Below are 115,343 nucleotides of genomic sequence, written 5' to 3' on the forward strand. Positions count from 1 at the left end.
TTAGGTATTTTCCCCAATGAACAATTTTAGATAAAAGTTGTTTATTATGTATGGATCATTTAAAAAAATTCAAAATTTTTCTTTTCATCACAACAACAATTCTAATCAACGCCTGCGGCAGTGAAGCAATTCAATCCATGGAGGTTACGGCTACAGCTTACAATTCAGTAAAAGCACAAACAGCCAATAATCCGGCAATTACTGCTTGGGGCGACACTTTGAAGCCAGGAATGAAGGCCATTGCAATTTCCAGAGACTTGCTTGATTCAGGATTTCATCATACCATGGAAGTAGCCATTGAAGGGTTGGAAGGGAAATTTAAAGTACTGGATAAAATGAACCGCAGATGGACCAGGAAAATTGACATCTACATGGGTACAAATGTATCTAAAGCACGGGAATGGGGCAAGCAAGAGGTAATGATTCACTGGACACCCAGCGAATCTGAATAAAAGCGAAACATCAACCCCACTAATCCCCAAAGACTCACTAAGCCTTAAAATTGGTGTAGGTTTACAACTCCACTCTGATATCTTCTTCTAATTGGTAATCGAGGAAAAAACTTAAATTATCTTAAATTAAATCTCAATTCGTAAAACACCAGCTACCTTAAAGTCCAATAAAAAGAGAAAATAGGACATTTATATTGCAATTTACATTGCATACGATCTACAACTTGAAAGGATTCGGAGCCCTGGATGGTCGATTTTTTTTTTGTAGCCAAGGATGCTATCCATTGGGAATTCCATTTTAATAACAGGCTTCAACAATAAATACCGTGCGGTGTCAACCCACGGTAAACGGAATATACCGCCAAAATCTCTTCTGATAGTCGTTTTTTCTCAGAAATGAATTCAAATTAAACCCTAAATTTCAACTGGGTAAGGTGTTTTTTCCTTATCCTCCTGTTCATTCTTGGCCCTGAGTGAATTTTTTCTTTAACGAGTTTAAAAATTCATTTAGGGATTTCCTACCATGTTCCGTCAATTGTAACACGCCAATATCAAAGCCAAATATTAACTTCTGCGCAAACCATAAACTACGAAAGGGGTGAAATGATTATAACCGATGTGACGCAATTGTAGAACACATCAAGAAGCCTGAAGGCCATATGTTTGCAAGAGGGATAGCATAAGTTTCAGAAAATCATTAGTTTAAGTTTTCTGAAACAAAACTATAATCTCCAAAACTTATGCAGACACAAGGTAGCAAAAACGATTTTTCCGGCCAAAATATTTATGTGGGTATCGATGTCCACCTCAAAAGTTGGAAAGTAACCATTATGATGGAAAGTCTCTTTAAGACAACTTTCTCACAGAATCCCTGTGCGGAGACATTATATAATTATCTAGTTAAAAACTTCCCTGGTGCTACTTATTTTAGTGCCTATGAAGCTGGATTTTCAGGATACTGGACTCATTATAAACTACTTTCTCATGGGATCAATTCCATTGTAGTCAATCCTGCAGATATACCTACAACTGCCAAGGAAAAAGTACAGAAGGAAGATGCTAGAGACAGCAGGAAAATAGCCCGATCTTTAAAAAACTCGGAATTGGTTCCCATTTATATTCCTTCTTTGGTGTCCCTTGGAGACAGAGAGCTTCTTAGGTTGAGGAAAACTGCTGTTAATGATACCACTAGAACCAAAAACAGAATAAAATCCAGTCTTTATTTTAACGGTATAAGTATCCCGGAAGAGATTAACACCCCAAAATGGAATAAAAAGCTTCTAAAATGGTTGGATGAACTTGAACTGGAAAATGTAAACAAACAGACTCTAGATAGCCATTTATCCACTTTGAACCATATGCGACAAATCACTCTGAAGCTTACAAAGCAAATAGAATTGCTGTCAAAAACAGAAAAGTACGAAAAGAATTTTGACTTATTGAGGACCATCCCTGGTATTGGGCAAATTACAGCCATGACCATATTAACAGAGCTGGAGAACATTGGGAGATTTAATTCATTAGACAAGCTATGCTCATTTATAGGCTTAGTTCCATCCACTAATTCATCTGGTGATATAGAGAGAACAAGTGATATAACTTCAAGGGGGCATAAGGTACTAAGGTCTGCTTTGATTGAAAGTGCCTGGGTGGCCGCAAGGGTTGACCCTGCATTAGCAAAATGTTATAACCATTACTGTAAAAGGATGAACGCTAACAAAGCGATAATCAGAATAGCGAAGAAACTATTAAGCAGGATAAGATATGTTCTAAAAAACAAACAACCATATGTGCTTGGAGTCATCAGTTAATACTGCATCAAGGTATTATTCCGTAAAACAATTGAGTAACTTTATTGAGACCGTTACGACCCCTTGCAGCAACTAAGTTGACTGTTATCCCAGAGGCTACGGCTCAATATCCTATAAATAAAAAGTGGTAATGCAGCTCATTGAGACTGTTAATAGAAGGTTGTTTTATGGACTAAATTGCGGTTTTTGATAGTAGTAAAACGAGTTTTTTTAAGCTATCAAAAGACAAAGAATTATAAAGCTATAAAAAGCCCCTACTTAAAGGGGCCTGGGAGTATATTCTCCGTCATGAACCTTATTGCTGATGAGTTGCTCTCCAGCAGAGCCCATTTCCCCTTCAGGTTCATGCTCTGAAGTTAAAAAGAACTCTTTCAAGAAAAAAATGTTCTCGGAAATTAGGAAAGCAACATAGAAGGGCTTCAACTATAATAACCGTGTGGTGTCAACCCATGGTAAACGGAATATGCCGTCATTTGATTTTGGCGGTATTGTTACTCTTTTTCTGCAACAATGCTGACAAAATCATAACCTATAAGATAGCTAGACGTTTCTTATTAAAATTTTCAGATTGGTCTAACCCATATTATCATCATTGTAAGAAAAACTAAAGCCATGAATACGGATACAAATAAGGAAAACGCCATCAACTTCTATAAAACGGCCTACCTTGGAAAGCCAAAAGAAGCGGTAGAAAAATATGTGGGTAAGGAATACATTCAGCACAACCCCGCAGTAGCCAATGGCACCCAAGGTTTCATTGATTATTTTGATAAAATGCAGCGAGAATACCCTGAAAAATCAATCGAATTTTTACGCTGCATCGCTGAAGGGGATTTGGTGGCACTTCATACCAAGCAGATCTGGCCAGGAAATGACCAATACGTCACCATGGATTTTTTCAGGTTTGATGAGGCCGGAAAAATCTGCGAACACTGGGATGCCATCCAACAAATACCTACCGATGCAGCCAATAACAATGGCATGTTTTAGTTTTATTGTCGGTTTTAGGTAATTGAATATTTCATCTCTTTCACTTTTAAATTCCCTTTAAATAGTAAGGAGTAGATGCAATCTACTCCTAGCAGAGGATTTCCTACCATGTTCCGTCAATTGTAACAGGCCAATATCAAAGCCAAATATTAACTTCTGCGCAAACCATAAACTACGAAAGGGGTGAAATGATTATAACCAATGTGACGCAATTGTAGAACACATCAAGAAGCCTGAAGGGCTTCAACTATAATAACCGTGTGGTGTCAACCCACGGTAAACGGAATATACCGCCAATTGATTTTGGCGGTATTGTTGCTCTTTTTCTGCAACAATGCTGACAAAATCATACCCTATAAGATAACTAGACGTTTCTTATAAAATTTTCAGATTGGTCTAACCCATATTATCATTATTGTAAGAAAAACTAAAGCCATGAATACGGATACAAATAAGGAAAACGCCATCAACTTCTATAAAACGGCCTACCTTGGAAAGCCAAAAGAAGCGGTAGAAAAATATGTGGGTAAGGAATACATTCAGCACAACCCCGCAGTAGCCAATGGCACCCAAGGTTTCATTGATTATTTTGATAAAATGCAGCGAGAATACCCTGAAAAATCAATCGAATTTTTACGCTGCATCGCTGAAGGGGATTTGGTGGCACTTCATACCAAGCAGATCTGGCCAGGAAATGACCAATACGTCACCATGGATTTTTTCAGGTTTGATGAGGCCGGAAAAATCTGCGAACACTGGGATGCCATCCAACAAGTACCTACCGATGCAGCCAATAACAATGGCATGTTTTAGTTTTATTGTCGGTTTAGGTAATTGAATATTTCATCTCTTTCCCTTCTAACTTCCCTTAAAACAGGAAGGACTAGATGCAATCTACTCCTAGCAGAGGTAATCATAGCCCAGAAAGGGCGAAATAACACAGCCACGGGTTTAGCCCATGATTCAGTGAATGCACATCAAATGATTTTGGTGGCATTGTTGCTTTTTTTTCTGCACCAATGCTGACAAAAATCTTTCAAGTTAGCGTCATTACCTTACATTTTTCTATGTCTTCGAATACGGATTAAAGAAATCATTCGCAATTACCCAAAAAAATGCCTGACTTAAAAGCCAGGCATTTTCCACTTAAAAATTATAGTGTTTTATTATTTTGCATCCACAATTTCACCAATCGGTTGACCTGTTGCCCCATTTGGAAGTCTGGTTTTTAACATCATGGATAAAGTAGGCGCTATATCAGTAACGGTCGCATACCTGCTGCTGCTACCTGGTTTTACGCCCCAACCGTAAAATACAATAGGTACATTGGTATCATAGGTATAACCTGTTCCGTGAGTGGTGCCTTTACTTGCATTGGCAAGCCATGCAGGCTCCATGATTACCATCACATCCCCTGATGATTTGTGGTTGTATCCCATTTGCAACAAATGCTTAAATCCAGTGGTATACTCATACCTTCTTAAGTCATCTGCAATATAGGTCTCTTTTACGCCATCAAACCTCAAAAGAAAATCAGCTACTGCTCTTTGCATTTCTACAAGAGACAAATCTTTTTCGGAAACCAATTCTCTGTTTAAGAATATTTGCTGATTGGAAAAACTTGATATCCAATCGCCCGAACCATATTTTTGACCGACGAAAGCATCTAATTCAGTCAACATGGTTTTACTATCTAGACTTCCTGAGGTAACCATTCTTTCGCTTTTCATGTAGTTAACCACATCAGCGACACCATGGTCAGCCGTAAGGAATACCAGGTACTCTCCTTTGCCTATTTCTCTGTCCAGGTAGTCAAAGAATCTAGCCAGGTCCCTGTCTAATCGAAGGTAATTGTCTTCAACTTCTATGGCTTGAGGACCAAATCTATGTCCTATATAATCAGGTGAAGAAAAGCTTACTGCTAGAAAATCAGTTTCTCCTCTTTTACCCAGTTGCTCTCCTTCTATGGCTGCTAAAGCCATTTCAACAGTAAAGGTATTTCCAAAAGGGATAGAACTGATCATTCCCAGACCGCCATTGTCCTTTTGTAATTTTTTCAAATCATAAGGAAAAGTAGGCCTGTCTTTGCCTTTAAAAGGAGATTCAAATTCGTTGTCATCGGCAGCTCCTTGGATATAAGTTTCTATTGGAAAAAGTGTTTCCCAGGTTTGATCCAGGTATTTGGAGACTAATTTCTTATTGTTGAATTCTTCCACCCATGAAGGCAACTCTTCGTGATAATAACTGGAAGTCATAAAACCACCTGTCTTGCTATCATACCAATAGGCATCTCCCAAATGACCTGCAGGCAGGGCCGCTCCTCTGTCTTTTATTGCCACCCCTACTACTTTTGAGCGTTTACCAGTCGCAAATCTTAACTCATCTGTAATGGTACTGCTCAATAAGTTTTTAGGAGAAATTTTACCGTTCCCTTCGCTTCCTCCAACTGCAGTTACCAAACTGTCCTCAGCACAATAAACATCAGTATCCGTCGCTCGAATGTACCAGTTATTGCCTATGATTCCATGGGTCGCAGGGGTCGTTCCAGTATAAACTGAAGCATGACCAGGTCCGGTATAGGTAGGAATATAATTGTAATGCCCATTCTGCATCATGAATCCATCATGCATCAAACGCTTTAGTCCACCCTCAACATACCTGTCGTGGAACCTGTAAAAATATTCTTGGCGCATTTGATCCACAACAATTCCTACCACTAACTTTGGTCGCTCTACTTCCCTTGCGGAATATTCTTGAGCAAAACTGAATTGGGAAAACAACAAGCAACCCAGAATAATCAATCTTTTCATATAATCTATTATTTAAAATTTCGCCAGCAAATATAACTTTACGCCGCCCAAAAAATTGCATTTACAGTAGTAAATAATCATAATTGGGATAAACGGGAAATAAAAGTTTTAAATCTTAACAATTAGTCCTTGTTCTTCAGGTCACCATTTTTTATGGATTTGATAAACTGGGCCCAAGCAAATGGATTTAGCAATGGCATAGGTCTCGGACCATAGCGATCCATTGTTTGTTGCGTTTGTTGGTTGGTAAATTGCCTGAAATTTTCATTCCCAGAAGCTGGCATATCTGCTGCCCAACGCAATAATAATTGGGGACTTAAGTTCCCTCTATTTAGAGGTGGTGCAGCATCTATATTCACTGCCAATATCGCATTTTTAAATTCTTCTTCTGTAGGATAGGGCATTACTTGCACTTCCTGCAGTGCGATTTCATCCTGAACCATGGTGAGAATATAACTCACATCCTCCTTGTCAATGTCTTCGGGGATCTTAATACTTTGTCTTTTTAACCCTATATAGGAAAACACAATGCTATCGCCTGCGACGACAGGCATAGAAAAATAACCAAAGCGGTTACTACTAGTACCTCTACCCTTTCTTGGCACATAAATATTTACCCCGGGAATAGCAGTGGTGCTATCGGCATTCAGGATTATCCCTGAAAACTGAATGACCTTTCTTTCAGGTGTTTCTTGTGAAAAAACATCATTAGTATTTCCAAAAAAACCTATACAAATAACAATTAATATGATTAGCCTTTGTCTCACTTTTACAATTTTACATGGGCAACTCCCTTGAAATTTCTACAAGAGAATTTCGACACAATTTAATAAGGTCATTGATCACACGATATTAAGTGAATTACTTTTGAATTCATTAACTTCAAACCGATTTATTTGTTAAAGTTAATTAAATGCGGTTAAAAAACATAAGTTTAAACTACGGAATGCGTGTCTTCAAAGCCCTTTCCGAGGAGTCAAGGGTCCGTATTCTACATTTGCTCATGCAAAACAAAGAATTATGTATATCAGACCTTGAACATATTTTAGAATTCACCCAGACGAAAACAAGTCGCCATGTCACCTATTTAAAAAATGCGGGGTTAATTGGTAGCAAAAAAAGAGACCAGTGGACATTTTACTATGTGCTCGATGAGGCACATGAAATTCTAAATCAAATTTTAAAATTTATCAAAAAGGATCAAAACCTTCTACGTGATCAGGAGGTTTATGAGATATTGTATTCCAACAGAGAGCTGGCTATCAATAAATTTGAAAACAATCCCTACAGAAAATAATTAAACGTGAAAAAATACAGCCACCTACTTTTTGATCTAGACCATACCCTTTGGGATTATGACAGCAATGTCAGGGATTCACTGACAGAATTATTTACCGATTACGACCTAGGGAGCTTAGGCAATCCTGATTTTGAATTGTTTTTTGAAGCTTTCCATGCGACCAATCATATCCTTTGGGAGCAATTCAATAAGGGCTTGATTGACAAAGATGGGCTTAGGGCTATCCGATTTAAAAATGTTTTTAGTAAAGCCAAACTCCCCTTATCAGAAATACCCAAGGACCTCGAGGAACAGTTTATATTACGAACATCCTCCAAAGCCAAGGTAATGGACCATGCTTTCGAAACCTTGGATTTTCTAAAAACCAAGTATCAATTGCACATAATTACCAATGGCTTTAACCTGAGCCAATACAACAAACTCAAATCTTCAAAGTTGGACGCTTATTTTGACCTTGTTGTGACCTCTGAAAATTCGGGATTTAGAAAACCCGACAAAAGAATATTTGAGCATGCCCTTCTTCACTTAAAAACCGAAGCAGCGCATTGCCTAATGATTGGTGACAATCCACTTTCAGACATTCAGGGCGCTCAAAATGCCAAAATCGATCAGGTTTTTTACAATCCTTTAAAAACCGAGAGTAAGATTCGCCCTACCTATACTATAAATCATTTATCAGAACTCACTACAATTCTGTAAGCAGCACAATTCTGCTAAGCCATCGATATTTTGTATATTTGAGTGATAAGCAGATTGAAAATTAAAACACCATACTATTATGCTAAAAGGCTTTTTTAATGTACCAGAACCAAGCAATGAACCGGTAAGGGATTATGCTCCGGGATCCAAAGAGAGAGGTTCTTTACAGGCTGCCCTAAAAGCAGCCAGTGATCAGGTCGTAGATATCCCCATGTATATAGGGAGTGAAGAAGTAAAAACGGGAAAAACAACTCCTATTCACCCTCCCCATAACAGGCAGCACTTGCTGGGTCAATTTCATTCGGGTGACAAAGGGCATGTAACCCAAGCCATAAATGCAGCACTAGGCGCCAAGCCTGCCTGGGAGAATATGCAATGGGAACAAAGGGCAGCTATCTTTTTAAAAATTGCAGACCTATTAGCAGGTCCTTATCGTGATAAAATCAATGCAGCCACAATGCTCGGCCAATCCAAAAATGCCTACCAAGCAGAAATAGATGCCGCCTGCGAATTGATAGATTTTCTAAGATTTAACGTCAAATTCATGACGGAAATCTATGCCCAACAACCTCCAATAAGCGGAGAAGGCATATGGAACAGGTTAGAGCAAAGACCTTTGGAAGGCTTTGTTTTTGCCATTACCCCTTTCAACTTTACAGCGATAGCAGGAAACCTGCCAACTGCCCCAGCAATGATGGGCAATACGGTGGTATGGAAACCTGCCGAAACTCAAATTTACTCCGCAAAGGTATTGATGGAAGTTTTTAAAGAAGCTGGTTTGCCTGATGGCGTGATTAACTTGATCTATGTGGATGGTCCTGATGCTGGTGACGTGGTCTTTTCACATCCGGATTTTGCAGGCCTTCATTTTACAGGCTCCACTGGCGTGTTTCAATCGCTATGGAAACTTATTGGAAACAATATCTCTAAATACAAAACCTACCCAAGAATAGTCGGTGAAACTGGTGGCAAAGACTTTGTTATTGCCCATAAATCTGCAGACCCAAAAGCAGTAGCCACAGGATTAAGCCGTGGAGCTTTTGAGTTTCAAGGGCAAAAATGCAGTGCTGCCTCCAGGGCATATATTCCTACTAACCTCTGGGAGTCCGTAAAAGAATTTTTATTGGCGGACCTTGCTTCCATGAAAATGGGAGGAACAGAGGACTTCGGCAACTTCATCAATGCTGTCATCGATGAAAAAGCTTTTGATAAAATAAGTGGCTATATAGAAGCAGCGAAAACGGCTCCGAATGTAGAAATACTTGCAGGTGGGAATTGCGATAAAACCGAAGGCTTTTTTATTGAACCTACGGTGATCTTAGTCCAAGATCCTATGTACAAAACCATGGTAGAAGAAATATTTGGACCAGTCCTGACCATCTATGTATATCAAGCCAACCATTTTGAAGAAGCACTAGAGTTGGTAGACCAAAGTTCACCTTATGCCCTCACAGGAGCGATTTTCTCCAAAGACAGGTATGCTGTGGAAATGGCAACTACCAAACTCCGAAACGCTGCAGGCAACTTCTATATCAATGACAAACCGACAGGTGCTGTAGTGGGCCAACAACCCTTTGGAGGATCCAGGGCTTCTGGAACCAATGACAAAGCCGGATCTTTAATTAATTTACTCCGCTGGGTTTCACCAAGAACCATTAAAGAAACCTTTGTCAGCGCCACAGACTATAGGTATCCATTCCTAGGAACAGATAAATGATAAGAATCGAAAAAGGCATTACTTATAATAGAGAAATGCCTTTTTCTTTACCAAATTTTCTTGAGAGAAAAGCCTTTGTTTTCTTTTTCAAAACCATTCAACAATAACTTCGAATAAGGGTGTTGGGGAAACACTAAGGCAGTCATTGCCAAGGTACCTTCATTGACAAAAACTTCAATCGAGGACCTGTCCAATAATATTCTTACTTCATTTACATCAAATTCGTTTAGCGGGGCGGTTATGATCGAGGCAAAACCCTCATTAAAGTCAGTAAGCCCTGATTTGGTTCTGTCAATATATAGTTCACCTTCTCTTTTCCCAATTACCAGACTTTCACCAAATTCATTTTCAAAGGTAGCCGAGAAATCAGTTGTTTTCGGTTTGAGGTAAACCTCAAGCAATTCATTTTCAAGTGTTATTTTTTCACCTTCAATAGTTAAGGCCCGATCCCTCAACTGCTCAACCTCTTTCACAGGCTTGGATCCAATCCAATGCTCTTCTCCTTCACCGAACAAAAACAAAGTTCTTGGCAAAGTCATTGCAGAACGCCATGCTTCGGTGGGCACCACTTGTGCGTAGTTCCAATTACTCATCCAGCCAATAAATATTTTACGCCCATCTGAATCAGGAACATTAGACCAGGTTACCCCTGCATAATTATCTGTACCATGATCTAACCATTTTATATCTTGCTGATTGGTAGTAAAGGTTTCGCCATCAAAATCACCGATAAAATACTGCGTCGCTGATCCTCCATTTGGTCCTCCAGGGTTAATGCTTACAAACAACACCCACTTTTGTTCTCCATCAGGGGATTGCAAAGGAAAGAGGTCTGGACATTCCCAAACCCCTCCATAAGCCGCCCAATCAGGGTTAAAATCGCTTTCATGAGTCCATTCCAAAAGGTTTGAGGAAGAATAAAAGCTAATCTTATCCTTTACTGCCAAAGACATTATCCACATAGACTTGCCACCAACCTCCATCTTAGTCACTTTTGGATCCCTAAAATCTTTAATCCCAGGATTGGCAAGAACAGGATTTTCTTTGTATTTATCCCAAGAAACACCATCATCCAGACTGTAGGCTATGCCCTGAGTCTGAAAATCAATCCTTCCGGCATCTCCTTTTACATTATCATGATAAGTATAGATGGCAACTAATGGCGGGTTTTCTATTGAACCCAAGCCACTGCTGTTTTGCTTATCAAGAACAGCAGAACCAGAAAAAATCCAACCAAGGCTATCTGGTGCTATGGCGATAGGTAAATTTTCCCAAGAAACAAGATCTTTAGAAATGGCATGCCCCCAATGCATGGGCCCCCATACATTACTATCAGGGTAGTATTGATAAAAAAGATGGTAATTCCCCTTATGAAAAACCATGCCATTTGGATCATTCATCCAATTGGCCGGAGGACTGAAGTGGTATTGAGGCCTATGCGGTTCTCCATAGAGAGCAGTAGTAACTTCAATGGCAGGCTGATCCTTAACTTTGTTTTGACAGGAGTAGCCTATTAATAATATAAAAGACAATGCTAGTATTTGCTTTACTCCTTTCATAACTAATGTATTTAATTGGTTAATCAATTTCATCCTGTTCTGTGACCCCATGCAATACAATCCTAAAAGTTGTACCCTTCCCCAATTCAGAAGTATTGACGAAAATTCTCCCATTGTGATAACCTTCCATTATTCGTTTGGCCAGGGTTAATCCTAAACCCCAGCCTCTTTTCCTTGTGGTAAACCCTGGATTAAAAACCTTGGCAAACATTTTCTTCTCGATACCCTTCCCAGTATCAGAAATATCAACAAAAACGAATTGCTCACTTTCTTTAACAATATTGATTCGGATGGCCCCTTGCCCTTTCATGGCATCAACCGCATTTTTACATACATTTTCAATTACCCATTCAAACAAAGACCTGTTCATTTGGGCATAAATGTTTTCGGCATGAGAATTAAGTTCAATGCTTACTTTATTTGAGATCCTCGGTCTTAAATAATTGATGGCGTCTCCGACTATTTGGTAAACATTCTCTGGTTTGATCACTGGAGTACTTCCAATGTTACTAAACCGCTCAGTAACCATGGTCAGTTTATTGATATCTTTTTCTATTTCCAGGATTACTTCTTGGTTTTCGTCGTAGACAGGAGAGTTTTTGAGATAGTCTATCCAGGCCATCAGAGAGGCCAATGGAGTCCCCAATTGATGGGCTGTTTCCTTGGTAAGGCCAGCCCATAACCTGTTTTGTTCCGCTACTTTACTTTGGTTAAAAAAGGCATAAGCCAAAAGACCAAAGACCAATATAACTGAAAGTTGAACATAAGGATAATACTGTAAACGAGTAAGAAGGTCCGAATTTCTATAATAAATAAAAACATCGTCTGAAAGGCTTATGGGTTCATACAGCGCTTTCATGGATTCTAATTCCTCTAACAAATAAAGCCTGATCTCTTCTTCTGAACTGTTGGCAGGGAGATTAATATTCTTATACTCGATAGGCTCCCCATCTGTGTTTACGGTAATTACCGGAATGGACTTATTCTCTTGAATGATTACCTGAAAGACAAACGTTAAATTGTCTGAATTTACTGAGGCATATTCCAAGGCTTCAGCGTATAAATCTACTTGCCGTTTTTCCCGAATCTTCAGCTCCTCTACCAGGGTATTGGTATAATAGATTGACCCCAAACCTATGACAAAGGAAAAAATAAATATGGCCCACTTTACTTTCTCCCTATTTTGATAAAGATCTAAGGATGCTAGGTCTTGGAGTTTTCTCTTCATTGCAAAATTTGGTGTTCCCGAACTTAAGTAAGTTCATAATGAGAAACAATATAAACCATGCATTATTGCCTAGAAAGGGAGAAAATTCTACAACTATTAATTAATTTATACCTGCCTTTTAGTAGGTCATCGCTAGTTTTGCTTCAACCATTTCCACAATACCTTATAGTTTACCTTAGATCCATGCACCAGTATACCTATCCGGTAGATTTTCCCAGCAAGCCATGTTGTAGATAAAAATCCCGCCACCAAAAGCGCTATTGAAAGTGTCAATTCTTGCCACGGCACCCCAAAACTAACCCTGCCCATCATTGCTACAGGTGAAGTAAAAGGAATGATAGAAAGCCAAAATGAGACATTACTATTTGGGTCATCTAAAACAAAAATAAACAGCCCCATATAAGCTACTAATAATGGGATAGTTACAGGAAACATAAACTGTTGGGCATCAGAAGGGCTGTCCACTGCAGCCCCTATTGCTGCGAAGAATGCCCCATACAATAGGAATCCACCTACAAAATACACTAAAAATGTAAGGGTTACTTGTGCAAAATCTAACCCTTGTATCAGTTGCAAAATTTCTAATAATTCAGGATTATTTGCCGTCGAGAAAAGTTCTTGCTGGCTAGACATTTCTAGCATTTGCTGTTGTGGCATTTTCATACCAAAATACCCCATGACCACGGAGGACACTGCAGTAATCAATACGATCCAAATCAAAAATTGTGTTAGTCCAACAGCTCCGATGCCTATAATTTTACCCATCATCAATTGAAAAGGCTTTAAGGAAGAAACCAAAATTTCAATAATCCTACTGGATTTCTCTTCGATCACACCTTGCATGACCTGATTTCCATACACAAAAATAAAGGTGTAAATCAATATACCAGCAAGAAAACCTATGGCATAATTCACCACTGAATTTGAAACACGTTCTCCTCCAGCCTCACTAAGGATAATCGTTTGGATATCTACATTCGTCTTGTAAGAAGACAAAATCATTGGATCAATTCCTGATGCTTCCAGTCTAAAGGCTTCTATTTTTCTTTGCAATAACATCTGCAAACTGGTAATCATAGAAATGGGTGGTGTTTCCTCACTGTAGAAAATGACTCCGTCAGGATTTTCTACATCCAAATCAGGAATGTACAAAAATCCAAATCTTGCCCCTTCTTGGACCAATAATTTCGCGTTTTCCTGTCCCAATTCTCCATACGAAAAGGAATACAATTCATCGCTTTCTAAAAAGAAAAAGTTGTTCTCATCTACAACTTCTATCACCTTTCTGTTCTCACTTGTAGTATCAGACAGGCCTATCCATAAAAACAAACCTAGAATAGTTGGAAAAACCAATGGGGTAATAAGCGTAGCAAGGAGAAATGAACGCTTTTTTACTCTTGCCAAATATTCTCTTTGAATAACTAAGAAGATTTTATTCGCCATGACTTTCATTGATTTTTTGAATAAATATCTCCTCTATGCTTGGCACGATTTCTTCAAAGCCAAGAATCTCGCCTTCTGCCATAAGTGCCCTCAGTAAATCATTTGGCTTCTGTTCTTTCAAGGTCAATTGAAACTCAAGAATTCCATCTTGCCTAATCAATCCTTCTCCTATTGGGACAAATTCCGCATTTTCAGGAATCATTTTAACCCTAAAAACATTGGTTTTCGCTTCTTCTTTAATAGATTTTACCGTACCATCTAAAATCTTCCTCGACCTATTAACCATGGCTATCTCATCGCAAAGTAGCTCGACAGATTCCATCCTATGCGTAGACAACAAAATGGTCACCCCTTGATTTCTCAACTCAAGGATTTCATTTTTGATGATTTCAGCATTAACAGGATCGAACCCAGAAAAAGGTTCATCTAATATTAGTAGATCAGGTCGATGAATAACAGTAGCGATAAATTGTACTTTCTGAGCCATTCCTTTAGACAAATCCTGGATCTTTTTGTCTTTCCATTGAGTAAGGTTAAGTCGTTCAAGCCAATCGGTGATTTTTTGTTTGGCATCATTCTTCTTGATTCCTTTTATTTGGGCAAAGTACAACAATTGCTCTTTTACTTTCATCCCCTTGTAGAGGCCTCTTTCTTCAGGAAGGTAACCGATATTACGCACGTGGTCCATCTTCAGCGGTTGCTCGTTGATAAAAATATCTCCAGAGTCCCTATCTATAATTTGATTAACAATCCTAATGAGGGTCGTTTTACCTGCACCATTGGGGCCCAACAATCCAAAAATTTTTCCCTGACTTACTGAAAGGTCAAAATCTTTGAGCGCAACATGTGATCCATAAGATTTATTTAATGATCGAATGCTTAGTATTTCCAAATGAACAAAAGTTTAACAACTGGTTTGAAACATTATAATGAACAGAGATCACCATCCAATTTTAACTATTCTAAAGATACGGAACCGACCGAAACATCTATCAAAAAGACCATGAGGTTTTCGGCGCCTTTACTATATCCCTTACTCACATAGGTTTTATCCGCAATTTTTTTCAGATTTAAAGGCACCTTGGTCCTACACATGGCAGTGGATTTGATCTTTACCAGGTAAGGCAAATCCTTTGGGGGTAGCTTTATATTTACGGTCCCAGCTCCCACCATAGTATGAATCTGAGAGGGGCCCGCCATGGTATCATTAAACGTTAAATTAACAGAACCATAGTTGACATCGAACATCAATAATTGGGCATTAGAAAATTGCAGGTCATTGGCATATACCGATCCCATATTGATAGCAACAGCTAGTGTATCCATACTTACCGTATTGGATACCTGACTGGCATAATCTAAAAAAACGTCTGCGGATGCAGTTTTGATAATGCAGTTTGAGACGGGAAGATTCGAAAAATCTAACCGGGCTTTACCTATTCCAAATTGAAAATGAAGATCGTAAAGGTAATTGGGGTCAAGCCCTACGTCCCATTTATGATCAAAATCATCATCCCCACTGGAAAATAACCTGTAGGAGAGATTTTTACTCAAACTTTCAGATTCTACATTCTTATGCTCAAGTGAGGCATGAAGTACTCCATCTATAAGGCTGTGTGAAAAGGAAGGAAGTATATTGACCTTACCTAACTCTGCATCTACAAACAATGGCACGCCATGATAGGAACGGTTTATATGTGCCGCTCCTTTATAACTGGAGAAATTAAGACTCACCAAATTAACGTCATTTTGTTCCTTAACTTCAAAATGACGCCGTATTTGCGCTTCTGAAGAAATGGCAACAAAAATGAGTAAACATATCGATATATTTAATTCCTTAAACATAGGGAATTAATACGATTGAAGACTGAAAAGGTTATCAAAAAGAAATGGCCAGAAGTAGGCCATTTCTTTTTAGAAAAATTCTTTAACTTTATCAAATATACTTTTCTCAGAATTCCCTGGATTCGGTTTAAAATTTTCGGAATCCCTAAGCGATTCCAATTTTTCTCTTTCTTCTGCACTCACTTCCTTAGGTGTCCATACATTTATATGAATTAGTTGGTCACCTTTCCCGTACCCATTAAGTTCTTTAATCCCTTTACCTTTCAGTCTAAGGATTTTCCCTGCTTGCGTACCCGCATCAATTTTTATTTTGACTTTGCCATCTATCGTAGGCACTTCTAAAGAGGTGCCAAGAGCAACATCAACAAAGCTCAGGTATAAATCATAGACAACATTATTGCCGTCTCTCACCAATTCACTGTCCTCAATCTCTTCAATAAGAATCAATAAATCCCCCGGTACACCACCAGGAATTTCATTCCCTTTGCTAGACAAGCTCAGTTGCATACCTTCCGAAACTCCCGCTGGTATATTTATTGGGATTATTTCTTCTTTCATTACCAAGCCGTTGGCATTGGCATTTGGTGGTCTTTTGTCAACAATCTGTCCACTTCCTTCGCAGGTTGGACAGGTGCTAGCTGAAACCATCTGACCCAGCATAGTATTGACCACTTTCTTTATTTGCCCTTGTCCCTGACAAGTCGAACAAGTTTTGAACGTAACACCATCTGCAATCATGTGACGCTTAACTTTAATTTTCTTCTCTACTCCATTAGCGAGTTCTTTTAAGTTAAGCTTTAATTTAACGCGAAGGTTGGTTCCTTTTCTGGTACGTCTGGAACTTCTTCCACCACCACCAAAAAATGAATCAAAGCCGCCGCCACCGCCACTGCCGAAGATGTCACCAAATTGTGAGAATATGTCATCCATATTCATTCCGCCACCACCGTAGCCACCATTGCCACTGACACCTTGATGACCAAATTTATCGTAACGTTGTCTCTTCTCCGGATTACTTAAAACCTCATATGCCTCCGCACCTTCCTTAAACTTGTCTTCAGAAGTGGGATCATCTGGATTTTTATCAGGATGAAATTTAATGGCCAATTTTCTGTAAGCCTTCTTTATTTCTTCAGGGCTGGCACTTTTTGCTATCCCCAGCACTTCGTAATAATCTCTCTTAGCCATAAGTTTTTAATTTCCTATTACCACTTTTGCAAATCGGACTACTTTTCCAGAAAGCATGTATCCTTTCTCTACAACATCTACAATTTTCCCCTTAAGGTCATCAGATGGAGCAGGAATTTGAGTGATTGCTTCGTGATATTCTGCGTCAAATTTCTTTCCTACCAAATCGTCCATTGGCTCCAAACCTCTAGACGATAATGTTTTACTCAATTTATTGTAAATCAGCATGCTGCCTTCCTGGTCATTACCTTCTATTTTAAATGACCTTTCAAAATCATCCAATACTGGTAAAATCTCTTGAATAAGGCTGATAGAAGCTGTACTAATCATTTCAAGCTTTTCCTTTGCTGTTCTTCTCCGAAAATTGTCAAATTCAGAGTATAACCTGACATATTTATCTTTCAGTTCGAGGTTTTCCTTTGCCAAACTGTCCGATGCATCCTCTATTCCCTCTACTTCTTCGTCCTTTGTCTCTCCTAAGGAATCTTTGTTCAGATCGTCTTCATTTTTAAGGTTTTCAACTGAATCTGTCTGATCCAGACCTTGTTCCTTTTCTTCATTCACTTTATCTGTCATTATTCAATTCGTTTATCAACAATCAATCTCTCCTAAACAATTAACTTGCCATACTGTAGAAATATGACATTCTGACATATTTACTGCAATGCCTTCCAAATCAAATCTTTAAGGGCTGGCAACTGAAAACCTGTAACCGATGAAAAATAAAGATGTGGAATTCCTTGAGGTATTTCGGGTTTCAATGCCTCCATGAGCTCCTTATCAAGCAAATCTGCTTTAGAGATGGCTAGGATTCGCTTTTTATCTAAAAGCTCGGGATTGTAACGTTTAATTTCATCTAATAAAATGGCGTATTGTTCACCAATATGCGCTGCATCTGCAGGCACCAAAAACAAAAGGATGGAGTTTCTCTCAATATGCCTAAGAAAACGAAGTCCCAGCCCTTTACCTTCAGCAGCTCCTTCTATTATACCAGGAATATCTGCCATCACAAAAGATTTTCCATCTCTATAGTCAACCACACCTAAATTAGGTATAAGTGTAGTAAAGGCATAGTCAGCAATTTCAGGCTTGGCAGCAGATACACTAGCCAGTAAAGTGGACTTCCCCGCATTAGGAAAGCCAACTAAGCCTACATCTGCCAAAAGTTTCAATTCCATGACAATCCATTCCTCTATACCTTCTTCCCCAGGCTGAGCATAATGCGGTGTTTGGTTGGTAGAAGTTTTGAAATGATCGTTTCCCTGGCCTCCTCTACCGCCTTTTGTCAGTATAAATTCCTGACCATGTTCGGTAATTTCGCACCTGAACTCACCCGTTTCTGCAACTTTTGCTACAGTTCCGATAGGGACCTCTAATACAACATCATGTCCATCTGAGCCCTTCCTTCTTCCACCTTCACCATTGTTCCCCTTGTCCGCGATGACATGCTTTTTGTATTTAAGATGAAGTAGTGTCCATAGTTGGGAATTTCCTCTCAGAATTATATGCCCTCCTCTTCCACCATCACCGCCATCAGGTCCCCCTTTAGGGACATGTTTTTCTCTTCTGAAATGTACTGACCCACTTCCCCCTGCTCCTGATCGGGAACAAAACTTTACGTAATCAATAAAATTGGATCCTGCCACTACTTATACAGTTTAATTAAGTGCTTAATTTTTTCATCCTTTAACATTCAACTTTTGGATGAAAAGAAAATGGCCAAGCTTGTAAGCTCAGCCATAAAATTATTATGCAAAGATAGTGATTAATACTTATCTACCACAGCACAAATTTTTTCGAAGATTTCATTTATGGCACCAACACCATGAATTCCGGATAACTTGCCCTGCTTTTCATAGAAGTTGGCAACAGGTAAGGTTTCCTCATTATATACCTTAATCCTATTTTTAATTTTTTCTTCATCCTGATCATCTGCCCTTCCGGAGGTTTTCCCTCTTTCCTTAAGGCGATTTTTCAATTCTTCCTCAGGGACTTCCAATGCTATCATGCCAGAGATCGCTGTTCCTTTCTTAGTCAACAATTCATCAAGTGCTTCAGCTTGCGCTACAGTACGAGGGAAACCATCAAATATAACCCCATTTGCATCCAATGAATGGTTGATTTTATCTTCTACCATCCCAATTACCACTTCGTCTGGCACAAGATTTCCTTCATCCATGTATTTGCGGGCCAACTTTCCCAATGCTGTACCTTCACCCAAATGTTTTCTGAATAAGTCTCCAGTGGATATGTGTTCAATATTGTATTTCTCTATCAACTTTTCACTTTGGGTCCCTTTACCAGCTCCGGGAGGGCCAAACAAAACGATATTTAACATAAGTGTAATTTTAATATAAATTAAGTGTTAATTTTTCTCAACAATTTGGTGAATGTCTTTCAGGTTTCTCCCTAGCCCTTGATAATCCAAGCCATAACCCACTACAAATAGATCAGGAATTTCGAAACCAATGTACTTGACCTTAATTGGCTCCTTCAATGCCTCTGGCTTAATAAGGAGACTGACCACTTCTACACTGCGTGGTTCCTCATTGTTAATTATTTCCAATAGGTGAGCCATACTTACACCAGTATCCACAATATCTTCCACAATTATTACATCTTTATCTTTAAGAGATTCATCCAAGCCGATCAATTCCCTTACTTTCCCATCAGATTTCAAACCAGAATACGAAGCCATTTTAATAAAACTGACAGACATGTCTACTGAAATTTCCTTACAAATATCAGACATAAACATAAAACTACCGTTTAAAACTGCTAAAAAAATGGGTTTTTTTGCCTGATAATCTATATTTAATGAGTTGGAAAGCTCTTTTACCCTATTTAAAATGACTTTTTCACTAAGATATGGTTCAAAAAATAAGTTTTTTAACTTAATCATTCCTACAAGTAAGTTTCCTAGGTGATGGATAACGATTAAAAATATTCCCCCTCCAAATAAGTGAAAAATCACATCCCTTACAAATATCGCAATAAATATTGATACAATTTAAACATACTCTCCATATCTGAAATGGCCACCTTCTCAATAGGCGTATGCGGATTTTCCTGAGGAATACCTATAAAGCACCAATCAATTGCATAAGGACTCAGCTGAATCTCCCTCCCATCACTTCCCCCATAGGACTCTACTTCCAGCTGAAAAGGAATACCCGAATCCCTGGCAAAGGCTATAATTTTATTTACAAACGTTTTTCGGGGTATGAAGCTATCTCTCATTGATATTACAGCACCTTTATCAAAGTGAACTCCTTCAGTAACCCAAGTAACATCGGCTATTAAGGCATTCTTCACTTGCCAATTTTCATATATAAATCTAATGAGAAAAGGAACTGAACCTCCCCCATGCTCTTCGTAAGTGCTAAAAACCAGTATTCCATCTTCTAAAGTTTCGCATATTCCTAATAAGGTGTATATCCCTATCCTATTGTCCAAATGTGCTGCTTGTAGCCACCCGTTTTCTATAGTAATGTCTTGCTCGAATGAAAGAAGGGTTCCCGTTTGAATTTTTCTTGGGAAATCATGAAAAACATTTCCATTGATTTCTTTTGCCATACATCTTATAGGTCCCGCTTCGTCCCTACCGCTTAACCAAACGCCATCGAGAAGTTCGGGGCCACCGATAGGCACAAGTTGATTTTCATACCTTGCTGTAAAACCGACCGTATCCATGTGCGCAAACACTGCTGTTCTCGGCTTCCCAAAGACCAGAATAATATTGTCATGAAAACCTTCCCCACAGTGGATTTCAGGAGTGACTTTCCAAGTAGATTTTTTTTCTAAAATATATTGAAGAATAAAAGCTGAAATCCTAGATTCATCACCTGAGACGCTATCTAAGTGGAGAATTTCTTTTAATAATTTTGTGAATGGCATAGTTTATGTTAATTATTTTTCTAAATTTCGGGATCAAATTAGTTTTTATTGAAACAATTGAGATAGATGTTTAAAGTTCCCGTAAATTAATATACATTTGTATCATAAACCGAGTAAAAATCTAATAGCAATCAAAATCATTTAAAACACTGAATGTTGTAAAAAATTTTTTATCATGAAAAAAATAATACTATCAACACTACTAGTTGGTGCTTTAGCTGTAGGTGCTAATGCTCAAGACGACTTCAACAAATGGTCTGTAGAGGTTAACGGAGGATTCAACAAACCAATGGCTCCTATGACGCCAGGTTATTTCTCTCCTACGTTAAACCTTGGTCATGCCGATCTTGGGGTCAGGTACATGTTTAATGAAAAATTTGGAACCAAATTAGATTTTGGTTTCGGTAGCTTTAAAAATGCTGCTGACACTCCTGATTTTTCTACGAATTACTACCGTTTGAACCTACAAGGAGTTGCCAACATTGGCAGAATAATGAACTGGGAGACCTTTTCTCAAACTTTCAACCTTTTGGGTCACTTTGGTGGCGGTATAAGCCAGCTTACCCCTCAGGAAAACATGTTTGCTGACGAAAAAGACATGCAGTACAATATGATTACTGGGATGACTTTACAAGTTAAATTGAGTGATCGAATTGCCCTTACTGGAGATGTATCAAATTTCGTTGCAGGTCGTCAATCTGTAGCTTTTGATGGAGCATCTGACATTACACCAGCTACTGACAATGGTTATTACGGAATGAACTCTGTATGGTGGACTGGTACCTTGGGTCTTACTTTCTACCTAGGTGGAAGTGATACACATGCGGATTGGTACATTAGAGAGAGCAAATACGCTACTAAAGACGAGTTGGCTACTCAGATCGGTGAGATCAAAGACATGCTGAAAGACTCTGATGGAGACGGCGTTCCAGATTACTTAGATCAAGAGCCTAACACTCCTGCAGGAGCAAGAGTTAACTCTCATGGTGTAACTATGGATTCTGATGGTGATGGTCTTCCTGATCATTTAGACAAATGTCCATTCGTTCCAGGTCCTGCATCTCTTGAAGGTTGTGCACCTGAAGATACTGAAGAGGTTGATTACTTAGCAAAATCTATAAACGATCAATATGTAAACGTTTATTTTGCTTTTGACAGTTCTAAACCACTTGGATATTCTGCTTCTTCTGCCAACTATGTTGCTAACTTCTTGAAAAGAAACCCTGGTGTTCAGGTAGAAATCAAAGGTTATGCTGATGAGTTAGGACCTGAAGATTATAACATGAAACTTTCTGAAAAAAGAGCGAAATCTGTTTATGATCTAATTATTTCTACAGGAGTTGATGCATCTAGACTTTCTTACAAAGGATATGGTGAAGATACTAGCGTAGACAAATCTTCTACAGATGCCAGACAAATGGCAAGAAGAGTAAGTTTTGAGATCCAATAAATAGGCATCTTTCATAATAATTAAAACCCGATCTTAAAAGATCGGGTTTTTTTGTTTTAACTTTGTCCTACTATGTTTATTCTCAACCAAAACAACTCCATAGCCAATCACTACCTGGCTGAACTTAGAGACGTCCATGTTCAAAAAGACAGGATGCGTTTTAGAAAAAATCTAGAAAGATTAGGTGAAATCTTGGCTTATGAAGTATCCAAAAAACTCCCCTATTCTTCTTCCTCCGTTTCCAGCCCATTTGGTGAAGTAGAGACCCCACTAATCAAACACCAACCAGTAATCATTGCTGTATTAAGAGCTGCAGTCCCTTTTTACCAAGGTGTTTTAAATCTATTCGACCAATCAGACAGCGGATTTATTGGAGCTTATAGAAATGAAGAGGAGGATGGCATTGAGATAAGCTTAAACTATATGGCTGCCCCTGACCTTACGGGCAAAACCGTAATCATGGTGGACCCTATGCTGGCTACAGGAAAGTCTTTTTTAAAAAGCATACAGGCCTTAAAAGAAAATGGCATCCCCAGACAAATTGAGGTAGTAAGTGCCATTGCTGCTCCAGAAGGGATAAAGTATATCCAAGACAACTTAGACCTCCCGCACCGTTTCTGGATTGGGGCCGTAGACGATAAACTTAATCACCAATCTTACATTATCCCTGGGTTGGGGGATGCGGGAGACCTCGCTTTTGGTTCTAAAATTTAATATATTCTTTTAAAATGAGCTATTTAATATTAGCCGTAGGGTTTCTTATCCTATTATTAGGTGGGAAATTCCTTGTCGACGGTGCTTCTGCTATTGCTGCGAGATTAGGTTTAAGTCCTGGATTGATTGGACTCACTATTGTTGCTTTCGGAACTTCCGCTCCAGAGTTATTGGTGAGTGTAACAGCAGCATTAAAAGGTTCAAGTGATATCGCTATCGGAAATGTTATCGGCAGTAATATTTCCAATATCACACTCGTATTAGGAATTAGTGCTATAATATTCCCTATATATATACAGAAAAGCACACTTAAATTAGATTACCCATTTACTTTGATAAGTTCTGTCATGTTCTATATCATGGCATTTAATGGGTTAATTACTTTTTATGAGGGTATAATTTTATTCACCTGTTTCGTCGCACTTAACTGGTACTTTTTCAAAACAATAGAACGTGTAGAATTTTCTGAAGAGGAAGCAATCCAAATGAAAAAACAACCCCCTTGGTTAGCAGTCCTACAACTACTGGGAGGCGCTGCAGGTTTGTACTTTGGTTCAGAATTAGTAGTGGGAAATGCATCATTAATTGCAAGAAATTTCGGTGTAAGTGAAAGGATAATCGGTGTTACCATTATAGCAATTGGAACCAGTCTACCGGAATTGGTTACTTCAGTTTTAGCGGCCATAAAAAAAGAAACTGAAATGGCTCTGGGAAACATTTTAGGAAGTAATATAATGAATGTCTTCTCTATTATTGGGATCACAGCACTGATAAAACCAATTGATGTTGCTACCGATTTTATTTACACTGACTTTGTTTGGATGCTAGGCTTTACAGTCATCCTCCTACCCATTATGCGTATCAATTACAAAATATCTAGGTTAAACGGTGTTGCCTTAATTTTCGGCTATTTGCTATATATTTATTTCATTATCTCATGATTGAGTACCTTATTACCTTTGCAGGGATTTACTTCTTATGCCTTTTTAAATTTGTTGCAGGCCCACTTTTAGGGGCGGCGGCTGGTTATAGTATTCTTGAAATAGTTATAGTGACAGTCTCTGGAATGATGACATCAGTGGTGTTATTCACCTATTTAGGCGACTGGTTTATGCGAAATTGGAATGTCTTAATAAGTAAAAAGCCTAAAAGATTTACCAAAAGGACAAGAAACGTCATCAAGGTTTGGAAAAAATTCGGTATCTGGGGGATAGCCTTACTAACCCCTCTCATTTTGACACCAATTGGTGGCACAGTAGTACTTACATCTTTTGGCATTGCCAAGAAAAAAATCCTTTTAACCATGCTTGTAAGCGCATTGATATGGGCCTTTGTTTTCGGCTTAAGTGTAGAGGAACTATTAAAGATACCTTTCTTGAAGAATTTATTGACATAAAAAAAGGGCTTGAAATTCAAGCCCTTTTTTTATGTCATAATATTTTAATTTACAGAAATGACCTCTGCTTCAAAGCGAATAGGTGTAAATGGCTTGATAAGATCTATCTGCTCTCCTTTACTTACCAAATCTTCTCGAATAGCTGCTGGGAAAATTTGAATTGATTCGTCATAAGCATTAAATGAGGTAGACAATACTTCAATTTTCTGATCAGGCAGTACATCAATTAACGATTCATTCAAAAACGCTAAACCAGAATTCCCTATCGTAACGGAAATAGGTTGATTGCCCGTATAGGACTCGTATACTGGATCATCACTTCCCAATTCAAAAAGCTCAAAATCTACCGAAACATTGCTACCCAATTTAGACTTCGTTTTTGTATCGTCGCCCACGGTAATCGTTCTCACATAGACACCATCTTCAACCTCAGTAAAACCTTCTAGTTGTTCGGATGCGATATAATCAGTTATCATGTTCTCTTCACGTTGAATCAGTTCCTCTTTGGTGTATTTAGCAGCATACTTTAATTTAATCACCAAATTAGAAGAAGGGAGGATCAAGGCTTCGTAACCATAATTACCAAACGCGAGATAGGATGGAGTATAAACTGTTAATTCCTCCCCTACCTTTGCAAGACCAGAAGCATAAGTAATGGCTATTGGCCACAAGCCATCTTGGCTGTATTTAAATATCTTTGGCTCCTTTGTTTCGTCCATATGGGAATCAATCATTTGACCATCTATACTTTTAATTTCGTAGTACACTCCAATATAATCAGCATTAACAAATTGTTCGCCTTCTGGTTTTTCTACTGTTTTGGAATAATAATATCCTGATTGAGACTTAGTCGCAACAATGTTATTAGAGGCAATGTACTGTTCTAAAATAAGATCATCTCTTTCCATCGCTAATTCCAAATCCGATGGAGACTCATCAATACAAGAAGTCATTAAAATAATTAGGCCAAGTAGCCAGGTAAACTTGTTCGTTAAAATCATGGTCAATAATTAATTAAAATTTGGTTTGTTATTTATTTTTAAAATTGAAGTTCATTCTAAGGTTAACTCCCCCGATTGAAAACTGCTGGTCTGCAAAAGTAAGTCCACCTAATGGCAATTTATAAAAAGGCTCAAAGGAAAGGTAAAACTCTTTATTTAACTGGTACTCATAGCCAAACGAAAGGTTCAAAAGTCCAGCTACATCGGTATTGCTTTGCCCAGTTTCGGGAGTAAATACATTACTAAAGCTTTGAACTGAAGGCGTATATTCTAAAGCACCATTAATACTGTTTGCATTGAATAAGGACTGTGCCTGATAGGATTCTACTGTGTTCTGTTTTAAATACACCATGCTAGACAAGCCCGTAATTAAATACAAACCGGTCTGCTTCTTATCATAAAACTTATATTTTAAATTCACTGGAATATCTAGAGAGGCAAAGTTAAGCTGGTAATCTGTATCAATAATATTGCTATTGGATTTTAGACTTTCAGAAGCTGGAGCAGCATCCAGCATGAGGTTTATACTTTGATTATTTTGTGCGCCCATGCTTTGGTTAGCGTAGGCCAACCCCACATCTAATTTTAGTCTTCGGCTCAATGAGATTTCTGACATAATTCCAGCACCTAAATTCATCCCAGACACAGGATTTGAACTTGACTGAGGGCTCACCATTACTCCTAACTTAAAGGACTTTGGAATTTCAGAAACTTCTTTAGGTTCATTTTCAGCACTTGAGGATTTCCATGCATCCACTAAATTTTGGGCATCAGTCTGAGACATTGCCGTGGATTTCTCGGAAGTCCAATCTTTTTCTATGTTTGTCTTTCCTTCAAAATCATTAAAATGCTGAACAATATCTGCCTGAAATTTATCCCATTTATTCGTAAAGGACTTTAGAAATGATGGCGCTAAGTTTTGATCCTTTTCAGGAATGGTTAAAACAGGTTGCCTATTAATTCTACTAAGTCTCTCTCCTGAAGATTCATCAGACGTTGGATTGGGGACATCTCTTTGTTCCGTTTCTGCAATGGCTTTAGAATTGAATTCTGGTGTTAAAGCCTCTTCACTTTTTTTCTTTTCTTCTTTTTTGAAAAATGGCGCTTCCTCGCTAATCACAGCGTCGGCTATTGACTTTACCTTTTGGTCAATTTCTACATGTTTAGGAAAATAAAAGAAAAAGAACAACAAACTTGCCGCTATACCAGCAGTCATAAAAGGCCAATATATAAGCCAAGCTTTCTTTTTTGGCTTAAAATAAGCATCAGAAAACTTATCCCATTCTTTAGGGTCAAAAGGCTCCTCATGTTTGCTGAAGGAGGCTTTAATTTTCTCCGCCAGTTTCTTATCGAACTGCTCCTTCATTTTTTATTTGATTTAATGCGATAATTTTTTCTCTCAATCTCTCCTTTGCCCTGGCCAAATAAGTCCTACAGGTGCTTGATGGTATCCCTAGCTTTTCACTAATTTCGGCATGTTTATATCCTTCGATTTCATACATATTAAAAATGACTCTCAAAATATCAGGTAACTCCTCAAGGCAATTCAATATATCCTCCTTAGATAACTCCTCTATAATATCAGGGTCATAAGTCTCCGCATGTGCTTTATCAATATCCATTACTACCTGATGCTTTAGATTTTTTCGATAATAGTCAACGGAGGTATTTATTATAATCCTGCGGAACCAAGCCTTGAAGGAATTGTCTAAACAAAATTGATCTAGTTTATCAAAAGCCTTCATGTAACTGTCATTTACGATTTCGCATGCTTCCTCTCTATTACCCGAATACCTCAGCGCAATGCTCATAGCATAGCCATAAAAGTGCCTGTAAAGCCTTTCTAGAGATTTTTTATCTCGCTTTTGTGCTTCTTGTATGAGATCTTTCTCCAAAAGCTTCTGTTTTACTGGGTAGATTCAAAACCCATACGTTACCAAATCAAAAAACGCTACAATACTTGCTGAAATTTTATTTAATTCCGATTATTTATCTAAAAATCATTTCTACGAATTCGGGTACCAATTGAGTCCAGCCTTATTTATGGAATTGAAATGGTTGAAAATTAGCATCTTGAAACATTGTAATAGAATTACACATTATAAACAAAATCAAGGGCTGATGCGTGTATAGGTATAGCCTTTCCTATCGGTATCTCTCAGGAGCAGGTTAGGCCTTAACCTAAATATATATTGATACAAATCAGGAACAATACAAAGTCCTTTTGCATGATAAACTTAATCTGTCTATTTTTAATACCTATTAAATAACAATAATTGCAAATTTAGCGTTTAAATTGCTGATCATTTATGACTAAAGAAATGAAATATTTCCTATTGCTCGTTTTTCTTTTAGGCAGTTCTTTCCCTTTATTGGCGCAAGAGGAAGAATCTGGAGACTACGACTATGACAAAGAAGTTCTTTTTGGTATAAATAAAAACACCAATGGAGGATTGATTGGCGGCATTAGCTTAAAAATTGGATCTAGAATAGATGACAATCTATTTCAGTTTTTCAATTTAGAATTGGCCAATGTTAAAAACCCTAAAGAGGTCAGGTATCCAACTCCATTGGGTAACACCTATATTTTCGGAAAATCCAATTATCTCTATGCTATCCGGCCTCAGTATGGCAGGGAAATAATAACATTTAAAAAAGCGCCGCATCAAGGGGTACAAATTTCCCTCTTGACAGCCATTGGTCCTACCATTGGTCTTCTTGCTCCTTATTATATAGAATATGCAACTAGTCGAACCGAAACTAGGCGTGAGCCATATGATCCAACTGTACATCAAAGTATATTTAACATTCTAGGTCCAGGTAGGCTATTTGAAGGAATCGGGGAATCGGAAATTGCCTTTGGTGCAAATGCCAAAGCGGCTATTAATTTTGAATTTGGTTTTTTAAAGTCAAACGTAACAGGTCTGGAACTAGGCTACCAATTTGAGGGTTTTACCAAAGAGATTCCCTTAATGCCTACTACTGAGAACAGGCAGGTCTTCCAATCTGCCTATGTCACCCTTTACTATGGGTTTAGAAGGTAGAGAGTTAGGTACTCATTTGGGTTAACTCATATTAATGACTAATTTTGAACGGACTTAAAAACCCGATATGATAGAATTACCGGTAATTTCTGAAGAACAAACCAAAAGAAAAAAACCCAACTGGTTAAGGGTAAAACTACCTGTGGGAAAAGAATATGCGCATGTTCGCAAATTGGTGGACGAGCACAAACTGCATACCATATGTGAAAGTGGCAATTGTCCTAATATGGGAGAATGCTGGGGCGCTGGCACTGCCACCTTTATGATTTTGGGCAATGTATGTACCAGGTCATGCTCATTCTGCGCTGTAGCTACAGGCAGGCCTCCTGAGTACGATGAAGACGAACCTAGAAGGGTAGCGGAGGCCATAAAACTAATGCAGGTAAAACACGCTGTAATCACTTCTGTTAATAGAGATGAGCTTAAAGACAAAGGAGCAGACATTTGGTACAGAACAGTTGCTGAAACTAAAAAAAGCTCTCCTGAAACGACTATTGAGACGCTCATCCCAGATGTAAAGGGAAACTGGGAAGCATTGTATAGGATGATAAGTCCTGGACAAGAAGTAGTCTCTCACAATGTAGAGACTGTTGAAAGGCTCTACAGAAGAGTGCGCCCACAAGCCAAATACAATCGGTCTCTGGAGCAAATCAAGCTGACTAAGGAATATGGTAAACGTACGAAAACGGGTATAATGCTCGGCTTGGGAGAAACACAGGATGAAGTCCTTAAAGCCATGGATGATTTGGCTGCTCATGGTTGTGATATTTTAACATTGGGCCAGTACCTTCAGCCTACCAAAATGCACATCGAAGTTGCTGAATTTATACATCCAGACCAATTTGATGCCTACAGGGAAGAAGGACTGAAAAGAGGCTTAAAGTATGTAGAATCAGGACCGCTCGTTAGGTCTTCGTATCACGCAGAGAGACATGTTAATGTTTAACGATCTATCTTTCAATAATCCGGGGCTAAATGCATGTTATTTAGTCCTGGGTTAGGATTTTTTTAGGTATAAAAAAGAAAATGGCTAATTTTTTGTATCTTTTGACTGTCTATTACTTACCAATTAATTGGATTTTAAACCTGCATTAAAATGACTTTTACCAAATCATTACTATTAGTAATAATCTCCGCAGTATTTTTCAACTGTTCTTCTAAAACACTTGGTGGACTTACCAAGGAAGAGTACAAATCTTGGAAACAGCAGAAAAAGGAAATGAGCATTGAAGCTTTCAAGGCACTAGTAGAAGAAAAGGCTAAACTGGTACAAGAAAACTTTACACTGACAGAAAAATCAGCTCATCTTGAGCAAAAAATAACCAGTAAGGAAGACGAGATTGATCGATTGGCACGTCAAGTGATTAGCTTAAGTACCCAATCAAATCAAGCGTCTGAGGGTAATTTAGAATCCACCTCCGATGAATGGCAAACTGGTGTAGCATTTAAAGTACAGTTGGCTGCCTTCGATGAATTAGACCTGAGAGACCTTACTGAAAATGGAAGTGACCTGAAAATAATTGATGAAGATGGGTACATAAAATACGTTTTAGGTCAGTTTAGAGATTATAAAATGGCCGATCAGTTTAAGAAAAAGTTAAGAAGAATAGGTGTAAAGGAAGCTTGGATTGTTCCCTACAAAGATGGCAAGAGAGTAGCGCTTAAGGAAGTTCTCTCCGAGGCAATCGACTAAACGGTAAGGAACTCAATTCATGGACTTTAAGTAAATCATTCAATTTTTATTAGAATTATTAAGGTGCATTTTTAGTTGAATCGCCTGTTTGTTTTGTAATTTACACCCCATGGACTTTAGATGGAAACATAAAAACAAGGCAAATTCCGAATTAGTTGAACACCTTAGCAATGAAATCAACGTTAACCCAACATTGGCAAACGTATTGGTGAATCGCGGTATTGGCGATTTCCAACAAGCAAAAGATTTTTTCCGTCCAGATTTAGACAAGCTTCATGATCCTTTCCTGATGAAGGATATGGACGCAGCTGTACAGCGACTACACCAAGCCATAGAGAACAACGAGAAAATCCTTGTCTATGGCGATTACGATGTGGATGGCACCACTTCAGTAGCCTTATTTTATAGCTTCATTAAATCATTTTATGACAATGTAGCTTTTTATATACCTGACAGGTATAAGGAAGGTTATGGCATTTCTGAAAAAGGGGTTCATTTTGCTGCAGAAAACAATTTCAGCCTTGTCGTATCACTAGACTGTGGGATCAAGGCCATGGAAAAAATCGCATTGGCCAATGATTTAGGTGTGGATTTCATTATTTGCGACCACCATACACCCGGTGAAACACTTCCCAAAGCCATTGCCGTTTTAGACCCAAAAAGAAAAGACTGCCCCTATCCATTCAAAGAATTAAGCGGTTGCGGCGTGGGTTTCAAGCTTGTCCAGGCCTACACTACATTTTCAGGTAAAAACGAAGTCAATTTATATGCTTTCCTAGACTTATTGGTGATTAGTATTGCTTCTGACATCGTTCCTATCTCAGGGGAAAATAGAATTCTAGCCTATTTCGGGCTTGAAAGATTGAACAATAAACCAAGACCCGGAATTAAAGCCCTCATACTTAAAGGGAAATTAGAAAAAGACATTACCATTACAGATATTGTTTTCAAAATTGGGCCTAGAATTAATGCTTCGGGAAGATTGGAACATGCCAAGGCATCTGTAGAGCTGCTGATTTCAAAAGACCTGGACGAAGCAATCAGAAGAGCAGAACTTGTAGAGGATGTCAATGCTGCTCGAAAGAATTTTGATGAAAATATTACCAGGGAAGCATTGGAAATGATCGAAACCAGGGAACTGGAGGGGGATTTCAAAAGCACTGTCTTATTTAAGGAAGACTGGCACAAAGGAGTTATTGGTATCGTGGCCTCAAGATGTATAGAAAAGTACTATAGACCTACAATCATACTCACTGAGTCAAACAACAAAGCTACTGGCAGTGCTCGATCTGTAATAGATTTCAATATCTATGATGCCATTGAAGAATGTAGTGACTTATTGGAGCAGTTTGGTGGACACAAATATGCGGCAGGGTTAACGCTTTCGGTTGATAATGTTCCGGCCTTCCAGGCAAAATTTGAAGCGGTAGTGAGTGAAAGGGTTAGTGAAATACACATGAAACCAATTCTAGAGGTGGATGATGAATTGATACTGGATCAAATCAATTATAAATTTTACAATATATTAAAGCAAATGACTCCTTTCGGCCCAGGGAATCCTGAACCCGTTTTTTGCGCTAACCAAGTTTTTGCAGAAAATGTTCGTGTTTTAAAGGACAAACACCTGCGATTTGAACTCATTCAGGATGGGCAAAGCACCAGGCCAATTTGTATCGGATTCGGTTTTGCAGCGTATTACGAGTTATTAAATAGTAAAATGCGTTTTAACATCGCATTTGAAATTAGAGAAAATACGTTTAGAAATACCAGTAGTTTGCAGCTTTACGTAAAGGATATCAAATTTGACTAACCATGATATTAAAAGCAGAGCATTTAATAAAGATATACAAGAAAAAGAAAGTAGTAAACGATATTTCCGTTGAAGTAGGTCAGGGAGAAATTGTAGGGCTTTTGGGACCAAATGGTGCTGGAAAAACCACCTCATTTTACATGATAGTGGGGCTGGTAAAGCCAAACGGAGGTACTGTCTATCTGGACAACCAAGACATCACGCCGCTACCCATGTACAAAAGAGCTAAATTAGGTATTGGTTACCTTGCACAAGAAGCCTCAGTTTTCAGAAAGCTAACGGTGGAAGAAAACATAATGGCTGTTTTGGAAATGAGTAATACCCCTAAGAAAGAGCAGAAGGAAAAGGTAGAAGAATTACTTGAAGAGTTTAGCCTCACTCATGTGAGAAAAAACCTAGGAATGGTGTTATCAGGCGGTGAAAGAAGAAGGACAGAAATTGCCAGAGCTTTATCTGTGGATCCAAAATTTGTATTACTTGACGAACCGTTTGCTGGGGTAGATCCTATTGCTGTGGAAGAAATACAAACCATTGTGGCCAAGCTAAAAAACAAAAACATAGGCATACTCATCACTGACCACAATGTGAATGAAACCTTATCTATTACCGACCGTGCCTACCTAATGTTTGAGGGAAAACTCTTAAAAGCAGGAACAGCAGAAGAGCTCGCCGCAGATGAGCAAGTAAGAAAAGTTTATCTGGGTAAAAATTTCGAGCTGAAAAGGAAAATTTAAAACGGACCGAACCTCCACTATGGAATTGATCAATACTTTCATGACCTGGATCCTAAAGAATCGCATAGGCCAGATCGAAAAATTCAAAAATAACCCGCTAGAAACCCAAAGAGAAATTCTTTTCAAGCTGATACATACAGCCAAAAGAACTGAATTTGGGAAAAAGTATAATTTTGAGAAAATTTCCGCATACGAAGATTACAATCAGTGGGTACCTGTACACGACTATGAAGCCCTAAAGCCCTATATAGAACAAACCATGAAAGGCCAGCAAAATGTGATCTGGCCAACACCTATTCATTGGTTTTCCAAATCCTCTGGTACCACTTCTTCGAGGAGCAAATTCATCCCTGTTTCTCCCGAAAGCCTGGAAGATTGCCATTTTAAGGGTGGCAAAGACATGCTTTCTCTATACATCAATAATTATCCTGAGACAAAATTATTTACAGGTAAAAGCCTGACCATAGGAGGAAGCCTTCAAACCAACAATCTTGATTATAATGACGACAGTTTCTCTGGAGACATCTCTGCTGTCATCATGAGAAACCTACCCAAATGGGCCCAAATGGCCAGAACTCCTAGTCTTGAAGTGGCTTTAATGAGTGAGTGGGAGAATAAAATAGACAAGATGGCTGACGAAACCATAAAAGAAAATGTTACCAGCCTAACCGGAGTTCCTACATGGACGATGGTATTGATAAAAAAAGTTCTTGAAAAAACCGACAGCAAAAACATTTTAGAGGTTTGGCCTAACTTGGAAGTCTTCTTTCATGGTGCCGTAGCTTTTGGCCCCTATAAAAATATCTTTGAAAGCCTTATTCCTTCTCCAAATATGCATTATATGGAGACTTATAATGCCTCTGAGGGATTTTTCGGTATTAAAGACCAAAAAGATTCAGATGAGTTGCTTTTAATGCTAGACTATGGGATTTTTTATGAATTCATCCCGATGGAAGAAATAGAAAGGGAGCACCCTAATATCATCCCCCTTGACAAAGTGAAGGAAGGTAAAAACTACGCCTTGCTGATATCTACAAATGCAGGTCTTTGGAGATATAAAATCGGTGACACCGTGAAGTTCACTTCTACAAATCCTTATAGAATTAAAATAAGTGGGCGAACCAAACATTTTATCAATGCCTTTGGGGAAGAATTGATCGTGGAAAATGCGGAAAAAGCGATGGAGATCACCTGCAAAGCTACCGGCGCCGCCATCAGCAACTTTACGGCGGCACCTGTGTATTTTGGTGAAAATCATGAGCAAGGTACACATGAATGGATCATTGAGTTCGTTAAGTTGCCTACTAACAAAGACGATTTTCTCCAAAGGTTAGATCAGGAATTAAAGAATGTAAATTCCGACTATGAAGCCAAACGGTACAAGGACATGGTCTTGAAACTACCGATTCTTCATTTTGCTTCTGAAGGAATATTTGAAAAATGGCTCAAATCAAAGGGACGCTTGGGTGGCCAAAACAAAGTTCCTAGACTTTCTAACAACCGAGAACACATTGATGAAATCCTGAAGTTTCTATAAACGCCGGTTAAAGCTTAGCTTATTAGCCACAAACGGTTACAGATTAAACGAAAAATAATCATTGATTTAGCCCACATTTCTACTTCACAAATGCCGCTACTGCCATTGGTTGAATAAACCAAATAAGATTCTATTTTTGGGATAGATAGAAGTGCAAAACAGATAGCGATTAATCCTGAAATTTTGCTGAATATCAGTCAAAAATGGCCTCCACTTCTCGGATTTGAGGAATGAAAAAAACAAGAAGTATTTATCCACATTTCGAACATGTTATCCACATGCCTATAATAATAACCCCTAAATTCCTTATTATAAGCACATTAACGTTTATTAGAAACTGACGAAATTGTGGAAAACTTGAAAAAACAATATTATTTACAAAATAATCTAAGCCCAATGGGTGGATAACCATGTGTTCAGAATTTTATTTTAAAAGCTTCCATTTACTCCTTACTTTTAGCAGCTTCCCAGTAAGCATCCATTTCTTCCAAACTCATTTCAGACAAGGTTTTACCAGAGGATTTCACCTCATTTTCCAAGTATTGAAACCTGAATATAAATTTTCTATTTGTCCTCTCCAATGCCTCTTCCGGATTAACCCCAATAAACCTTGAATAGTTAATCAAGGAAAACATCAGGTCTCCAAATTCTTTCGTCGCTTCTTCCTTATTTACTGGCTGTTCATTTGTGGCATCAAAATTTTCACGAAACTCTGCCAATTCCTCTTCTACTTTTTCCCAAACCTGATGCTTTTCCTCCCAATCAAATCCTACCCCCCTGGCTTTTTCTTGGATACGCATGGCTTTTATCAAAGCGGGCAATGACTTCGGCACTCCTCCAAGTACACTAGTATTTCCTTTTTCTTTAAGCTTGATTTTTTCCCAATTTTGTTTTACCTCTTCTTCATCTTCAACATTCGTATCTCCATAAATATGAGGGTGTCTTCTAATCAATTTTTCATTAAGCTGCTCGATTACCTTTGCAATATCAAAAGCACCTTTTTCATCTCCTATACGCGCATAAAAAACGATGTGCAATAAAATGTCCCCCAGTTCTTTACTTATTTCTTCTAAATCATTGTCCAATATAGCATCCGAAAGCTCAAAAGTTTCTTCGATTGTCAAATGCCTTAAGCTCTCAATGGTTTGTTTTTTATCCCACGGGCATTTTTCACGGAGTTCATCCATGATCGTCAATAGTTGGTCAAAGGCTGCAAGTTGCTTTTTTCTTTTGTCTGGATTAATCATAAAAAGAGAGGAAACTTATATTTCGGTATGAACGTTTTGAAAGTAATACGTAAATTTGCAGAAATAAAATTGATATGACAACCGTATATTTAACATTGGCATTCGTGGCATTATTTTTCATTTTGATGTCTGTGAGGTTAATTTTCCTAAAAAACGGACAATTCAAAGGAACATGCGCCTCTCAAAATCCCTATCTAAATAAGACAGGAGAAACTTGTGGCTATTGTGGCAAAAAAGTAGATGACGCAAGTTCTTGCGGAAATCCCGACAATGAAGTTGACAAGGTGATGGCAAAATTCAAATAACCATATCCACCAAATACTAATTTTTATAACCTTCCATTAAATTCTTTAAATGGCATTAATTAAATCGATTTCCGGTATTAGAGGAACTATTGGCGGAAAACCTGGTGAGGGACTTTCTCCTTTAGACATAGTGAAATTTTCAGCAGCCTATGGGGCGTGGGTTTTAGAAAACTCACCCAATAAGAAAATTGTTTTGGGCAGAGATGCCAGAATCTCTGGAGAAATGGTTTCCCAATTGGTAGCCAGCACCCTTCAAGGTTTAGGACTACATGTAATAGACCTGGGACTAAGCACTACCCCCACGGTAGAATTAGCCGTACCAAGAGAAAATGCAGGTGGTGGAATCATCATTACAGCCAGCCATAATCCTATTCAATGGAATGCGCTTAAGCTTCTCAACGCTCAAGGGGAATTTATTTCGGACATTGAGGGTAAAGAAGTACTGGACAAAGCTGAAAAAGGAGATTTCACTTTTGCAGAAGTACGCAAACTTGGGAAATATACCCAAAGAGAAGATTATCTTGATATCCACATTCAACATGTGCTCGATTTGGCACTAGTGGACAAAGAAGCCATCGCTGCTAGAAAATTCAAAGTAGTCATCGATTGCGTGAATTCATCCGGAGGTCTAGTAGTTCCAAAGTTACTCACCGCACTAGGAGTGGAAGTAATTGAAGAAATGTATTGCGAACCAAACGGTGATTTTCCTCACAACCCTGAACCTTTGCCTGAACACCTTAGGGACATTTCCTTGAAGTTGGAAAATGGAAATTTCGACCTCGGTATAGTTGTGGACCCAGATGTTGACCGACTTGCATTTTTAAATGAAGACGGCAGCTTTTTCGGGGAGGAATATACCCTCGTTGCTGTAGCTGATTATGTATTGTCTCATCAGAAAGGAAACACCGTTTCTAATCTTAGTTCAACAAGAGCGCTTAGAGACGTAACTGAACGCCGTGGGGGAGAATACCACGCCTCTGCAGTGGGCGAGGTAAATGTAGTCACCAAAATGAAAGAGACAAATGCAATAATAGGTGGTGAAGGCAATGGAGGAGTAATTTATCCTGAGTCTCATTATGGAAGAGATGCATTGGTAGGCATTGGATTATTCCTTACTCACTTAGCGAAATTCGGCAAGTCAGCCAGTAGATTAAGGGCTACTTATCCAGGCTATTTTATCTCAAAAAACAAAATTGAGCTTACACCTACTATCAATGTAGACAGCATCCTGGAAAAAATTCAACGCAAATATCAAAATTACCCTGTCAATACTATTGATGGCGTAAAAATAGAATTTGAAAAAGAATGGGTTCACCTTAGAAAATCTAATACCGAACCAATTATTCGAATTTATTCAGAATCAGGGACATCTGCTACGGCCGATCATTTGGCAAATAAAATTATCTTAGACATCAAAGAAATAATCTCGGAGTAATAATTTCTGATTATTTTATTCTGTATGACAATGAAATCAGCACCTATATATTTTGACAACGCCGCGACCACTCCAATGGATGAACGGGTGCTTGAAGAAATGTTGCCCTATTTTAAAAATAATTTTGGCAACCCTTCTTCTGTTCATAGTCATGGCCGAAATGCAAGAGAAACCTTAGAAAAAGCCAGAAAAAAAATTGCAAGTCTTCTAAATACCAGCCCTGGAGAAATCGTTTTTACCTCAGGAGGAACTGAAGCCGACAACACAGCTATATGTGGTGCCATTGAAACTTATCGCATAAAGCATATCATCACCTCTCCTATTGAGCATCATGCTGTTTTGCATGTAGTAGAACATGAGGTAAAAGAAAAAAACATCCGGCTAAGTTTACTTGAATGTGATGCTGAAGGAAATCTAAATATGGATCAGCTTGCCTTACTGTTAGAAAAAGAGCCTAATAGTTTGGTTAGCCTAATGCATGGCAATAATGAAATTGGAAACTTAAACGATATTGAAAGAATAGCTGCCTTGTGTAAACAGCATGGCAGCTATTTTCATTCTGATACTGTACAGACTATGGGACATTACCCCATAGACTTGAAAGCCCTTCCCATTCATTCCCTCTCCGGATCTGCGCATAAGTTTCATGGCCCTAAAGGAGTTGGATTTATCTATATTAATAAAACAAAAAAAATAAATCCATTCCTACTTGGTGGTGGGCAAGAAAGAAACAATAGAGGGGGTACGGAAAATATTGCTGGGATAATTGCCATGGCCAAAGCACTTGAATTGGCGTTGGACGAACAAGATTCGCATACAATGGAAATTATTCAACTAAAAACTTATCTTAAAAGTGAATTGGAAAAAAACATTCCTGGTGTTGCTTTCAATGGGCTGTCTGGTAACCTTGATAAGAGCTTATATACCGTACTTAATGTAAGTTTCCCTCCTTCAGATAACAATCAAGGTATGTTATTATTCCATCTTGACCTGGAAGGGGTTTCAGCTTCGGGAGGCTCTGCCTGCTCAAGTGGCGCCCGTCTTGGCTCGCATGTTCTAAATGCGTTAGGAGCAGATCCTTCAAGAGAAAACGTCAGGTTTTCACTCAGCAGATTCAATACTAAAGCTGAAATAGACCAGGTAGTAAAAATACTAGCCGGCTTGTACCAGGCTTAGTAATCCGTCTTATTGCAGCTAAAAATAGCTATAACCTGATGAGTGCCTGTATAAAACCCAATTGAATGTGCTGGTTTAAAAAGGTAACTTTGCCAAGTCTACGTTTCCTCCAGATAAAATAATCCCCACTTTCTGCCCTTCAAATAAGCTTCTGTTTTTTAGCACTACCGCCAAAGGCACAGCACAACTCGGTTCTATCACAATTTTCATTCGCTCATAGATCAGCTTCATTGCCTCAATGATTTCGGCATCACTCACAGTTAATATGTCGTGGACATGTTTAGAGATAATGTCAAAATTTATTTCTCCGAGAGAAGTCAAAAGACCATCAGCAATCGTTTTCGGCTTTTCCATAGGGATTCTATATCCTGCGATAAAGGACCTTCTGGCGTCATCTGCTCCTTCAGGTTCTGCACCTATGACCTTGGTATTAGGAGAATAAAAACTTGTCGCCAAAGCAGTACCTGCCAATAATCCGCCTCCACCCACAGGCGTCAACAAGGCATCAAGTAAATAGCCAGCATCAGATATTTCCATTGCGCAGGTAGCTTGCCCCTCTATAACATCAAGATGTTCATAAGGAGGAATAAATATCGCCCCAAATCCCTTCACCACATCCTTCAATCCTTCTTCCCTTGCCTGAAGATTAGGTTCACATTCGATTACTATTCCACCATACCCTTTTACGGCCTGCTTTTTCACTTCAGGGGCATTGGATGGCATCACAATATAGGCTGGAATTTTTGTGACCTGAGCGGCACGTGCCAGAGCTGCCGCATGGTTACCAGAAGAATGCGTTGCAACACCTTTTTCACGTTTTTTTTCAGGCAATTTAAGGACAGCATTGGCAGCACCTCTTGCTTTAAAAGCACCTACCTTTTGAAAATTTTCACACTTAAAAAACAAACTACATCCTGCCATTTGATTAATGGCAACAGAATGCAATACCGGTGTTCGGTGAACCATATGATCGATTCTTTCTCTTGCATCTCTGATACTTATAGATGAAATATTTGGGCGAGTCTCCATATATCAAAATTGCATATATTCTTATTCATAGACAATAAAACAAGCTTGTATTACTAAGGTCAAGAAAAATGAAATCTATCCTTTTGCTGCAAACTAAATTTCCTATCTTGAAAATTATTTCAAATCACCCATTTATTATATCCAAATAATATGTCAATCAAAGGTCTGGAATTTCATCCAATAATGGGAGAAAGCCTAAATGATAGCAATACCATTTTGATGGACATGAGCGAGAACAATTTTGCCCTAAAGCAATTGGATCTGCTAGACACTTCCGCTTTTGAAGCCTACATTACTGGGCTATTAAAGCAAAATAAAAAAAGGTTTGGCATCGGAGGCTATTTAGAAAAACGAAATATTTACCAAAGAAGCAAGGTTTTTGAGGATGCAGCTGATTCAAAATTCCGAAACATTCACTTAGGGATTGATATTTGGGCAATTTCTGACAGCCCTGTTTATTGTCCGGAGCAAGGGGTAATTCACAGCTTTCAGGACAATAAAGGTTTTGGCAATTATGGTCCAACAGTTATTCTTGAACATTTCCTAGAAGGGGAAATGATCTACAGCCTATATGGACATTTGAGTGTAAAGGACTTAAATGACTTAAAAATTGGACAAACAATCAAAAGAGGAGAAAAAATAGGACACCTGGGATCTTCACTAGAAAATGGCAACTGGCCTGCTCATCTTCACTTTCAAGTGATCAGAAATCTGGGAAATAATTCAGGTGATTATCCAGGCGTTTGTTCCTATTCAGAAAAAGAAAGGTATTCAGAAAATTGTCCGGATCCAGCTTCATGGCTTGGTTTACATGCCAATATTATATATTGAAAAATTTAAGATGAATTCAATTATTAAAGAAATAAGTACTTTACGAAAACAGCTTCACCAAGCACCTGAGGTCTCAGGGAAGGAATTAAATACATCTAATAAAATCAGAACCTTTTTTGAAGGTCTATTCCCAGATGAAATTGTTAACGATTTAGGGAGATATGGTTTGGCCATCGTTTTTAACGGAAAAGAGAAAGGGCCAACAACATTGATACGAGCAGAACTTGATGCCTTACCAATTTTAGAGAACAACAGTTTCTCCTATAAAAGTATAATTGATGGGGTTGCCCACTCCTGTGGACATGATGGTCATATGGCTATCCTTTGTGGAGTAGGATTAATTTTAGCTAAAAGAAGACCTCAATACGGAAGGGTTATCTTGTTATTTCAGCCATCAGAAGAGACTGGTATGGGAGCGGCACAGGTTATCAACGCTCCTAATTTCCAAAATATCAAACCTGATTATGCTTTTGCTTTGCACAACTTACCTGGTTATGATTTAGGAGAAGTAGTATTGAAAAAAGGAGCTTTCACTGCAGCATCCAAGGGAATGATCGTCAAACTAAAAGGCAGAACCAGTCATGCTGCTCACCCAGAGAATGCGATAAGCCCTGCTAATGCCATGTGCGAATTGATTTCAAGCCTCCAAAAGCTACCTACAGATATTCAAGCGTTTTCATTGGTTACAGTGATTCATGCACAACTTGGAGAAGTAGCTTTTGGCACCACTCCTGGGGCAGCCACTGTTATGGCCACGCTTAGGACATTTGACAATGTAGTCATGCACACATTGACAGAAAGTGCCATTTCCCTTGCCAAACAAATATCGCGTTTCCATGGTTTGGAATGCAGTATAAGCTTCACAGAAGAATTCCAAGTGGTGGAGAATGATCCTGAAGCCCATGAACTAGTCGATGGGGCGGTTACGAAACTAGGCCTTAATAAAAAGGATTCCCACACTCCTTTCAGATGGTCAGAGGACTTTGGCGCACTATCAAGCACTACCAAAAGCATGCTATTTGGCTTAGGTGCTGGTAAAGCGCACCCTCAGTTGCACGAAAACAGTTATGATTTCCCAGATGAACTACTACCCATCGGAGTTGATTTGTTTAATACAATTATAGAGAAACTAAACCACTAAAATGATGGAGCACACTTCTTACATTGAAATTAGTAAAAGTGCCTATAGCAATAATATTAGGTTTATAAAGAGTCAAATAGGAGCAAATGTCACCATCTCTTCAGTCATTAAAGGCAATGCCTATGGTCACGGTATAGAAAACACAGTAAAGATTGCTGAAAGTGTAGGCATCCGACATTTTAGTGCTTTCAGCACAGATGAGGCGGTCAGGGTTCAAAAATCTTCCACTAAAAATAGCCAGGTAATGATCATGGGAATGGTGGAAAATGAAAATTTACCCTATTTAATTGAGAATGAAATCAGTTTCTATGTTTTCGAAATGGATCGATTAGAAGCTGCCGTACATAAAAGCAAAGTATTAGGAAAGAAAGCATTGATTCATATAGAGGTAGAGACCGGTTTTCATAGAACAGGTTATGAATGGGACGAAAAAGAAAAACTACTAGAATACCTAAAAGAGAATAGTAATCATTTTCAGCTTTGCGGACTGTGCACCCACTATGCTGGTGCTGAAAGTGTCGCCAATTATGTTCGGGTACAGAATCAAATTAAACGATACAATGAATTTAAAAATTGGTTCAATGCCAATGGTATTCATTTTGATCGTTACCACACTGCTTGTTCAGCAGCCTCATTTAGTTACCCTGAAACCATTATGGACATGGTAAGGATTGGGATTGCCCAATATGGCTTTTGGCCAAGTCAGGAAACCTACATGTTTAAGTTCAAGCAACTCGCTCCCAATAAAAAGAATCCATTAAAAAGACTTATCAGCTGGAAAAGTAGCATAATGAGTCTTAAAAAAATTAAAATCGGAGATTTCATAGGCTATGGCAATAGCTATATGGCCGCTAGAGACATGACCATAGCCCAAGTTCCTGTTGGTTATTGTCATGGATTTGGTAGAAGCCTCAGTAACTTAGGTAAAGTGCTAATCCATGGGAAAACACTGTCTGTAGTGGGAAATGTCACAATGAACTCAATCTCGGTAGACGTCACAGACTTAAAGAACGTAAAAAAAGGGGATGAAGTGGTCATCATCGGCCGCCAAAAAAGAAATGAAATCACTGTTGCTTCATTTGGAGAATCAACCCAACAGGTAAATTATGAGTTGTTGACCAGGCTTCCAAAAGACATTCCAAGAAAAATCGTAACATAAAGTCCCCTAATAAAATCTGTGATTTCAATCCACCCATTATTATTCGCAGATTTTTGTCTGGTAGAATCGACTTAGTATATGGACAATAGGTAAATTTCATTGACAATATGAAAAGGAATTTTTCATATGCTCGAGTCAATTAAAATTTACTTTATAGCAAGCTAGCCCGTCGAGATAGGGGCAAAATTTGACAAGGTTTCAAATAAATTTTATTGTAGGATAACTCCTTGATTTCAAGTTATCAAGAAAAAAAATCTAGCCAAACTATTTTTAGAACAGTGTTTGTGGTGTCTTACATAAATGAAGGATATATCAATCCGATATGTGAAACTAAACAATGAAATAAAATGAATTTCGACTTTAAAACAAGCCTAATTCTTCTAATAATAGTTTTCTGCTTTTCTTGTAATTCAGAACCTATCGAACTTTCAGACCATGATTGGAAGGTGACCGACCTCACAGGCTCTGCGGCTACCAAAAAGGAATTATCAAAGCTTTCTTTACTCTTCAAGGAAGATAAAAAAATCGGTGGTTTTGCAGGTTGTAATAACTACCGAGGTGGGGCCACTTATAATCAAGAACAGATAAAATTTTCTACACTCTATTCAGACAACAGCTCTTGTGAGAACGATGAAATTGAGCAACGGTTTTTATCGAATCTTGAATCTAGCAAAAAATACACTTACAATGCCGGAAATCTAATTCTACAAGATGAGAGTGGCAATATCCTCATAGAATTGGAACAAATATAACTCCGAATTCCAGACACCTAAAAGGAAGCAAATCCCTTTTAGTGTGAGTGTGGAGACAAGAAAGCCCTAACTATTCACTTGATTGAATAGATGGGGCTTTCTTATTTAGCTTCGAATGCAATTTACTTAAATGGGTCTAATTGAAGATAATCGTTCGGTTTCCGACCACCTGTACTTTCCGTGCTAAATGATATTTTATGGCTTTGGACAGTACTACTTTCTCTACGTCTTGACCTATTTGCACCAGGTCTTCTACTGTATTGTGGTGACGAACGCGGGCAACATCCTGTTCAATTATAGGTCCTGCGTCCAGCTCTTCCGTTACATAGTGAGCTGTGGCTCCAATGATCTTTACCCCACGCTTATAAGCCGCATGATAGGGCTTAGCTCCTACGAAAGCTGGTAAAAAGGAATGGTGAATATTAATGACATTGTTAGGAAAATGATTTACAAAATTCCCAGACAAAATCTGCATGTATCTTGCTAGCACCACAAAGTCAATCTTATTTGCTACCATCAATTCAAGCTGCTTTTTCTCCTGGTCAGCCTTATTCTCCTTGGTAACCGGGAGATGATAAAAAGGTATACCAAATGCCTTTACCACAGGCTCCAAATCTGGATGATTAGAAATGACCAGTGGAATTTCAACATCAAACTGACCGGAATAATATCGACTTAAAATATCAAAAAGACAGTGAGAGAGTTTTGAAACAAAAAGTGCCATTCTTGGCTTAGGGAAGTTGAATGAAAGCGAACATTCCATTTCAAATTGTTGGCCTACCTTTGCCTTAAACTCCTCCAAAATATGGTCTTTAGCTATATCAAAGGTATCCAATTCCCACTCAGCTCTCATAAAAAAATCACCTAAATCATCGTCAACATGCTGATCTACTGCTAAAATATTGCCATTGTTTTCATATAGAAACTGGGAAACGGCTGCTACAATCCCTTTATTGTCATTACATTGTACGATTAAAATTGCTGTATGCATTATTTATTTAAGGTAAAATTTTTAATGTTTCATTTAATTATACCGTGAGTCATTAGTCTAACAGTGCTGCTATATCTTCTTGGTTTAGGCTTTTAATGAAGCTTTCCTCGTTACTTATCAGCTCTCCTGCAAGCGCCATTTTCCGCTCTTGGAGGGCCATTATTTTTTCTTCTACTGAATCCCTGGTAATGAACTTGTAAATAATAACCTTATTTTTTTGTCCAATACGATGCGCTCTATCAATTGCTTGGGCTTCTACTGCAGGATTCCACCAAGGATCTAGTAGGAAAACGTATTCCGCCTTGGTCAAATTAAGACCTACTCCCCCGGCTTTTAAGGAGATCAGAAAAACTTTTATATCAGGATTCTCCTGAAAAGAAGCCACTTGTTTTTGCCGATCTACTGTGGCTCCATCAAGGTAGGCAAAGGGTATTTTCTCTTCTTCTAGAAATGATTTTACAATACTCAGGTGGCGAACAAATTGACTAAAAATCAATACTTTGTGCCCTTCACTTACAGTAGATTTCACCATGTGTGAGACATCTTCCAATTTCCCAGAGTCGCCTTTATAATTTTCATCAGCCATTTTGGGATGATTGGCCATTTGCCTTAATTGTGTAAGTCCGCGCAACAGTGTTAGGGATTTTTGAGATTTGCCTGGCAAACTTGCTTCATCAATTATTTTCTCTCTGAAATAATTTTTCACTTCCTCATATGCCTGTTCCTGGTCAGGTGTCATTGTAGAATATTTCACATTGATCACCTTCTCAGGAAGATCAGTTGCGACCTGAGATTTTAACCTTCTAAGAATAAAAGGTTTAATCATCGCATTCAATTTCAAGATTTTATCTTTATCGTTCTTTTTTTCAATGGGCAATAGAAATTGCTTTTTAAATGCAGCCTGCCCACCCAAAAGGCCCCTGTTGATGAAATTTATCTGTGACCATAGGTCCAGTGTACCATTCTCCACGGGTGTACCTGTAAGTATTAATTTGTGGTTACTTTTCAATTGAACCACTGCTTTGGAAATTATACTATCAGGATTCTTTATGGCCTGACTTTCATCAAGGATGATATAATTGAAATAAAAATCCTTAAGTATATCTATGTCTAGTCTGGTAATACCATAAGATGTTAATACCAAATCATACCGCCCAAATTGGCTACAATCCTTGATCCTTTGTGTTCCTGTATAAATTAGAATTTTTAATTTCGGAGTAAATTTCTTGGCTTCTAGTTCCCAGTTATAAATCAGGGAGGTGGGCATTACCAACAAAGAGGTGGTCCCTTCTGAACGTTCCTTTTCCATGGCTAGCAACGCAAGGGTTTGAACCGTTTTACCAAGTCCCATGTCATCTGCCAAGCAACCTCCAAAATTGTATTCATTTAGAAAGCGCATCCAATTGTACCCAGCCTTTTGATAAGGTCTTAAGGTTCCTTTAAAAAAATTGGACAGTGGATAATCATCAATGGTAGAGAAGTCTTTAAGCTTGTTTAACCTTTCGCTTAGCCCCAATTTAAGCAGGTTCCCTTTTTCCAATTCTTGAGCAAGTGCTATATGGTGTTTCTTTAATTTAAAATTACCGTCCTCATTTTGTTCTTCCTCGATAAAAGAAAAAATCTCACCATAATTCACAAACCATGATTTAGGAATAATCCCTATTTCCTTATTAGGCAATTCTATTTCAGACTTTCCTTTAAGTAATAATTTTCTAAACTTTTGAAAAGAAATCTCAAAGTCCCCAAATGTAACAACAGCCTCTACGTCAAACCAATCAATTTTCTCATTGATCCTGACCGTAATCTTGGCTGTACCAATAAAGTAATTCTTCCCTTTGTCATTGGTGGTTTGCTGGATTTTAATCCCTAGATCATCTAACTCAGGTCGATGATTGATGATCCATTCATAGGCTTCTCTTTTAGGCATGGACTGCCTTCCAGCGCGCACCGCAAGACCATTCTCCTTTAAATAATTCCCATAAAAGCTTTCCTTCTTTAAGTCTCTCACCACCTTATAGAAGACATATTCGTCCCCATTCTTCTCCAGTTCCACATTGGTTGGCTTGACCTGGTCTGCTTTAAAGGAATAATCACCATACTTAAACCTAAGGTCGAAAACCATTTTCTCTTCTTCATCGGCAGAAATCTTTTTGCCGAACATATCCACTGAAGGATTTCCTTGCAATTCACCAAGGTAAAGTACAGGCTCTGGATTGTCCCGTGCTACTTTTATCTCAAAGCCTTTGGCATAAACGTCAAATGAAGCAACCAACTGCGTAACAAATTTACGGTAATAGCTGTCCTCGACTTTGCGTGGAATAACGATGAATTTTTTACTTAAGAAAGGCAGTAATTTCTTTCCGTCTACGGCCTTTTCAAAACTAACCAACATAGCATCCACCACCAACCAAGCAGGCTGGTGACAAATCAAATAACTACCCTTGTACTGCCATTCTATTTTCTCTCCTTGATATTTGATCGTGGGGAAATAATGCGTGTTTTCTTCATTCCTTCTAAAATGAAATAAAACAGAGGCTTTTTCGGGCATTACAGCAATTTCCTTCCATACAGGATTGCCGTCGTTCCCCATTTCAAAGAGTCGTTTCTGCTGAATTTTCTCTAATATTTTGGCACGTGTAATTTCTAATTTGGCCTCTATTAGCTTTTGTACTTCTTTATGGGATTGAATAGAATGCTCTTTATCAAAAACCTTTCTTAAGAATTCCTTGGGTTTATTGTTTTTGACATTGTACTTCTTGACAATGGCTTCCTGCTGCATGCTGTCCATCAATTTGATCAACTCCAAATCTGTATCATCCAATCGCTCCTCAAACTCTCGGGCATTTTGATAGGAAATATTCTGATAAGCAAATGACAACCTTCCTTTTTCGTCAAGCTGGACGGCAAAGGACTCAAACAGAATTCCTAAAAATTCATGATTAAACAAGGAATAAACGATTTCAAATGGCTTATCTGAAGCTACTTTCATTAAAACAGGATTTAAACTAAAATGTGCTTTTTTGAGAAATTGGCAGTTTGCAAATTACAGAAATATTTAAAACAATTAAATAAATCCTACATTTAAAACCCTACAAATGATCGGTAGTATTCACTCGAGAGGCTATCAACGCAGGGCGATAAGAGGCTATCATTGTGATAATTACCACACTTAAACTAGTGTATAAAAAATCTCTCCATTGCATTTTGACAGGGTAGGCATCTATTACAGATGAGCTTACACCTAGTGAAACAAGTCCATAGGTGTCTTGCGTCCAACAAATTAAAAAACCCAAAACCAAACCAACCACAGCACCAGAAAAAGCAATAATGGCACCTTCTTTTAGGTAGATGGAGCGGATAAATTTTTTCGTCCCTCCCATCGCGATTAATACAGCAATGTCTTTTTTCTTTTCTATAGCCAGCATACTTAATGAGAAAAATATATTGAAGGAAGCCACCGCTAAAATAAAGGTAAGCGTTAAAAACACGAATAATTTCTCTAATCTTATTGTCATTAATAGACTTGCATGTTGTTCATCGCTATCCTGAACGATAAAAGTCTCACCAAGCAAGCTTCTTAATTCGGCTTTCACCGTTTGCACATTATACCCTTCCGCTACCATAATTTCAAGGCCTGTTCTTCTGTTTCCATATTCCAATAATTTGGAGGCAAAATCCAAGGGTACTATAAGGAATTCATCATCAATTTGCTTTTCTACGCTGAAAATCCCTGCGGGTTGAATAACTTCTCGGTTGTACATACTTGACGGATCTATGCTTCCAGATTTTGGATCCTTTGGGTAAAAAACTTGGATTAAATCAAATTCATTTTCCAAGTTGAGTAGTAAAAAATAGGACAAACCACGGCCGATCAATGCCTGCGGTTTATTTTTCTCCCCCAAACTCATTTCTCCACTGAGATAGCCATCTTTAAACCTATCTTGATCAATGAAATTACCAGATACTCCTTTAAGTGTTGCGACTACCTGATGATCTCCGTATTTTACCAAGGCGTTGTCTTCAATAACTTCCGTCAGGATATCTATCCCTTCTAATTGAGCTATTTCTGCTAAAAATGCATCATCAACTTCAAAAGACTTCCCTTCATAGGGCATTACTTTAAGGTCAGCATCAAAGGATGCATAGAGTCCTTTAATCAAGTCCTCCAATCCATTAAAAACCGACAACACCACAACCAATGCCATTGTTCCTACCGCAACACCTATCATTGATATTCTGGAAAGAACGGTTATGAAATTCTTCTTGGCTTTACTTCTAAAATACCTGGATGCTATAAAATAGGAGAGATTCAATTTTTTCTAATTAGCCTTAACCTGAAATTTACAATAGCTTTTATTTAGTCTTATAAAAATAGTATTAAATAAAACCTTAAAAAGGTTTAACTCGGATTTTGCAATAGTAATGCCCTCAATTAACTCAGAAAAGGATCTGGTCATCTAATTAATAAACTATCGCATATTTCGATTTTAATCTTCGTCTTCCTCCTCATCATCCTCTTGTTCAGGAGCCTCAGGGATATTGAGTTTGGAAATAACGCCATCCATATGCTGGGCATAAGCAGCTGATTCATCTAGGAAGAAAGCCAACTCCGGAATGATTCTCACAGATTTCCCTATTCTTCTTCCAAGAAACTTTCGAATCTGCCCTTTATTACTGTCAACTTTATCAAACAAAACCGTATTTTCGCCTAATAAGAAGCTCAAATTGATTTTTGCAAGGGCCAGATCTGGGCTCATCAAAACCCTGGTAACTGTAACCATGGCCTGACCAACTATCGCTCGTCCTTCCTTCTGAAATATTTCACCCAACTCCTTTTGGATCAGTTTGGAATATTTTTGTTGTCGTTTACTCTCCATTTTAAAATATTTAATCTTCACAAATTTAGTGAAATATACGGGTAACCTTTAATTTCGTAAATTGAGTTATAAAATAAATATAGGCTTTGCTGGAATTTTTCAAAATTAATGACCCTCTAAGAATGATTGGAATTTTTTTCCTGTTCATTCTGCTACAGATTCCCTATTATCTAATGGACGTCCCCCTATTGCAGCCAGAACTAATCTGGAGGCTTTTAGGACAACAAATGGCTGAAGGAAACCTACTGTACGTGGATATTATCGACAATACAGGTCCATTTTCTGCAATGGTCTATTGGATGAATGGCATACTGTTTTCCAATTCGATGGTTTCTTTCAGAATCATCGCTTTCTTGATCCTATTTTTTCAGGTGTTTTATACCAATCACATGCTCATTCAAAACAATGCGTATGAGGAATCAAACTACCTCCCTGCTTTTGTAATGATGATTTTGTTCCAACTGTCTTTCGACTTCATGACACTTTCTCCTGCCTTGATGGGCAGCACCTTTGTTTTGTTGGCACTCTCTAGACTTTTAAGCCAAACTTCTGTCAACACCAATACGGTCCCATCCATTCTACTTATGGGACTTTTTGCAGGCATTGCATTTTGTTTTCATTTCCCCTACCTTTTGTTTTTACCCCTGTTGATTTTTTCTGGACTACTCATCAATGGATTTTCTTTTCAGCAACTTTCGCTCATACTTACGGCCTTTCTTTTGCCTGTAGTAATTTGTGCATTGTTTTATTTTTGGAAAGATGGGCTGTCCAATTTCATAGAAATGTATTTCACTTTGGCCTTAAAATTAGAGAAAATTTACCACGTCAATTTTAAAGACCTCAGCTATCTCTTCACCTTGCCAATAGCAATTGCCATTGTAGGTTATTTCAGAAACAACGTACTAAGGAGAATGACAGTAAACCAGCAAAAGCAAAACCAGCTATTTTTCCTTTTCTTACTCTTTAATATAGGCATGTTTTTTTTAATGGACAGAGTAAGCCCGTTCCAGTTCATAAGTACTATACCCATATTGACCTATTTTATCACCTACTTTTTCACGATCACGAAAAATAAATTGGCACAAAATGTTATCGGATATAGTTATTTCCTGATTGTCCCATTGATCGGTTATAGTTGGACGTTTTATCTGTTAAATGACGCCTCTTTTGACATGTATAAGCAAGAAACTACCTCAGCAAATGATATCCCTCAAGGTAAATCAGTAATGGTTTTAGGGGACAATCATAGCGCTTATCAAAACGCTGTAATGGCAAGTCCCTACTTGAACTTTAGGCTTACAGAAATCTACTTTGCTAAAATGGGGGAAATGAAATGGAAAACAAGATTCTATCAGGACTTGAAAAAAGAAAACCCTGATATAATCATAGATGAAGCCGCAGTTTTTGACTCTTGGGTTCAGGAACTTCCAAAATTAAAAACCCTATATACTAGATCCGAAAATGGACTAATATATAGGGAGATACAGGAATAAACCTGATGATTTAAATTATTCTTAATTTATTTACAGGCGATTTTATCTACCCTTCGGGCATGTCTTCCGCCTTCAAATTCTGTTTTAAGGAAAACATCAACCATTTTTTCTGCTAGCTCGAAAGTAACAAATCTGGCTGGAATGGATATTAGGTTAGCGTCATTGTGTTGCCTGGAAAGTGATGCCAACTCTTCATTCCAGCAAATAGCTGCTCTTATTCCCTGGTGCTTATTCGCTGTAATGGCAACACCATTGCCACTACCACAAATAATTATACCTCGATTCATTTCTCCAGAAGTTATCGCATCACATAATGGATGAATAAAATCGGGATAATCAACAGATCCCTCTGAATAAGGGCCGAAATCCTTTACTTCGAAACCTTTCTTCTGCAGGATTTCTATTAACGCTTGCTTATAGGTGAATCCTGCATGGTCTCCTCCTATTGCGATTATATTTGACATACCTGATTATTTATAATTCGTCTTCCAATTCTTCTGCTCGACGTTTTCTTTCCAAACGTTTTGCTATCAAAATACCTGTTTCATAAAGCACAAGTATAGGCATTGCAATCAAGATCTGACTGATCACATCTGGTGGTGTAATTACTGCTGAAAGCACTAAAATCACAACAATAGAGTGTCTCCTATATGCCTTAAGCATTGTAGAAGATACAAGTCCTGCCTGAGTTAGGAAATAAATAACTACTGGAAGCTGGAACATTACAGCCGATGCCAATACCAACATTACCAATGTTGAAACATAGGAGGTAATATCAAACTCATTCGCTATGGACGGATCCAGTTGGTAGTTTGATAGAAAGTTTATGGATAGCGGTGCTAAAATAAAATAACCAAAACTGGCTCCTAAGAAAAACAATAAACTTACGAAGAAAACGGCTCCTCTTGCAGCATTTCGTTCCTTAGAATACAAGCCAGGGCTGATAAATTTCCACACTTCCCAAAAAACATAGGGGAAAGCTGCGATCAGTCCTACTACCAAACTGGAAGTGACGTGCATAGAAAACTGTCCTGTCATCTGCCTACTTTGTATGATAAAAGGAAGCTGATCTATGCAGAGCGCTGGAAGCGACAGCATGTCTGATAGCTTACAAAGAAGCCTATAAGTAACAAAATCTACTTTGGATGGACCTAGGATTACCTGACCAAACACAAATCCTTTGGAAAGAAATGCAAGCACCATAAAAACAAGAATAGCTGATACCGATCGCAGTAAATGCCATCTCAACTGTTCTAAATGGTCCAGAAAGGACATGCCATTCTCTTCTTCCTCTTCTTCGTTATATTGATCCAGTGCCACTTATTTTTATTTTAATATAAAGGAAATTGTACCATCCAGTCGTTCACAGAAGACTTGATTTCTGCCAGCTTTGCATCGTCCTCATGGCTCGAAAGCGACTGATCTATCAATTCTACTATTTTCAACATATCCGCTTCTACTAGCCCACGAGTAGTGATGGCTGCAGTACCGATACGCATTCCAGAAGTTACAAACGGAGACTTAGTATCGAATGGAACCATGTTTTTATTAATGGTTATGTCCACCTTTCCAAGCGTATTTTCGGCAATTTTGCCAGTTAGTTCTTTGTTTCTAAGGTCAATCAGCATCATGTGATTGTCCGTACCACCAGAGATAATTTGGTAGCCTTTTGCCACAAAAGCTTCTGCCATCACAGCCGCATTTTTCTTAACCTGAACCACATATTCCATGTATTCGTCGGAAAGTGCTTCTTCAAAAGCAATGGCTTTAGCTGCAATGATGTGCTCCAGTGGCCCGCCTTGTGTACCAGGAAAAACGCCAGAATCCAATAAAGCGGACATTTTTCTCAATTCACCTTTTGGATTTTTCAAGCCAAATGGATTGTCAAAGTCATCTCTCATAAGGATCAAACCACCACGAGGACCTCTAAGCGTCTTATGGGTAGTAGTAGTAACCACATGACAGAACTCCAAAGGATCATTCAATAAACCTCTTGCGATAAGCCCTGACGGATGAGAGATATCTGCAAGCAATATTGCACCTACTTCATCTGCAATGGCTCGTAACCTTTCATAATTCCAATCCCTACTGTATGCAGAGGCGCCACAGATCAACAATTTAGGCTTAACTTGTTTGGCTTGCTCTTCTACTTTGTCGTAGTCAATTACACCAGTTTCTTGTTCCACCCCATAAAAATGTGGCTCGTAAAGTTTACCTGAGAAATTCACGGGAGAGCCATGTGTAAGGTGTCCACCGTGAGAAAGATCAAAACCTAAAATGGAATCACCTGCATTTAGACAAGCTAAAAATACAGCTGCGTTGGCTTGTGCTCCAGAGTGAGGCTGAACATTTGCCCAAGATGCTCCAAAGAGTGCTTTAGCGCGATCTATAGCAATTTGCTCTATTTCATCTACTACTTCACAACCACCATAATACCGTTTTTTAGGTAGACCTTCGGCATATTTGTTAGTCAGCACACTTCCAGCTGCTTCCATAACCTGCTTACTAGTGAAATTTTCAGAGGCGATTAGCTCTATCCCTCTTTTCTGTCTATCCTCTTCCTTCCCTATCAGGTCAAATATTAATTGATCTCTTTTCATGTAATGATCTGTTCTTTGCTCTGATTTTTCATTCTTGGTAACATACGTAAAAGAAATGAAAATCAGACCTATTTCTATTTCGAAAGCCAAAATTACTCTTAAACAATGTATAATCCAATTGTCTTTTCAATTTGATTGTTGCTAAATTCAATAAATGTGGTGCTTTTCCAAAAGTGAATTGCAACAACTTCTTTAAAGGGCTGAGATAAGATTGATTTTTCTAATTACAATTAGATAAAAACATTTTCGACAAACGTCCTCAATTTATAATTTATGCTATTTTAAGGGATTTGGTTTTAATTTCAAATTCGCGTTTAAATCACATATATTTGCCTGAATATGAATTTTGACTATCAACCAAAGACGTATTTCAATGGAACAGGTGCCAATGCGCTTATAGCAAAACTTACTTACCCTGAAAGTCAATGGGGTGAGGAGATATGCATTTTTGCCACCACAATTGACGGATTAAACTATTATGAAATTGTAGATTTCTATGGAAATGAGTATTCCATAAAGCCCGATGAAAGTAGTAAGCCATTAAAACTGCAGGAATTGATACTATTAATAGAATCAATGGAGGTAGCAAAGAAAGGTGAAATGGGAGCAATTAACCAAACCTTATTGGGCATTCCTGTAGCAGAAAGCACGCTTTATCCGCAGCTTAAAGATTATTTTGATCAAAAGAGAAATCACTTTGGATTCATTTGATTAAATAGAGGCTATCAATTTCCGAAATGTTTCTAACCGCTATCACCTTAGTCCCAACAATTTATTTCCATGGCCAATATACTCATTGTCATTGCCTCCATACTGATAGGTATCATTTTACAAAAAGTTAAAAACTTCCCTGTTGAAGCTCCAAAGGTATTAAATGCTTACTTGATCTATGTTGTATTACCGGCAGTTTCCCTTCTTCATATTTCAAGACTAGACTTGGGGCCCGCATTGCTTTTGCCCATTTCGGTGGGCTGGATCATCTTCACCATCACTTGGTTGGTTTTTGGTTACCTGGGGAAAAGATTTGGCTGGAACAAAAAAACCATAGGTTGCTTGATCATTTGCGGAGGTCTTTCCAATACCGGATTTATAGGCTACCCCGTAATCGAGGCGATTTATGGCGCTGAAGGTTTAAAAATCGCTGTTTTGATAGACCAAACTGGCTCCTTTTTAGTAGTCAGCAGTCTTGCAATAATCGTGGCCTCACTGTATGGGTCTGAAAAAATGAGAAAAAGAGATATCTCAAAACAGATGTTATTCTTTCCCCCTTTTATCTTTTTTATTATTGCCCTGATGCTTAATATTTTCAAGGTAGAAATTAGTGGCGTAGCGGAGAAAGTCCTTCAGAGTTTCGCAGGAACATTAACACCCATTGCTTTAATAGCGGTAGGCTTACAGATCAAAATTAGACTTGAAGACATAAAGGACAATTTTTTATGGTATGGATTGACTCATAAATTATTACTTATCCCACTTTTGATCTACACCATTTACCATTGGATTCCAGTTGATAATCCCGATCAAAATCTGATTTTCAAGGTAAGTGTCATGGAAGCAGCTATGGCCCCCATGATTACTTCCTCCATTATTGCTACCAATTATAACATAAGACCTAAGCTTGCTTCACTGCTAGTCGGAGTAGGTATTCCTCTTTCTGTCATTACCCTTACGATGTGGTATTATATTCTAGAGTACTTCAGATAGAAAAAAAAAAAATTAAAGCCCTTCTCCTATGGTTTTGCCATGAAAAAAGGGCTTTAATTTTCCGATTTAAGCGGAAGTACTATCCAAACGTTTTCCACAAATACCTGGAATTATTCAGGTGTTGGCTTTTCAGTTTCAGTCGTTTTCTTCCTATTGGTAAAACCTTTGAGCAGGTTTTTAACTTCATCCACTGCTTTCTCTTTGGTTTGGTCTATAATTTTTGTGGCTTCCTGCACGACACTGTCTTTAGCAACTTCTGATTTTTCTTTAAACTCCTGTTTTAAGCTGTCCTCTTTCGCTTTAAAATCAGCAGTGATTTTGTCTTTGACATCTTCTTTCTGACCTGAAACTTTACTCTTCAGTGCATTAGAGATATAGGCTTCTAGACTTTCAGAAGAAGCCATTCCTATGTTTGGCCTAGCGTAGCTGCCACCGATATTGAAAGCTAAGGGAACATTGGTATTAGATAAATCAGTACCTACCAAACCTGCTACAAGCCCATTAATTTTTGAGCCAAATTTACTAGCAGGCACATCTATATTTACTAAATAATTTATCCGTCCATCAAAACCAGTGCTTCCCTGAATTTTTGCTGGGTAATCCCATAAATTCAACTCAAAAGGAGGAATATTCAACATGCCGTCTTCAATTCTTGCTGTGATATTCAGTGGTTTTAAACTTATGGTGGCTGTGTCTTCTAATTTAGTTAGACTGGTAATGCCCTTAACAAGTGGACTGTCTTTCAAAGCTGTCTCTGCCAACCGAATCAATCCCGAACCATCAAGACTTGACAAAACAGGCATCATGTCCTGGCCCAATAAACCGGAAAAAGAAAATTTTGTGGAAAATATACCTGTGACATGCTGCGCTATTGGGGCAAAGGTTTGCACCGTCACAAAAGATCTGAACGCATCCTGAACACCTAGTTTACTGATATCGAGTGTCATGTCAAAAGAAGGTTTTGAAATATCCTTGCTGTTATAAGTCCCATCGAATACCAATGAACCTCCCAACATATCTGTTTTAAATCCTTCTAGTTTTAGTACTGCATCTTTTACCCATAATTTCCCCGAAGCATTGTTTAATGTAAGGTTATCGTAATAGATTTTATCCGCTTTTACAGACATGGTGAAGTCAATATTATCAGGCAAGGCAACTACTTCCAACGCGGTAGTGTCTTCACTAGCGCTCTCTGCACCTGTCATCCATTCATTGACATCAAAACTGCTAGAATAAATATCTAAACTCCCTTGAAGGTCATTGCTACCTTCTTCACTAAGTAAGAATGCCATGTAATTGGACAAAGTCCCAGTTGCTTGTACTGGACTTTTACCCAGCCGTGCATCCATTTTAACCAGGTTTATGGCTTTTGGACTGAAGTTAGCAGAAGCTTCATTAATCCTTACTCCTTGAGGGTAGTCTTTGTCTGCGTAGTAAAAATCATTGACTAGCAATTCGCCTTTCGTGTCGAGCTGTCCAAAACGATTGGCTTCAATGGCCTCATAACTTCCTTTGGCATCTAAATCAGCTTTTATTTTGCCTTCCAACAAAATGTCTTCCATTGGTACGATGGCTACTATCTTCCCTAAATCCACAGCTCCATGTATCGAAAAGTCATAATTCAAGGCCGTCAAGTCGTTAAGCTTTAAAGCACCATTGATTTTTTCACCCTCTAGGTCAAAACCGAATGTGGGAACATCAATTGCAAAATCATTCATTTTCCCAGTCTTATTAGCCGCTATTGCCCTAACGTTTATATTGTCTATAGGTGCTGGATAAGCTGCACTTTTTACATGCCCATTGGTCAATTCAATTTTTGCGTTTATGACTGGGATTATTTCTGCTACACTGTCGTATCTCCCTTTTGCCGTAGCATCTATGGCCAACTGCCCTTTCAACTCCATGTCTTCTATTGGGAAAATAGAAGTTAATTCCAATAGATCGAGCTTACCTATTAACTGACCATCCATTTCATAATTAATCAAATCTTTGACCATAAACCTTCCTGAAACCGGCTGATCTCCGAATTCAAGAGAAAACCTGGAAAGGTCAATAGCCGTGTAATCCAAATCACCTGTTTCATTGACAACCTTCAATTCCATGTTCACATGCTGAACGGGTCTTGGAAGATCAGGATATTGAAACATGCCTTCATTTATGACAAGCCCAAATTGAAATGCTGGAAATGAGGTTTCACTATAGGTCCCTTTTAGTGCGCCGGAGAAATCCATTTCTCCAGATGTTTTCAAATCATCGAAAGAGGCAGAATATACACCAGGAACAAGAGAAAGTGCACTTTTGAAGTCATTGTCTTTGCCATAGAATTTGGCATCCATCTCAATATCGTCTCCCGGCATTGCCAAAAACCCATCAATACCAAAGCCAAAGTCATTAAGCTTCAACGAAGCTCCGTTCACTCCGAACTTCATGTTTTTTAAATCGACGTTAATTTTAGAGTCAATTGCGAGGGATTTATTGGAGAGGTACTCTACCCCTTCATAAGCCACGTTTACAATATTGCCTTCACCCTTAATCATTAAATCATATACATCTAAGGTCAGGTCACCACTTCCTACAAAGTCCATGGCCGACATCACCATTAAAAAGTCAAGTGATCTGTCATCATATATAAAGTCCAGGTTTTCTATTTCTATCAAATCTATTCCCAATTGGAAGTTGGAAGAAGTAGTATCGACAGGCTCACCTTCCTCGCTTTCAAACATGATATCATAATTGGCCTTACCATCCGCTAATACCTTGATATAAAACTGACCATCCTGAAGCCGGATACCTTTTAAACTTGGGTTTTCGCTGAAAATAACGGACCAAATATCTAAGTCTACCTGCAATTCTCCCACATGTACTAAAGTATCATTTTGAAAAGGTGGATTGCCTTTAACCCCAAAATCTCCTAGACCAGCTGATAAGCTAGGGAAATTTCTAAAAACACTCAAGCTCACCTTATCCCGGTCATAATAGACTGTTGCATTTACAGACTTGGCCAGCTCCTGATCAAGCTTATCAAAAATTTTGTCCTTAAATAAGTAAGGCACTGCCACCAGAGCCAATAGGACTAAAGCAAAAAAGGCAAAAATAAAATAAGCGATTTTTTTCATGGTGTATGTATTGAAAGAAAAATTAAAAATTCGAGAATTGGATCTTAATTAGGGTAAATCTTTCAAACTGCGCACAAAAGCTACATTAAATCGCTTCAAATTTAAATTGTAAAACAACATCAACAAAAGTTTAAATTTAAAGTAATTTCAGCACGTATTAGAAAAGTGGGACCCTAATTTGGTAAACATAATTTAAAACGCAAGGCGTTTAAATTATTTTATAAACTACAAAAACAATACCGATAAAAATAGAATCTTAAAAAAACAGGATATAAAAAAATGAAAGGGAATTAGACAGACATAAGTCTGAAGTGACAATCTCCTGATTTGGTGGTAGAGATTTCTTTACTTAGGTGGTATACAGCCTCTAGCAAACAAGCGTTCTTAATGGTCCCAGCATCAATTGCCTTAAAACCAATAAGCTCAATCAGCTTTTTGACAACCAATTTATCTTTGTTATTGTCCCCACAGAAGTAGGTCTCTTTAATGAGCGCTAAAGGGTCCGATTTTGGGTAATCAATTCCGAGATTGTTAAATGCTTTAAAAACACGCTCATGTCCCGTCTCCTGTCCAATAAGGGTAGTATTACAGGTTACACTTTCATCGTTCACTCCATTGGTACTATCGATAAACAACATTTCTGGTGAACCAAATTCTTTTAGGTATTTGCAAACTACAGGTAGAAATTCATTTTCACAACATATAATAATTACATCCGAGCCAGTGATCGCATCGGCATAGTTCAGAACATTGTGGTTTTGCATTTTAAGAATTTTCCACTCAACCTTCCTCGCACTGAACCCTTCCCTCACACCAAATGCTACGTCCATTCCTCTAGCAATAAACTTGTTCCCAAGGTTAGTTGCCAAATTCGTACCTCCTAAAATTCCTATTTTCATTTTATTCGAATTGTTAAATAGTAAACAGCCCATTTCGGTAAAATACGCAATGCCCATCAATAGAAGACCGGGGGGTGATAAGTCCGAAAAACAGGTTGTTTTATTAAATGATTGAAAGCTAATCAATTATAGCGAAAATACAAATTATTTTTTTACATATGAAATTAATTTTTTTGAATTATGTTTTTTGTAGTTAATCACAATATACAGGAAACAATTATATCTCCTTAAAACACAAATTTTTCAGACAGGGCTTTTTGAAAAGCTGGATGCAACTTCTCATTTGACGCCAAAATTTGACCACCAAAAATAAAATCCTGACCCCCACTGAAATCAGTAACCTTCCCTCTCGCCTGTTTTACGATAAGGGTACCGGCAGCTACATCATAGGATTGTAAATTATATTCCAAATAGCCTTCCACTCTTCCACAAGCTACATAGCATAAATCCACAGCTGCCGAGCCAAGCCTGCGAAGCCCATGACTGTTTTTGATAAAATATTTCAATAACTGCAGATACGCTTCGAGTTTCCCCCCATCATCGTAGGGAAAACCTGCGGCTACCAGACTATGGGAAAGTTCACTTACACCACTTACCTTTATAGGTACTCCATTGCATGTGGAAGGAGATCCTTCATAAGCAGCGAAACTTTCGTCAAGATTAATCTCGTAAACTACGCCCACAACGATCTCTGTGCCTCTCGCAAGGGCTATAGACACCGCATACATCGGAATACCATGAACGAAGTTGGTGGTACCATCTAATGGGTCTACAATCCAGGTATATTCTTTGTCTCTCTCAGACCTTGTACCTTCTTCTGTAATGAAGCCAGCTTCTGGTACAATTTCCGCAAGCTCCTTAACTATTATCTCCTCAGCACCTTTGTCTACATAAGAAACAAGATCATTGAAGCCTTTTTGTTCAACTTTATCCAAGTTAAAGTTTTTGCTTTCCTCACGAATAAATTTACCAGCCTTCTTGGCAAGTGCTTCTACTTTTACGGTGATTTCCTGTAATTCCATATTAGTTTTTTCCGGCGACTGTAAGTACTATTTCTCCTTTTAGGGTGTTTTCTGTATAATAATTTAAAAGCTCCAAAAGGCTACCTCTCACGTTTTCTTCGTGAAGCTTTGTTAACTCTCTGCTCACACAAGCTATTCTGTCTGGACCAAAGACTTCCATCAATTGATTAAGGGTTTTTAATAACCGGTAGGGTGATTCGTAGAAAACCATGGTTCTTTTTTCGTCCTCCAATGCCTCTATCCTAGTTTTTCTACCTTTTTTATGTGGCAAAAATCCTTCAAAAACAAACCTGTCATTGGGCAGCCCTGAATTAACAAGCCCAGGAATGATGGCGGTGGCCCCAGGCAAGCTGCATATTTCGATATTGGCAGCTATGGCCTCACGTACCAAGAGAAAACCAGGATCAGATATTCCAGGAGTACCAGCGTCAGTAATGAGTGCAAATACAGTACCTTGCTCCATCCGCTCTATAAGTTTACTTATATTTTTGTGCTCGTTGTGAATGTGGTAGCTTTCTAGGGGACGCTTGATTTCGTAGTGTTTGAGAAGCTTTCCTGAGGTTCTGGTATCCTCTGCTAAAATTACGTCAACCGCCTGCAAGGTTTCTAGTGCCCTTAGGGTAATGTCTTTGAGATTACCAATTGGTGTTGGGATCAGGTATAGGCTAGTGTTTGTAGCGATTGACATACTATATTAAACGGTCTATGGCTTGGGCTAAATCGAGGTCTTTCTCCGTCACAGTGTTTCCCTTGTCATGAGTGGTAAGTTCAACATGAACTTTGTTGTATTCATTACTCCAGTTGGGATGGTGCTGTTGTGACTCTGCGAGAAAGGCTACCCTAGTCATAAAGGCAAATGCTTCACTAAAATCTTTAAATTCAAAGCTTCTTGATAATTTATTGTTCTCTTCTTTCCACATACAAATGGTTATTTTATAGTGCGATTACTCCTTTAATTTTTGACGCTTTTTCATAAATGTCTATAATAGACTGGCTGTCGCGCATCATTGCTTTTATGGTAGCACTAACATACTTCCCTTGTGAAGATGATTTTAAGACCATCTCATTATTGGGAAGTAAAGCGCCAATCTCGTTTTCTTTACCGCTAGGCACGATAAATTTAAACATGTACAAGGATGGAAAACTAGTTTCCATCTCCAACTTTTCTTTGAAAGTTGAATTACTATTTAATTTTTCCATTAGTTATTCAACCAATTTTTTGTAAAATTAAATCCCTAAAAACTAAAAAATCCCATTCCTTAGGTAGGAATGGGATTTTTATTTGGTTTGAAGGGCAGTTAAAAGAACTTGTACCTGTAGTCTTTTACGCCAGCCAGCTCTTCCATAGCCATCATAATCATGTAGGCTGTTCTTTGAGAAGCGCTAGCCGTAATTTCGTTTTGATAACGCGTATAATCAGCAATCTCAGTAGCTGGTATAATGCCATTAAGTTTGGCAACGATAACCCCTATGTCTTCTGTAATTGGATCTGTCATGTCTCCTGTATTCTGAAGACCGAAAATGGACCCTATTGCCTTAGGTGCAAAACCTATACCAGGCAATACACTAGCATTGAGTTTCAAACTTGGAGTAGTACCTATGGACGCATCCGGATATACCTCCTTGATTGCTTCTAGTGTTTCTAATCCTTTAATTTTTTCCTTAATAATTTCAGCTTTCTTTTCATTTCTTAAGGCAATCGTAGCTTGAGCTTTAATTTCTGGATTCTCTATGCTTCCTTCACCCTCTTCAGTTTTACTTGTAAGAAGCGCTACTACATAAGCATCATCCAATTCAAAAACGGTAGAAACTTTACCTACGGATGCATCATTGAATGCCCATCTTATAACCTCACGCGCAGAATTCATATTGTTGATACTTCTTGCGTTTGCACCTACGTTCGTAGCTGTAGTTACCTGGTAATTCTCCGTTTTGGCATTCTCTTCAAATGAAGCAGCATCATCGGAATTTGCAGCAAAGAAATCGGCATTTCTAAAAATATCGTTTCTAGTGATGTCACTTGCAATAAGCTCCAGTTCAAGTACGGCTACTTTTTGAGTAGTCGTCTGGGCCAATTCAGTCACCTTAATGATATGGTAACCGTATTCAGTTTCCACCAATTTGTTAATGACACCTAGAGAATTGGCTGCAAAAACCGCGTCAGCAAATTCAGTGACAAAGTTTTCTTTGAAAAACCAGCCCAGGTCTCCCCCACGTTGAGAAGTTCCATCTTGGCCATATTGGGCAGCAGCAACTTCAAAGTTACCAGTATCATTTACTTCATCTAATACTTCCTGAGCCCTCACCTTAACTTGCGCTTTTGCGTCATCATCCATTCCTTCTGTACTCAAAAGGATATGACTCGCTCTCATTCTAGCGTCACCGTCAAAACTGTCCGTGATTTTATAGGTTACATAGCTTGTGTTATTGCTTAAGAATGGACCATATACAACACCTACTTCAGGGTTATCTACATTGTTGGTAAAATTCACCGGCAATGGATCTCCTGGATTGATTGTAACAAAAGGAGTAGCAGCTTCTGAATTCCTCATTACAAAGGCAGAATCTGTTTGGGTCTCTTTAAGCTCAATGGTTAGGTTCTTGATGTTTTCCAAGGTATTTGCAGAATCTTCTGCACTTGGCTGAAGTGGAAAACGAACGTATTTCAATCCTCTGCTTTCAACAACCTTATATTTATCTTGGTTCTTACTGATGTAAGACTTTATATCTCCATCCGTAAGGGATACTGTGGAATCAGAAACCGCATAATAAGGTATTTGAATATGACTTACATCCGCAGTTGTATTGGCCATTTTGTGTTGCATTTTGGCTTCTGCTGAATTGGCATATTCAGTAGTAGCCAACATATTGTCATACTTAATTCTTAGCCTGGAGTCAGCAAACAGCTTTTCTTGCTGCGCCCAAAACATTTGTTGTTGAGGATCTGCAGTCTCTAAGGATTGAAGAAAAGTAATCAATTGAGACCTGTCAAACTCACCAGTTTGCGGATTTGTCAGTTGCCTTCTTAATTCTCCAATGATGTTCTTTCCTTGAACCATGTCAACAAGCTCCTCATCAGATACCACTAAACCAAGTTCTTCATACTGCTGAGAGAATATTTTTTCAACAATTAAAGCCTGCCAAGCTTGGTCTCTAATGCTTGAAAGTTCATTTTCCGAAGGATTACGTCCAGTATTTTGCTGAAAACTGAGCTTGGTCTGTTCAATTTTCTCTACATACTCTTCATAGGAAATGTCTTCCCCTGCAATTTCGCCAACAGTCGTTCTACTGGATCCCAATAACATGGAGTTAGGCCCTAAAAGGTCTCCTCCTACTAAAAAGAATATAAGCCCTACAGCGATAACTCCTATCGCCAGACCTGTTCTTTGTCTTATTTGTTTAATTAATGCCATTCTCCTATTTTTTGAAGTGTCGCAAAATAATTACATATAGTGGTAAATTCAAAATATTACCGCATCTATAAATAAAGTATTTCTACAACGTTGGTTATATAATCTTGATTTTTACAGTATCTATTCGGTGATCTTGCTTGGAAACGATAGTAAACGTAAAGGGTCCATAGCTAACAAACTCTCCTTTCTGAGGAATACTTTCCGTTAGGGAGAGGATAAATCCTGCCAGAGTTTCAAACTCTCCTTCAGGTAGGTTCCATTCATATTTTTCATTCAGGTAATCTATTTCATGTCTAGCACTGAGCAGATACTCTCCATCAGCTACTTTTTGGTCAATTAAATCATCATTGTCATACTCATCTTCAATCTCACCAAAAATCTCCTCAATGATATCCTCCATACTCACAATGCCACTTGTTCCTCCAAATTCATCTACTACCAAGGCCAAACTTTTACATTCTTTAATAAACTGGACCAGTAATTCATTGGCAAGCGCTGATTCGGGGACTATGATAATTGGAGTCAAAATGTCCTCTATCAACTTAGGCTTTTTAAAAAGTTCTAAGTGATGACAGTAGCCTATAACGTCGTCAATGGTTTCTTTATAGATAATAATTTTTGAATGCCCACTTTCTACAAACAGTTCCCTAAGATCTGAAATTTCATCTTCAACTTCCATGGCTACAATATCTGTACGGGGAACCATGCATTCTCTTACCTTAACTTTTTTGAAATCTACTGCATTGTCAAAAATTTTGGTATCTATATCTAAATCTTCCCCTTTGGTGTCCATATAATTTTGAACAAAGCTATTGAGATCCGTAATGGTATAGGCTGGCTTTTCATCGTTGTACTCCAAATTGAGCACCTTTACTATGACAAATTTAGAAAGTCCGACTACCACCCACACAATAGGGTACATCAAGTAGTAAATCACTGCAAAAGGAAGCGAGAAAAAGGTAAGTAGCCTATTCGGATTAAGTATGAAAATACTTTTAGGAATAAATTCTGCTGTAACCAACACGATGAGCGTAGAAACCAGTGTCTGAACGATCATTATTCCTGCCTCCGTATTAAGTGCTTCAGGCAATAAATAGCTTAGGGGTGGCTCCAACAAATAAGCCATAAAAATACCATAAAGCACCAAACTAATGGTATTACCCATCAAGGAAGTACCTATAAACTGACCGGGGTTTTGAATGAAACTTGCTAAAACCTTACCAGATACTTTCCCTTGCTTACCCTGTAGCTCAATTTGCAGACGGTTGGCCGAAATAAAGGCAATTTCCATTCCTGAAAATAATGCCGAAAAAAACAGACTTATAAGTACTAATAGTAAGTAATGACTGTCCATTAATTCTTCTTCCGTTTACTTTTACCTTTATTCGATTTTTTATCGTTCATTTCAGTTTCTTCCAATTTGTTTTTACGGTACATGTGCCAAAATAATAATACCACTGCAAACATGAAGAGTGGATAGGAGGCTACTATACCTGCCTTAATGGTAAGGTGTGCACCTATTACCACCAAAGCAGCTGCAAGAGACAATAAAATTGCACTACTTATTTTCATTTTACAATTTTAGAGAACATTATCAATTACACCCGTCACCTTAGTAAATTTATATTCATTAAATCCTTCGTCAGCTTCCATTCCTGTTCCCTTAATAATTCGATCTGGTTGTTCCACAGTGACAAATTTCTCTGTGTAAATCTTTTTCTTAGACTTGTCCCAAAATAACTCCTCAGAATTAAGCTTTTGTTCTTTCACAAGGTTATGCACTTGAACATCTCCTTCACCTCTATAAATATTGGTTTTCCTATCTAAATAGCCTCTATCTGCGCGAATGGTAGTACTCAATTCACCCTCTTTATCGAAGAAATGAATGACAACTCCCTCAGGGAATTCCGCATCTCCATTCTTAAATTCAAGTTGCTTATCAGCCATCAACTTTGTCCTTACTATAGCCGAGTCACTGTGAAGAAGCTCCACCTTAAAGCTCGTTCGATAGGGACCTTCATAAAAGGCCAGTTGGCTTTGGTCAGCATCTTCCCTACAGCCAAAATTACAAACCAGGATAACAACTAGCAACAAATGCCTAATTGCAACCGCAGAAAAAACAACCTTCGCTTCATATCGAAAGATTTGACGGTACAATTGTTGAACGCTCAAACTATTAATAACCATAATATTCGTACAAAGGTAAGGACATTTTGGGAGGAATTTTATTTTTTTAACTTGGATTGCACAAATGGCTGAGTAATCCTTCGTTAAAAACCTTAATTGCGGTCTAAATATCTATAAAACTTAACATTAAATGCCAAGCAAGGGTTGTACTGTCCTATAAAAAAATACCTGAAATTGAATTTAAATGATGAACCCATTTCTGGAATGGGCATAAAAGAAAAAAGGCGGTATTGCTACCGCCTTTTTTCTTTTACTAGTTAATATTTTTGATGGATAATCTTAATCTCTAGTGGCTAGCGTTACAGTCTGTCCTACCCAGCATCCAGTATTGATCGTTTGACCCACTTGGAATCCTTCTGTAAACAATTCTTCCTTAGAAGGGAACCTTGCTTTTGCATTGGCCATTCCGCTGTTATCTCCGGCAACTGCATAAGCATTGTAAGCTGCGATAAAGATAGAATAATCTTTCACCCTACTTTGACCACCTTTACAAGCATTCGAAGAAGACATAATTAATCCACCAACAAAGGAGTAGGCATCGCTTTTCAACTCTTCATTTAGCTCAGCTGCTTTCAAAGCAGAAGTTCTAGCCTGACCTCTTCTACCAAGATTAGCATGAACTTTAGCCAAGTCCCAGTGAATTTCAGCTTTTTCCTCATCGGTTTTGGCCAATGTTAAAGCTTTCTCAAATAGCTCTCCAGCTTTTTCATAGTCCTGATTTTGCATGTAACGCATACCCCTTACTTGAGAAGTAGTGAAAGTAGGATTGTCGTTATCAATGGTTTCAAGTGCCAATAAGAAAATATCGCTACTTGTACATTTCTCTTTGATGGAATATTGAAACACTTGCTTAGCTAACTTAAGATTCGTAGGATCTGCAGTCAATTTTGGTCCCATGTTCTTTTCGATAAAATCGCAATCGATGATTTCCATGGCATTCAATAACTGATCAAGAGTGCTTCTTGAAGTTGCGGTATTGATTCCAGCAGCATCATCCTCGTCCAATTTTCCAGAAATAAACTCGTATTTCTCAATAACCTCTTCAGGAGTATAAGCCTTATTGTATACATAATTTCTGTATACAGCATCAAAATAGGCTGCATTTAATTGTGATGGATCCAATTTACCATGTATGTCTATGGCTTTCTCAAACAAATCAGCAGCAATATTTACCTTATCTTTGTCCCCTTTGTAAAATTTATAGGCATAATAAGCTTTGTTAATGATCCACTGATCCTCGTTGTCATAAAGTTCTTTCCTTTTGTCATAAAGCATCAATACAGAATCCTGATAAACACTGATTTCTGCCTCATCGGTTGCTTGATTGGCAGCACCTTCATAGACCGTTACACCATTGATATAAAGTGCTTCGTTCAAGTCTGGGGCATTGATAAGCAACCAGTTTAACGGTGCTTTAGCTTTCAGAAAATCTTCTGAATTCAGGTAATCATTATAGGCAGCATTTAATTCCCTAGCCTTTTTTTCCATTGCTGGATCTGACGGAAAATTCCATCCATCCTGTGCTTGAGCCAGTCCCACCATGAGGAAGGACAAACATCCTATAATTGCAAATTTAATTTTCATGTTTGTCAACATCATTCAAATACTTTTTTGTAAAACCAACTGTTATCATTTATTGATAATCCTAAAGAAACTTTAATATAATTTTCTCTAACTAATCCATCATTTACTGTTCCTCTTTTACCTGCCTTCAATGCCAAATTCAATAAAGACATACTGTATATCGGAATGGAAGTACCAAAATTAATGCCAATGTCATCAACGTTCTTTTGGTTTACCTGAAAAGGTAGTCGTTCATATTCGATACCAGCCCTAATAGTAGATCTACTTAACAAGCTTTCAAGTGAGAAGGCATTGGGTATATACTGCCCTCCAAGGGAAAATTTAAAGGCTTTTCCCATATTACCGCTTGGTGAAGAAGCATTAAATGCACGAAAAGAGGAAAAATCCTGAAATTGCGCTTCTAAACCTACCGCAAATTTATTAATTTTTTCATAAGTTACACCATAACCTAGCTTCGCAGGTATGAAAACATTTCCTGAAACATTGTCTGCGATGACATCTCCATCACTATTCGGGATGCTAGCTTGGCCAGATTCAGCCACTTTCGCAAATTCTCTTCCATTAACATCCCCAAAAATTTGATAAATGGCACCTATATTAAGGTATTGTTGGTTTCCCAAGGGCTGAGCATAATAGGCACCACCTTTAAAAACCACATCACTAAAGGTGAGCCTCTCATAATATTCTGATGAAATCCCTACTGAATTCAAATCAGTATCTAAAAGATTTAACTGATTGTTTCTAATTGTTGATCCGAACGTATAAGCTCCTTCAAAGCCCAGGCTAAGGTTTTTATAGACCTGAAAACCGCTTTGTAGATAAACCTGACTCAATCCTCCAGTGCCAACAATGGTATTTTTGGAAACAAGATCGGTTCCTGCTACAGGTGTGTTTACGATGATATTATAATCTACTCCGGTTAATTGATTAAGGCCAAATCCCAAGGTAACTTTTCTCGGAACTACGGGAAAAGACATGGCTACATAGCTTAATCCACCGCCATCCAAATCTTCAGAGGCCAATTCGGTTGCTGCTGTTAACTTATTGTAATTAAGTGCAGCTTGAAAACCATAAGCGGTATTTTTAACTGAAACAGCTGGATTTACGTGGTTGATACTATAACTATTACCAAAACTTATCCCCATGCCCCCCATGCCTTGGTTTTGGGTTAGCCCGGAATTGTTAAATACGCCAACCCCCAAAGAACTATAGGTAGAAGATGATAATTGACCGTAACTGATATGGTGGGTAGCAAAACATCCTATAAAAACAATTAGGGCTGCTACGTGTATTTTATTTTTCAACATTGTGTTTTAAGATTCTGTCCAATCCGTAAAGGACCAAATTGGGGATTACAAATATGTGGTCTTTTATTAAGCTTTCAAAGATTTCGGCATCTCCACCACAAATAAAGACCTCAACATGACCGAAATCCTGCTGATACTTTTGAATAAACCCTTTGATTTCTTCAGTAATACCGTGATAAATTCCAGACTCCATACAAGACGCTGTGCTTGTTCCTAGGTAAGAAATTTCAGCATTACCCACTTTTACTAAGGGTAATCTAGCTGTAAATTCATGCATGGATCTTGCCCGCATGCTAAGCCCTGGAGAAATAGCCCCACCCATGTAATTATTTTTTAGATCAAGGAAATCATAAGTAATACAGGTACCCATATCAATCACCAACACTGCGCCATCTTTCTTAAAAGACCTGGCACCAATAACTCCGGCCAACCTATCCAGTCCTAGGGTTTTAGGGGTCTCATAGGCATTAGTGATTTCTAAAGGTGTATGATGATCAAAATACAGAAAAGGAAAAGAGAACACTTGCTTTAATGCCTCTATAGATAACTTCACAGAAGTAATTAAAACCCTGTCCCCTTCTTCTGGCGCTAAATAATCGCGGCATCCTTCAAGTTCCGAAAACGATCTAGACGCCAACAGTGTTCCTTTTTCGAAGAGACCTACCTTTATTCGGGTATTTCCAATATCGACAACCCAGTGCCTTTGTATCATAAACTATAAATAAACTGTTTCAAAATTAGTCATTTTACTTTGGAGGCTGGTCGGTGATATATTATTTTTAGGGAAAGATTTTATTTTTTAACAAACTTTAACCCATGGTAAACTCAAGCGTATCTACAATTATTGGTCTAATGTCCGGCACCTCAGGTGATGGGCTGGACATTGCCTGTTGCGAATTTACTAATGAAAAAATCTGGCATTTTAAAATAATTAAGGCTGAGACCATCCCCTTCACTAAAGAATTAGAACAATCACTACAAAATGCTCATTTACTCGATGCTGAATCTTTAGAATGTTTGGATTTAGAATTTGGTGAATGGATGGGTCAGGCTGTTAAAGATTTTTGTCTTAAAAATAACCTCAAGCCTTCGGCCATTGCTTCCCATGGCCACACCGTGTTTCATAGACCTGATTTGAAAATGACCAAGCAAATTGGCAATGGATTTGCGCTTAGTTATGCTGCTGGATTACCGGTAATAAATGATTTTAGAAAATTAGATGTAATATTGGGAGGCCAAGGTGCACCACTTGTACCCATTGGAGATGCTTTATTATTTAGCGATTTCGATTTCGCTTTGAATTTGGGTGGCATCGCTAATATTTCAATGGATCATCAAGGGGAAAGAATCGCTTTTGACACCTGCCCTTTCAACTTACTTTTAAATCACTTTGCCTTAAAATCTGGTAAAGCTTATGACGATGGCGGTAACTTAGCAAAATCAGGCTCCATTATTCCAGAGGCATTATCAGCATTAAATGCTTTGGATTTTTACCAACAATATGGAGCTAAATCACTTGGCAGAGAAAATATCAGTCAAGACTTTTTACCAGTTCTAAACCACGACACCTATTTACCTAAAGATGTTCTTGCTACATTATCTGAACATTTTGCAGCTTGTATTGCAAAAATAATTTTGGACCATGTTAAAGATAAGTCCACCAAACATCGACTATTGGTAACTGGAGGTGGCGCTTACAACAGTTTTTTTATCCAAAACCTTCAAAATAAAATTTGCCATAGCGTAAATCTAGTCCTCCCTGAGAAGCAGCTCATAGATTTTAAAGAGGCATTGGTTTTTGCATTTTTAGGTGTTTTGCGCCTTAGAAAAGAAACCAATTGTTTAGCATCCGTTACCGGAGCTACTAAAAATAATTGTGGTGGCACCATTTTTGGACTTTTTTGACTAAAAAGAACCTAAACATCATTACCAATGAGAGAATTACTGAAAAATTTTGAGAACATACAGCCTGAGATAGTCTTTGAGTGGAGCGATAGCGAAACAGAAGCCGAAGGTTGGTTGGTCATAAATAGTCTAAGAGGTGGAGCTGCTGTAGGAGATACCAGGATGAAACTAGGATTAGACAAAAATGAAGTAATTCAGTTGGCTAAAAACACAGCTATAAAAAATACCATCTCAGGTCCAGATATAGGTGGAGCTAAATCAGGGATCAATTTTGACCCAAATGACCCAAGGAAAGCGGGAGTACTGGAACGATGGTTTAAGGTTGTTGCTCCCATTTTAAAAAGTTACTACGGCACAAGTTCGGGTATAAATATCGATGAAAACACCGAACTCATTCCCATGTCAGAAAAATACGGCTTATGGCATCCTCAAGAAGGAATTGTAAATGTCCTGTATAATAAAGGAGGAGCGCCAGAAAAAATAAAAAAAATTGGTCAGTTAAGGCAAGGGTTATCGAAAATAGTAGAAAACCCAAAGTATTTACCTGCTGGCCAGATTAAATTCCAAATAAGTGATGTAATTACTGGATACGGACTTTCTGAGGCTGTGCTACATTATTACAAGCTTTGGGGAGGAACAGCTTCTGGAAAGAAAGCTATAATTCAAGGCTGGGGAAATGTAGGTGCTGCAGCCGCTTACTTTTTAGCCAAAGAAGGTGTTCAGATAATTGGCATCATGTCATTAGAAGGGGCTGTCATAGATAAAAACGGCATTTCGCCTGAAGAGATTACCTCATTGTTTCTAAACAAGAAAAACAACAAACTAATAAGTGAGAAGCTCATTTCTTTTGAAAATGCTAGAGATAAAATCTGGGAATTACCAACAGACATTTTTATTCCAGCAGCAAAGTCAAGATTGATTGAAAAAGATCATCTGAACAAGTTGATTAAAGGTGGATTAGAATTAATCGTTTGTGGGGCAAACTTCCCCTTTGTGGAAAACGATATATTCTTAGGCCCAGTAACTAAAATGGCGGATGACCGAATCTCATTAATACCTGATTTCATATCCAATGCCGGACTTGCAAGAATCACTGCCTTTTTAATGTCAGGCAAGGCACAAATTACAGATGAAGCAATGTTTCAGGATGTAAGTAAAACAGTTTTTAGGGCTTTAAAAAAATGTCATACTTTTAATCCTCATAAGACGAAAATCGCCCAAACGGCATTAGAAATTGCGCTTCACAAGTTACAATAATCCTATTGACGAAGATTCTAAGGTTAAAAATTAGAGGATTTTTAACCTTAGAAAAAAATTTATTTGGTTACTAATACACAAATTAGCTAGCTTAGGGAATTAAATAGCAATTATTTGATAGATCAACCACGATCACAAAATCTAACTTAAACATTCTTACACAATAAATACAAGTGAATGAAGAAGTATTTAGCTTCATGGCTCCTATTCATTGGATTAATAAGCGTAAGTGTCCCTCAACACTTACAAGCCCAAGACTTTACTGCTAAACAATACATTGCCCAGGGGGAGAATCACGCAGAAGACAGCCGGTCTGAAGAACATGTTTCACAAACTGAAACCACCTTAGAAGAAGCATTGGAACATCATCATGCTCCTGCTTGGCTAGTTATACCTTTTGTCGCATTGTTGCTAATGATTGCAACTGGCCCACTGTTTTACGAGGATTTTTGGCACCACAACTACCCAAAAATCGCGGTAGGGTTGGCTTTACTGGTGGTTCTCTACTACTTATTTGTATTGGGTAATGTGCACAACCCTGTTCATGCCCTGGCAGAGTATATTCAATTTATCTCCTTGCTAGCCTCCCTATTTATTGCTTCAGGAGGCATTTTAATAGAAGTTGATAAAAAATCAACGCCAATGGCCAATGTGCTTTTACTGGTTATAGGTGCATTGATTTCCAATCTAATAGGTACCACTGGTGCGTCAATGTTATTGATTCGCCCTTTTATTCGCTTAAACAAAAACAATATTCAGGCTTACCATATCATATTCTTTATTTTTATGGTAAGTAATATTGGGGGTTCCTTAACACCAATTGGCGATCCACCATTGTTTCTAGGCTTTCTAAAAGGTGTACCTTTCTTCTGGACTTTAGAACATAATTGGCAGGCCTGGATATTGGCGCTAACTTTTTTGTCTGTATTGTTTTATTTTGTTGATCGAAAGTTTGGCAGTAAAGGAGACGGTGTAGTACTGAATGAGCAAACCCAATTCAGCAATAAAATATCCCTAAAAGGGACCAAGAATTTCTTGTGGCTTCTAGTCATCATTATTTCTGTGTTTTTAGATCCTAATGTACTTGATTGGGTTCCGGCCATACATTATGATGGTCAAAACTTCAGTTTTATTAGAGAAACGATAATGCTTTCCGTGGCTTATTTTTCTTACAAATTTGCCGATCAGCAAGCGCTTTTAGGAAATGATTTTAACTTTGAGCCCATCCGGGAAGTGGCCTTTATTTTTATAGGCATTTTCGGCACCATGATGCCAGCCCTTGAATTGGTAGGTAGTTTTGCTCAATCGGAGCAAGGTGCTGCTATGATAACGCATAACACCTTGTATTGGGGCACGGGTATTCTTTCTGGTTTTCTAGACAATGCGCCAACATACCTCAACTTCTTGGCCGCAGCTATGGCCTCTCAGGGAGCTGATATCAACAATATACAGCATGTAAGGGATTTTGCCATGGACAGGTATTTTGATTCTTCATTTGAACTTATGGCCATATCCATTGCTTCTGTCTTTTTTGGAGCAATGACCTATGTAGGTAACGGCCCAAATTTTATGGTGAAGTCAATTGCAGAACAAAGTGGTATTAAAATGCCCTCCTTCTTTGGATACATTTTGAGATTTTCAATCCCTATTTTACTTCCTATTCTATTTATTACTTGGCTTGTATTCTTCGCCTTTTCCTAAACTTCTTACTAGAAGGTTTACTTGTATCCTATGAGGGATAGAAAATATCGACCCCATATTAAGCCGGATTATAAATTTCCATTGTACAATCCTGGGTAAATTAAAAAGCCAGATAAGAATATCCTATCTGGCTTTTTAATTGCTTATTATTTAAGAACACGTCACTTTACTTTCCCTTCTACATGAAGATTGGTACCTGGTAAAAACCAAACTTTTTGATCTCCTGACATTTCATAGGAACTTATTTCCTCATTGGCATCCAGTATTATGAGGCCTTCAACAGTAGATTGGTAAAACATATTACTAATCTCTGAAAGTATGGTAATGTTTACCACCTTTCCAGCATTTTTCTTGACTTTAATCAACTTAATATTTCCTTTCTCATTGGGCTTAAGTTGATGTACTAGAAGATCAGGTTCTTCTTTGGTCTCATAGGCTGAAGCCAAGGCTGCTTTATTTATATCCGATTGAAAAAAGAAATCTAACTCTTGCCTCCACGCTAAACTATCAAGGCTGAAGTCTACTATTTCAGTTTCATCATTAAAATGAATTTCCTTTACTACCTCTGCAAATTCCAATTTCCCGATATTTTTTTGTAAGAAATCAGAAAGAGGAAAATAGAGATCAATCTGAGTAGGATTAGCAATAGCTAATTGCTCATCCTTCTTACATGAAAAAAGGGTTCCTACATAAAGCAGCAGGCAAATAACCTTCAAGTATCTGCCCATTATATTTAGGCTTTCAGAAGTATATTGCCTGTCATTTCAACAGGCTTATCCACACCTATAAGCTTTAATATCGTTGGTGCAAGGTCTCCTAGTTTACCATCATTTACTTCGAGCTGATCATTTTTATCTACCATAATGCAGGGCACTAAATTGGTAGAATGGGCAGTATTCGGAGATCCATCAGGGTTGATCATCACATCACTGTTGCCGTGATCTGCAATCACTATAATCGTATAATCGTTGGCCAAGGCCACATCAATAACAGAATTGGCACATTCATCGACAGCTTCACATGCTTTCATTGCAGCATCAAAAACGCCAGTATGTCCTACCATATCTGCATTAGCGAAATTTAAGCATATAAAATCAGCTTCCTTTTTGGGAAGTTCTTGATTGATTTTTTTCGCAATTTCAAAAGCTGACATTTCAGGTTGTAAGTCATAAGTTGCTACCTTAGGACTATTGCACAATATCCTGTTTTCTCCTTCAAAAGGTTTTTCCCTACCACCCGAAAAGAAGAAAGTAACGTGTGGATATTTTTCAGTTTCAGCAATTCGTATCTGATTCTTATGATTTCTTTCCAACACCTCACCTAAGGTATTTCTTAGATTGTCCTTTTCAAAAACTACTGCAATATCCTTGTATTTCTCGTCATATCGACTAAAAGTCACGTAGTCGAGATCAAGTTTTTTCATGTTGTAATCAGGGAAATCCTTTTGTGTCAACACTTCTGTAATCTCTCTACCTCTATCTGTTCTAAAATTAAAGCAGATCACAGTATCTCCTTCATCAATGGTAGCCAGAGGCTTGCCCTCTTCGTCCACTTGTATTATTGGGCGAATGAATTCATCTGTAACGCCATTGGTATAGGATTTCCGAATAGCTGAAAGCATGTCCTTGGACTTTTCACCTTCACCTTTAACCATGGCATCATAAGCCAACTTGACTCTTTCCCAACGGTTATCTCTATCCATGGCATAATACCTCCCTACTATGGAAGCAACTTTACCAGTTGAACCTTCACAGTGGCTTTTAAGGTCTTCTAAATACCTTAAACCACCCTTGGGATCAGTATCTCTTCCGTCTGTAAACGCATGAATGAACACATTATCATCCAACCCATTTGCTTTTGCTGCATCACAAAGACCTTTTAAATGGTAAATATGTGCATGTACGCCCCCATCTGAAACCAAACCTACGAAATGAACCTTCTTTCCCTTCAATTTGGCATTAGAAAAAGCGTTCTTCAACACAGGATGATCATTGAGATCACCTTCTTTTACTGCCTTATTAATTTTAACCAAATCCTGATAAACCACTCTACCAGCCCCGATGTTCATATGACCAACCTCTGAATTACCCATTTGGCCTTCTGGAAGACCAACGGCCAAACCTGAAGCTTCTAATTTAGAGTGAGGATATTTTTCAAATAAACTGTCGATAAAAGGCGTTTTGGCTTTATCAATAGCAGAAACTTCCGGATTTGAAGCTATGCCCCATCCGTCTAGTATCATCAATAAAACTTTTTTATTCATGTCTTTTTCTATTGGTTTCAATCAAATAAAAATTCTGAGGAAATTGCTGTTTTAGTTTCGGAATCTTAGTGAAATAAACATCCCAGCATTTTATCCATTACCCCACAAATATAAGACAATTAAAGATAGGCCTCAGTAAATTGGAAAATAATCTACACTCGTCACTGCCAAAAGTAAAACCATAGAATTTCATGAAATAAAACTTAAAATTTTTAATATATTGGTCTGGATTTTGATAGAGAATTAATATGTTACGCATTATTACTACATTTCTTTTGGCTGGTGTTTTTATATTTTCAAATTCCATAGTGGGCAAGGCCCAAAACAAAGAAACTCCTATTATTGTTGCCCTTCAGCATGGATCAAGCAAAGCTGTTTCCTCCTTTTTAGATGATATGGTGGAAATTCGTTTTGACAATGACAAGAGAGATTTTTCTAAAAATCAGGCTGAAATAGTCCTAGCCAATTTTTTCAAAGGCAATCCAGTAAGTAGTTTTGAACTCTTAAAACATCAAAAAATTGATTCTCAAACCAGCTATCTTATAGGTAATTACACTTCCCTAAAAAATAGTTTTAAAGTATTTATTAAAGGCAAAGAACTAAATAATAAAAATTGGCTGGTTTATAGCATTGACTTTGTCAGAGAATAATTATTGCTGTTTGGAGCAAATAATTTGCTAATTTTGCCAAACATGAAAGACTATATAACAGAGGAAAGGTTAACCCAATTTATGGAATCAGCCTTCAAAGAAGACGTAGGCGAGGGGGATCACTCCACATTGGCATCAGTTCCTTCCAATCAAATAGGAAATGCAAAACTACTGATTAAGGAAAAAGGAATTATAGCTGGAATTGAAATGGCCAAGCATATATTCAATTTTTACGACCCCACACTAGAAGTCAACTTACTATTAAAAGATGGGGATGCGGTAACTCCAGGAGCTATAGGACTAACGGTTACAGGAAGTGCTCGATCTATATTGACAACCGAAAGGTTGGTATTAAACTGCATGCAAAGAATGAGTGGAATAGCTACCAAAACCCACCATATCAATGAACTAATCAAGCATACCGAAGCAAAATTATTAGATACGCGTAAAACTACTCCAAACTTCCGCATGCTTGAAAAATGGGCCGTGGCCATTGGGGGGGGGCAAAACCATCGCTATGCTTTGTATGATATGATTATGCTCAAAGACAACCATATCGATTTTGCTGGAGGAATAGCCGAAGCAATAAAAGCTACTCGTTCCTACCTAAAAGCAAACAAGTTAGATTTAAAAATAGAGATCGAGACAAGAAATCTCGAAGAAGTAAAAACTGTCCTCGCTATTGGTGGTGTAGACATCATTATGTTAGACAATATGTCCCCAGCCATAATGAAGGAAGCGGTATTATTAATTGACAATAAGTATGTAACGGAAGCTTCCGGCGGCATTGATGAATTCACCATCGCTGCTGTGGCTGAGTCAGGGGTAGATTTTATATCAGTTGGTGCACTTACACATCAGGTTCAAAGCCTTGATATCAGTCTGAAGGCTGTTTAGTATCATCAGCAAATTGCAAATTAACCAAGTGGGCATAATGTCCTCCTTCTCTTGCAGAAAGAGAATCGTGATTGCCTTCTTCTATTACTTTCCCATCCTTGATCACATAGATTCTATCCACTTTTCTAATGGTGGACAACCTATGAGCAATAATAATGGTGGTTCTCCCCTTCATTAATTTATCAAGCGCTTCTTGCACCAACGATTCGGTTTCAGCATCCAAGGATGAGGTTGCCTCATCCAATATAAGTATGGCTGGATCTTTCAGTATCGCCCTTGCTATGGCTATTCTTTGCCTCTGCCCTCCAGAAAGCTTGATCCCTCTTTCTCCTACTAAAGTATCTAGGCCTTCGGGAAATTTGTCTATAAACTCTAAAGCATTGGCCTGCTTGGCCGCTTCCAGCAATTCCTCGTCAGTAGCATCATGCTTGGCATATCGGATATTTTCTCGTATAGACCCCCCGAACAAAAGCACTTCCTGAGGAACCATGCCAATATTATTTCGCAAAGCCTGCGGATCCCAATCTGCTATAGATTTACCATCCAATAAAATATCACCTCTGCCAACATTGTAAAATTTCAGTAGTAACTGAATAATAGTAGATTTCCCTGCTCCACTGTGACCTGCAAGAGCAATTTTCTCTCCTGGTTCCGCATGTATAGTAAGACCATTTAGCACCCTGTATTCAGGCCTTGTTGGGTAATGGAATAATACCTGGTCAAACAGAACAGATCCTTTCATTCGACTGATGGAACTGCCTACTATCTGTTTCTCGGTAGTTTCATTCAAGATCTCCAATACCCTTTCTGAAGAACCTATAGCCTTCTGTACCTGACCATAAATATCTCCCAATCCAGCGATAGAGCCTCCTATAAATGTGGTATACAAGACAAAAGAAATTAGGTCACCTACACTCATATCCCCGGCACTTACTAAAGTGGCACCATACCAGATAACCGCTACGATCCCTCCAAAGAGTGCGAAAATTATAAAAGATATAAAAGCGCCTCGGTATCCAGCCGCTTTCAAGGCCACTTCTACTACACTGTTCAACTTGTTTCGGTAACGGTTGATCTCATAAGATTCACCTGTAAAAGATTTCACCGTCACTATTGATTGCAATGTCTCCTCAACTACCACATTGGCGGAGGCGAGATAATCTTGCGTTTTCTTTGATAACTTCCTGATAAATTTCCCAAAAACCATGGCAATTACCACAAGCACTGGAATGGTTATTAACATAAAAAGCGTTAACCTTGGCGTAGTGTAAAACAAAAAGATTATCCCTGCAAACAAGGTAATGATTTGGCGAAATAGCTCTGCCAAGGTAATGGAGAAAGTGTCTTGTAACATCGTAACATCAGAGGTGATCCTACTGATCAATTCACCTGTTCTACGCTGATCAAAGAATGTCATGGGCAATCTCACCAATCGCTCGTATAGCGCAACCCTTATATCCCGCATTGATTTTTCACTGACTTTGGCAAATAGCCAAACCCTGAAAAAAGAGAAAATACTCTGGATAAAAAGGATTCCAATAAGGATAAAGGCAATACCATTGATGTCGTTTACAATCCAGTCTTTCCCAGAAGCTGCATCAATCAATTTCCCAGCTACATAAGGGAAGGTCAAAAGCATTAGGCTCGAAAAAAACAAAAAAACCATCCCAATGATAAAAGGTACTTTGTAGGGTATGGCAAACTTGAAAATCCCAAAAAGCTTTTCAAAATTCTTTTTGTTCATTTTTCTTTTGTCACTTTCTTCTAAAGGTAAACCTCTTTGCTTGGCCATTTATTAATATTTTTTACCTGTCAACGATTTTAGTATTACTTTTTATTTCGGGAGAAAAGCCGTGCCATTCGACGGAAAAATTGCTTTTCTTTTTCCCAAAAGAAAGCAAACTGCCCAAAAATAAAACCATATATCAATAGAAACACTTGATACAATGGCAATACCAACAATAGATAAAGCAACGTTTTCAAGAAACTACCCTCAGTGGTATCCAGGCCCAAAAAATCAAATATTGGCTGCTTAATTAACAAAATGGTGAAACCTGTGCAAGCAAACACCACTAGCACTAGCGCTACCTGCCAGAGACTCTTGAGTTTCCATTTGGTTTGCAGCTTTTTTAGAAAGTTGGTTTTATTTGTTCCAGGCTCGTTCATTGTTAATTAAAGTCGAACAAACCTTTATTCAAGCTTTGCAAGGCTTCGTTTTTATGTTTGCCATCAATTAAGAGAGAAACATTGTGCTTACTTCCTCCATAAGAAACCATTCTTAGCGGAAAATCTTCCACACTGGCCATGATTTTATTGAGCACATTTCGCTCTTGCATGATGGAATTGCCAACGATACATATAATAGAAAGGAAATGGTCGACTTCCACTTTTCCCAACTTCTGTAATTCAGAAGTAATTTCTTTCAAATGGGTGGTGTCATCCAAGGTCAGAGAAATGGCTACCTCGGAGGTAGTGATCATGTCAATGGAAGTTTTGTAATTTTCAAAGATTTCGAAAACTTTTCTTAAGAACCCATGAGCCAAAAGCATTCGACTGGATTTGATCTTTATAGCAGTAATGCCATCTTTAGCGGCAATTGCTTTTACACCTACTGAACCTTCTCCTGCTCCAGTAATGGTAGTTCCAGGAGCGCTGGGCTCCATGGTATTGAGTAGCTTCACAGGGACATTATGCAATTGCGCAGGCCATATAGAGGCGGGATGCAAAATTTTAGCACCAAAATAAGCCAACTCAGCAGCCTCATCAAAGGACAATTGAGCAATTGGCCTTGTTTGTTCCACTATTCTAGGATCATTGTTATGCATCCCATCTATATCCGTCCAGATCTCAACCACAGAAGCATAGATAACAGAACCGATTAAAGAGGCTGTGTAATCACTTCCACCTCTTTTTAAGTTATCCACTTCATTCAGGTGATTTTTGCAAATGTATCCTTGAGTAATAAAAATGCTCTCGTCAGGATAGCCTGCCAATATAGCCTCAAGGTTTTCATCTATTTTAGCAAGATTTGGTTCATTGTTTTCATCGATGCACATGAATTCCAATGCTGGTAGAAATACTGCTGGAATCTCTTGTTCTTGTAGAAAGGTAAAGAAAAGCTTAGTAGAAAGTAATTCTCCCTGCGCAAGAATATCCTTATTAATCGCTTCGTTGAAGGATATCTTTAGAATTATGTTCAAGAACTCAAAATGCTCGTTGATAATTTGTAATGCTTTGGCTTTTCCTGCTTCTGAGGTCAACAATTCTTGGTAAAACTGAAGGTAATGGTCCTGAAGGCTTTCTATCTTTTCTTTGGCCTCGTCCTTTTTACCTGCAGATAAGGCATCGCCTATGGCTACCAATACATTGGTAGTACCAGACAGTGCCGACAATACCACAATTTTCTTATCATCATCAAATGTGATCAGGTCCTTTACCTGATGCATTCTTTCCGGCCTTCCTACTGAAGTGCCGCCAAATTTCATGATTTTCATTAGAATACCAGATTTATTGTAATATGTTGATTTGTATTGGCTTAAAAGCCTAGCATTTTAATTGCCGTGATGGCCGCTTCATCTCCCTTATTACCATGCTTCCCACCTGCTCTGTCCAAAGCTTGCTGTTGATTATCTGGTGTCAACACACCAAAAATAACAGGTTTATCGTACTTCAAGCCTACTTGGGTAATGCCGTTGGCCACTGCATCGCAAATAAAATCAAAATGACGTGTTTCTCCTTGAATGACACATCCTAAGCAAATCACAGCATCGATTTCTTCTAGTTTTGCTAGCCATTGTGCACCAAGGGTAAGTTCAAATGAACCCGGAACATTTTTCCTGTAAATATTCTCCTTTTTTGCACCATAGCGCAAAAGGGTCTCAACAGCTCCACTGTAGAGGGAGGAGGTGATTTCATCATTCCATTCAGCCACTACCAAAGCGAATTTTCTATCACTTATATCCGTTACATTTTCTTGGGTATGCTGACTTAGATTTTTTAATGAAGTAGCCATAAGTTTAAAATTAATTCACAAAAAAAGAGTAAAACCTTTCGGGTCTTACTCTTTAGTATCAATGATTAAATTCATATCAATTAGAAGAAGCCAGACCTTCAAGGCGGGCTTTTTGCTTTCGAGCCTCACTGAATTCATAAGCATCAGCATACTTATTTTCTATTTCTTCGTAAGTAGCTATTGCTTGATTTATTTCACCTGCTTCTTCATAAGCAATGGCAAGTTTGGATAAATACTTAGGCGTAAAAAACTCATTGGACTTGTAACCCGCAGCGTCTTTATAATAGCTAATAGCATTGTCCAATTCACCAAGTTCCAAATACGCATCTCCTGTTAATGCATAAGCATGCGCTTGTACAAGGAAGTCAGATGAAGAGAAGTTTGTCAAGTGATCTACAGCAGACTGAAATTCTCCTTTAGAGAGGTAAATAGATCCAACATAAAAATTTGACAAATTAGCTGCATCCGTTCCGCCATATTCATCTATGATTTCTAAGAAACCAGGCTCAACACCGTCTCCATTGAGCGCAAAATCTACACTATCCTGTTCGAAATAGTATACTGCTTGGAACATTTCACCTTGAGCCGTCTTATTCTGATTGGCTTTATGTATCTGAAATCCAACAATCCCTACTATGAGTAATATCCCGAATCCTATGATCCCACCTACTAGTTTGGTGTTCTCTTTAAGAAAGGTTTCACCTCTACCAAGACGATCAGCTATTGCTTCAGGATTCTCTAGAAGTTCATTGGATGTATGAGGAGCTGGACTCCCTTTTTTGGTCTTTTGAGTGGCCATCATTTTTAATTTTGAGTGGCAAATATAGATTATGTTTTAATGAATAACAAAACTATTGTGGACTGAGCAGTAAAAAAGAGAAAAGTGACCCCATAGGACTGTGTTTTTTTAAGGTTTTCAATACTGATCGGCCTTTAGCCTAATGGTATTGAAACAAATCTTGATGGTATTTACTTTAAGTTATTCCAATTGCTTGTATTAAAGTCAAAAGACTGATAATCGGACATATTGATCTGATTCCACAATTGAAACCCGAACAAGATTGATGACCAAAGTTTTTAACAAAGGGTAATAAAAACAATTCCCCCTCTTAAAACCATGCTGAAGAGGGGGAATTCCTTTAAACTACTTATTATTACGTTTTCCATGGGCCAGTGATTGCCACAGTAATTCCAGGTCCCTGAATATTCACAAAATAGGTTTTTCCAGAGGGAGAAAATACGCCTCCAGCTAATTCTGACTCAAAACCTACATTCTCAGCAAGGTGGTACAACTCTCCTTTTGGGGTTACTCCTACCAAGAATGGATGCTTGTGATCCTCACACAAAATCACATCGCCCCATGGAGCTACTGCGAGGTTGTCACAACTTTTTAATATTTCCCTATCTACTGACTCCACAAAAAGAGTCAACTCTCCAGGCTTGTTTTTTTCTTCAGGTTTACCCTCATTCCTACTAGGAGTGTAACGAAACACTTGTCCAGCCCCTATCTTCCCTCCATTGGTACAAGCAAAATAAATTTCCTTGTTACCATACCAAATTCCTTCACCTCTAGCAAAAACAGCGGCCCCTTTTTCAAAACCTTGAAATCTTAGATCATCCTCTGGGCTTTCTACATTTTCAATGTCTATCCAGGTTACTTTATGGCTCTTCATTAATGGAAATTCAGGTCCTTCACTGTCTTCCCAGTTTCTGGTATCCCTGCTTTTTTCTCCCAAAATAACAAGTGCCTGTAATTTTCCTCCTTTGTGTAGTTTACCTGGGGCATTAGGTATGTATCGGTAAAAGATACCATCGCCCCTATCCTCTGTAAGGTACACAACTCCAGATGCTGGGTCTACGGCTACTGCTTCATGATTAAATCTACCCATGGCTTTAATAGGTAGTGGCTTTGCTCTTTGAATTTTCTCAGTGGCTGGCACTTCAAAAACATAACCATGGTCTTTCTCCAGACGCCCATCATATCCGCCCTTTTTCAGCGTACTTTCTTCACAGGTCAACCAACTACCCCAAGGCGTGATGCCACCGGCACAGTTTCTGACAGTTCCAGCCAGGCTAATGAACTGTTTTTCTAGCTCACCCGTTTCTTCGTTATATACAAACGTAGACGTTCCACCAAGACTTGGTAACAATCCTTTCCCAAAATCATAAAAATCCTTAGAGGAAAGTTTATCAAGCAATTCATTGTTTTTTCCAAAGCCGGAATTTTCTAAAGAATCGGGACTAAGCTCATGGTTACGGACTACTATTGTCCTTCCATTTTTCCCTTGAAATGCACCCATGCCATCTGAGGCCCCGGGTAGATAAAACCCATCGTCCATCTTATCCCCTTTTTTTGTTAGGAGTTTATAAGAAAAACCTTCAGGCAAATTTAATATTCCTGCTGGATCTTTTTTTAGTGGCCCATACCCTAGCGCAGCCGGAGCCATCGTACGCCCTAAGGCTTTTCCAGGATTAATTAACTGATAAAGTCCCATAAAACCAAGAGTGGCCATTCCTGAGGTCTTTAAAAAACTTCTTCGAGTGTCTTTGTTGGATGAATTCATGTCAGGTTTACAATTGATTACTACAAGCTATACGCTTAAATTCTAAATCATACCAAGTTTTTGATTAGGTATTCCTATTACCTTCAAAAACTGTAAGCAGTTTATTAAAAATCAAAACTAAATCCTAAACCTTATCCGTAAGCGGTTAGAAACTTAAACTTTGCTATGAAATAGGCAAAAATCAATGCCAATCAATGGGTTAGGTGTTTAGGTAATTGGTAGTATTTACCAACAGCTTGATTTGTGCGTAATTTTAATTCATTCCAGTGTTTAAAATCCAAACTACCTGTTAAAAAATTATTAATTCAATACTTACACTTTAATCGTGTGGCAAGCACTAGCTATTAAATCTTTTACAGTAATATGATCCTTTAAGGTTCAGCTATGGAACCCTGTGGCTTGACCTATCACCAAGCAATCACTGCCATTATGGGGAAATGGTCTGATGGAAAACGGTTGTGATACGTATCTGTAAGTAAACCGTATTTCTTCACCTTTAGCGATTCACTAACAAAAATATGATCAATAATTCTGTCATGGCTTTTGGTCAGGTCAAATCCATTGGTACTTCCGTTGTTAGCATAAACAAATTCGGCAGCATCATAGGTATCTTTCATACCAGGTGCATTTTTTAGCAATTGATAAGCCTCAGTAGATTGGTCGACATTAAAATCTCCCATTAAAAATACTGGCAATTTTTGGGTATTTATGGTTTTGACCTTATCAAGAATAAGGGCCGCACTTTTGTTCCTTGCTTCTACACCACGATGATCAAAATGGGTATTGAAAACATAAAAACTTTTCCCTGATTCTATTTCTAACATTTTAGCCCAAGTACAGATTCTTGGCAAAGCTGCGTCCCAACCTTTATTTGGATGATCTGTCTCGGGTGCCAACCAAAAGGTGGCAGTCTCTTCTACCTTGTATTTCGCTTTTTGGTAAAAAATAGCAGAATATTCTCCTTTCTCATTCCCATCATCCCTTCCTGTACCGACGAAAGCAAAGTTTGGTAAAAGGCCTTCTAGGTCTTTTACTTGATGGTGAAGCCCCTCCTGAATGCCGAAAATATCGAAAGCATGAAAACGAATCAACTGGCTTACAGGTAACTTGCGATTTTCCCAAGTATTTGGCGCATCATTGGGGTTGTCATAACGAATATTAAATGTAGCTATGACTATATGCTGCTCTTGTGCATTCACTAAGGTAGTGCCAAGTAATCCCAGTAATGAAAATGATAAAAGCCTAAATGTTATTGCTAATTTTTTTTGAAACATAAAAATCGATTTAAATCAAACAATGCCCAAGAAAAATCTTGGGCATTGTCCTACAAATTAGTTGGTAATCCTATCCGTTACGCTTCTTGTCCAACTCTTTGGCTTTCTTATCCGCCCTTTTTTCCATCAAGCTTTTTCCAGCTTTCTTTTTAGGGTCCTTTTTTTCTCCTTTGTCTTTGCTCATTTTATCAGTCTTTGTTGAAAATTTACCAAGTTTTTTTGACAAAAACAAAGCAATTACCTTTTCTCAATCATTATTTTTATCACTACAATGATTCTATATAAAAACCCTAGCGTTAATTTTATAACCTTAATTATTTCAGCCACTTACAGGTGTATTATTTCCAAAGTATTAAACACAAAAATAAAATTAGGCTCTAATTTCTAAAAGCAATCACCCATCCCATCAGCCCAACTTTTAAATAGTTAGCACAAAGATCGCTGCAAAGCCATTAAGCTTTGGCTTACCAGCCTAAGCAATTACCTTTGTCATTTAATCCACTATTATGAATCAAATCTCTGATGAAAAAAGGGCAGCCTTAATTTCAGCCATTGACCAGTCTGAGAATCCTTTTGTCATTGCCCAGATAGAGGCTCTTTTAAAAAGAGAGCAGTTGCTAAGCCCTATAGGTGTTCTTTCCAAAGATTATCCTTTATTACTTCAGGTTCAATCGACGAGGGATATTTCCTTACAGACAAACCTTACGATTAAGGATGAGAATGCCCTTTCCAAATACCAGGAAATAATTGTTTGGCCTAAATTTCTTATTTCCCTCACCATGCTGTTTATTTCAGCAGCCATCATCAATAATTTCTCCTATGAGGAAGGCCATCTGCAATACTCTTCTTTCATTTCAAGCTTGGCTGTTATTTACGGCATATTGTGGCTGTTCTTCCTACTAGAAGCATTGCTGGTCGCACGCTTGGCATATACCAGCAAAGTCAGAATAGCACAAAGTTCTTTTGTTAGAAAAATATTGTCTTTGATTTTTCCTCCCATGGCAATTGGGCAACGCCATCTACTTGAACCAGAAAAGATCTGGCTGCCCTTTTATGGATGGTCAAAGTGCAATGAAGGTCTCTTCAACCACCTAAAAAAGCAATTCTCTATTCCCATGATAGTGATTGCTCTTTTGATTATTCCCGTATTGTTGATAGAATGGCAGTTTTATGAAGAAGTAGAAAACTTTCTAAACACAGACTTATCCTTAGTACTCGGATTAGTTCAGGGTTTTATCTGGCTTGCCTTTACTTTTGAATTCCTCCTTCTGATCGCTATTACGGATGATGAATTCACCTACATCAAAAAAAACTGGATAGATCTGCTTATCATTCTTCTGCCTTTTGTTTCATTTGTAAGGTCACTCAGGCTGATAAAAGTGACCAAACTATCCCAGTTGTCACGTGGGTATAAACTAAGGGCATTGTTAATGAAAGCACGTGAAGGGTTTATATTTGCCAGCTTTTTTTACCGACTGATGGCTGTTAAACCAGATTACCAACTTAAGAAGTTGATGAAAAAACTGAATGAAAATCAAAAAGAACGGGAAATAATCGAAGAAGACCTTGCGAAATTATCCGATTGGCTACTTAAAAAGGAGGCCAAGAAATAAGTCCAATAAACTATTTTTAAGTATATTCAACGGAAAATTTGATCACATAATTTTGTCTAATGATACTTAAATCTCTCCTCGGAATTCTCATATGGGGAATGCTGGCCCCAAACCTCATCGCCCAAGAATCTTATGATATGCCAACTTCCGCAAAAAAGATTCTTTTTCTCGGCAATAGCATAACTTACTCAGGGCAATATGTAGACTATATCGAGACCTATCTTAGGCTTTCTCATCCTGATAGGGACTGGGATTTTATGAATGTAGGTTTGCCAAGTGAAACGGTTTCAGGGCTTTCTGAAGAGGGACATGCAGAAGGAAAATTCCCTAGACCAGACTTACACGAAAGGTTAGATAGAATTCTGGAAGAGATAAAACCAGATTTGATTTTCTCCAACTATGGAATGAACGATGGTATTTACCTGCCATTCAATGAGGAACGGTTTGATGCCTATAAACAAGGTCAAAGAAAATTACACCAAAAGGCTTTGGCCATAGGTGCTAAAATCATACACAGTACTCCTCCTATATATGACGAGAAAAAAGGAGCCGCTTACGCCAATGTTTTGGACATTTATTCTTCCTGGCTGGTAAGCCAACGGTATACTGAAAATTGGGAGGTAATAGATTTGCATTGGCCAATGCGGAAATTTCAAGAAGACCAGCGGGAGGTTAATCCATCCTTCGAATTGGCAAAAGATGGCGTTCATCCTGCTGAACTTGGGCATTGGCTCATGGCTAGAAGTCTACTTCAAGGAATTGGCGAGGGGGAAAATCTCACTGAGAACAACGCTCAAGTGGTGTTAGGCAGTTGGAATCAAGGTTTAGAAGTCCTTGCCCTAGTTAAAGAAAGACAATCCATCACAAAAGACGCCCTACTAAACCATATTGGCCATGAACGCCCAGGCATGAAAAAAGGCCTTCCATGGAAAGAAGTGCGTATGAAAAGAGCCACTATTTTGAATGAAATAAACAACCTAAATAGAAAATAAGGAAGGAATAATCGCTCCTTTGTAAGTAAAAGTATCTTTATTTTATATAAATGATTTTATCTTTCCTTTGAATTATTTCACCAAAGGAGATCAAGTTATAGCCCTCTTCTGTCATTTTCCTTTCAAATAAAGCTGTTTTGTTGGGGTCCACGGCCATCAATAAACCGCCACTTGTTTGCGGATCCGCCAAAATTAATTTATCCCTATCAGCGGTAATAGCGATGCCAGTACCGTAGCTATCCCAATTTCTATGTGTTCCCCCAGGAATACAATTCAGGTCGATGTATTTTTGTACGAAATCAAAACAAGGGATTTTATCCAGCTCAAGTTGCGCTGAAAAGGAAGCTCCTTTGCACATTTCTGTTAAATGTCCACCTAAGCCAAAGCCTGTAACATCTGTCATTGCATGAACTTCTGGCCAACCTGCTGCCAATGCACCGATGTCATTAAGTTTAAGCATTGATGTTTTGGCCAAAAGCACATCCATTTTGTGCGCCAGTCCCTTTTTCTCAGCGGTGGTTACCATCCCAACTCCAATTGGCTTGGTAAGGTATAAACGATCGCCTACTTTTGCTGTGCTGTTTCTTTTGACCTGATTGACTGCTATACTCCCTGTCACAGCCAAACCAAAAATAGGCTCTGGCGCATCTATACTATGACCACCTGCTAATGGAATACCTGCTTTATGGCATACTGACCTTCCTCCCTCCAAAACCTTGCTCGCCACCGCAGCAGGCAATTTGGAAATGGGCCAGCCCAGGATGGCAATGGCCATTAAAGGCATGGCACCCATTGCATAAATATCACTTAGGGCATTGGTTGCCGCTATGGCTCCGAAGTCAAAAGGATCATCCACTATCGGCATAAAGAAGTCCGTAGTGCTTACAATGGCTGTTTTGCCATCTAGACTGACTACTGCTGCATCGTCACTTTCCTCATTTCCTACTAGCAAATTAGGGAAACTGACTTTCCCTGAATCTTCACTTTGGAGGATCTCACCTAATACTGCTGGAGATATTTTACATCCACAGCCTGCGCCATGGCTGTACTGCGTAAGTTTTATTTCCTGATTTTCCATAAATATTATTCTATTTTGATGAGGGAAGCAGCTACCTCCGATAGGTTATCTAAATTCATGGGGATTTCCCTTACGACAGTTTTGGCTTTTTTGTTGAGCCCTTTGCCATAAGCTTTGTCGTAATAACTTAATATAATACTTGCTGCTTGGCTCATCTCTCCATTTTCAATGTGGTTTACGGCAAGCTCGCAGTTCTCTTTCCCAAGCTTTTTTGCAATATCATAGGTAGATTTAATCAGCTTATCTTTAGGAAGGCTCCCATAACCATTAACCAATACCTTAAGTCTTTGTTCTTTCGACACTACGATATGATACCGAGGAGATTCTTGCATAAGTTGGTACAATGGAGCTATAATGTGTGCCTTTCCAATTATAAACGACTCGTCTTCCAGCCAAATGGGTTTCTCAAGAGAGAAATAAAGGAATTTCTCCAAGATATCATTTTGAAATTGTTCTGAACTAGGTTGACTTTCTTCTTTGTGACTACCAAAGGCGGATCCCTGGTGATGCGCCAACCCTTCAAGGTCGACTATCTGTGCCCCTTTGGTTTCCATCTCTTTTAGGAGACTTGTTTTCATAGATCCAGTGGTGCCTGCCACAATTTTAAGTTTCAGTGGTTGGTCAAAAAAGGAAAGCAAGTAGTTTCTATAGGCCTTATATCCTCCCTTCAAAACAAGGATTTCAAAACCATAGAGTTCGAGCAACCAAGCGAGACTTGAAGACCGCATACCACCTCTCCAACAATGGATCAGCAACTTTTTGGAACCTAATGATTCGGCAATTTCAATAAGGTCTACCAATTTTGGACCTATCAATTTAAGACCAACTTTAATTGCCTTCTCTCTGCCTTCTTCTTTGTATATCGTCCCGATTATAGCCCTCTGATCATTGTCAAATAAAGGAAGATTAACCGCACCTGGGATGTGACCAGCAGCATGTTCTCCAGGCGACCGAGTATCTAAAACAGGGAAGTCATTTTTGTTGCTTAAAAATTGATCAATTTCAATTACTTGCATGATAAGAAGCGTGCCGTTAAGTCAGGGCAATAATGCAATTCTTCATTTTTTCCGAACCAAGGTTAGTATTAAAACCATTTAATAAACAGCCACGTAGAAAAATGTTATACTGAGGACAAGTTAACAATAAAAGTACAAGAAAAGCAAAATGAATTGATGCTTCTAAAACCCAAAAAAACCGGTTGCTTTCACAACCGGTTTCATTTAATAAAATATTATTTATAACTATTTTCCTTCTAAAGCATTCGCACCAGCAACGATTTCTAGGATTTCGTTGGTAATGGCTGCTTGCCTTGTTCTATTGTAAACTAGTTTTAAATCTTTCAAAAGATCACCAGCATTGTCTGTAGCTTTACTCATCGCTGTCATTCTAGCGCCATGCTCTGAAGCATTGCTATCCAAAATGGCTTTATAAAACTGTATTTTTAAAGAATTAGGCACTAGCTCCTCAATGATATAATCTCTGGAAGGTTCCACGATATAATCTTGTTGCGCTTTGCTTTCTCCTCCTTCTTCCTCCATTTTGGATATTGGAAGGAACTGTTCTTTAACTACAATTTGTGTAGCTACATTCTTAAACTGGTTGTATACCAGAATTACCTGATCAAACTCTCCATTAACGAAGGCCTCCATAACAAATTCAGCAGCTTCTTTTATTGGTTGGAAAGAAATTTTTTCAAACAATCCAGCGTAGTCAGAAACCAATGGGAAATTTTGCCTCTTAAAGAAGTCCGATGCTTTTTTCCCAACAGGCATTACCGTGATTTTCTTATTCGGGTTTTCTAAGAAAACTGCATTTGTTGCTTTAATCACGTTAGAATTAAAAGCACCACACAAGCCTTTATCAGAGGTAATAGGAATAACCAATAAGTTGTTTCCACCACGTTCCTGAGCATACACGATATCTGCTACACCTTCTGCTCCTGAAGAAATATTATTTAGGATGGAAGTCAGTTTTTGAGAATAGGGTCTCATCTGCACAATTTTCTCTTGTGCCCTTCTCAATTTAGCAGCCGCTACCATTTTCATGGCTTTGGTAATCTGCTGGGTAGAGCTTACCGAATTGATCCTTTCTTTTACTTCCTTTAGATTCGCCATAATTATTCTATATCCTTCTTATATACTATTTAAGACCAGTGCTAATTAAGCTTTGTATTTAGGAGCTAACTCCTCAATCGCTTTCTTAAGCAAATTGCCTGTAGTATCCAGATCTCCCTTATTGATAGCAGTAAGCGCTTCAGGATATTGAGCAATAATAAGATTATAAAAGTCTTTTTCGAATTCTCTAACTCTGTTGACAGGGATATTATCTAATAAACCTCTAGAAGAAGCAAAGATAATGGCTACCTGAAGGTCTACTCTTACGGGAGAATATTGTCCCTGTTTTAGTATTTCCTGGTTTCTTCTACCCCTTTCGATCGTTCTTTTAGTAGTAGGGTCAAGATCTGATCCGAACTTAGAGAAGGCTTCCAATTCACGGAAAGCTGCTTGATCTAATTTCAAGGTACCAGCCACTTTTTTCATGGCTTTGATCTGAGCGTTACCACCAACACGTGATACAGAAATACCTACGTTAATTGCAGGACGAATACCAGCGTTGAAAAGGTTCGTTTCCAAAAATATCTGTCCGTCTGTAATTGAAATTACGTTGGTAGGGATATAGGCAGAAACGTCACCAGCTTGTGTTTCGATAATAGGCAATGCAGTAAGAGAGCCGCCTCCTTTTACCAGGGGAGCCAAGGAAGGTGGCAAATCATTCATTTGTCTTGCGATCTCATCAGAAGAGTTAATTTTCGCAGCTCTTTCTAATAATCTGGAGTGAAGGTAAAATACATCACCAGGATAGGCTTCACGTCCTGGAGGTCTTCTTAACAACAAGGAAACCTCACGGTAAGCAACAGCTTGTTTGGAAAGATCATCATAAACTACCAAGGCTGGCTTTCCAGTATCTCTGAAAAATTCACCGATAGTAGCACCCGTAAATGGGGCAAAGAATTGCATAGGTGCAGGATCTGCAGCAGATGCACTTACTATAACAGTATATGGCAAAGCTCCACCTTTTTCAAGGGCAGCAACAACGTTAGCAACGGTAGAAGCTTTTTGGCCTATCGCTACGTAAATACAGAATACAGGCTCTCCTTTATCGTAAAATTCTTTTTGGTTAAGGATAGTATCAATCGCAACAGCAGTTTTACCTGTTTGTCTGTCACCAATGATCAATTCCCTTTGTCCTCTACCAATAGGAATCATTGCATCAATAGATTTGATACCTGTTTGTAAAGGCTCAGTTACCGGCTGACGATAAATTACACCTGGGGCTTTCCTTTCAAGAGGCATTTCATAGAGATCTCCTTGGAGTTCACCTTTACCATCAATCGGAACGCCTAAGGTGTCTACCACCCTACCCAACATACCATTACCAACTTTAATGGAGGCGATCCTTTTCGTTCTTTTAACGGTATCGCCTTCTCTTACGGATTTAGCTTCTCCAAAGAGTACAGCACCTACATTGTCTTCCTCTAAATTAAGAACCATGGCTCTTAAGCCATTGTCAAATTCGATCAACTCTCCAGCTTGCACTTTAGAAAGTCCATAAATTCGGGCTACACCGTCACCGACTTGGAGCACAGTACCCACTTCTTCCAATTCTGCTTGTGTTTTGGCTTCCGAGAGTTGTTCTTTCAATATTGCCGAAACTTCATCAGGTCTTACATCTGCCATTGTTGTATAGTATTATTGATTACAGCTTAATTTCTTAATAGTATTTTTTCTCATACAAGTTCTGGGTGAAATCCAGACGCAATTGTTGCAACTTACTCTTGATGGATTCATCAAGTTGTTTGTCACCGATTCTAAGAACAAAACCACCTATAAGGTTAGGATTGATCTTCTCTATGAGTTTCACTTTATCTTTGCCAGAAACCTCCTTAACGATATCCTTAAAAGAATTTCGCAATTCGTCATCTAGCTGAATGGTACTTACCACTTCTGCCGTTTGTATCCCAAGGTGCTCATTGTATAACCTGAAAAACGCAGTGGCCATTTCTGGAAGAAATGCTGTTCTGCCTTTCTCACCAACCAATTCAAAAAACTTTATGGTCAATGCAGAGGCTTTTTTCCCAGCAAGCAACTTTAAAGTACTTATTTTTTTCTCAGAACTTATGACAGGACTTTTAACCATGTCGGAGAAGGATGAATCTTCAGTACTTAAAGACAGGACAGTGGTCATATCTACATGTACTTGTTCCAATTCATTTTTCTCTACTGCCAGTTCCAGCAGTGATTTTGCGTAACGAGAAGCTACTCTGTATGCTGACATTCCTGTAGGTTAGTTTAATTTTATATCCTTAACAAATTCTTCTACTAGTTCTTTTTGAGACCCTTCACTAGAAAGATTTTTTCTCAATAGTTTTTCAGCTACATCTAAAGAAAGTTCAGCTACCTGAATTTTAACATCCGTTAAGGCTGCTTGTTTTTCAGTTTCTATTATAGCCTTGGCATCTTCGATCATTTTAGCACCCGCTTTGGCCGCTTCTTCCTTTGCGATTTCCATGGTTTGAGCGGCAAATTCATTTGCTGATCTCAAAATTTCGTCTCTTTCAACTCTGGCTTCTTGAAGAAGGCGTTCATTGTCAGAAACAAGATTTTGCATTTCAAGCCTTGCATTTTCAGCTTCACTTAAGGAGGCTTCAATAGTACCCTCTCGTTCATCAAGCGCAGATAGAATTGGTTTCCAAGCAAATTTCGCTAAAATGAAAAATAAGATGGCAAAGCCTAACAGTTGCCAAATAATCAAACCTAAGTCAGGAGTAATCAGATCCATTTCTTTTATTTTTTAAGCTAAATATCAGTTTTGTTCAATAATTAAGAAAGGACCGGCCTAACGCCGGTCCAATTTCTTTTTCTAGAAAGTAAGATTTCCGTTAAGAGCGATAAGTAGACAAACTACCACAGCAAACAAGGAAACTACTTCAATAAGGGCAGCGATGATCAACATTGCAGTCTGGATTTTACCAGCAGCCTCAGGCTGACGTGCAATACCTTCCATGGCTTGTCCACCGATTCTACCAATACCTAGACCTGCGCCTATCGCAACAATTCCAGCACCGATACCAGCACCCATAAGTGCAAAACCGGCAGTCAATAATAATGAAGTTAACATACTCGTTTTTATTTAATTTAATTGAACAAAGAATTCATAATTAATGCTCATGTCCATGCTCAGCTACAGCTGAACCTATGTACATGGCAGAGAATAAAGTAAATACATAAGCCTGAATAGTGGCTACCAGTAATTCGATCACATTAATGAATACCACCATCAGTGTGGAAGCTACTCCTACTGCGTAAGATTCAAAGACAAAGATCAATCCTATAAAACTTAGGATTACAATGTGACCAGCAGTGATCGCTACAAACAATCGAACAGTCAGGGCAAATGGCTTTGTAAACAAGCCAATAATCTCTACTGGAACAATGATTAACAATAGCGGAAGTGGAACCCCCGGAGTAGCCACCACATGTTTCCAATAGTCCTTATTACCATTAAAATTAGTAATAAAGAAGGTTATCATCGCTAAGGTAATTGTCACAGCGATATTACCGGTTAGGTTGGCTGCACCTGGCAATAATCCCAAAAGATTTCCTATCCAAATAAAGAAGAATAAGGTCAAAAGGTAGGGAGTGAATTTTTTGTATTTAGGGCCAATGTTTGGGCGAGCAATTTCGTCTCTAACGAAAATAACGATGGGCTCTACGAATGAGGCGATCCCTTTAGGCGCTTTGTTGGGGTGCTTTTTGTAATAACTAGAAGCAGAAAGCATCAGGTAAAAAGTTACCGCCAAAATCAAAAGCATCATGGCTACGTTCTTTGTGATGCTCAAATCAGTAAAGGATCTACTTTCATCTACCGCCTGAAGCTTATCATGCTCATCTATGTAGTACCCATTGTGCTCCACGCCAAAATGGTGGGTATCTGGATCTACAAAAGCAGAAGAGGAATAAAACTCAACACCTCTGTCAGCTGAATAGATAATGACAGGAAGAGAGAGTGTTACATGAGTATGTCCCAAAGTGGCAAAATGCCATTCATGAGAATCCTTAATGTGGTGCATAATGAAGCTCGTCTTGTCTTCATCTTCACCTGAGGCAGCCATAACTGCTGCAGAAAATGTCAGTAAAACTACTGACATTAAGACACTTAATTTAATAACTTTGCGGACCATCAAAACAATTTTTATCCCCTATTTCGAATGAAGGCGCAAATTAGTTATTAAGCCGTACATATCAAACAATAAGTACAACAAATAAATGATAAAGAAATCCACAACAAACCAAAGTAAATTTTCATGACCAAGCCATAAAATGAAAAAAACGAAGACAATACAACAAAGAAGTCTAATAATGGTGGTTCCCAAAATGACTGAAACACTAGTAAATGTTTCTAATTTCATCAATTTACCTGCTAAAAAACCTGTTACTCCAGTAAGCACGGCGAAGAAAAATAGTATTTGATAAATCAAGATGTGTAACCATGGCCCTGGTAATAATTGCTCTAAAAGCCATATTACTACTGCCAGGAGAAGGGTGAAAATAAGTAAACTTAATAATGGGTTTTTAAATAGCGCCTTCATTTAATTAGTTTTTTCTTGGGGAATAATGAAAGGCGAAACCTGACTTTATTTATTTTTTTTGGGAGAGATTGATTTAAAAAGCTGGTAAAAAGCTATTGCTGTAGATAGAAAACAACCCAGCAACAAGTAGAGTGGAAACTCCATGTTGCTTCTTAAATGTAACCAGTAACCCAGATAGCTACCAAGTCCAATAATGGCACACATCTGAAAGGCCAATCCAAAGTATTTCACATATACCGGAGGATCAGTTTGAGGAGGCTTGTTTTTTGGTGTCGCCATCTTTTCTTTCCACTTTTAATTGGCTGTTGTTGCCCATGTTGCATTTACCATTAAACTCTGCGCCGTTCTCTATAATCAATTTTTTGGTGTATATATCACCATAAATCAACGCTGATTTTTTAAGGAAAAGAGACTCAGAACAATAGATGTCTCCTTTGATCTGACCTGAAATTTCCACATCCTCTGCTCTAACGTCTCCATTTACCTTAGCAGACTCCCCAATAATAATCTTTTTTTGAGAATCCAAAGATCCATCCACAGTACCTTCTACCCGGATATTTCCTTGAGAACCTATATTTCCTACTATAACTGTTCCTAATGCCACCAAATTACTGGAGGTAACCAGTTCCGTGGTGTTTTTTCTATCATCAGTATTTTTTGCCATATCTAATCAAATGTAATAAATTCCTGGGGATCGAGTGGATTTCCTCTGTACCACAGCTCAAGGTGCAAGTGTTGCCCTGTAGTTTGCTCACCGGTATTTCCGATTATTGATAATATCTCCCCACCACGGATAGGGTCTCCAATGGATTTCAATATTACAGAATTATGTTTATAAATCGAAATCAATTCATTCGAATGCTGTACTGCTACTACATAGCCGGTCTCTAGCGTCCAGCTGGAGAAAATCACGGTGCCATCTGCAATCGCTTTAACTGGCTCATTCTCTGCAGCAACTACATCCACTCCAAAATGATTTTGACTTATAGTAAAAGCACTTGTCACCACTCCTTTTACAGGAGGGAAAAAATAATTGTCTGAAAATGAACCACTGCTTATTCTTCCAAAACTGGTTTCTTCTAAAGGAAGTGATTCAAATTCACCAATAATTTGCTTGGTAGCATCACTGCTTTTATAAAGGTCTATTGCCTCCCTGTTCACCAATTTATTTGCTGTATCAGGCCTTACAGGCTTATCGTTTTCAAATTCACCTGAAATGACACTCTGAATGTTCTTGACATATTGATCCTTTGCATCGACCTCCATGATCAAAGAATCAATCGTTTCAGATAGGGTATGGATTTTCACCATGTTTTCTGTCTCTATATAAACCGGGTCAAACCACCTTGCCAATAAACTTTTGGATAAAAACAAAGAAATCACAAAACAGGTCATAAATACCAGAACCAACAATAATCCAACCCTGATCTTCGTAATATTAAATGAGGTAATGACTGAGAAGTCCTCTTCCTTTCTAATTACTATCAGGAACTTGGTTTCTATCCAGTCGTTTATTTTCTGTTTAAGGCTCAATGGACACTTGTTTTAGATATTTATTTTTTACAAAAATAGAATTTAATTCCTTTCGTTTAAATATTTATTCCAAAAGAACTAATTTGGACAAGAATTCAAACATAAAAACATTGCAAAGGAACATTTTATTTTTCTTTTTGGCTATTGCCTTGAATGTGCTGCCTTCCTGCTCCTCGCAGAAAGACACTTTTACCAACCGTTTGTATCATAACACAACGGCCAAATTCAATGCCTATTATTATGCCAAAGAAAAAATTCTTGAATTAGAAAATGAAATAGAAAATGAATACCAAGAAGACTTCTCTCAGGTACTACCCATTTTTTATACCATAGACAGCGCTACAATTGAATCCAAGGAAGAACTGCTGAAGGAGGCAAGAGAAATGGCTTCAAAGGCAGTGGATTGGCATAAAATAAGCAAATGGGTGGACCCTTCTTATTACCTAATAGGCAAGGTAGATTACTACCGAGGTCAGTATGAAGAAGCCCAAAACACCTTTAAATTCTTAAACGTTAACAGTGAACAAGACGATGTAAGGCATATTGCATTGATTCAACTTTTGAGGTCTTTCATTGACCACAGGCAATTTGAGGATGCGAGTTTTGTGATTGACTTTCTTTCCAAGGAAGAAAATATCATCGATGAAAACAAACAATACCTTTACAAGACTTTGGCTTATTACTATGAAGCCAGAGGAGAAATGGACCTGATGGCTCCCTCCTTGTTCAAATCACTTGAATACACCACAGACAATTCAGAAGCTTCAAGAATTAATTTCATACTGGCACAGCTTTATCAAAAAGCGGGTTTAGATGCATTTGCCTATGAGTATTACCAGAAATCCGTTTCTGGTAGCCCAAACTATGAGCGAATCTTTTTTGCACAGTTATATTCCCAACAAGTGGCCGAACTTGAGCGAAGCAAGGACCTAGAGCGTGTACGGGATTATTATGATGACTTATACAAGGATAATAAAAACATTGATTTTCGAGATGTCATTCTTTTTGAAAAGGGCCGTTTTGAGAAAAAACAAGGAAATCTGGATGAAGCCATTCGCTTATATTCTCTTGCCACAAAAGAAATAACAGAAAACGACAGGCAAAAAGGATACATTTATGAAGCACTCTCTGATTTATTTCTTAACGATAAAGAGGATTTTTTAAAAACTAAATATTACTTGGACAGTGCCTTAACTAAATTTAAAGAAACGGATAAAAATTATGGCATACTCGCTGCAAGAAAAATTATTTTCGATCAGTACGCTTTAAATTATGAATTGATAACCACCAATGACAGCCTCATTCAGCTTAGCCAACTGAGCCCAGAAGCACAAGAAAAATTTATTGATGATTTTTTAGCGCAAGAGGAAGAAAGGTTGATCAGGGAAGCTGAGATGACCAAAGAAAAAAAGACTCAAGGTGTATTTGAAAATCTTTTGGCTTTCGGAGGTAGCGGTGCAGGTTCGGGAGCGACTTTTTATTGGGACAATACAGTAGCTATTCAAAAAGGAGCTTTGGAATTTACTCAAATGTGGGGAAACAGACCTCTTACAGACAACTGGAGAAGTAGCGACAGGGGGTTTCAAGAAGCGGCCAACTCGGAGGGAAACAATTCAATGGATGAAAAAACCATTCCAGAAGATGAAAGCACCTCTGCCAGTATCATTAAAAACCTACCTGATAAAGCAACCTTGCTAAGTCAAATTCCAAATGCTCCAGAAATCCGCAAGGAGATGTTAGTGGAGATGGAAGAGGCCTACTTTAATTTAGGTAAGTTGCTGTATTTTGATCTTAAGCAGCCAGAAAAATCGATTGAGTATCTAGAAGCTTTAATTGAGAAATACCCTGAAACACTAAAAAAACCAGAAGCTTATTACACTTTATTTTTAGCCACCAAGGATTTAAATGAAAACGCTGAGAAATACGCACTATTATTGAATCAAGAATTTCCTGATTCTCAGTTCACCAAGTCCATCAACAACCCTGAAAAGGTGTCAGGATCCCAAGCTAATCTTGCTTCTGGTGAAAATTACAAAATTGCCTATGGATACTTTCAGGAGAGAAGGTATGAAGAAGCAAAAAATATAGTAAGACAGACCCTCAATGAATATCCATTAACAAAAAATACGGATCGATTATTGTTACTCGATATTATGATTACTGGCCAGTTAGAACCATTGGATACGTATAAAACCCGTCTTAGAACTTATTTACAGCAAACAAAGGAAGAAGAATTGTTGGATTTTGCGGAAAAATTATTGAGTGCTGTAAGTGAAGGTGAGGGCAATGCTCCGGTTCTGAATACTGAGGATACTGATGAAAAAGTAGCAACGTCTGATATTTCGGTAGATTTTCCTGAAGACCCAAATATTCAATCTCCTTACAAAGAGAACCTGAATCAAACCCATATATTTATATTACCAATGAATACGGATTTGGCTGAAAAAGCTAGTGGCCTGACAGCTGCTCTCGAAAGTTTCCACAATTCAAACTTTTCCAATGAGCGATTAAGAACGGGCACAATTTCCCTTGGCAGAGACACAACCATTTTGATCATTAGTCCATTTTCAAATTCTGAAAAGTCACTTGCATATAAAGAGACCTTTTTGAATAGTTTTAATAATGATTCCTTAACTGAGGAAATAAAAAATAGTAGTTTTGTAATTTCAATTGAGAATTTTCAACAACTCAATAAAAGGAAAGACATTGAGGAATACAGGTCTTTCTATAAGAAAGCTTATTGACATCCAATATGAGTAAAATTAAGAATAAAAATGCCAAGCCTCTTTATGCGAAAATAATCAGGTACATGTGGCTTGTTTTCATTTTAGGATTGGTCGGTTTCGTCCTATTTGTAGTTTCCGTAAACGCAAACTTCTTAGGCCTATTTGGAGAAATGCCTGAATTTGAATCCTTGGAAAATCCTGAAAGCGAATTGGCTTCAGAACTTTACTCTGCAGATGGCGTCTTACTTGGTAAATACTTTAGAGAAAACAGAACTCCTGTTACCTATAATGAACTCTCTCCAAATTTAATCAATGCATTAATTTCGACTGAGGACCTTAGGTTTGAGGATCACTCTGGAATTGACCCACGAGCATTGGCCAGGGTATTTGTCAAATCCATCATTTTGATGCAAAAAAATGCTGGGGGAGGAAGTACCCTTAGCCAACAAACTGCTAAAAATCTTTTTAAAACCCGGTCGGGAGATTCTCAGGGATTACTAAGTAAGATCCCAGTATTGAGAATGGTCATCATCAAGACTAAGGAATGGATTGTGGCCACAAAATTGGAAAGTGCTTACACAAAGGATGAAATATTAACCATGTATCTCAATACTTCGGATTTTGGAAGCAATTCATTTGGCATAAAAACTGCCTCGAAAACGTTTTTCAATAAAGACACCAGAGACCTTAACGCACAAGAATCTGCCACATTGGTAGGACTATTAAAAGCCCCATCTTATTACAGCCCTGTTTACAACACTGAGAATTCTACCAGAAGGCGAAACACTGTTTTGGCTCAAATGAAAAATGCGAATTTCATCTCCCAGTCTCAATTTGATTCTTTAGCATCCATACCGATGGAACTAGAATATCAAGTAGAAAGTCATAATGAAGGTCTCGCCACCTATTTCAGAGAGGCGGTTAAGGCCGACTTGATCAAATGGACCAAAGAAAACCTACAACCTGATGGAAGTAATTATGACCTTTTTGGTGATGGACTAAAAGTCTACACAACTATCGATAGTCGCCTCCAGAGATATGCTGAAGAGGCCGTTCAGGAACACATGTCGGAGCTCCAAGAGAAATTTATAGAAGAAATGGGTGATAGAGACCCTTGGATTGACAGTCGACGTAGGGTTATCCCTGAATTCATAGAAAACGCAGTAAAGAGAACAGAGGCCTATAGAAATCTAAAATCACGCTATGGAGACAATAAAGATAGCATTGATTTTCATCTTAATGTAAAGAAAAAGATGAAGGTCTTCTCCTACGAAGGAAATATTGACACGTTGATGAGTACCATGGATTCTATGCGGTATTATAAGAAGTTTTTGCAAACTGGATTTGTATCCATGGATCCTCATTCAGGTCACATCAAAGCCTGGGTGGGCGGAACAAACCATTCTCACTTCAAATACGATCACGTAAAGCAAGGTAAAAGACAACCTGGATCAACCTTTAAACCATTTGTATATGCAGCCGCCATCGAAAATGGATATGGCCCATGTTATACAGTGATAGATCAGCCTGTTGAAATCAACATTCCAAACCAACCCACTTGGAGACCTTCTAATGCCGATGGTAAATTTACGCATGAGCGGATGACCATCAGGTCTGCCATGTCACAGTCTGTCAATTCCATCACTGCCTACATGATGAAAAAACTCAGTCCGGCAGTAGTTGTAGAAACAGCTCATCGAATTGGAATCACAAGTGAGTTGGAGGCAGTTCCAGCACTTGCCTTGGGCACAGTGGATGTATCTATTATGGAAATGGTAGGTGCCTTTAGCACTTTTGTAAATAAAGGAGAACACATTACTCCAATCTATATAGACCGAATTGAAGATAAAAATGGCAATGTCCTACATCAATTCATCCCCAGGAAAAGAACTGCTATGAGTGAGGAACATGCTTACATTATGGTTTATATGCTTCGAGGTGGTACAGAAGAAGAAGGTGGAACAAGTCAAGGCTTACCCTGGAGCATCAGAGACCAAGGAAATGAAATTGGTGGTAAAACCGGTACTACTCAAAATGCTTCTGATGGCTGGTACATGGGCATCACCAAAGACTTGGTAAGTGGTGTTTGGGTAGGTGGTGATGACAGAGCCATCCACTTTAGAAGCTGGATAAATGGTCAAGGTTCAAGAACTGCCAGACCAATTTGGTCAAAATACATGAGCAAAGTTTACGAGGACTCCTCTCTGGGCATTACTAAAGGGCCATTCCCTAAACCAGAAAGGCCTATAAGCATAGAAATAGACTGCTCTAAATATGACCTGGAAACTGAGGAATATCAAGAGTTTGACTACGACGCGACTTCAACAGATTTTTAATCTAATATTTAATGTCAGGTTTCCAGTTGAAACCTGACATTAAATACAGGATCTTTGCTAAGCAAATAAGGAAAATCAAGTTAACTTCTTGGGTGATATTTCCTAGATAGATTTCTAAATTGATTAGCGTGGATAGAATACCTTTCTTGGTTTAAATCAATTTCCAACAAATTCAAATTAGTAAGAATTAAAAACGGTTACAACTGTCTATATGGACATGCAATCCCCTTCCTATTTACCTGAGAATCACAATCAGCTACCTGAATTGCCAGGGGTATACAGGTATTACAATTCGGAGGATAAACTAATCTATGTAGGGAAAGCCAAAAACCTAAAAAAAAGGGTTAGCAGCTATTTTAATAAAAACACCGGAATTAATCAAAAGACAAAAAAAATGGTGAGGGAGATCCGAAAGATCGAAATCACCATGGTCAATTCAGAATTTGATGCCCTATTACTTGAAAATAATTTAATCAAAAAAACCCAACCCAAATACAATATCCTTCTTAAGGATGACAAAACCTATCCTTACCTTTTACTCACAAATGAGCACTTCCCCAAGATATACAGCACTCGAAGAGTAATCCCCTCTAAAGGTACCTATTTTGGGCCTTTCGCAAGCGTTAAGGCCATGAACAATGTCTTAGAGCTTATTCATTCATTATTTACATTGAGGACGTGTAGATTGGATTTATCTCCAGAGAAAATCGCTACTTCTAAATACAAAGTTTGCCTCGAATACCACCTGGGAAATTGTAAGGGACCTTGTGAAGGATACCAGAAAGAAAAAAATTACCTGGCAGACATAGAGTTGGCTAAAAACATCCTCAAAGGAAACATGGGGCTAGCTAAGAGTTACTTTAAGGAAAAGATGCAAGAAAGTGCCGCCACATTGGACTTCGAGGGTGCTCAGCGTTTCAAAGACAAATTTGATTCCCTGGTAAATTACCACGCAAAATCCCTTGTCATTAATCCGAATACGGATAGCCTGGATGTTTTTACCATAGTTGGTGAGGAGAAATTCGCTTTCGTGAATTACCTACGTATAAAAAACGGTGCCATCACATTAAGCAAAACGGTTGAATTAAAAAAGAAGCTGGATGAGCCAGATCAAGAATTGCTTTTAACAGCGATAATTAGGTTAAGGGATCAATTCCAAAGCGATGCCAAGGAAGTTTTGGTGAATTTAGACTTCGGAGAAAGTCCAGAAGGCTTGTCCATAATTCAGCCCAAAATAGGAGATAAAAGAAAATTAATAGAGCTAAGCCTAAAAAATGCACTTTACTACAAAAAAGAGAAACTATCTTTTGCCGATGAAGGAAAGGACAAGAAAAACAGGGTATTGCTTCAATTAAAAAAAGACCTATCATTGAGCGAACTGCCTAATCATATAGAGTGTTTTGACAACTCCAATATTCAAGGGACCAACCCTGTTGCAAGTATGGTGTGTTTTCTCAATGGCAAGCCAGCAAAAAAAGAATACCGGCATTACCATATAAAAACGGTCATAGGCCCGGACGACTTTGCAAGTATGGAGGAAGTGGTGTTTAGAAGGTATAAGAGGCTTCTAGCGGAAGAAAAGCCACTCCCAAAACTTATCGTTATAGATGGTGGAAAAGGTCAATTGTCTTCCGCTGTAGTAGCCCTAAGAGACTTGGACCTGTATGGGAAAATTCCTATCATAGGTATAGCCAAGCGATTAGAAGAAATCTACTTCCCAGGTGATCAGTACCCCATTTATATAGACAAGAAATCTGAATCCCTTAGATTAATTCAAAGGGTTAGAGATGAAGCGCACCGCTTTGCTGTCACTTTTCATAGAGACCTGAGGAGCAAAGGAGCCATAAATAGCAAACTTCAAAACATTGATGGAATAGGTGACCTGACTGCTCAAAAATTATTAAAACACTTTAAATCCTACAAAAAAATAGAAGCTGCTACCAAAGAGGAAATAATAGCAATAATTGGAAAAGACAAAGGCTTAAAACTTTGGGAAACCATCTCCCAAAAATAAAGGCAGGTACATAAGTACCTGCCTTCTATTAATTTTTATAAATTTTTGTATCTAATTACCACTCCCAAAGGTTGTTTTCCCACTCCAGAAGTTCATATTCAAATTCGACAGATTTTAAATAGGCTTGAAGTTCTTTATTGGGATTATCGGAATCCACCATATCTACCAACAAGGCATTGTCAGGGTTGGTATATTTCCTAACTACCGAACGGAATAACCTCAAATCAAACGCTTGACTATAAGATAGGTTTTTAGAGGTATTCTTAAAGTTCATCCACTTACCATGCTCTTGGGTACTGAAGTAATTGTAAAAATCCCTAAACCTGATGAAAGCAATGGTTTTTTGCCCCACATCATAATTGGTTGGAGATGGCATCACTAGTTCAATGTATTTGACATCAAATCTAACTTCAGAACGGTGTTTATCGAAAACAAAATCTTCTCTAAAATCTAAATAATAAAGATCTTTTACAAAAATGGAATCTCCATTTTCTGCTGTTAAAAATTTTGTCTGAAAATCTGTTATGGACAGTCTTTCGTTAAATTCCTCATCAGCGAATACTTCAATGGAATTGTCCATCACAGCATCGTAAATATTCATCATGATACCATCCAACTTCAATCCCCCAGTGCCATAGAAAGGCAGGTTGTACTTTTCTCTAAGGTCTATCCTTCTCCACACACCGATTTGGTACATTTTGTCAGAATCTCTTATCGGAAGCACAGAATAAATCGTATCCATAGAAAATCCTCCATCACCGACATCTACTCCTGGGTTTCCAGAATTAGCATTGTTTTGGGAAAAAGCAGGCAATGCAAAAAAACAACATGCGATAACACCTACTGTCAGCAGCCCAATACCTTTTCTTAATTCTTTCATGACTTCTCTCATTTAAATATAGAACGCTCCAATTTCCAGGATATTATTTAATAGGAATTGAAAAAACTTCGTTCACAGTACTTTTGATTTTATTTCCTCTGAAGTTGGTCCTTGTAACTTCTCTTGCAATAATTACTAAACGATCACCAGATTGTGCTTGCGCAAGTAAATTCCTAGAGGCTACATTTTGACCTGAAATGGCAACACTTTCCCTAGGCACATCATTCCTCACTAGTCTAACCTCTCCAGCAGTAACTTCAAAATTGGCATCTCTTGTCATTGTTCTACCAAAGGTAGGTTCAGGAATAGCCCTTATTTGAAGATTAGTCAATCCATTTGCAGTGGTAGGATTTTGAAGATCTATTTGCGTATTTCCATTAAATGGACGTATAGTAGGAGCTGGTACAGGTTTGATATCATAGTCTACAGAACCTATTTTATTACCACCACTGGATACGCCGATAATTACTTTCCCTGAAGCTGCTGGGATGATTGTAACATCAGAAGGTTTCGATCCTTTGATGGACTGACCACCCGTTACAGCAAAAGTAGGGGCATACGTATTGCCCAAGGCAGGAACTTCTATGACCAAATCATTGGCACACTCAGCATAAAGCTGGTTGACCACTTCTGAACTTACTTTAATAACTGGTTGAGCAACAAAATAATCGTAATCTATGGTGAACACACTGTCTACACCTCCTATTGGAACTCTGATTTCGCCTTTAAGTGATCTAGCAGCAAGTCCCCTGTCATCATAACTTGAGGCTGGTGGTACAGAGAAATTAATTTTACCAAAGCCTTCTTCTACAGGTATAGCTTGGCCACCGGCTGTCATATTTAGCTCAGTAGAGGAAGAAGAAGAAGCCAAAAACATTTCAGCTTCAAAAGTAGTACCCGCAGCTACCACGTTGGAATTGGCAGCGATTCTTGCTTTTAATTTATCAGCTTCAAATATAAAAGACCCAAGGGAGTTGGTAATTTCAGTCAATGCTTCACTTTCAATATTCAACACTTCATTTTGGTGTTGACTGATAATCGCTAAAACCGCTCCTATTGGTGATTTGACGTAATTAAGGTTTACATAGTCCTTAAAGTTGACATCCACATCATTCTTAAAAAGATCAATTTCATTTGCATCTTTTGCGATCTTTTCAAATGATTTATTGATTTTCAATCCAGCAAGAATTTGAGTAATTTCATCAGGGAAACTATTCAACCTCTCCTGCATCTCATATCCCAAACGATTGTTGTTAAATATATTTCCAGGGATATCTACATTTTTCAAAGCAGAAGTTCTAAAGTTGCCTTGCTCATCAATTGCATTAGACTCTTCAATTAACCTGGTTTTTGCTTCTTCCAAATAACTAACCAATTCAGAGCTTCTTTGCCTGATTTCATTAGCAGCTTCCACCTTAGGAATATCTACCTTATTATTGCCTTGCTGCTCTACTGTTGTAGAGATGATATTGACAGAAAAGAGGTTTTTCTGAACGTAATTTTTTGAAGTTCTTTCCAACCCATCGTTGATCAGTACAAATTTTTGTAGGATTTGGTTACTTACTTGTAAAGCCAGCAAAGCGGTCAATACTAAGTACATCATCCCGATCATCCGCTGTCTTGGTGTTTCTTTACCACCGGCCATAAGCTATTTTACTTTATCTTAAATTATAGGAATAAAAAATTGATTGGAATCAGGAATCATTAACCTTTCATGGCAGATAACATGCCACCATATACGTTGTTAAGTGAGTGGACATTTTTATTAAGTTTTGCCAGCTCGGTTTTAAACGTTTCAGTTTCCTTACCTGCTTCCTGTATACCATCCATGGCCACAGAAATATTGGAATAGAATTTATTGATGGTTTTCGCATGCATGTTAGAATCTTTCAATTCCTCTTCATACACATTATTCAAGGCCGAAAGGCTTCTAGTCACACTTACCAATTGGTCTCTGTAAGCCTTAGCTCCTTCTGATGCAGAAGACATCTCCGCCAGAGCACTGGCAGTTTTGGTATAGGACTCATTGATTTCAAGCATGGACTTTGATGCTTTTTTCACATTCTGAGCATAATCGTTGGTAGCTACAGCAGCGTCTGAAATATTGCCTAACTTCTCAGTAGTGCTAGCAAGGTTTTGCATTCCTTTTCCCAAACTTTCTATTAAATCAGGTCCAATTTTAGCTTTGGACAACATTTCATCCATTTTTTGAGCGGTTTGGTCTGTACTTTGGGCTACAGCTCTTGTTGGAGCAACACCCGCATTTTTACCTTCTAATTCAGGATATACTTTGGTCCAATCTAACTCTTCGTTTTTTGGTTCGAAGGCAGAAAGAAAAAATATGAGTGCCTCTGTAGACAAGCCTACACCAATCATTATGGATGAAAAACGCCAGTCCAAAATTTTGAACATTGCACCAAGTATTACAATAGCGGCTCCAATCCCATATATTTTAGGCATTATAGAACCGTAGAACTTATAAGCGAAAGTGTTGTTTTTTGTAGACATATTAAGAAATAATAAAAATTTATAACGGTTTGCTAGTATGGTGTTTACTTAATTAATCAAATTATCGACGACTTCTTTTGTTAGCGTTTGAGCTCATAGACCCTGATCTTCCAATATAAGTCATTGTCGTTCTGAAGCCAATATGCGCTGTTTGAACAAATTGGTACTCAAAATTCCTTGAACTCGTTTCTAAGAAATACCCAACATCTTTCCATGATCCACCTCTCACTACTTTACGGCTTTCTGTAGAATCAATATAAGTTGGATTCATGTCCCAGATCAGGGAATTGGATGCAGGATTATACGCATCTTCCACCCACTCCGAAACATTTCCAGCCATATTATAGAGGCCATAACCATTTGGTGCAAAGGCATCCACAGGAGCTGTATAAGCGAAACCATCGTCAATATAATTTCCTCTTCCTGGTTTAAAATTAGCCATTAAACAGCCTCTTCGGTTTTTTAGATAAGGTCCGCCCCATGGGTATTTAGCAATGTCCTTTCCGCCTTTGGATGCATATTCCCATTCGGCCTCTAATGGCAGACGAAACTTAGGCATATCAAATTCAGATTCATCATTGGCATTCATGTGGTAAGATTTCCATTCACAAAATTGTTTCGCTTGGTCCCAGCTAACCCCTACAACAGGATAATCATCAAAAGCAGGATGGTCAAAATAATACTCCATCAAAGGATCACCATAATGGTGGGTAAAACTCTGTGACCATATAGTGGTATCAGGAAGTAACTCTTCCAAAACGAATTCTGGCGCGATAGAATTAGTAGTAGGAGTACCTAAGGCCAGCTCTCCCATTCTAACTGCGTCAAGAAATTGTCTGTATTTATTATTGGACACTTCATATTTGTCCATAAAAAATTCCGAAATGGTGACTTGTTTATTGGTAGATGCCCTGCTTACGCCAATGTCTTCATCAGCCTGGCCCATCCAAAAAGTTCCAGCTTTTACAGGTACCATCTCGAAAGGCAACGATTGCTGCCATCCGGCTCTCTTAGGTACACCTGTAACTTCTCCTCTTCTATTGAGCTTTTCACTAGCTGTGCCTTTATTTCCGAAAAGCCCACAACCTTGAAGTAGTGTCATTATTAATAACCCTGAAATCAGGGTCAAAAAGCTATGATTCATTTTTCTTAACATAAATGACAATAAAGTAACTACATTCATTTTCAACCATTTAAACAATCAACTAATTCGAAATTTAACAGATTTTATTAGAAAATCGCAAGATTTTCTTCAATAAAATTCTTTAATCTAGAACCTGAATCTCGGAGTCCTTTGAATAATTCTGTCAATTTGCTTCGATACCTGAGGTATATTATAAGTAAGCATAAATTCATGAGAAGATGGACTTTTAGCTTGAACACCTCCTACTACCAAATCAAATGCATACCCTAATCTAAGAGAGTTATCTTTTAATAAGCTGTATCCTAACAAAACTGATGCCGATTCCTCTAACCTATAAGCCATACCAAGGCTTATCCTTTTATTATATGTGCCTATAACGCTAAAGTCATACGAAAAAGTATTTAAAGACACCGATTTCACCAACATACTAGGTTCAACACTAAACTGTGCAAAAGTGTTTATTTTATACCCAACTAGTAAATAATTGTGGTTTTCAAGTTGATTGGCCAAACTACCACTTCCAAAATCAAAAGCTGGTTCATTAAGACTTCGGCTGCTTAAACCCATGTAGAAATTACCCCTATCATACAGTAAACCTAACGATGCAGTAGGCATTAACTGATTTTCATCACCCGTAGAAGGTATGTTTGGATCTGGGTTTACAGGCGAAAATTCTCCAAATCTAATGGTGCTGGAAAAAAACCCACCTGAAGCACCTACCCTCAAATTGCCCCTACCTAAGCGAAGGTGGTAAGCCAATGAAAGATCTACTTCCTGGTTATTAAAAGGTCCAATCTGATCATTCACCGCTACTAAGCCAAAGCCAAGTGGCAATCCTTTCATCTTTCCAGAGAAGGAAATAAGTTGGGTTGTAGGTGCACCACCCATTCCTGAGCTAGTACTATAATTTAACCATTGACTTCTGTGTAGTGCTGTAATAGAATAGCCATCCTCTTTACCTGCAAAAGCAGCATTGTAAAAAATGCCGTTGTGCATATATTGAGTAAATTGTGCATCCTGCTGAGCAATGACTTTCGGAGATACCAGAAAATAAGCCATGCCAAACAACACAAAGGTCAACAGGTAAATTCTTTTATTCATGCGTACAAGATATTTTGCAATTTGAAATCTATTCTACACATTTAAACTGAAATTACCAGTAAAAAGATTAAAAGAAATCAGATTTTATTTGCTTTTTTTATATACAACTCCAATGCACCAGTCATACTAGGGGCATTTGGTAGCGGAGCTTCAATGTCCATGATAAGATCCATTTCCTTTACAGCTTGAGCTGTAGTAGGGCCAAATGCAGCGATTCTGGTTTTCCCTTGTTCAAAATCTGGAAAATTTTGAAACAAAGATTTTATTCCGGAAGGGCTGTAAAAAGCTAAAATATCATATTTAATGTCCTTAAGGTCTGATAAATCTGCCGCTACAGTGTGGTAGATAATCGCCTCTGTAAAATCAATATTGTTTTTACTTAAGAATTGAGGAATATCGTCTTTCCTTATATCAGAACAAGGGAAAATATATTTCTCAGACTTATGCTTCTTAAAGAAATCAAATAAATCAGCTGCCGTACGAGTACCTACGAATAATTTCCTTTTTCGGATTACTATGTACTTCTGGAGATAATGAGCCGTCTGCTCGGAAATACAAAAGTATTTCATATCGGCGGGCATCTCAATTTTTAACTCCTGACATATTCCGAAAAAATGATCAATCGCATTTCTACTAGTGAATATGACTGCTGTATGTTTGAGTATCTCTATTTTCTGCTTCCTAAAATCTTTTACAGATACTGGCTCAACCTGTATGAAAGGTCTAAAGTCAATTTTGATCTTATATTTTTCAGTCAAATGAAAATAGGGGGACCGCTCATCGGTAGGTTTAGGTTGTGACACCAATATGCTCCTAACTCGATTTAGTCTGTTTTTTGTTGCTTGCGTCATTTTTATTTTTTTTCCTTATCCTAGGAGTAATTTACAAATAACCAAAAAGGGGATCAATTCAGAGGTGCAAAGGTAAGAAAATAAATGATAATTATTAAATCCGTTTTTTTTATACAACCATATTGCTAACCCTATTAAACCCAAAGAATATATTATGAAAAAAGTATAATACATATAGGAGAAATGCTCATTCAAGGAAACCCAATTGTTTGCATAAACCACTATAAGCATACAAATGATAATGAAAAGAGCAAATCCCCTAACTTTTAATAAATAGAAGAAATGAGGAAAAGCTATCTTTTTTAAGTTGAATAAAAATGCTCCTGTGCCCAACCATAAAAACTTTAAAAATGTGATAATTGTCAGCATTAATGAAAAAATCAGCCAGCCATAAGTTAATTTTACAACCTCACCATCCCGTCCCATACCTAAAAAATCAAAACCCAATCCGTGAATGACCAAAATCACAAGTAATCCTGTACACATGTTGATAAGTACAAGGTAAAACAACAGCTCAGCAGAATAAATTTTAGAAAAACTACCAGACTCCCAAATGTCCTCAATAGAAAAAACACTCTTAGGGTTCCAGAAAATACTGAATATTGCAGGAAAAAAGGCCCTAAAAATGGCTATCAAAAACAATATTGCAATCAGCGCAATAAAGAAAAAATTCCTTACCTCATCTTTATTCCTTTTAACCAAAACATTCTCTATGGAGCCAATTTCATCCAAGGTTTTAAAATATCCCTTTTTTATTGAAAATTCTTCAAGAGAGATACCCCGTTTTAAAGCTGTAACTTCTAATTTGCCCTCGTTGTTTTTAAATGGAGCGATGGCATTGTTGCCAATCACCAATATGGTATCATTTGGATAATACTCCCATAAGGCTTCGTTAAAAAACAAGCCCGTGCCCTTAGGCAAACGAATCCGCCAAGAAGCATCAGGAAATTGATCCACATCCACCGTTACAGCAACCGACTCTTTCTGGCTGAGCCAGCTATCTGAAATATTTTCATGTAGGGCGGAATCATAATTTACCAATACTTGGGCCAGCGACTTTGTAGGAAGGCTGGACAACATCAATAAAAGCAATCCCTGAAACAACATTATTCGACCAATCCACCTCATTAAAAACGTCCTGTAAAACCAAAATGAATTCTAGAATAATTAAAACCTAAAGGCTGACTACCGGCCTGGCCCAATGCGTACACGAATTTAAATATCCCACCGCTAGTTTCCAAGTTTAATCCGCCTCCAAAAGAAAAAGGCCATTCTCCAGTAACATTACCTACCTTACTCTCTACCCTTCCCAAATCAGTAAATAATAAAAAATAAGAATAAGTACCAAAATAAAACCTTGGCTCTACATTCAAATAAATGTACCTGCTGGTGTAAAAATAATTCTCATTAAATCCTCGGATGGATTGTAGGCCACCAAGTCTGAATAAATCATTCAGCAAAAGATTGGCGTTGTCCATGTCACCAGCGCTCACCGAAAGTTTTAAACCCAAGTTTTGCTGCCACCTGTGATAGTAGGCCATTTTAGCCTTCATATAATATTGCAGGGATGTCCTTTTTAACCCTACATACAGTGCTGCAGGGAGCCCGGTATTCTCAATTATTCGCTTATTCCCCAAACCAAAGGTGGCCATGGATTGCCATCCTCGCTTGGGTAAAATAATATCATCCACACGGTTTACTGTAAAAGTGGCGCCATAACTATTGTACCTGAAATCTGCAATTTCAGGCAAGGAGGCTGCTTGTTCATAATTGCTTGTCGCCAGAAGATCTCCTGCCTGTCTTTTCCCAAAAAAACTTAAGTAGGTAGATGCACTTAATTGATAACCGACGTTAAATTCAAAAGCCCTGTTAAGAAAAGTAGTGTCTTCTTTAAGTAAATTAAAAGAAACACTTACATCTAAATCCGTCCCAAGTACAAAAGGTTCTTTCGCTTCAATATTTAAATTTTGAGAATATTGACTTAAACGCTGCCAAATTAGTACATAATCTCTACCTCGCCCAGCCACATTGTACAACTGCAAATCAAACTGGCCAGTCACCAACCACTTGTTTGCCTCGATTTCATTCGGTAATAGACCTATGATTCCATCAAGGCTATTGACTTTCCTGTCATTTACAGGCAAGTAGATGGTGGCTTCCTCATTCTGAAATGACAATTCAGGGTTACTCACTACACTGATGTAAGGAACATTTTTTATAGCCCTAGTTGCCTCCATGACCTTCTTTTGGGAGAATGGTTCTCCAGGTCTGATTCCTAACTTTCGGGCAAGATAAATCGGCTGGGTTCTGGAATTGCCAGTAACCTGTAAGGTATCAAAGGTAATGAATGGCCCTTTATCCATAGTAATACTGGCTGAAACGCCATCTTTTTCTTGCCGGACACTATCAAGCCTAACAGAGATAAATGGATAGCCATTGTTTTGCCCAATATCAAGGATCTTCTCCATTAACCTTCTCAACTCCTTGTACCGAAAGGGCTTATTTTTAACAGAAAGCAGAGGGTTATTCAATCTGTATAGGACCCATGGTTCTAAGTTGCCTTTACTTAGGTCAAGCCACTTGGTTTGCACACCTGTTTCAATGGTAAGGGTTGATTGTTGCTCACTCAAAAAGGCCAACTTTAGCTCAGGGCTAAAGTAACCTTCGAGCTGTAATGAATCTTCAACTGCTTTCGAATATTTAATCACACCAAGACTATCTGGAAATGCCTGCATCATTTCTTTCACATTCTCCCCCTCACTAAATAGTTCAACTTTCAGTGTATATGAAGTATCCTGTGCCGCCCCTGTAAGGGCTGCAAATAGCAAAAAAGCAAAAAAAATATAAGGGAACGTTTTTACCAAACACCCCTCACCTTCATTTGAAGAGTATATACAGCTTCTGAAGCGGTGATGAACAATGTTTTCCTATCTCCTGCCCCAAAGCATACATTTGCAGTCCATTTTTCATCAACAGGAATATGGCCAATCTTATCTCCCCTGTTGTTAAATATAGTTACCCCATCACCTGTTAAGTACAAGTTGCCTCTATTGTCTATGGTCATTCCGTCAGATCCCATTTCAACAAAAACCTGCCTATTGGTTAGGTAACCATCTTCCTCAATGTCATACACATAGGTTTTCTTGGCTCCAATATCAGCAACATAGAGCTTCGTACCATCTGGAGAGCCAACAATTCCATTTGGCTTTACCAGGTTTTCATCTACTCTAAAAAACTGAAATCCATCACTCCCTAAATAATACAAGTGATTCCCATCTTGCTGCATGGCTGGATCTCTTTCCCAATATTTCCTTTCATACAAAGGGTCGGTCAAATAAATGCCACCCCTTGGGTTAACCCACAAATCATTGGGACCATTGAGTTTATTGCCTTTGAAGCTTTCAATCAATACTTTTGATTTGCCTTCTTTGTCAAATGACCAAAGTTGGTTGTCCATATCGGCACATGCGAGTAAATCACCCTCTCGGGTAAAATACAACCCATTGGCCCTTCCTGAAGCATCCGTAAATTCAATAATCTCACCAGTCCCAAATTTCCACTGGTAAATTTTATTATTTGGTTGATCAGTAAAAAAAATATTCCCTTCTCTGTCCACAGCAGGTCCTTCGGTAAAGCCATATCCATCACCGACTTTGACTAATTCTGCATTTTTAGAAACCAGACTTTTTTTAACGTCCATCTGGGCAAATGCTGGGCTGAACAAAATAAGAAACGACAAGGAAAGCAACTGAAATATTCGATTCGTATTCATCAATAGAATTGGTTAGGGTTCTTTTTTTCTGAGAGTTACAAAATTAAGGCAATTATCACCAAAAACTAAAACCTAAACCCAATTATCTTTAACTTTGCAAAAAGAGTAATCCGAATCATCCCAGAACAACCAGAATGAGCAATAACTCGAAAAAGCCAGTATAAATTGATTACGAATTTGCTTCGCTTTCAAGAAAATCAGAAAGGTCATCGTCATATTCTTTATCAATATATTAATCCGGCGCAGCTATTGGGTCATTTACACAATCTCTAAAACCATTTTATGTCGGGTATTTACATACATGTTCCATATTGCCTTCAAGCCTGCCGCTATTGTGATTTTCATTTTAGCACCAACAGATTGAACCTTAATGAAATGGTGGAAATGATTTGTCTGGAATTGGTAAATAGAAAAGATTATTTAGCAAAGGGAGACCCCATTGAGACCATTTATTTCGGGGGGGGCACGCCCTCCATCTTACCCGTCAACCAGCTCCAGAAAATCTGGCAGACGATTCAAGACAATTTTGATTGCCAACTTAAGGAAGTAACACTTGAGGCCAATCCTGATGACCTGGGCGACAAGAAATTATCCGAACTTTTAAATATGGGAATAGACCGGCTAAGTATAGGCATCCAGAGTTTTCATGATTCCGTATTGCAGTTTTATAACCGGTCGCACAATGCCGAAGAATCTCTCAATGTCATAAATAAAGCCAGAAGTGCAGGCTTTAAGACCTTGTCCATGGACCTTATATATGGATTCCCTCATGATGACCATGGTTTGTGGATAAAGGACTTGGAAGCTACTCTGAAACAAAACCCTGAACATATTAGCAGTTACTGCCTTACAGTGGAACCTAAAACGGTGTTAGGTGCATGGGAAAAGAAGGGCAAATTTAAAGAGTCGTCTGAGGAATTTCAGGCAGAGCAATTTGAAATTCTGCAGCAATACCTCAAAGAGGCTGGCTACATACAGTATGAAATATCCAATTTTGCAAAAGAGGGTGCTTTCTCCATGCACAATAGCAATTATTG

At 38.2% G+C, this 115,343-nt stretch carries 106 protein-coding genes (1 of these 106 cut by a window edge); 38 read left to right on the forward strand and 68 right to left on the reverse strand.

The features are described from left to right. Positions 1-50 precede the first annotated feature (50 nt). The 4 genes from AAC073_RS06405 to AAC073_RS06420 all read left to right on the forward strand — a co-directional run bounded on the left by AAC073_RS06405 (position 51) and on the right by AAC073_RS06420 (position 4,066). A complete protein-coding gene (locus AAC073_RS06405) occupies positions 51-452 on the forward strand; it encodes a hypothetical protein (RefSeq protein ID WP_339923021.1) in 402 nt (133 codons plus the stop codon). Positions 453-1,192: 740 nt separating this feature from the next. Then, positions 1,193-2,263: an IS110 family transposase gene (locus tag AAC073_RS06410; RefSeq protein WP_339923022.1), complete on the forward strand. Its 1,071-nt coding sequence runs from the start codon at positions 1,193-1,195 to the stop codon at positions 2,261-2,263. A 612-nt stretch (positions 2,264-2,875) separates the two neighbouring features. Beyond that, on the forward strand, positions 2,876-3,253 hold the full coding sequence (locus AAC073_RS06415; RefSeq protein ID WP_339923023.1) for an ester cyclase: 378 nt from the start codon (positions 2,876-2,878) through the stop codon (positions 3,251-3,253). 435 nt (positions 3,254-3,688) lie between these two features. Then, complete coding sequence (locus AAC073_RS06420; protein ID WP_339923024.1) at positions 3,689-4,066, forward strand: ester cyclase; 378 nt, start codon at positions 3,689-3,691, stop codon at positions 4,064-4,066. A gap of 353 nt (positions 4,067-4,419) precedes the next feature. Here AAC073_RS06420 and pafA read toward each other — a convergent pair whose 3' ends face one another. Then, positions 4,420-6,063, reverse strand: coding sequence for an alkaline phosphatase PafA (pafA, locus tag AAC073_RS06425; protein WP_339923025.1), 1,644 nt, complete (start codon positions 6,061-6,063; stop codon positions 4,420-4,422). Positions 6,064-6,185: 122 nt separating this feature from the next. Then, positions 6,186-6,806, reverse strand: coding sequence for a carboxypeptidase-like regulatory domain-containing protein (locus AAC073_RS06430; protein WP_339923182.1), 621 nt, complete (start codon positions 6,804-6,806; stop codon positions 6,186-6,188). Between the two features lie 170 nt (positions 6,807-6,976). On the opposite strand from AAC073_RS06430, the gene AAC073_RS06435 reads away from it, so the two are divergent. The 3 genes from AAC073_RS06435 (at position 6,977) to pruA (ending at position 9,779) form a co-directional block, all read left to right on the forward strand. Next, positions 6,977-7,360 carry a metalloregulator ArsR/SmtB family transcription factor gene (locus AAC073_RS06435; RefSeq protein ID WP_040417630.1) on the forward strand — a complete coding sequence of 128 codons (384 nt, stop codon included), beginning with the start codon at positions 6,977-6,979 and terminating at the stop codon, positions 7,358-7,360. Positions 7,361-7,366: 6 nt separating this feature from the next. Next, a complete protein-coding gene (locus AAC073_RS06440) occupies positions 7,367-8,062 on the forward strand; it encodes a YjjG family noncanonical pyrimidine nucleotidase (protein ID WP_339923026.1) in 696 nt (231 codons plus the stop codon). Between the two features lie 79 nt (positions 8,063-8,141). Further along, on the forward strand, positions 8,142-9,779 hold the full coding sequence (gene pruA / locus AAC073_RS06445; protein WP_339923027.1) for an L-glutamate gamma-semialdehyde dehydrogenase: 1,638 nt from the start codon (positions 8,142-8,144) through the stop codon (positions 9,777-9,779). A 47-nt stretch (positions 9,780-9,826) separates the two neighbouring features. On the opposite strand, the gene AAC073_RS06450 is transcribed toward pruA, so the two are convergent. The 11 genes from AAC073_RS06450 to AAC073_RS06500 all read right to left on the reverse strand — a co-directional run bounded on the left by AAC073_RS06450 (position 9,827) and on the right by AAC073_RS06500 (position 20,939). Beyond that, positions 9,827-11,338: a glycoside hydrolase family 32 protein gene (locus AAC073_RS06450; RefSeq protein ID WP_339923028.1), complete on the reverse strand. Its 1,512-nt coding sequence runs from the start codon at positions 11,336-11,338 to the stop codon at positions 9,827-9,829. Between the two features lie 19 nt (positions 11,339-11,357). Beyond that, entirely contained in the window at positions 11,358-12,566 is a 1,209-nt protein-coding gene (locus AAC073_RS06455; protein ID WP_339923029.1) for an ATP-binding protein, read from the reverse strand. Positions 12,567-12,698: 132 nt separating this feature from the next. Beyond that, on the reverse strand, positions 12,699-14,009 hold the full coding sequence (locus AAC073_RS06460) for an ABC transporter permease (RefSeq protein WP_339923030.1): 1,311 nt from the start codon (positions 14,007-14,009) through the stop codon (positions 12,699-12,701). Beyond that, positions 13,999-14,901 (reverse strand): ATP-binding cassette domain-containing protein, encoded by a 903-nt coding sequence (locus AAC073_RS06465; protein WP_339923031.1) that lies wholly within the window; start codon positions 14,899-14,901, stop codon positions 13,999-14,001. Before AAC073_RS06465 ends, AAC073_RS06460 begins: the two co-directional genes overlap by 11 nt. Before the next feature lie 65 nt (positions 14,902-14,966). Then, the gene (locus AAC073_RS06470) at positions 14,967-15,854 is read right to left on the reverse strand and encodes a hypothetical protein (RefSeq protein WP_339923032.1); all 888 of its coding nucleotides are present in this window, start codon (positions 15,852-15,854) and stop codon (positions 14,967-14,969) included. A gap of 69 nt (positions 15,855-15,923) precedes the next feature. Next, positions 15,924-17,042: a molecular chaperone DnaJ gene (gene dnaJ, locus AAC073_RS06475; RefSeq protein ID WP_339923033.1), complete on the reverse strand. Its 1,119-nt coding sequence runs from the start codon at positions 17,040-17,042 to the stop codon at positions 15,924-15,926. A 6-nt stretch (positions 17,043-17,048) separates the two neighbouring features. Then, complete coding sequence (locus tag AAC073_RS06480; protein ID WP_339923034.1) at positions 17,049-17,618, reverse strand: nucleotide exchange factor GrpE; 570 nt, start codon at positions 17,616-17,618, stop codon at positions 17,049-17,051. An 80-nt stretch (positions 17,619-17,698) separates the two neighbouring features. Further along, positions 17,699-18,688: a GTPase ObgE gene (gene obgE, locus AAC073_RS06485; protein WP_339923035.1), complete on the reverse strand. Its 990-nt coding sequence runs from the start codon at positions 18,686-18,688 to the stop codon at positions 17,699-17,701. A 119-nt stretch (positions 18,689-18,807) separates the two neighbouring features. Beyond that, positions 18,808-19,380, reverse strand: coding sequence for an adenylate kinase (locus AAC073_RS06490; RefSeq protein WP_339923036.1), 573 nt, complete (start codon positions 19,378-19,380; stop codon positions 18,808-18,810). 27 nt (positions 19,381-19,407) lie between these two features. Then, positions 19,408-19,944, reverse strand: a complete 537-nt coding sequence (hpt, locus tag AAC073_RS06495) for a hypoxanthine phosphoribosyltransferase (RefSeq protein ID WP_339923037.1) — start codon at positions 19,942-19,944, stop codon at positions 19,408-19,410. Positions 19,945-20,021: 77 nt separating this feature from the next. Next, positions 20,022-20,939, reverse strand: coding sequence for an aminopeptidase (locus AAC073_RS06500; RefSeq protein ID WP_339923038.1), 918 nt, complete (start codon positions 20,937-20,939; stop codon positions 20,022-20,024). Between the two features lie 175 nt (positions 20,940-21,114). On the opposite strand from AAC073_RS06500, the gene AAC073_RS06505 reads away from it, so the two are divergent. The 4 genes from AAC073_RS06505 (at position 21,115) to AAC073_RS06520 (ending at position 24,499) form a co-directional block, all read left to right on the forward strand. Then, the gene (locus AAC073_RS06505) at positions 21,115-22,389 is read left to right on the forward strand and encodes an OmpA family protein (RefSeq protein WP_339923039.1); all 1,275 of its coding nucleotides are present in this window, start codon (positions 21,115-21,117) and stop codon (positions 22,387-22,389) included. 72 nt (positions 22,390-22,461) lie between these two features. Then, positions 22,462-23,103, forward strand: a complete 642-nt coding sequence (gene upp / locus AAC073_RS06510; protein ID WP_339923040.1) for a uracil phosphoribosyltransferase — start codon at positions 22,462-22,464, stop codon at positions 23,101-23,103. 14 nt (positions 23,104-23,117) lie between these two features. Then, positions 23,118-24,044: a calcium/sodium antiporter gene (locus AAC073_RS06515; RefSeq protein WP_339923041.1), complete on the forward strand. Its 927-nt coding sequence runs from the start codon at positions 23,118-23,120 to the stop codon at positions 24,042-24,044. Next, positions 24,041-24,499 (forward strand): hypothetical protein, encoded by a 459-nt coding sequence (locus tag AAC073_RS06520; RefSeq protein WP_339923042.1) that lies wholly within the window; start codon positions 24,041-24,043, stop codon positions 24,497-24,499. Before AAC073_RS06515 ends, AAC073_RS06520 begins: the two co-directional genes overlap by 4 nt. Before the next feature lie 44 nt (positions 24,500-24,543). Here AAC073_RS06520 and AAC073_RS06525 read toward each other — a convergent pair whose 3' ends face one another. The 3 genes from AAC073_RS06525 to AAC073_RS06535 are packed head-to-tail and all read right to left on the reverse strand — an operon-like array spanning position 24,544 to position 27,395. Further along, a complete protein-coding gene (locus AAC073_RS06525) occupies positions 24,544-25,500 on the reverse strand; it encodes a hypothetical protein (RefSeq protein WP_339923043.1) in 957 nt (318 codons plus the stop codon). Between the two features lie 28 nt (positions 25,501-25,528). Continuing rightward, positions 25,529-26,866: an outer membrane beta-barrel protein gene (locus tag AAC073_RS06530; protein WP_339923044.1), complete on the reverse strand. Its 1,338-nt coding sequence runs from the start codon at positions 26,864-26,866 to the stop codon at positions 25,529-25,531. Further along, positions 26,847-27,395 carry an RNA polymerase sigma factor gene (locus AAC073_RS06535; RefSeq protein WP_339923045.1) on the reverse strand — a complete coding sequence of 183 codons (549 nt, stop codon included), beginning with the start codon at positions 27,393-27,395 and terminating at the stop codon, positions 26,847-26,849. Before AAC073_RS06535 ends, AAC073_RS06530 begins: the two co-directional genes overlap by 20 nt. A 414-nt stretch (positions 27,396-27,809) precedes the next feature. Here AAC073_RS06535 and AAC073_RS06540 point away from each other — a divergent pair, with 414 nt between their 5' ends. The 6 genes from AAC073_RS06540 (at position 27,810) to AAC073_RS06565 (ending at position 34,318) form a co-directional block, all read left to right on the forward strand. Beyond that, the gene (locus tag AAC073_RS06540; protein ID WP_339923046.1) at positions 27,810-28,544 is read left to right on the forward strand and encodes a hypothetical protein; all 735 of its coding nucleotides are present in this window, start codon (positions 27,810-27,812) and stop codon (positions 28,542-28,544) included. A 67-nt stretch (positions 28,545-28,611) separates the two neighbouring features. Further along, positions 28,612-29,490 carry a lipoyl synthase gene (gene lipA / locus AAC073_RS06545; protein WP_339923047.1) on the forward strand — a complete coding sequence of 293 codons (879 nt, stop codon included), beginning with the start codon at positions 28,612-28,614 and terminating at the stop codon, positions 29,488-29,490. Positions 29,491-29,640: 150 nt separating this feature from the next. Beyond that, positions 29,641-30,237, forward strand: a complete 597-nt coding sequence (locus AAC073_RS06550) for an SPOR domain-containing protein (protein ID WP_339923048.1) — start codon at positions 29,641-29,643, stop codon at positions 30,235-30,237. Positions 30,238-30,346: 109 nt separating this feature from the next. Then, positions 30,347-32,047, forward strand: a complete 1,701-nt coding sequence (gene recJ, locus AAC073_RS06555) for a single-stranded-DNA-specific exonuclease RecJ (protein ID WP_339923049.1) — start codon at positions 30,347-30,349, stop codon at positions 32,045-32,047. Between the two features lie 2 nt (positions 32,048-32,049). Next, on the forward strand, positions 32,050-32,781 hold the full coding sequence (gene lptB, locus AAC073_RS06560; protein WP_339923050.1) for an LPS export ABC transporter ATP-binding protein: 732 nt from the start codon (positions 32,050-32,052) through the stop codon (positions 32,779-32,781). A 19-nt stretch (positions 32,782-32,800) separates the two neighbouring features. Next, entirely contained in the window at positions 32,801-34,318 is a 1,518-nt protein-coding gene (locus AAC073_RS06565) for a GH3 auxin-responsive promoter family protein (RefSeq protein WP_339923051.1), read from the forward strand. Between the two features lie 443 nt (positions 34,319-34,761). Here AAC073_RS06565 and mazG read toward each other — a convergent pair whose 3' ends face one another. Then, positions 34,762-35,565: a nucleoside triphosphate pyrophosphohydrolase gene (gene mazG, locus AAC073_RS06570; RefSeq protein ID WP_339923052.1), complete on the reverse strand. Its 804-nt coding sequence runs from the start codon at positions 35,563-35,565 to the stop codon at positions 34,762-34,764. Positions 35,566-35,639: 74 nt separating this feature from the next. On the opposite strand from mazG, the gene AAC073_RS06575 reads away from it, so the two are divergent. Genes AAC073_RS06575 through AAC073_RS06585 form a run of 3 tightly spaced genes read left to right on the forward strand, consistent with a single transcriptional unit; the run spans position 35,640 to position 38,481 of the window. After that, a complete protein-coding gene (locus AAC073_RS06575) occupies positions 35,640-35,870 on the forward strand; it encodes a hypothetical protein (protein WP_040415269.1) in 231 nt (76 codons plus the stop codon). A 49-nt stretch (positions 35,871-35,919) separates the two neighbouring features. Next, complete coding sequence (gene glmM, locus AAC073_RS06580; protein ID WP_339923053.1) at positions 35,920-37,305, forward strand: phosphoglucosamine mutase; 1,386 nt, start codon at positions 35,920-35,922, stop codon at positions 37,303-37,305. A 24-nt stretch (positions 37,306-37,329) separates the two neighbouring features. Then, positions 37,330-38,481 (forward strand): cysteine desulfurase family protein, encoded by a 1,152-nt coding sequence (locus AAC073_RS06585; protein WP_339923054.1) that lies wholly within the window; start codon positions 37,330-37,332, stop codon positions 38,479-38,481. A 75-nt stretch (positions 38,482-38,556) separates the two neighbouring features. Here AAC073_RS06585 and AAC073_RS06590 read toward each other — a convergent pair whose 3' ends face one another. After that, complete coding sequence (locus AAC073_RS06590; RefSeq protein ID WP_339923055.1) at positions 38,557-39,510, reverse strand: pyridoxal-phosphate dependent enzyme; 954 nt, start codon at positions 39,508-39,510, stop codon at positions 38,557-38,559. A gap of 150 nt (positions 39,511-39,660) precedes the next feature. Between AAC073_RS06590 and AAC073_RS06595 the strand changes: the two genes are divergently transcribed. The 4 genes from AAC073_RS06595 (at position 39,661) to AAC073_RS06610 (ending at position 43,393) form a co-directional block, all read left to right on the forward strand. Further along, complete coding sequence (locus tag AAC073_RS06595; protein WP_339923056.1) at positions 39,661-40,341, forward strand: peptidoglycan DD-metalloendopeptidase family protein; 681 nt, start codon at positions 39,661-39,663, stop codon at positions 40,339-40,341. A gap of 10 nt (positions 40,342-40,351) precedes the next feature. Continuing rightward, positions 40,352-41,482, forward strand: coding sequence for an amidohydrolase (locus AAC073_RS06600; RefSeq protein ID WP_339923057.1), 1,131 nt, complete (start codon positions 40,352-40,354; stop codon positions 41,480-41,482). 4 nt (positions 41,483-41,486) lie between these two features. Continuing rightward, positions 41,487-42,641, forward strand: a complete 1,155-nt coding sequence (alr, locus tag AAC073_RS06605; RefSeq protein ID WP_339923183.1) for an alanine racemase — start codon at positions 41,487-41,489, stop codon at positions 42,639-42,641. 347 nt (positions 42,642-42,988) lie between these two features. Next, positions 42,989-43,393 carry an META domain-containing protein gene (locus AAC073_RS06610; protein ID WP_339923058.1) on the forward strand — a complete coding sequence of 135 codons (405 nt, stop codon included), beginning with the start codon at positions 42,989-42,991 and terminating at the stop codon, positions 43,391-43,393. 136 nt (positions 43,394-43,529) lie between these two features. On the opposite strand, the gene purU is transcribed toward AAC073_RS06610, so the two are convergent. The 4 genes from purU to rbfA all read right to left on the reverse strand — a co-directional run bounded on the left by purU (position 43,530) and on the right by rbfA (position 49,261). Next, positions 43,530-44,384: a formyltetrahydrofolate deformylase gene (gene purU / locus AAC073_RS06615; protein WP_339923059.1), complete on the reverse strand. Its 855-nt coding sequence runs from the start codon at positions 44,382-44,384 to the stop codon at positions 43,530-43,532. 52 nt (positions 44,385-44,436) lie between these two features. Next, the gene (locus AAC073_RS06620; RefSeq protein WP_339923060.1) at positions 44,437-47,373 is read right to left on the reverse strand and encodes a DEAD/DEAH box helicase; all 2,937 of its coding nucleotides are present in this window, start codon (positions 47,371-47,373) and stop codon (positions 44,437-44,439) included. Between the two features lie 100 nt (positions 47,374-47,473). Further along, a complete protein-coding gene (locus tag AAC073_RS06625; protein WP_339923061.1) occupies positions 47,474-48,697 on the reverse strand; it encodes an FtsX-like permease family protein in 1,224 nt (407 codons plus the stop codon). Positions 48,698-48,871: 174 nt separating this feature from the next. Continuing rightward, positions 48,872-49,261, reverse strand: coding sequence for a 30S ribosome-binding factor RbfA (gene rbfA / locus AAC073_RS06630; protein WP_339923062.1), 390 nt, complete (start codon positions 49,259-49,261; stop codon positions 48,872-48,874). Positions 49,262-49,383: 122 nt separating this feature from the next. On the opposite strand from rbfA, the gene AAC073_RS06635 reads away from it, so the two are divergent. Further along, positions 49,384-50,754, forward strand: a complete 1,371-nt coding sequence (locus tag AAC073_RS06635; RefSeq protein ID WP_339923063.1) for a hypothetical protein — start codon at positions 49,384-49,386, stop codon at positions 50,752-50,754. Positions 50,755-50,780: 26 nt separating this feature from the next. Here the strand turns inward: AAC073_RS06635 and rpiB are convergent, their stop codons facing one another. The 3 genes from rpiB to glyA are packed head-to-tail and all read right to left on the reverse strand — an operon-like array spanning position 50,781 to position 53,354. Beyond that, positions 50,781-51,218, reverse strand: coding sequence for a ribose 5-phosphate isomerase B (rpiB, locus tag AAC073_RS06640; protein WP_339923064.1), 438 nt, complete (start codon positions 51,216-51,218; stop codon positions 50,781-50,783). A gap of 10 nt (positions 51,219-51,228) precedes the next feature. Further along, complete coding sequence (gene tatC, locus AAC073_RS06645) at positions 51,229-52,074, reverse strand: twin-arginine translocase subunit TatC (RefSeq protein ID WP_339923065.1); 846 nt, start codon at positions 52,072-52,074, stop codon at positions 51,229-51,231. Between the two features lie 11 nt (positions 52,075-52,085). Then, entirely contained in the window at positions 52,086-53,354 is a 1,269-nt protein-coding gene (glyA, locus tag AAC073_RS06650) for a serine hydroxymethyltransferase (protein ID WP_339923184.1), read from the reverse strand. A 339-nt stretch (positions 53,355-53,693) separates the two neighbouring features. On the opposite strand from glyA, the gene AAC073_RS06655 reads away from it, so the two are divergent. Continuing rightward, positions 53,694-54,065, forward strand: a complete 372-nt coding sequence (locus AAC073_RS06655; RefSeq protein WP_339923066.1) for a UDP-glucuronosyltransferase — start codon at positions 53,694-53,696, stop codon at positions 54,063-54,065. A gap of 69 nt (positions 54,066-54,134) precedes the next feature. Beyond that, positions 54,135-55,058: an AEC family transporter gene (locus tag AAC073_RS06660; RefSeq protein ID WP_339923067.1), complete on the forward strand. Its 924-nt coding sequence runs from the start codon at positions 54,135-54,137 to the stop codon at positions 55,056-55,058. 110 nt (positions 55,059-55,168) lie between these two features. Here the strand turns inward: AAC073_RS06660 and AAC073_RS06665 are convergent, their stop codons facing one another. The 13 genes from AAC073_RS06665 to AAC073_RS06725 all read right to left on the reverse strand — a co-directional run bounded on the left by AAC073_RS06665 (position 55,169) and on the right by AAC073_RS06725 (position 69,298). Then, a complete protein-coding gene (locus tag AAC073_RS06665; RefSeq protein ID WP_339923068.1) occupies positions 55,169-58,174 on the reverse strand; it encodes an AsmA-like C-terminal region-containing protein in 3,006 nt (1,001 codons plus the stop codon). A gap of 290 nt (positions 58,175-58,464) precedes the next feature. Next, positions 58,465-59,073 (reverse strand): NAD(P)-binding domain-containing protein, encoded by a 609-nt coding sequence (locus tag AAC073_RS06670; RefSeq protein ID WP_339923069.1) that lies wholly within the window; start codon positions 59,071-59,073, stop codon positions 58,465-58,467. Positions 59,074-59,300: 227 nt separating this feature from the next. After that, the gene (locus AAC073_RS06675; protein ID WP_339923070.1) at positions 59,301-60,095 is read right to left on the reverse strand and encodes an inositol monophosphatase family protein; all 795 of its coding nucleotides are present in this window, start codon (positions 60,093-60,095) and stop codon (positions 59,301-59,303) included. Between the two features lies 1 nt (position 60,096). Continuing rightward, a complete protein-coding gene (rsmI, locus tag AAC073_RS06680; protein WP_339923071.1) occupies positions 60,097-60,783 on the reverse strand; it encodes a 16S rRNA (cytidine(1402)-2'-O)-methyltransferase in 687 nt (228 codons plus the stop codon). A 1-nt stretch (position 60,784) separates the two neighbouring features. Further along, on the reverse strand, positions 60,785-61,015 hold the full coding sequence (locus tag AAC073_RS06685; protein WP_339923072.1) for a 4a-hydroxytetrahydrobiopterin dehydratase: 231 nt from the start codon (positions 61,013-61,015) through the stop codon (positions 60,785-60,787). Between the two features lie 13 nt (positions 61,016-61,028). Beyond that, positions 61,029-61,295 (reverse strand): DUF493 family protein, encoded by a 267-nt coding sequence (locus AAC073_RS06690; RefSeq protein ID WP_339923073.1) that lies wholly within the window; start codon positions 61,293-61,295, stop codon positions 61,029-61,031. Positions 61,296-61,393: 98 nt separating this feature from the next. Then, positions 61,394-63,508, reverse strand: a complete 2,115-nt coding sequence (locus tag AAC073_RS06695; RefSeq protein WP_339923074.1) for a peptidylprolyl isomerase — start codon at positions 63,506-63,508, stop codon at positions 61,394-61,396. A 94-nt stretch (positions 63,509-63,602) separates the two neighbouring features. Continuing rightward, a complete protein-coding gene (locus AAC073_RS06700; protein ID WP_339923075.1) occupies positions 63,603-64,862 on the reverse strand; it encodes a hemolysin family protein in 1,260 nt (419 codons plus the stop codon). Beyond that, on the reverse strand, positions 64,862-65,080 hold the full coding sequence (locus AAC073_RS06705) for a hypothetical protein (protein WP_339923076.1): 219 nt from the start codon (positions 65,078-65,080) through the stop codon (positions 64,862-64,864). The genes AAC073_RS06700 and AAC073_RS06705 overlap by 1 nt, the downstream gene beginning before the upstream one ends. A gap of 9 nt (positions 65,081-65,089) precedes the next feature. Then, positions 65,090-65,695, reverse strand: coding sequence for an LPS export ABC transporter periplasmic protein LptC (gene lptC / locus AAC073_RS06710; RefSeq protein WP_339923077.1), 606 nt, complete (start codon positions 65,693-65,695; stop codon positions 65,090-65,092). A 279-nt stretch (positions 65,696-65,974) separates the two neighbouring features. Beyond that, positions 65,975-67,279, reverse strand: a complete 1,305-nt coding sequence (locus AAC073_RS06715; RefSeq protein ID WP_339923078.1) for a tetratricopeptide repeat protein — start codon at positions 67,277-67,279, stop codon at positions 65,975-65,977. Positions 67,280-67,290: 11 nt separating this feature from the next. Further along, positions 67,291-68,586 carry a hypothetical protein gene (locus AAC073_RS06720; protein WP_339923079.1) on the reverse strand — a complete coding sequence of 432 codons (1,296 nt, stop codon included), beginning with the start codon at positions 68,584-68,586 and terminating at the stop codon, positions 67,291-67,293. Continuing rightward, positions 68,573-69,298: a type III pantothenate kinase gene (locus tag AAC073_RS06725; protein WP_339923080.1), complete on the reverse strand. Its 726-nt coding sequence runs from the start codon at positions 69,296-69,298 to the stop codon at positions 68,573-68,575. Before AAC073_RS06725 ends, AAC073_RS06720 begins: the two co-directional genes overlap by 14 nt. Before the next feature lie 104 nt (positions 69,299-69,402). Between AAC073_RS06725 and AAC073_RS06730 the strand changes: the two genes are divergently transcribed. The 3 genes from AAC073_RS06730 (at position 69,403) to AAC073_RS06740 (ending at position 73,449) form a co-directional block, all read left to right on the forward strand. Beyond that, positions 69,403-70,491: an anhydro-N-acetylmuramic acid kinase gene (locus AAC073_RS06730; protein WP_339923081.1), complete on the forward strand. Its 1,089-nt coding sequence runs from the start codon at positions 69,403-69,405 to the stop codon at positions 70,489-70,491. 27 nt (positions 70,492-70,518) lie between these two features. After that, complete coding sequence (locus tag AAC073_RS06735) at positions 70,519-71,748, forward strand: Glu/Leu/Phe/Val dehydrogenase dimerization domain-containing protein (RefSeq protein ID WP_339923082.1); 1,230 nt, start codon at positions 70,519-70,521, stop codon at positions 71,746-71,748. A gap of 177 nt (positions 71,749-71,925) precedes the next feature. Further along, a complete protein-coding gene (locus AAC073_RS06740) occupies positions 71,926-73,449 on the forward strand; it encodes a sodium:proton antiporter (RefSeq protein WP_339923083.1) in 1,524 nt (507 codons plus the stop codon). A 161-nt stretch (positions 73,450-73,610) separates the two neighbouring features. Here the strand turns inward: AAC073_RS06740 and AAC073_RS06745 are convergent, their stop codons facing one another. Both AAC073_RS06745 and gpmI read right to left on the reverse strand, forming a co-directional pair. Further along, positions 73,611-74,177, reverse strand: coding sequence for a hypothetical protein (locus AAC073_RS06745; protein WP_339923084.1), 567 nt, complete (start codon positions 74,175-74,177; stop codon positions 73,611-73,613). Positions 74,178-74,182: 5 nt separating this feature from the next. Beyond that, a complete protein-coding gene (gene gpmI, locus AAC073_RS06750; RefSeq protein WP_339923085.1) occupies positions 74,183-75,712 on the reverse strand; it encodes a 2,3-bisphosphoglycerate-independent phosphoglycerate mutase in 1,530 nt (509 codons plus the stop codon). Positions 75,713-75,960: 248 nt separating this feature from the next. On the opposite strand from gpmI, the gene AAC073_RS06755 reads away from it, so the two are divergent. Both AAC073_RS06755 and nadC read left to right on the forward strand, forming a co-directional pair. Further along, positions 75,961-76,362, forward strand: coding sequence for a DUF4783 domain-containing protein (locus AAC073_RS06755; RefSeq protein WP_339923086.1), 402 nt, complete (start codon positions 75,961-75,963; stop codon positions 76,360-76,362). A gap of 42 nt (positions 76,363-76,404) precedes the next feature. Further along, complete coding sequence (gene nadC / locus AAC073_RS06760; RefSeq protein WP_339923087.1) at positions 76,405-77,259, forward strand: carboxylating nicotinate-nucleotide diphosphorylase; 855 nt, start codon at positions 76,405-76,407, stop codon at positions 77,257-77,259. On the opposite strand, the gene AAC073_RS06765 is transcribed toward nadC, so the two are convergent. The 7 genes from AAC073_RS06765 to AAC073_RS06795 all read right to left on the reverse strand — a co-directional run bounded on the left by AAC073_RS06765 (position 77,240) and on the right by AAC073_RS06795 (position 85,109). Then, on the reverse strand, positions 77,240-79,051 hold the full coding sequence (locus AAC073_RS06765; protein ID WP_339923088.1) for an ABC transporter transmembrane domain-containing protein: 1,812 nt from the start codon (positions 79,049-79,051) through the stop codon (positions 77,240-77,242). The genes nadC and AAC073_RS06765 overlap by 20 nt on opposite strands. A 35-nt stretch (positions 79,052-79,086) precedes the next feature. Beyond that, a complete protein-coding gene (locus AAC073_RS06770) occupies positions 79,087-79,425 on the reverse strand; it encodes a DUF6787 family protein (RefSeq protein WP_339923089.1) in 339 nt (112 codons plus the stop codon). 2 nt (positions 79,426-79,427) lie between these two features. Beyond that, positions 79,428-80,753: an aspartate kinase gene (locus AAC073_RS06775; RefSeq protein ID WP_339923090.1), complete on the reverse strand. Its 1,326-nt coding sequence runs from the start codon at positions 80,751-80,753 to the stop codon at positions 79,428-79,430. 41 nt (positions 80,754-80,794) lie between these two features. Further along, positions 80,795-81,271: a 6,7-dimethyl-8-ribityllumazine synthase gene (gene ribH / locus AAC073_RS06780; protein ID WP_339923091.1), complete on the reverse strand. Its 477-nt coding sequence runs from the start codon at positions 81,269-81,271 to the stop codon at positions 80,795-80,797. Positions 81,272-81,347: 76 nt separating this feature from the next. Next, positions 81,348-82,070, reverse strand: a complete 723-nt coding sequence (locus AAC073_RS06785) for a tetratricopeptide repeat protein (protein ID WP_339923185.1) — start codon at positions 82,068-82,070, stop codon at positions 81,348-81,350. A gap of 355 nt (positions 82,071-82,425) precedes the next feature. After that, positions 82,426-83,835: an alkaline phosphatase PhoX gene (locus AAC073_RS06790; protein WP_339923092.1), complete on the reverse strand. Its 1,410-nt coding sequence runs from the start codon at positions 83,833-83,835 to the stop codon at positions 82,426-82,428. A gap of 407 nt (positions 83,836-84,242) precedes the next feature. Then, a complete protein-coding gene (locus AAC073_RS06795; protein ID WP_339923093.1) occupies positions 84,243-85,109 on the reverse strand; it encodes an endonuclease/exonuclease/phosphatase family protein in 867 nt (288 codons plus the stop codon). 506 nt (positions 85,110-85,615) lie between these two features. On the opposite strand from AAC073_RS06795, the gene AAC073_RS06800 reads away from it, so the two are divergent. Together AAC073_RS06800 and AAC073_RS06805 are read left to right on the forward strand one after the other, a co-directional pair. After that, positions 85,616-86,722 carry a hypothetical protein gene (locus tag AAC073_RS06800; RefSeq protein WP_339923094.1) on the forward strand — a complete coding sequence of 369 codons (1,107 nt, stop codon included), beginning with the start codon at positions 85,616-85,618 and terminating at the stop codon, positions 86,720-86,722. Positions 86,723-86,781: 59 nt separating this feature from the next. Beyond that, positions 86,782-87,714, forward strand: coding sequence for an SGNH/GDSL hydrolase family protein (locus tag AAC073_RS06805; RefSeq protein ID WP_339923095.1), 933 nt, complete (start codon positions 86,782-86,784; stop codon positions 87,712-87,714). 37 nt (positions 87,715-87,751) lie between these two features. Here AAC073_RS06805 and selD read toward each other — a convergent pair whose 3' ends face one another. From selD to AAC073_RS06865, 12 genes are all read right to left on the reverse strand, one after another. Continuing rightward, positions 87,752-88,792 carry a selenide, water dikinase SelD gene (gene selD / locus AAC073_RS06810; RefSeq protein ID WP_339923096.1) on the reverse strand — a complete coding sequence of 347 codons (1,041 nt, stop codon included), beginning with the start codon at positions 88,790-88,792 and terminating at the stop codon, positions 87,752-87,754. A 5-nt stretch (positions 88,793-88,797) separates the two neighbouring features. After that, positions 88,798-89,808, reverse strand: a complete 1,011-nt coding sequence (gene mnmH / locus AAC073_RS06815) for a tRNA 2-selenouridine(34) synthase MnmH (RefSeq protein WP_339923097.1) — start codon at positions 89,806-89,808, stop codon at positions 88,798-88,800. A 225-nt stretch (positions 89,809-90,033) separates the two neighbouring features. Beyond that, entirely contained in the window at positions 90,034-90,906 is an 873-nt protein-coding gene (gene atpG, locus AAC073_RS06820; RefSeq protein ID WP_339923098.1) for an ATP synthase F1 subunit gamma, read from the reverse strand. A 45-nt stretch (positions 90,907-90,951) separates the two neighbouring features. Then, complete coding sequence (gene atpA, locus AAC073_RS06825; protein WP_339923099.1) at positions 90,952-92,529, reverse strand: F0F1 ATP synthase subunit alpha; 1,578 nt, start codon at positions 92,527-92,529, stop codon at positions 90,952-90,954. A 34-nt stretch (positions 92,530-92,563) separates the two neighbouring features. Then, positions 92,564-93,127, reverse strand: coding sequence for an ATP synthase F1 subunit delta (gene atpH, locus AAC073_RS06830; protein WP_339923100.1), 564 nt, complete (start codon positions 93,125-93,127; stop codon positions 92,564-92,566). Positions 93,128-93,136: 9 nt separating this feature from the next. Next, the gene (locus AAC073_RS06835) at positions 93,137-93,631 is read right to left on the reverse strand and encodes a F0F1 ATP synthase subunit B (protein ID WP_339923101.1); all 495 of its coding nucleotides are present in this window, start codon (positions 93,629-93,631) and stop codon (positions 93,137-93,139) included. An 81-nt stretch (positions 93,632-93,712) separates the two neighbouring features. Then, entirely contained in the window at positions 93,713-93,970 is a 258-nt protein-coding gene (atpE, locus tag AAC073_RS06840; protein ID WP_010854327.1) for an ATP synthase F0 subunit C, read from the reverse strand. Between the two features lie 40 nt (positions 93,971-94,010). Next, entirely contained in the window at positions 94,011-95,033 is a 1,023-nt protein-coding gene (gene atpB / locus AAC073_RS06845) for a F0F1 ATP synthase subunit A (protein WP_339923102.1), read from the reverse strand. Positions 95,034-95,051: 18 nt separating this feature from the next. Beyond that, a complete protein-coding gene (locus tag AAC073_RS06850; protein WP_339923103.1) occupies positions 95,052-95,441 on the reverse strand; it encodes a hypothetical protein in 390 nt (129 codons plus the stop codon). A 45-nt stretch (positions 95,442-95,486) separates the two neighbouring features. After that, the gene (locus AAC073_RS06855; RefSeq protein ID WP_339923104.1) at positions 95,487-95,720 is read right to left on the reverse strand and encodes an AtpZ/AtpI family protein; all 234 of its coding nucleotides are present in this window, start codon (positions 95,718-95,720) and stop codon (positions 95,487-95,489) included. Beyond that, entirely contained in the window at positions 95,686-96,105 is a 420-nt protein-coding gene (locus tag AAC073_RS06860; protein WP_020889024.1) for a polymer-forming cytoskeletal protein, read from the reverse strand. Before AAC073_RS06860 ends, AAC073_RS06855 begins: the two co-directional genes overlap by 35 nt. A 2-nt stretch (positions 96,106-96,107) precedes the next feature. After that, positions 96,108-96,974 carry a M23 family metallopeptidase gene (locus AAC073_RS06865; RefSeq protein ID WP_339923105.1) on the reverse strand — a complete coding sequence of 289 codons (867 nt, stop codon included), beginning with the start codon at positions 96,972-96,974 and terminating at the stop codon, positions 96,108-96,110. Between the two features lie 110 nt (positions 96,975-97,084). Between AAC073_RS06865 and AAC073_RS06870 the strand changes: the two genes are divergently transcribed. The 3 genes from AAC073_RS06870 (at position 97,085) to uvrC (ending at position 104,050) form a co-directional block, all read left to right on the forward strand. After that, positions 97,085-99,718 carry a tetratricopeptide repeat protein gene (locus tag AAC073_RS06870; RefSeq protein ID WP_339923106.1) on the forward strand — a complete coding sequence of 878 codons (2,634 nt, stop codon included), beginning with the start codon at positions 97,085-97,087 and terminating at the stop codon, positions 99,716-99,718. Between the two features lie 8 nt (positions 99,719-99,726). Next, positions 99,727-102,036, forward strand: coding sequence for a transglycosylase domain-containing protein (locus tag AAC073_RS06875; RefSeq protein WP_339923107.1), 2,310 nt, complete (start codon positions 99,727-99,729; stop codon positions 102,034-102,036). Positions 102,037-102,253: 217 nt separating this feature from the next. Continuing rightward, positions 102,254-104,050, forward strand: coding sequence for an excinuclease ABC subunit UvrC (uvrC, locus tag AAC073_RS06880; RefSeq protein WP_339923186.1), 1,797 nt, complete (start codon positions 102,254-102,256; stop codon positions 104,048-104,050). Between the two features lie 55 nt (positions 104,051-104,105). On the opposite strand, the gene gldN is transcribed toward uvrC, so the two are convergent. The 9 genes from gldN to AAC073_RS06925 form a co-directional block, all read right to left on the reverse strand. After that, positions 104,106-104,930: a gliding motility protein GldN gene (gene gldN, locus AAC073_RS06885; protein WP_339923108.1), complete on the reverse strand. Its 825-nt coding sequence runs from the start codon at positions 104,928-104,930 to the stop codon at positions 104,106-104,108. A 43-nt stretch (positions 104,931-104,973) separates the two neighbouring features. Continuing rightward, positions 104,974-106,575, reverse strand: coding sequence for a gliding motility protein GldM (gldM, locus tag AAC073_RS06890; protein ID WP_339923109.1), 1,602 nt, complete (start codon positions 106,573-106,575; stop codon positions 104,974-104,976). Positions 106,576-106,634: 59 nt separating this feature from the next. Beyond that, on the reverse strand, positions 106,635-107,438 hold the full coding sequence (gldL, locus tag AAC073_RS06895; protein WP_339923110.1) for a gliding motility protein GldL: 804 nt from the start codon (positions 107,436-107,438) through the stop codon (positions 106,635-106,637). A 61-nt stretch (positions 107,439-107,499) separates the two neighbouring features. Next, the gene (gldK, locus tag AAC073_RS06900; protein WP_339923111.1) at positions 107,500-108,621 is read right to left on the reverse strand and encodes a gliding motility lipoprotein GldK; all 1,122 of its coding nucleotides are present in this window, start codon (positions 108,619-108,621) and stop codon (positions 107,500-107,502) included. Between the two features lie 87 nt (positions 108,622-108,708). Then, a complete protein-coding gene (locus AAC073_RS06905) occupies positions 108,709-109,683 on the reverse strand; it encodes a type IX secretion system membrane protein PorP/SprF (protein WP_339923112.1) in 975 nt (324 codons plus the stop codon). Between the two features lie 77 nt (positions 109,684-109,760). Then, positions 109,761-110,534 carry a uroporphyrinogen-III synthase gene (locus tag AAC073_RS06910; protein ID WP_339923113.1) on the reverse strand — a complete coding sequence of 258 codons (774 nt, stop codon included), beginning with the start codon at positions 110,532-110,534 and terminating at the stop codon, positions 109,761-109,763. Positions 110,535-110,549: 15 nt separating this feature from the next. Next, positions 110,550-111,662, reverse strand: a complete 1,113-nt coding sequence (locus AAC073_RS06915; protein WP_339923114.1) for a DUF4271 domain-containing protein — start codon at positions 111,660-111,662, stop codon at positions 110,550-110,552. Beyond that, positions 111,662-113,362, reverse strand: coding sequence for a POTRA domain-containing protein (locus tag AAC073_RS06920; protein WP_339923115.1), 1,701 nt, complete (start codon positions 113,360-113,362; stop codon positions 111,662-111,664). The genes AAC073_RS06915 and AAC073_RS06920 overlap by 1 nt, the downstream gene beginning before the upstream one ends. Before the next feature lie 29 nt (positions 113,363-113,391). After that, on the reverse strand, positions 113,392-114,306 hold the full coding sequence (locus AAC073_RS06925) for an SMP-30/gluconolactonase/LRE family protein (protein WP_339923116.1): 915 nt from the start codon (positions 114,304-114,306) through the stop codon (positions 113,392-113,394). A gap of 282 nt (positions 114,307-114,588) precedes the next feature. Between AAC073_RS06925 and hemW the strand changes: the two genes are divergently transcribed. Further along, positions 114,589-115,343: the 5' portion of a radical SAM family heme chaperone HemW gene (gene hemW / locus AAC073_RS06930; RefSeq protein ID WP_339923117.1), read on the forward strand. 370 nt of this gene lie beyond the right edge of the window; 755 of the gene's 1,125 nt are visible here — the first part of the coding sequence; it begins with the start codon at positions 114,589-114,591; the stop codon falls past the right edge of the window.

The organism is uncultured Cyclobacterium sp. (genome assembly GCF_963977555.1).
GTDB lineage: Bacteria > Bacteroidota > Bacteroidia > Cytophagales > Cyclobacteriaceae > Cyclobacterium.

Bases quoted from the DNA above. Each gene is read 5' to 3' on its own strand.
- AAC073_RS06405 (WP_339923021.1), top strand. From the start codon at position 51: ATGGATCATTTAAAAAAATTCAAAATTTTTCTTTTCATCACAACAACA.
- AAC073_RS06410 (WP_339923022.1), top strand. From the start codon at position 1,193: ATGCAGACACAAGGTAGCAAAAACGATTTTTCCGGCCAAAATATTTAT.
- AAC073_RS06415 (WP_339923023.1), top strand. From the start codon at position 2,876: ATGAATACGGATACAAATAAGGAAAACGCCATCAACTTCTATAAAACG.
- AAC073_RS06420 (WP_339923024.1), top strand. From the start codon at position 3,689: ATGAATACGGATACAAATAAGGAAAACGCCATCAACTTCTATAAAACG.
- pafA (WP_339923025.1), bottom strand. From the start codon at position 6,063: ATGAAAAGATTGATTATTCTGGGTTGCTTGTTGTTTTCCCAATTCAGT.
- AAC073_RS06435 (WP_040417630.1), top strand. From the start codon at position 6,977: ATGCGGTTAAAAAACATAAGTTTAAACTACGGAATGCGTGTCTTCAAA.
- pruA (WP_339923027.1), top strand. From the start codon at position 8,142: ATGCTAAAAGGCTTTTTTAATGTACCAGAACCAAGCAATGAACCGGTA.
- AAC073_RS06450 (WP_339923028.1), bottom strand. From the start codon at position 11,338: ATGAAAGGAGTAAAGCAAATACTAGCATTGTCTTTTATATTATTAATA.
- AAC073_RS06455 (WP_339923029.1), bottom strand. From the start codon at position 12,566: ATGAAGAGAAAACTCCAAGACCTAGCATCCTTAGATCTTTATCAAAAT.
- AAC073_RS06460 (WP_339923030.1), bottom strand. From the start codon at position 14,009: ATGGCGAATAAAATCTTCTTAGTTATTCAAAGAGAATATTTGGCAAGA.
- AAC073_RS06470 (WP_339923032.1), bottom strand. From the start codon at position 15,854: ATGTTTAAGGAATTAAATATATCGATATGTTTACTCATTTTTGTTGCC.
- dnaJ (WP_339923033.1), bottom strand. From the start codon at position 17,042: ATGGCTAAGAGAGATTATTACGAAGTGCTGGGGATAGCAAAAAGTGCC.
- AAC073_RS06480 (WP_339923034.1), bottom strand. From the start codon at position 17,618: ATGACAGATAAAGTGAATGAAGAAAAGGAACAAGGTCTGGATCAGACA.
- AAC073_RS06490 (WP_339923036.1), bottom strand. From the start codon at position 19,380: ATGTTAAATATCGTTTTGTTTGGCCCTCCCGGAGCTGGTAAAGGGACC.
- hpt (WP_339923037.1), bottom strand. From the start codon at position 19,944: ATGATTAAGTTAAAAAACTTATTTTTTGAACCATATCTTAGTGAAAAA.
- AAC073_RS06500 (WP_339923038.1), bottom strand. From the start codon at position 20,939: ATGCCATTCACAAAATTATTAAAAGAAATTCTCCACTTAGATAGCGTC.
- AAC073_RS06505 (WP_339923039.1), top strand. From the start codon at position 21,115: ATGAAAAAAATAATACTATCAACACTACTAGTTGGTGCTTTAGCTGTA.
- upp (WP_339923040.1), top strand. From the start codon at position 22,462: ATGTTTATTCTCAACCAAAACAACTCCATAGCCAATCACTACCTGGCT.
- AAC073_RS06515 (WP_339923041.1), top strand. From the start codon at position 23,118: ATGAGCTATTTAATATTAGCCGTAGGGTTTCTTATCCTATTATTAGGT.
- AAC073_RS06520 (WP_339923042.1), top strand. From the start codon at position 24,041: ATGATTGAGTACCTTATTACCTTTGCAGGGATTTACTTCTTATGCCTT.
- AAC073_RS06525 (WP_339923043.1), bottom strand. From the start codon at position 25,500: ATGATTTTAACGAACAAGTTTACCTGGCTACTTGGCCTAATTATTTTA.
- AAC073_RS06530 (WP_339923044.1), bottom strand. From the start codon at position 26,866: ATGAAGGAGCAGTTCGATAAGAAACTGGCGGAGAAAATTAAAGCCTCC.
- AAC073_RS06540 (WP_339923046.1), top strand. From the start codon at position 27,810: ATGACTAAAGAAATGAAATATTTCCTATTGCTCGTTTTTCTTTTAGGC.
- lipA (WP_339923047.1), top strand. From the start codon at position 28,612: ATGATAGAATTACCGGTAATTTCTGAAGAACAAACCAAAAGAAAAAAA.
- AAC073_RS06550 (WP_339923048.1), top strand. From the start codon at position 29,641: ATGACTTTTACCAAATCATTACTATTAGTAATAATCTCCGCAGTATTT.
- recJ (WP_339923049.1), top strand. From the start codon at position 30,347: ATGGACTTTAGATGGAAACATAAAAACAAGGCAAATTCCGAATTAGTT.
- lptB (WP_339923050.1), top strand. From the start codon at position 32,050: ATGATATTAAAAGCAGAGCATTTAATAAAGATATACAAGAAAAAGAAA.
- AAC073_RS06565 (WP_339923051.1), top strand. From the start codon at position 32,801: ATGGAATTGATCAATACTTTCATGACCTGGATCCTAAAGAATCGCATA.
- mazG (WP_339923052.1), bottom strand. From the start codon at position 35,565: ATGATTAATCCAGACAAAAGAAAAAAGCAACTTGCAGCCTTTGACCAA.
- AAC073_RS06575 (WP_040415269.1), top strand. From the start codon at position 35,640: ATGACAACCGTATATTTAACATTGGCATTCGTGGCATTATTTTTCATT.
- glmM (WP_339923053.1), top strand. From the start codon at position 35,920: ATGGCATTAATTAAATCGATTTCCGGTATTAGAGGAACTATTGGCGGA.
- AAC073_RS06585 (WP_339923054.1), top strand. From the start codon at position 37,330: ATGACAATGAAATCAGCACCTATATATTTTGACAACGCCGCGACCACT.
- AAC073_RS06590 (WP_339923055.1), bottom strand. From the start codon at position 39,510: ATGGAGACTCGCCCAAATATTTCATCTATAAGTATCAGAGATGCAAGA.
- AAC073_RS06595 (WP_339923056.1), top strand. From the start codon at position 39,661: ATGTCAATCAAAGGTCTGGAATTTCATCCAATAATGGGAGAAAGCCTA.
- AAC073_RS06600 (WP_339923057.1), top strand. From the start codon at position 40,352: ATGAATTCAATTATTAAAGAAATAAGTACTTTACGAAAACAGCTTCAC.
- alr (WP_339923183.1), top strand. From the start codon at position 41,487: ATGGAGCACACTTCTTACATTGAAATTAGTAAAAGTGCCTATAGCAAT.
- AAC073_RS06610 (WP_339923058.1), top strand. From the start codon at position 42,989: ATGAATTTCGACTTTAAAACAAGCCTAATTCTTCTAATAATAGTTTTC.
- purU (WP_339923059.1), bottom strand. From the start codon at position 44,384: ATGCATACAGCAATTTTAATCGTACAATGTAATGACAATAAAGGGATT.
- AAC073_RS06620 (WP_339923060.1), bottom strand. From the start codon at position 47,373: ATGAAAGTAGCTTCAGATAAGCCATTTGAAATCGTTTATTCCTTGTTT.
- rbfA (WP_339923062.1), bottom strand. From the start codon at position 49,261: ATGGAGAGTAAACGACAACAAAAATATTCCAAACTGATCCAAAAGGAG.
- AAC073_RS06635 (WP_339923063.1), top strand. From the start codon at position 49,384: ATGATTGGAATTTTTTTCCTGTTCATTCTGCTACAGATTCCCTATTAT.
- rpiB (WP_339923064.1), bottom strand. From the start codon at position 51,218: ATGTCAAATATAATCGCAATAGGAGGAGACCATGCAGGATTCACCTAT.
- glyA (WP_339923184.1), bottom strand. From the start codon at position 53,354: ATGAAAAGAGATCAATTAATATTTGACCTGATAGGGAAGGAAGAGGAT.
- AAC073_RS06655 (WP_339923066.1), top strand. From the start codon at position 53,694: ATGAATTTTGACTATCAACCAAAGACGTATTTCAATGGAACAGGTGCC.
- AAC073_RS06660 (WP_339923067.1), top strand. From the start codon at position 54,135: ATGGCCAATATACTCATTGTCATTGCCTCCATACTGATAGGTATCATT.
- AAC073_RS06665 (WP_339923068.1), bottom strand. From the start codon at position 58,174: ATGAAAAAAATCGCTTATTTTATTTTTGCCTTTTTTGCTTTAGTCCTA.
- AAC073_RS06670 (WP_339923069.1), bottom strand. From the start codon at position 59,073: ATGAAAATAGGAATTTTAGGAGGTACGAATTTGGCAACTAACCTTGGG.
- AAC073_RS06675 (WP_339923070.1), bottom strand. From the start codon at position 60,095: ATGGAATTACAGGAAATCACCGTAAAAGTAGAAGCACTTGCCAAGAAG.
- rsmI (WP_339923071.1), bottom strand. From the start codon at position 60,783: ATGTCAATCGCTACAAACACTAGCCTATACCTGATCCCAACACCAATT.
- AAC073_RS06685 (WP_339923072.1), bottom strand. From the start codon at position 61,015: ATGTGGAAAGAAGAGAACAATAAATTATCAAGAAGCTTTGAATTTAAA.
- AAC073_RS06690 (WP_339923073.1), bottom strand. From the start codon at position 61,295: ATGGAAAAATTAAATAGTAATTCAACTTTCAAAGAAAAGTTGGAGATG.
- AAC073_RS06695 (WP_339923074.1), bottom strand. From the start codon at position 63,508: ATGGCATTAATTAAACAAATAAGACAAAGAACAGGTCTGGCGATAGGA.
- AAC073_RS06700 (WP_339923075.1), bottom strand. From the start codon at position 64,862: ATGGACAGTCATTACTTACTATTAGTACTTATAAGTCTGTTTTTTTCG.
- AAC073_RS06705 (WP_339923076.1), bottom strand. From the start codon at position 65,080: ATGAAAATAAGTAGTGCAATTTTATTGTCTCTTGCAGCTGCTTTGGTG.
- lptC (WP_339923077.1), bottom strand. From the start codon at position 65,695: ATGGTTATTAATAGTTTGAGCGTTCAACAATTGTACCGTCAAATCTTT.
- AAC073_RS06715 (WP_339923078.1), bottom strand. From the start codon at position 67,279: ATGAAAATTAAATTTGCAATTATAGGATGTTTGTCCTTCCTCATGGTG.
- AAC073_RS06720 (WP_339923079.1), bottom strand. From the start codon at position 68,586: ATGTTGAAAAATAAAATACACGTAGCAGCCCTAATTGTTTTTATAGGA.
- AAC073_RS06725 (WP_339923080.1), bottom strand. From the start codon at position 69,298: ATGATACAAAGGCACTGGGTTGTCGATATTGGAAATACCCGAATAAAG.
- AAC073_RS06730 (WP_339923081.1), top strand. From the start codon at position 69,403: ATGGTAAACTCAAGCGTATCTACAATTATTGGTCTAATGTCCGGCACC.
- AAC073_RS06735 (WP_339923082.1), top strand. From the start codon at position 70,519: ATGAGAGAATTACTGAAAAATTTTGAGAACATACAGCCTGAGATAGTC.
- AAC073_RS06740 (WP_339923083.1), top strand. From the start codon at position 71,926: ATGAAGAAGTATTTAGCTTCATGGCTCCTATTCATTGGATTAATAAGC.
- AAC073_RS06745 (WP_339923084.1), bottom strand. From the start codon at position 74,177: ATGGGCAGATACTTGAAGGTTATTTGCCTGCTGCTTTATGTAGGAACC.
- gpmI (WP_339923085.1), bottom strand. From the start codon at position 75,712: ATGAATAAAAAAGTTTTATTGATGATACTAGACGGATGGGGCATAGCT.
- AAC073_RS06755 (WP_339923086.1), top strand. From the start codon at position 75,961: ATGTTACGCATTATTACTACATTTCTTTTGGCTGGTGTTTTTATATTT.
- nadC (WP_339923087.1), top strand. From the start codon at position 76,405: ATGAAAGACTATATAACAGAGGAAAGGTTAACCCAATTTATGGAATCA.
- AAC073_RS06765 (WP_339923088.1), bottom strand. From the start codon at position 79,051: ATGGCCAAGCAAAGAGGTTTACCTTTAGAAGAAAGTGACAAAAGAAAA.
- AAC073_RS06770 (WP_339923089.1), bottom strand. From the start codon at position 79,425: ATGAACGAGCCTGGAACAAATAAAACCAACTTTCTAAAAAAGCTGCAA.
- AAC073_RS06775 (WP_339923090.1), bottom strand. From the start codon at position 80,753: ATGAAAATCATGAAATTTGGCGGCACTTCAGTAGGAAGGCCGGAAAGA.
- ribH (WP_339923091.1), bottom strand. From the start codon at position 81,271: ATGGCTACTTCATTAAAAAATCTAAGTCAGCATACCCAAGAAAATGTA.
- AAC073_RS06785 (WP_339923185.1), bottom strand. From the start codon at position 82,070: ATGGCCACTCAAAAGACCAAAAAAGGGAGTCCAGCTCCTCATACATCC.
- AAC073_RS06790 (WP_339923092.1), bottom strand. From the start codon at position 83,835: ATGAATTCATCCAACAAAGACACTCGAAGAAGTTTTTTAAAGACCTCA.
- AAC073_RS06795 (WP_339923093.1), bottom strand. From the start codon at position 85,109: ATGTTTCAAAAAAAATTAGCAATAACATTTAGGCTTTTATCATTTTCA.
- AAC073_RS06800 (WP_339923094.1), top strand. From the start codon at position 85,616: ATGAATCAAATCTCTGATGAAAAAAGGGCAGCCTTAATTTCAGCCATT.
- AAC073_RS06805 (WP_339923095.1), top strand. From the start codon at position 86,782: ATGATACTTAAATCTCTCCTCGGAATTCTCATATGGGGAATGCTGGCC.
- selD (WP_339923096.1), bottom strand. From the start codon at position 88,792: ATGGAAAATCAGGAAATAAAACTTACGCAGTACAGCCATGGCGCAGGC.
- mnmH (WP_339923097.1), bottom strand. From the start codon at position 89,808: ATGCAAGTAATTGAAATTGATCAATTTTTAAGCAACAAAAATGACTTC.
- atpG (WP_339923098.1), bottom strand. From the start codon at position 90,906: ATGGCGAATCTAAAGGAAGTAAAAGAAAGGATCAATTCGGTAAGCTCT.
- atpA (WP_339923099.1), bottom strand. From the start codon at position 92,529: ATGGCAGATGTAAGACCTGATGAAGTTTCGGCAATATTGAAAGAACAA.
- atpH (WP_339923100.1), bottom strand. From the start codon at position 93,127: ATGTCAGCATACAGAGTAGCTTCTCGTTACGCAAAATCACTGCTGGAA.
- AAC073_RS06835 (WP_339923101.1), bottom strand. From the start codon at position 93,631: ATGGATCTGATTACTCCTGACTTAGGTTTGATTATTTGGCAACTGTTA.
- atpE (WP_010854327.1), bottom strand. From the start codon at position 93,970: ATGTTAACTTCATTATTATTGACTGCCGGTTTTGCACTTATGGGTGCT.
- atpB (WP_339923102.1), bottom strand. From the start codon at position 95,033: ATGGTCCGCAAAGTTATTAAATTAAGTGTCTTAATGTCAGTAGTTTTA.
- AAC073_RS06850 (WP_339923103.1), bottom strand. From the start codon at position 95,441: ATGAAGGCGCTATTTAAAAACCCATTATTAAGTTTACTTATTTTCACC.
- AAC073_RS06855 (WP_339923104.1), bottom strand. From the start codon at position 95,720: ATGGCGACACCAAAAAACAAGCCTCCTCAAACTGATCCTCCGGTATAT.
- AAC073_RS06860 (WP_020889024.1), bottom strand. From the start codon at position 96,105: ATGGCAAAAAATACTGATGATAGAAAAAACACCACGGAACTGGTTACC.
- AAC073_RS06875 (WP_339923107.1), top strand. From the start codon at position 99,727: ATGAGTAAAATTAAGAATAAAAATGCCAAGCCTCTTTATGCGAAAATA.
- uvrC (WP_339923186.1), top strand. From the start codon at position 102,254: ATGCAATCCCCTTCCTATTTACCTGAGAATCACAATCAGCTACCTGAA.
- gldN (WP_339923108.1), bottom strand. From the start codon at position 104,930: ATGAAAGAATTAAGAAAAGGTATTGGGCTGCTGACAGTAGGTGTTATC.
- gldM (WP_339923109.1), bottom strand. From the start codon at position 106,575: ATGGCCGGTGGTAAAGAAACACCAAGACAGCGGATGATCGGGATGATG.
- gldL (WP_339923110.1), bottom strand. From the start codon at position 107,438: ATGTCTACAAAAAACAACACTTTCGCTTATAAGTTCTACGGTTCTATA.
- gldK (WP_339923111.1), bottom strand. From the start codon at position 108,621: ATGAATGTAGTTACTTTATTGTCATTTATGTTAAGAAAAATGAATCAT.
- AAC073_RS06905 (WP_339923112.1), bottom strand. From the start codon at position 109,683: ATGAATAAAAGAATTTACCTGTTGACCTTTGTGTTGTTTGGCATGGCT.
- AAC073_RS06910 (WP_339923113.1), bottom strand. From the start codon at position 110,534: ATGACGCAAGCAACAAAAAACAGACTAAATCGAGTTAGGAGCATATTG.
- AAC073_RS06915 (WP_339923114.1), bottom strand. From the start codon at position 111,662: ATGAGGTGGATTGGTCGAATAATGTTGTTTCAGGGATTGCTTTTATTG.
- AAC073_RS06925 (WP_339923116.1), bottom strand. From the start codon at position 114,306: ATGAATACGAATCGAATATTTCAGTTGCTTTCCTTGTCGTTTCTTATT.